This is a genomic window from Shewanella jiangmenensis (assembly GCF_018596335.1).
Classification (GTDB): domain Bacteria; phylum Pseudomonadota; class Gammaproteobacteria; order Enterobacterales; family Shewanellaceae; genus Shewanella; species Shewanella jiangmenensis.
This window is the reverse complement of the sequence record NZ_JAHEPS010000003.1, coordinates 171,782-287,124: the sequence shown is the minus strand read 5'-3', so window position 1 is coordinate 287,124 and position 115,343 is coordinate 171,782. Positions and strand designations below refer to the sequence as shown.

The 115,343-nt window shown below is 56.5% G+C and carries 78 protein-coding genes, 2 pseudogenes and 1 riboswitch (1 of these 81 cut by a window edge); of the genes and pseudogenes, 37 read left to right on the top strand and 43 right to left on the bottom strand.

Annotated elements, in window-relative coordinates:
• Window positions 1–148: 148 nt before the first annotated feature.
• The gene (locus KJI95_RS19595) at window positions 149–5,296 is read right to left on the bottom strand and encodes a S8 family serine peptidase (protein WP_214507049.1); all 5,148 of its coding nucleotides are present in this window, start codon (window positions 5,294–5,296) and stop codon (window positions 149–151) included.
• Window positions 5,297–5,630: 334 nt separating this feature from the next.
• Here KJI95_RS19595 and KJI95_RS09990 point away from each other — a divergent pair, with 334 nt between their 5' ends.
• Complete coding sequence (locus KJI95_RS09990) at window positions 5,631–6,926, top strand: LysR family transcriptional regulator (protein WP_214507048.1); 1,296 nt, start codon at window positions 5,631–5,633, stop codon at window positions 6,924–6,926.
• 5 nt (window positions 6,927–6,931) lie between these two features.
• On the opposite strand, the gene KJI95_RS09985 is transcribed toward KJI95_RS09990, so the two are convergent.
• The 7 genes from KJI95_RS09985 to KJI95_RS09955 all read right to left on the bottom strand — a co-directional run bounded on the left by KJI95_RS09985 (window position 6,932) and on the right by KJI95_RS09955 (window position 16,141).
• Window positions 6,932–7,450, bottom strand: a complete 519-nt coding sequence (locus KJI95_RS09985; RefSeq protein ID WP_214507047.1) for a hypothetical protein — start codon at window positions 7,448–7,450, stop codon at window positions 6,932–6,934.
• An 8-nt stretch (window positions 7,451–7,458) separates the two neighbouring features.
• Entirely contained in the window at window positions 7,459–8,175 is a 717-nt protein-coding gene (locus KJI95_RS09980; protein WP_214507046.1) for a TorD/DmsD family molecular chaperone, read from the bottom strand.
• Window positions 8,176–8,271: 96 nt separating this feature from the next.
• Complete coding sequence (locus tag KJI95_RS09975; RefSeq protein ID WP_214507045.1) at window positions 8,272–8,955, bottom strand: 4Fe-4S dicluster domain-containing protein; 684 nt, start codon at window positions 8,953–8,955, stop codon at window positions 8,272–8,274.
• A 17-nt stretch (window positions 8,956–8,972) separates the two neighbouring features.
• Window positions 8,973–11,486, bottom strand: a complete 2,514-nt coding sequence (locus tag KJI95_RS09970; RefSeq protein WP_214507044.1) for a DMSO/selenate family reductase complex A subunit — start codon at window positions 11,484–11,486, stop codon at window positions 8,973–8,975.
• 55 nt (window positions 11,487–11,541) lie between these two features.
• Window positions 11,542–13,551, bottom strand: coding sequence for an MtrB/PioB family decaheme-associated outer membrane protein (locus KJI95_RS09965; protein WP_214507043.1), 2,010 nt, complete (start codon window positions 13,549–13,551; stop codon window positions 11,542–11,544).
• 14 nt (window positions 13,552–13,565) lie between these two features.
• Window positions 13,566–14,504 carry a DmsE family decaheme c-type cytochrome gene (locus KJI95_RS09960; protein ID WP_214507042.1) on the bottom strand — a complete coding sequence of 313 codons (939 nt, stop codon included), beginning with the start codon at window positions 14,502–14,504 and terminating at the stop codon, window positions 13,566–13,568.
• A 599-nt stretch (window positions 14,505–15,103) separates the two neighbouring features.
• Window positions 15,104–16,141, bottom strand: a complete 1,038-nt coding sequence (locus KJI95_RS09955) for a LysR family transcriptional regulator (RefSeq protein ID WP_214507041.1) — start codon at window positions 16,139–16,141, stop codon at window positions 15,104–15,106.
• A 187-nt stretch (window positions 16,142–16,328) separates the two neighbouring features.
• Here KJI95_RS09955 and KJI95_RS09950 point away from each other — a divergent pair, with 187 nt between their 5' ends.
• From KJI95_RS09950 to KJI95_RS09885, 14 genes are all read left to right on the top strand, one after another.
• Window positions 16,329–16,637: a cytochrome c3 family protein gene (locus tag KJI95_RS09950; protein WP_214507040.1), complete on the top strand. Its 309-nt coding sequence runs from the start codon at window positions 16,329–16,331 to the stop codon at window positions 16,635–16,637.
• Window positions 16,638–17,234: 597 nt separating this feature from the next.
• Window positions 17,235–18,467, top strand: coding sequence for an iron hydrogenase large subunit HydA (gene hydA, locus KJI95_RS09945; RefSeq protein ID WP_214507039.1), 1,233 nt, complete (start codon window positions 17,235–17,237; stop codon window positions 18,465–18,467).
• Window positions 18,468–18,496: 29 nt separating this feature from the next.
• The gene (locus tag KJI95_RS09940; RefSeq protein ID WP_214507038.1) at window positions 18,497–18,817 is read left to right on the top strand and encodes an iron hydrogenase small subunit; all 321 of its coding nucleotides are present in this window, start codon (window positions 18,497–18,499) and stop codon (window positions 18,815–18,817) included.
• Window positions 18,818–18,985: 168 nt separating this feature from the next.
• Complete coding sequence (locus tag KJI95_RS09935) at window positions 18,986–19,657, top strand: cytochrome b/b6 domain-containing protein (protein WP_214507037.1); 672 nt, start codon at window positions 18,986–18,988, stop codon at window positions 19,655–19,657.
• A 103-nt stretch (window positions 19,658–19,760) separates the two neighbouring features.
• Window positions 19,761–21,194, top strand: coding sequence for a [FeFe] hydrogenase H-cluster radical SAM maturase HydG (gene hydG, locus KJI95_RS09930; protein ID WP_214507036.1), 1,434 nt, complete (start codon window positions 19,761–19,763; stop codon window positions 21,192–21,194).
• Window positions 21,191–21,907 carry a hypothetical protein gene (locus KJI95_RS09925; protein ID WP_214507035.1) on the top strand — a complete coding sequence of 239 codons (717 nt, stop codon included), beginning with the start codon at window positions 21,191–21,193 and terminating at the stop codon, window positions 21,905–21,907. Before hydG ends, KJI95_RS09925 begins: the two co-directional genes overlap by 4 nt.
• Window positions 21,904–23,016 carry a [FeFe] hydrogenase H-cluster radical SAM maturase HydE gene (gene hydE, locus KJI95_RS09920; RefSeq protein ID WP_214507034.1) on the top strand — a complete coding sequence of 371 codons (1,113 nt, stop codon included), beginning with the start codon at window positions 21,904–21,906 and terminating at the stop codon, window positions 23,014–23,016. The genes KJI95_RS09925 and hydE overlap by 4 nt, the downstream gene beginning before the upstream one ends.
• Entirely contained in the window at window positions 23,000–24,310 is a 1,311-nt protein-coding gene (gene hydF / locus KJI95_RS09915) for a [FeFe] hydrogenase H-cluster maturation GTPase HydF (RefSeq protein ID WP_214507033.1), read from the top strand. Before hydE ends, hydF begins: the two co-directional genes overlap by 17 nt.
• A gap of 131 nt (window positions 24,311–24,441) precedes the next feature.
• Complete coding sequence (locus KJI95_RS09910) at window positions 24,442–25,359, top strand: LysR family transcriptional regulator (protein ID WP_214507032.1); 918 nt, start codon at window positions 24,442–24,444, stop codon at window positions 25,357–25,359.
• Between the two features lie 137 nt (window positions 25,360–25,496).
• Window positions 25,497–26,660 (top strand): ABC transporter substrate-binding protein, encoded by a 1,164-nt coding sequence (locus KJI95_RS09905; RefSeq protein ID WP_250885752.1) that lies wholly within the window; start codon window positions 25,497–25,499, stop codon window positions 26,658–26,660.
• Window positions 26,661–26,842: 182 nt separating this feature from the next.
• A complete protein-coding gene (locus tag KJI95_RS09900; RefSeq protein ID WP_214507031.1) occupies window positions 26,843–27,892 on the top strand; it encodes an ABC transporter ATP-binding protein in 1,050 nt (349 codons plus the stop codon).
• Window positions 27,889–28,827: an ABC transporter permease gene (locus KJI95_RS09895; RefSeq protein WP_214507030.1), complete on the top strand. Its 939-nt coding sequence runs from the start codon at window positions 27,889–27,891 to the stop codon at window positions 28,825–28,827. The genes KJI95_RS09900 and KJI95_RS09895 overlap by 4 nt, the downstream gene beginning before the upstream one ends.
• Window positions 28,817–29,686, top strand: a complete 870-nt coding sequence (locus tag KJI95_RS09890; RefSeq protein ID WP_214507029.1) for an ABC transporter permease — start codon at window positions 28,817–28,819, stop codon at window positions 29,684–29,686. Before KJI95_RS09895 ends, KJI95_RS09890 begins: the two co-directional genes overlap by 11 nt.
• A 20-nt stretch (window positions 29,687–29,706) precedes the next feature.
• Window positions 29,707–31,140 (top strand): gamma-aminobutyraldehyde dehydrogenase, encoded by a 1,434-nt coding sequence (locus KJI95_RS09885; RefSeq protein ID WP_214507028.1) that lies wholly within the window; start codon window positions 29,707–29,709, stop codon window positions 31,138–31,140.
• 79 nt (window positions 31,141–31,219) lie between these two features.
• Here the strand turns inward: KJI95_RS09885 and iadA are convergent, their stop codons facing one another.
• From iadA to KJI95_RS09870, 3 genes are read right to left on the bottom strand one after another with little or no spacing between them, the layout of a single operon-like run.
• Window positions 31,220–32,398 (bottom strand): beta-aspartyl-peptidase, encoded by a 1,179-nt coding sequence (gene iadA, locus KJI95_RS09880; protein WP_214507027.1) that lies wholly within the window; start codon window positions 32,396–32,398, stop codon window positions 31,220–31,222.
• On the bottom strand, window positions 32,398–33,903 hold the full coding sequence (gene yfcC, locus KJI95_RS09875) for a putative basic amino acid antiporter YfcC (protein WP_214507026.1): 1,506 nt from the start codon (window positions 33,901–33,903) through the stop codon (window positions 32,398–32,400). The genes iadA and yfcC overlap by 1 nt, the downstream gene beginning before the upstream one ends.
• A 53-nt stretch (window positions 33,904–33,956) precedes the next feature.
• Window positions 33,957–36,551, bottom strand: coding sequence for a TonB-dependent receptor (locus tag KJI95_RS09870; protein ID WP_214507025.1), 2,595 nt, complete (start codon window positions 36,549–36,551; stop codon window positions 33,957–33,959).
• Window positions 36,552–36,909: 358 nt separating this feature from the next.
• On the opposite strand from KJI95_RS09870, the gene KJI95_RS09865 reads away from it, so the two are divergent.
• Complete coding sequence (locus tag KJI95_RS09865) at window positions 36,910–38,577, top strand: cyanophycinase (RefSeq protein ID WP_214507024.1); 1,668 nt, start codon at window positions 36,910–36,912, stop codon at window positions 38,575–38,577.
• Between the two features lie 96 nt (window positions 38,578–38,673).
• Here the strand turns inward: KJI95_RS09865 and KJI95_RS09860 are convergent, their stop codons facing one another.
• Together KJI95_RS09860 and KJI95_RS09855 are read right to left on the bottom strand one after the other, a co-directional pair.
• Entirely contained in the window at window positions 38,674–39,273 is a 600-nt protein-coding gene (locus KJI95_RS09860; protein WP_214507023.1) for a response regulator transcription factor, read from the bottom strand.
• Window positions 39,266–41,332, bottom strand: coding sequence for a sensor histidine kinase (locus KJI95_RS09855; protein ID WP_250885751.1), 2,067 nt, complete (start codon window positions 41,330–41,332; stop codon window positions 39,266–39,268). Before KJI95_RS09855 ends, KJI95_RS09860 begins: the two co-directional genes overlap by 8 nt.
• Before the next feature lie 220 nt (window positions 41,333–41,552).
• On the opposite strand from KJI95_RS09855, the gene KJI95_RS09850 reads away from it, so the two are divergent.
• From KJI95_RS09850 to KJI95_RS09840, 3 genes are read left to right on the top strand one after another with little or no spacing between them, the layout of a single operon-like run.
• On the top strand, window positions 41,553–43,067 hold the full coding sequence (locus tag KJI95_RS09850) for a flavocytochrome c (protein ID WP_214507022.1): 1,515 nt from the start codon (window positions 41,553–41,555) through the stop codon (window positions 43,065–43,067).
• A gap of 10 nt (window positions 43,068–43,077) precedes the next feature.
• Window positions 43,078–43,446: a cytochrome c3 family protein gene (locus KJI95_RS09845; RefSeq protein WP_214507021.1), complete on the top strand. Its 369-nt coding sequence runs from the start codon at window positions 43,078–43,080 to the stop codon at window positions 43,444–43,446.
• A 12-nt stretch (window positions 43,447–43,458) separates the two neighbouring features.
• Entirely contained in the window at window positions 43,459–44,526 is a 1,068-nt protein-coding gene (locus KJI95_RS09840) for a porin (protein ID WP_214507020.1), read from the top strand.
• 29 nt (window positions 44,527–44,555) lie between these two features.
• Here the strand turns inward: KJI95_RS09840 and KJI95_RS09835 are convergent, their stop codons facing one another.
• Together KJI95_RS09835 and KJI95_RS09830 are read right to left on the bottom strand one after the other, a co-directional pair.
• Window positions 44,556–45,779, bottom strand: a complete 1,224-nt coding sequence (locus KJI95_RS09835; RefSeq protein ID WP_214507019.1) for a DEAD/DEAH box helicase — start codon at window positions 45,777–45,779, stop codon at window positions 44,556–44,558.
• 87 nt (window positions 45,780–45,866) lie between these two features.
• Window positions 45,867–48,383: a putative bifunctional diguanylate cyclase/phosphodiesterase gene (locus tag KJI95_RS09830; protein WP_349356725.1), complete on the bottom strand. Its 2,517-nt coding sequence runs from the start codon at window positions 48,381–48,383 to the stop codon at window positions 45,867–45,869.
• A 187-nt stretch (window positions 48,384–48,570) separates the two neighbouring features.
• Here KJI95_RS09830 and KJI95_RS09825 point away from each other — a divergent pair, with 187 nt between their 5' ends.
• Together KJI95_RS09825 and KJI95_RS09820 are read left to right on the top strand one after the other, a co-directional pair.
• Window positions 48,571–50,337, top strand: coding sequence for a methyl-accepting chemotaxis protein (locus KJI95_RS09825; protein ID WP_214507018.1), 1,767 nt, complete (start codon window positions 48,571–48,573; stop codon window positions 50,335–50,337).
• Between the two features lie 102 nt (window positions 50,338–50,439).
• Window positions 50,440–52,809, top strand: coding sequence for a Lon protease family protein (locus tag KJI95_RS09820; RefSeq protein WP_214507017.1), 2,370 nt, complete (start codon window positions 50,440–50,442; stop codon window positions 52,807–52,809).
• Between the two features lie 78 nt (window positions 52,810–52,887).
• Here the strand turns inward: KJI95_RS09820 and KJI95_RS09815 are convergent.
• Window positions 52,888–53,973, bottom strand: a pseudogene (locus tag KJI95_RS09815) (M4 family metallopeptidase); the annotation flags it as partial.
• A 147-nt stretch (window positions 53,974–54,120) separates the two neighbouring features.
• Window positions 54,121–54,252 (bottom strand): annotated as a pseudogene (locus KJI95_RS19685) (hypothetical protein); the annotation flags it as partial.
• Window positions 54,253–54,779: 527 nt separating this feature from the next.
• On the opposite strand from KJI95_RS19685, the gene panP reads away from it, so the two are divergent.
• Window positions 54,780–56,426 (top strand): pyridoxal-dependent aspartate 1-decarboxylase PanP, encoded by a 1,647-nt coding sequence (gene panP, locus KJI95_RS09810; RefSeq protein ID WP_214507015.1) that lies wholly within the window; start codon window positions 54,780–54,782, stop codon window positions 56,424–56,426.
• Window positions 56,427–56,626: 200 nt separating this feature from the next.
• Here the strand turns inward: panP and KJI95_RS09805 are convergent, their stop codons facing one another.
• The 5 genes from KJI95_RS09805 to KJI95_RS09785 form a co-directional block, all read right to left on the bottom strand.
• Entirely contained in the window at window positions 56,627–57,349 is a 723-nt protein-coding gene (locus tag KJI95_RS09805; RefSeq protein WP_214507014.1) for a helix-turn-helix transcriptional regulator, read from the bottom strand.
• A 142-nt stretch (window positions 57,350–57,491) separates the two neighbouring features.
• Window positions 57,492–57,875 (bottom strand): VOC family protein, encoded by a 384-nt coding sequence (locus KJI95_RS09800; RefSeq protein ID WP_214507013.1) that lies wholly within the window; start codon window positions 57,873–57,875, stop codon window positions 57,492–57,494.
• Window positions 57,876–58,027: 152 nt separating this feature from the next.
• Complete coding sequence (locus KJI95_RS09795; protein ID WP_214507012.1) at window positions 58,028–59,794, bottom strand: phospho-sugar mutase; 1,767 nt, start codon at window positions 59,792–59,794, stop codon at window positions 58,028–58,030.
• A 266-nt stretch (window positions 59,795–60,060) separates the two neighbouring features.
• Window positions 60,061–63,621, bottom strand: a complete 3,561-nt coding sequence (locus tag KJI95_RS09790; RefSeq protein ID WP_214507011.1) for an ABC transporter permease/M1 family aminopeptidase — start codon at window positions 63,619–63,621, stop codon at window positions 60,061–60,063.
• An 11-nt stretch (window positions 63,622–63,632) separates the two neighbouring features.
• Window positions 63,633–64,511 carry an ABC transporter ATP-binding protein gene (locus tag KJI95_RS09785; protein WP_214507010.1) on the bottom strand — a complete coding sequence of 293 codons (879 nt, stop codon included), beginning with the start codon at window positions 64,509–64,511 and terminating at the stop codon, window positions 63,633–63,635.
• Between the two features lie 244 nt (window positions 64,512–64,755).
• Here KJI95_RS09785 and KJI95_RS09780 point away from each other — a divergent pair, with 244 nt between their 5' ends.
• Window positions 64,756–65,952, top strand: coding sequence for a transglycosylase SLT domain-containing protein (locus KJI95_RS09780; RefSeq protein ID WP_214507009.1), 1,197 nt, complete (start codon window positions 64,756–64,758; stop codon window positions 65,950–65,952).
• 240 nt (window positions 65,953–66,192) lie between these two features.
• Here KJI95_RS09780 and oleD read toward each other — a convergent pair whose 3' ends face one another.
• The 6 genes from oleD to KJI95_RS09750 all read right to left on the bottom strand — a co-directional run bounded on the left by oleD (window position 66,193) and on the right by KJI95_RS09750 (window position 75,428).
• A complete protein-coding gene (gene oleD, locus KJI95_RS09775; RefSeq protein ID WP_214507008.1) occupies window positions 66,193–67,272 on the bottom strand; it encodes a 2-alkyl-3-oxoalkanoate reductase in 1,080 nt (359 codons plus the stop codon).
• 44 nt (window positions 67,273–67,316) lie between these two features.
• Window positions 67,317–68,999, bottom strand: a complete 1,683-nt coding sequence (gene oleC / locus KJI95_RS09770; protein WP_214507007.1) for an olefin beta-lactone synthetase — start codon at window positions 68,997–68,999, stop codon at window positions 67,317–67,319.
• Window positions 68,996–69,919: an alpha/beta fold hydrolase gene (locus KJI95_RS09765; protein WP_214507006.1), complete on the bottom strand. Its 924-nt coding sequence runs from the start codon at window positions 69,917–69,919 to the stop codon at window positions 68,996–68,998. The genes oleC and KJI95_RS09765 overlap by 4 nt, the downstream gene beginning before the upstream one ends.
• Window positions 69,919–70,968, bottom strand: a complete 1,050-nt coding sequence (locus KJI95_RS09760) for a 3-oxoacyl-ACP synthase III (protein WP_214507005.1) — start codon at window positions 70,966–70,968, stop codon at window positions 69,919–69,921. The genes KJI95_RS09765 and KJI95_RS09760 overlap by 1 nt, the downstream gene beginning before the upstream one ends.
• Before the next feature lie 260 nt (window positions 70,969–71,228).
• Window positions 71,229–72,482 (bottom strand): class I SAM-dependent methyltransferase, encoded by a 1,254-nt coding sequence (locus KJI95_RS09755; protein ID WP_349356723.1) that lies wholly within the window; start codon window positions 72,480–72,482, stop codon window positions 71,229–71,231.
• A 246-nt stretch (window positions 72,483–72,728) separates the two neighbouring features.
• A complete protein-coding gene (locus KJI95_RS09750) occupies window positions 72,729–75,428 on the bottom strand; it encodes a PKD domain-containing protein (RefSeq protein WP_250885749.1) in 2,700 nt (899 codons plus the stop codon).
• Between the two features lie 583 nt (window positions 75,429–76,011).
• Here KJI95_RS09750 and KJI95_RS09745 point away from each other — a divergent pair.
• Window positions 76,012–76,254, top strand: a complete 243-nt coding sequence (locus KJI95_RS09745) for a DUF1289 domain-containing protein (RefSeq protein WP_250885748.1) — start codon at window positions 76,012–76,014, stop codon at window positions 76,252–76,254.
• 93 nt (window positions 76,255–76,347) lie between these two features.
• Here KJI95_RS09745 and bla read toward each other — a convergent pair whose 3' ends face one another.
• From bla to KJI95_RS09725, 4 genes are all read right to left on the bottom strand, one after another.
• Window positions 76,348–77,100, bottom strand: a complete 753-nt coding sequence (gene bla / locus KJI95_RS09740) for a subclass B1 metallo-beta-lactamase (RefSeq protein WP_214507003.1) — start codon at window positions 77,098–77,100, stop codon at window positions 76,348–76,350.
• Window positions 77,101–77,395: 295 nt separating this feature from the next.
• The gene (locus KJI95_RS09735; RefSeq protein ID WP_214507002.1) at window positions 77,396–78,904 is read right to left on the bottom strand and encodes a peptide MFS transporter; all 1,509 of its coding nucleotides are present in this window, start codon (window positions 78,902–78,904) and stop codon (window positions 77,396–77,398) included.
• Window positions 78,905–79,056: 152 nt separating this feature from the next.
• The gene (locus KJI95_RS09730; protein ID WP_214507001.1) at window positions 79,057–79,413 is read right to left on the bottom strand and encodes a YajD family HNH nuclease; all 357 of its coding nucleotides are present in this window, start codon (window positions 79,411–79,413) and stop codon (window positions 79,057–79,059) included.
• A 133-nt stretch (window positions 79,414–79,546) separates the two neighbouring features.
• Window positions 79,547–81,529 (bottom strand): BCCT family transporter, encoded by a 1,983-nt coding sequence (locus KJI95_RS09725; protein WP_214507000.1) that lies wholly within the window; start codon window positions 81,527–81,529, stop codon window positions 79,547–79,549.
• Between the two features lie 378 nt (window positions 81,530–81,907).
• On the opposite strand from KJI95_RS09725, the gene KJI95_RS09720 reads away from it, so the two are divergent.
• Complete coding sequence (locus KJI95_RS09720; protein ID WP_214506999.1) at window positions 81,908–83,320, top strand: glutamine synthetase family protein; 1,413 nt, start codon at window positions 81,908–81,910, stop codon at window positions 83,318–83,320.
• A gap of 94 nt (window positions 83,321–83,414) precedes the next feature.
• On the opposite strand, the gene KJI95_RS09715 is transcribed toward KJI95_RS09720, so the two are convergent.
• Window positions 83,415–83,993 carry a thymidine kinase gene (locus KJI95_RS09715; protein ID WP_214506998.1) on the bottom strand — a complete coding sequence of 193 codons (579 nt, stop codon included), beginning with the start codon at window positions 83,991–83,993 and terminating at the stop codon, window positions 83,415–83,417.
• 170 nt (window positions 83,994–84,163) lie between these two features.
• Between KJI95_RS09715 and KJI95_RS09710 the strand changes: the two genes are divergently transcribed.
• Entirely contained in the window at window positions 84,164–86,350 is a 2,187-nt protein-coding gene (locus tag KJI95_RS09710; RefSeq protein WP_214506997.1) for a M3 family metallopeptidase, read from the top strand.
• A 91-nt stretch (window positions 86,351–86,441) separates the two neighbouring features.
• Here the strand turns inward: KJI95_RS09710 and KJI95_RS09705 are convergent, their stop codons facing one another.
• The 3 genes from KJI95_RS09705 to KJI95_RS09695 form a co-directional block, all read right to left on the bottom strand.
• Complete coding sequence (locus KJI95_RS09705; protein ID WP_214506996.1) at window positions 86,442–88,007, bottom strand: Na+/H+ antiporter NhaC family protein; 1,566 nt, start codon at window positions 88,005–88,007, stop codon at window positions 86,442–86,444.
• Window positions 88,008–88,083: 76 nt separating this feature from the next.
• Window positions 88,084–88,283: riboswitch (Lysine riboswitch) on the bottom strand.
• Window positions 88,284–88,370: 87 nt separating this feature from the next.
• Window positions 88,371–89,294 (bottom strand): electron transfer flavoprotein subunit alpha/FixB family protein, encoded by a 924-nt coding sequence (locus tag KJI95_RS09700; protein ID WP_214506995.1) that lies wholly within the window; start codon window positions 89,292–89,294, stop codon window positions 88,371–88,373.
• A 1-nt stretch (window position 89,295) separates the two neighbouring features.
• Window positions 89,296–90,045, bottom strand: coding sequence for an electron transfer flavoprotein subunit beta/FixA family protein (locus KJI95_RS09695; RefSeq protein ID WP_214506994.1), 750 nt, complete (start codon window positions 90,043–90,045; stop codon window positions 89,296–89,298).
• A gap of 323 nt (window positions 90,046–90,368) precedes the next feature.
• Here KJI95_RS09695 and KJI95_RS09690 point away from each other — a divergent pair, with 323 nt between their 5' ends.
• The 9 genes from KJI95_RS09690 to KJI95_RS09650 all read left to right on the top strand — a co-directional run bounded on the left by KJI95_RS09690 (window position 90,369) and on the right by KJI95_RS09650 (window position 101,819).
• On the top strand, window positions 90,369–90,764 hold the full coding sequence (locus KJI95_RS09690) for an H-NS histone family protein (protein WP_214506993.1): 396 nt from the start codon (window positions 90,369–90,371) through the stop codon (window positions 90,762–90,764).
• Window positions 90,765–90,925: 161 nt separating this feature from the next.
• Window positions 90,926–94,126: an amidohydrolase family protein gene (locus tag KJI95_RS09685; RefSeq protein ID WP_214506992.1), complete on the top strand. Its 3,201-nt coding sequence runs from the start codon at window positions 90,926–90,928 to the stop codon at window positions 94,124–94,126.
• Entirely contained in the window at window positions 94,126–95,385 is a 1,260-nt protein-coding gene (locus KJI95_RS09680) for an amidohydrolase family protein (protein ID WP_214506991.1), read from the top strand. Before KJI95_RS09685 ends, KJI95_RS09680 begins: the two co-directional genes overlap by 1 nt.
• Before the next feature lie 64 nt (window positions 95,386–95,449).
• On the top strand, window positions 95,450–95,848 hold the full coding sequence (gene rcsF, locus KJI95_RS09675) for an Rcs stress response system protein RcsF (protein ID WP_214506990.1): 399 nt from the start codon (window positions 95,450–95,452) through the stop codon (window positions 95,846–95,848).
• Window positions 95,849–96,020: 172 nt separating this feature from the next.
• Entirely contained in the window at window positions 96,021–96,785 is a 765-nt protein-coding gene (gene tsaA, locus KJI95_RS09670; protein WP_214506989.1) for a tRNA (N6-threonylcarbamoyladenosine(37)-N6)-methyltransferase TrmO, read from the top strand.
• The gene (locus tag KJI95_RS09665) at window positions 96,775–97,389 is read left to right on the top strand and encodes an acyltransferase (protein WP_214506988.1); all 615 of its coding nucleotides are present in this window, start codon (window positions 96,775–96,777) and stop codon (window positions 97,387–97,389) included. The genes tsaA and KJI95_RS09665 overlap by 11 nt, the downstream gene beginning before the upstream one ends.
• Window positions 97,390–97,462: 73 nt before the next feature.
• Complete coding sequence (locus tag KJI95_RS09660) at window positions 97,463–98,722, top strand: GGDEF domain-containing protein (RefSeq protein ID WP_214506987.1); 1,260 nt, start codon at window positions 97,463–97,465, stop codon at window positions 98,720–98,722.
• Between the two features lie 114 nt (window positions 98,723–98,836).
• A complete protein-coding gene (locus KJI95_RS09655) occupies window positions 98,837–100,552 on the top strand; it encodes a proline--tRNA ligase (protein ID WP_214506986.1) in 1,716 nt (571 codons plus the stop codon).
• 127 nt (window positions 100,553–100,679) lie between these two features.
• Complete coding sequence (locus KJI95_RS09650) at window positions 100,680–101,819, top strand: patatin-like phospholipase family protein (RefSeq protein WP_214506985.1); 1,140 nt, start codon at window positions 100,680–100,682, stop codon at window positions 101,817–101,819.
• 103 nt (window positions 101,820–101,922) lie between these two features.
• Here KJI95_RS09650 and KJI95_RS09645 read toward each other — a convergent pair whose 3' ends face one another.
• On the bottom strand, window positions 101,923–103,869 hold the full coding sequence (locus tag KJI95_RS09645; RefSeq protein WP_214506984.1) for a monovalent cation:proton antiporter family protein: 1,947 nt from the start codon (window positions 103,867–103,869) through the stop codon (window positions 101,923–101,925).
• Between the two features lie 159 nt (window positions 103,870–104,028).
• Here KJI95_RS09645 and dgcS point away from each other — a divergent pair, with 159 nt between their 5' ends.
• Window positions 104,029–104,925 carry a diguanylate cyclase DgcS gene (gene dgcS / locus KJI95_RS09640; RefSeq protein WP_214506983.1) on the top strand — a complete coding sequence of 299 codons (897 nt, stop codon included), beginning with the start codon at window positions 104,029–104,031 and terminating at the stop codon, window positions 104,923–104,925.
• Between the two features lie 295 nt (window positions 104,926–105,220).
• On the opposite strand, the gene tilS is transcribed toward dgcS, so the two are convergent.
• From tilS to KJI95_RS09625, 3 genes are all read right to left on the bottom strand, one after another.
• The gene (gene tilS / locus KJI95_RS09635) at window positions 105,221–106,888 is read right to left on the bottom strand and encodes a tRNA lysidine(34) synthetase TilS (protein WP_214506982.1); all 1,668 of its coding nucleotides are present in this window, start codon (window positions 106,886–106,888) and stop codon (window positions 105,221–105,223) included.
• Window positions 106,888–110,361 (bottom strand): DNA polymerase III subunit alpha, encoded by a 3,474-nt coding sequence (gene dnaE, locus KJI95_RS09630; RefSeq protein ID WP_214506981.1) that lies wholly within the window; start codon window positions 110,359–110,361, stop codon window positions 106,888–106,890. Before dnaE ends, tilS begins: the two co-directional genes overlap by 1 nt.
• Window positions 110,362–110,899: 538 nt before the next feature.
• A complete protein-coding gene (locus KJI95_RS09625) occupies window positions 110,900–111,865 on the bottom strand; it encodes a GlxA family transcriptional regulator (protein ID WP_349356722.1) in 966 nt (321 codons plus the stop codon).
• Window positions 111,866–112,065: 200 nt separating this feature from the next.
• Here KJI95_RS09625 and KJI95_RS09620 point away from each other — a divergent pair, with 200 nt between their 5' ends.
• Window positions 112,066–112,857 carry an MBL fold metallo-hydrolase gene (locus tag KJI95_RS09620; protein ID WP_214506979.1) on the top strand — a complete coding sequence of 264 codons (792 nt, stop codon included), beginning with the start codon at window positions 112,066–112,068 and terminating at the stop codon, window positions 112,855–112,857.
• A 115-nt stretch (window positions 112,858–112,972) separates the two neighbouring features.
• Here KJI95_RS09620 and rnhB read toward each other — a convergent pair whose 3' ends face one another.
• The 3 genes in view from rnhB to lpxA are tightly spaced (at most 39 nt apart) and all read right to left on the bottom strand, a layout consistent with a single transcriptional unit that may run on beyond the window.
• Entirely contained in the window at window positions 112,973–113,602 is a 630-nt protein-coding gene (gene rnhB, locus KJI95_RS09615; RefSeq protein ID WP_214506978.1) for a ribonuclease HII, read from the bottom strand.
• A gap of 2 nt (window positions 113,603–113,604) precedes the next feature.
• Window positions 113,605–114,762 (bottom strand): lipid-A-disaccharide synthase, encoded by a 1,158-nt coding sequence (gene lpxB, locus KJI95_RS09610; RefSeq protein ID WP_214506977.1) that lies wholly within the window; start codon window positions 114,760–114,762, stop codon window positions 113,605–113,607.
• A gap of 39 nt (window positions 114,763–114,801) precedes the next feature.
• Window positions 114,802–115,343 carry the 3' portion of an acyl-ACP--UDP-N-acetylglucosamine O-acyltransferase gene (gene lpxA / locus KJI95_RS09605; protein ID WP_214506976.1) on the bottom strand. Its footprint extends 229 nt past the window's final position, so 542 of the gene's 771 nt are visible here — the last part of the coding sequence; the start codon falls outside the window, past its right edge — the gene reads right to left on this strand; its stop codon occupies window positions 114,802–114,804.

Below are 115,343 nucleotides of genomic sequence, written 5' to 3'. Positions count from 1 at the left end.
GCTTTTACATCCGCAGGCTTTGGCGCTACCACAAGGCGCTCGTTTCTGGGCGCTTGTTCCCACTCTGGTTTTTAGCCTGCCACCTGCGGTTTTTAAACGCCGCTGCTTTTAAACAGCGGCTTTTTAACAGCGGTTTTTTAACAGCGGTTCAGCCGCGAAGCCTGACTGGATTCAGTCGACGGCCTGCTGCCAGCAGGGCGAGCATCAGCAGGGCAAACACACCCATGCTGCCGCCGCTGTCAGAGCTTCCGGGCGCTGTGGTTGGCGCAGGTGCAGGCACTGTGACATTCACGCTGGCGGTTTTGCTCACACCATTGAGGCTGTAAGTCACGCTGAAACCATAGTTGCCGGGCGCAGCGCCGCTTACCACGCCATCCTTGATGGTGACGGCCGGGCCTGAGGTCTGCTGCCAGCTGATGGCAAGACCCGCCATGCCCTGGGTGCCGGACACACTGTGCTCTGACTTAAGGTTAATGCTGTTGCCGCTTACGCTGGCGCTGGCTTTAACGTCGGTCAGGGTCGCCATGGCTTCGCCGTCGCTCTCGACTGTGAGGGTAAAGCGCTGGCTTACCGCATCATTCGGGAACACCGTGTCGCTTGCAGTGACTGTGACCTCGGTTTCACCAAACCAGAAGGCATCCGGGGTGAGCGTTACCTTGGTGCCATCCACCACAGCGCTGATGTGCTCGCCGCTGACCTGGATTTGGTTGGCGGTATGCTCGCGGTCACGCACCATCACCTCAAAGCTGATGCTGGCGTTTTCGGCCACTGTCATGTCGGCCAGTGGTGCCATGGTCAGGTTGGACGGCACTTTCACATCCAGTGTATCCAACTGCTCATCGCTGCCGGTGTAGCGGCTGACAACCTTGAGGCTCTGGGTCTCGCCGACGGCAGATGCCATTACCTTGGCGGCAAAGGTCATGATCACTTCCGATTGCTCAGGGCCAAAGTAGTTGGCGCACACCACCAGACCTTCACGCACCTTGGTATCCACGTCGTTGAAGGCGTAGCCATGACCAAGATAACCATAGGCCGGGCCGAAGGTGCCGCGCGGGCCGTGATAGCCGTGGGTACCGATGGAGCCTAAATGGCCCTTGCTGCCGGTGAGCTTGTCGTAGGCAAAGATAAACTCATGCTCGCCGGGGGCGAAATTAAGTTCACTCGATGCCAGCAGCTCAAAGCTGTAGCGCGCATCCGGATCCGGGTCGAAGTTGATGCCCCAGGCAAATTCCTGACGCATGTTGTCCCACTCCACAATCAGATAACGGCCATCGTTGGTGGACGCCATCGATACCCCGTCAAAGGCTTCGGTATCCATGTTGAACTCTGGATAGCTGGCGCCGTCACCACGCCACAGCGGCGCAATCACGGTATCCGGGAAGAACTGCGCTTCCATCGGATAGTGTGCCGGCCAGAACAGCCACAAGGTATCGAGCTGGATAAAGCCACCGGGCGATACCGACAGCACGTCTTTGGCCATGTAGTCCGGGTCGTTGTTGTACAGCGGAATGCGATCGATTCCGAAGGCCGACAACGGCAGCGTGAAGGTTTCATTGGCGCGGCCGGCGATCATGCCGATAGGCTCAATGTAGGCTTCCTTGTACAGGTCCAGATAGTAGGGGTTACTGCCAATCGGAATGCGGCAGCTTTCATCTTCATCACTGGTGGTGTAACGGTACTCACGCTCGCTGGCATTACTGGCAGCCTGCTGGGTTTTAAGGCTGATTTTCTGCCCAGCGACGGCGATTTGCTCGCGCAAATCAGTGTTGGCGCTGATGGCCGTGAGGGATGTTTCATCCAGAATCAGACCCGCTGGCAGCTCGATATCCAGCTCCACTTCGCGCTCGAGTGACAGAAGGTTTGGCGCCAGGCGCACCTTGTACTCGACTGTGTCACCGGCCTTGGCCTGGTCAGCAGAGGCGGCAATTGCCACATCACTGCCATCGTGCACCAGATTAAGCGCCATCTTGCCGATACTGCCGGGGTTTTCAGGGCTGTTGCCCACGTCCACCACACCGTAGAAGCGGTCGCCCTTGGCGCTGTCAGCCAGGTTCCAGTCAAGCTGGAGCTGATAAGGCGTCAGTCCGTCGGTGCTGGCAGGGCCGGTCACATCGAGGTTGGCCTCATCTTTATCACCGATAACCGCAAGGCTGGTGACTATGGTGTCGACTGTGTCTTCTTCATCGCCGAATGGGCGCTTGAAGTTACCCACCATCACCCAGTAACGGCCCGGGGTCGGGTCGTTGATGGTGCAGTATTCCTGCACATCGGTGAAGGAGTAACAGATGGCTTCATCGTTCCACTGCACCAGACCGTCATTATTCAAATCCATGCCGATATCCAGCGAGGTAGACGCGCCCTTGGTTTCCGATACCTGCTCCCACACCACGCGGCGGGTCCCCTCAGGCACATCAAAGAAATGCACCTTGATACCGGGGTTATCCATCAGGGTTTCCGGCTCCTGGAAGCTGTAATCCTTGCCGGAGGCCGAGCTTAACTTGTGCTCCACCTGCTGCCCTTTAACCAGGCCGGTGACATTCACGGTCAGCTGTTTGATTTCACTGCTGTTAAGTTTTGGCGTCAGCATGGTGCCGCTGTCACGGTGAATTTTACCGGCCACCATGGTTGGCAGGCTTGATGGCGCAAAACGGGCCATCACCGGCAGATGCTGCGCCGGCAGGGCGTCGCTGGTCGGGGTCAGATTAACCTTGCCAAACACCTCGTAGTTGGCCGAGCTGGCATGGACTGATTCCACATCCAGCACCCGCGCCGTCACCATGATGCTCTGGGTCTGACCGGCCTTGACGCTGAACTGCTTGGGATAAACATCCAGCTCCAAAAATGGCGCCCCTTCCATCGCCAGCGCCTCGGCGCTCACCATCCAGTCGCCATCTTCAGTGGCGGTGAAGGTACGCATCCAGGTGCAGCTGCTCTGGCAGCTTGAGTGCGCGAAATACGGCACGTTCAGCGCAGTCACATCGCCGCCCTGCTCCGGATTGGCTGCGCGGTAGTTGTCGCCGTGCTCATCGAGCACCAAGCCTGCCTTCACGGCACGCTCGACGTTGATAACGCCGCTGCCCATCTCATAGAAGTTGGCTTCGCGAAGTTCACGGGGATAACTGTCAGACCAGGCTTTACCGGGCTTGGCTGTCATCATCAGTGCCGACTGGATCATCGCCGGCGTCCAGTCTGGATGCGCCTGGGTCAGAAGTGCCAGCGCGCCCGCCACATGGGGGCCTGACATGGACGTACCGCTGATGGCCACATAATCGGCCGGAGACGGATACTGGGTGAACGGCATCTCATCGGCGTAGGCGGCAAACACGTCCACCCCGGGAGCTGACACGTTCGGCGCCATCACATCCGGGTTGGAGCGGCTCGGGCCACGGGACGAAAAGTCCGCCAGAATATCGGCTTCACGCTCGGCGGTTTTCACCACAGAGGCCACCAGATTGGCCGGCGTGTCCGGATGCTCAGCCACATAGGCCACCAGCGCGTTGCCGGAAGCGGCATCTATGTGCAAGCCTGGAATAGGAAACGGGTTCAGATTCAGGCTGTTGCCACCTGTGCCATCATCCCATGACACGGCGTTGTACAGCACTATGCCACCGGCGCCGCCAGCGGCCACGTTGACACCTTTGGCCACGCGGGCATTTTCGCCGCGCTTACAAATCACTATGTCGTCAGCCTCAAAGGTGCCGGGGGCAAATGGCTCAAGGCAGAGCTCATCACCGGCATCGGCGGCATTGACCAACTTGCCGCTGAAGTTACCGGTCACGCCGTGGCCTTTCATCGCCGCCGGTGCACCGTCTGCACTTAAGCTCAGTGAGCCGAATTCGGGTTTGATTTCACGGCCATGGGTACTTGCCGCCACCGAGGTGAGCCAGGGCGAAACGTGGTCAATCAGCGAGTTACCCCAATAACCCCAGTTACCGGCCGAGGCCGCTACCGAAATACCGGCTTCGCGGGCCGACAGGAACGCCAGTTCAATCGGGTCGTACCAGGGCAGACTTTCAAGGCCGCCGATGGAGAAGTTAATCACATCGACGCCATCTTTAATGGCATCTTCAATTGCCGCAACCAGCACGTCGCCGGGACAGCCGCCGTAGTTGTCACCAAAGGAGCCATCGCCCGGGTAGCACACCTGATAGGCAATGATGTTGGCGCGCGGTGCCACGCCGGAGATTTCGGGAAACACCAGCTCAGTGTCAAAGCCGTCGCTGTGCTCTGTGTTACCGGCAATCTTGAACGGCACGTTTTTCAGCAGGTTACCTGCCACAGTGCTCGCGGTATGGGAGCCGTGACCGTTGTAGTCTTCACCGTTGGGTGGCCGCTTGTACCCTACATCCCAGGGGTTGGCATCAGGCTGGAATGCCGGATCTTTGTAGCTGTCGGTGATGGTTTTATACGAGCGCACCCCAATCAGCTTGTCGTTACACATGTCCTGATATTCAACACAGTCGCCCAAAAACTTACCTGCGCCGAGCGGGTTAACGTGCTGATAGCCATCGGCCGCCACCGCCGCAAAGGCGGGGTGATCTGAGTTGATGCCGGTGTCGATAATACCGGCGATGATGCCCTCGCCCTTGATGGGCAAATTCATCGGCACGCCTTCACCGGCCCACAGTTTGTCGGCGCCAATGTGCTTGGGGCCCACGTCGGTAAAGAGCTTATAGGACTTGGCGCGGGTCACGGCGGTCACGCCCGGCAGCTTGGCGACTTCGGCCGCCTGCTCTTGGGTGAGCTCCATGGTCATGCCGTTCAGCGCTACATTGAAGCGGCGCTTGATTTCGGCCTGGGGTGCCACGGCGCGGATGCGGCTCAGCGCCTTGTCCTGACGGCCGGCCAGATACTGCTGATAACTCTGCACCCCGGGCTTGGATGGGCTGAATTTAACACTGCGGCCAGCGGCGCTGTCGCGGCTTTGCTTAAGGCTTCTGGCAGAGGTGGCAGGAATGCCGGGAATGTCACCCTGATACATCGCCGCCGGCGCGTCTTCGAGCTGCACTATGTAGGTTTGAATGCCTTCAACGTCTTTTTCCCACTCAAACGGGGCGCGGTTAAGGGCGCTGCCCTGAGCGACGCGGTGCACGTTAACCCCAAGCTGTCCCGGCTTACCCGGCGTCAGCTGGGTTGGATGACGGGTCTGCTGGGACGTAGGGGTCATCTTGATGTTGGCAGGATCTATGCCCTTAAGCTGACTGGCCGCAGAAGTGGCCAGCGCCGGTGCCGACAGGCCACCGAGACCGGCATAGAGCGCCGTCAGCGTCATCAGACTGATTTTTTTTAGTTTCATTTGGCTTGTTCCGATGCGTGTTATTGGATTGCATGCAGCGCCTTTCCTACGCTGCGCGACCATCCTGCGTCACAAATATTCAACAAATCCAATGCATTTGACGTACGTAATCATGCACCGAATGCATCAAACAAATGACTTAACCGGCACAGCTACCCGCCAAAGCGCAGCCAATAAGAGCTTTATAAAAACAGCGACTTGAAAACCGCCCGCGTCAGCGGCCCAGCGCTACAACTCTGATACAATTTGTCACCCGCCTAAGCTTTGAAAACCCCATGGTCGCCCAGTAAATTCAACAAAATCTCAACATCAGTCATGGACTATTCAGCAGAGCATGGAACTCAGGCACCTGCGTCATTTCAGCGCCCTCGCCCGTGTCGGGCATTTCAGCCAAGCCGCCAGCAGCCTCAATCTGGCGCAGCCATCTTTATCGCGCAGCATTCAAAAACTCGAATCATTATTGGGGGTTAGCCTTTTGGACCGGCGCACCAAAAGCGTCAGACTCACCGCCTTTGGCGAGCTGGTGCTAAGGCACGGCGAGCAAATTCTTGCCAGCGCCGAAGTGATGAAACATCAGGTGGATGAACTGAAAAGCACCGCAGCGGGTGGCATGTCACGTACCGAGCCGGGATTGCAGCGCCTGATAGCCGGCGCGCCGCCCTCAGCCGCCGACCGCCTTACCAGCGCCATCAGCCGCTGTATAACCCTGATGCCCGAGCTTGAGGTGGAATTACGGATTGCGCCGCTGCATGTACTGCAAAGCGCGATGCAGCGCGGTGAGCTGTCGCTGCTGTTATCCGACACCGCGCTTGATGACACAGCCGCTGATGGCAGCACCCAGAGTGACTCTGCTCTTTATCACTCTGATCTTTCTGAAACAGCTCGTTATCACTCTTCTCTTTCTGAAACAGCTCGTTATCACACAGCGCATTTTGGCACAGCGTGCAGCGCGCTCTGGCAAAAGCAGCCGCTGGCCATTGCAGACACCGCCGGCAATCAACCCCATGCACCGAGCTATGTGTATTGCCGCGCCGGCCATCCACTCGCCGAAGCGGCCACTACAGCGTCTGGGATGAGCGAAACGCCCGAGCTAAGTAAAGCAAGAGAAATGGGTAACGTAAGACAAATGGGTAACGTAAGAGAGCAGAGCGCATCTTCTTTTGAGCGGGGATCCAAGCCGCCACGCACCGAGGTCAGCCTCAATGAGCTGCGAAGCTATGCGCTGGCACTGCCACGGCAACTGCCAACGACGCAGGCCTTTGAAGCCGTGATTAAGCACCGGCGAGCTGAGTTTGCCGGCATCATCCGCTACGAGCATTTCAGCGATATCCAGCGCCTGCTGCTGACAAGCGACATGCTCGCCCTGTCCAGCGACGATTGCGAATGGGAAAACGATGGTGACCGAAAGGGTGGCAATGATGGCCAACGCGATGGATTAATCAGGCTGCAACTCAAAGACGATGCTGCCCGGCAAAGCCAGTGGCAATTGTGGTACCCCACAGCCCTTTTCAGCACAGCGCCAGGCAACACGGATCTGGGCAACACGGCTCTGAACCGGGCAGAGCTGGGCAACACTGCATCTAACAGCATACTGACAATGCTTATCAAACTGCTTGAGCAAAGAGGCTGACAGCATCAGCCGCCGAGCATATTGTTGCTGCGCCGGCGCCTTTCAAGGTAAAGCTCATCGAGGGTGGTGCCAAGGCGCTGGATTTGCGCCCGCATCAGGCGAGTTGCGTCATTTAGCGTATCCGGCGCCGCAGCTGTCTCGACGCCTACCTCAAGATCCGCCCTAACATCTGCCTTAACATCTGCTTCAACATCTGCTGCGACCTGCGCCGCCACACGCCGGCACAGGGTCAGGATAAGCTGCTCGGCCTGACTGAGCCCGCCCTGCTGAACCTCTTTAACAAACAATAGCCTGAAGCAATCAAAGCAAATCAGAAGTAAGAACGGGTCGTCGATTTCTGCCGCCGTAAAGCGCGGGTCATCACTGCGATAGCTGATGGCGGCCATCAGGTTGCACACCGTTGACATGGACGTTGCGCCCTGAAACAAGCCTGAAACCGCCGGGCGCTGCATCAGGGTCTGGCCAAGCAGCGCGGCGAACTCCGCCTTATGCCACTGACTGCCGAGCGCATGAATTACCCCCATGGCACACCTCAGCGATAAAGTGGCAGAGCACGGATTTGCCCTTGTATGCCAAGCGCCTGGGTCAGCCGCTCCAGGTAGTCATCCGCCAACATGGCAAAGCCTTTGTAGTAAGGGGTTTGTGCATGATCCCAGGCAAGTTTGAGGCAGCGCCCCGACCAGGGCAGCAAGTGCTCGGCAAGCAGGGTTTCGAGCAGACGGCGGGCACGCGCATTGCCGCTGTCAACGCTAAGGGTGTTAAGCAGACTTTCCATTGCCGCAAAAATCAGCCCTATGTGGTCGAGCGGTTCATTAAGTGCGGTTTGTACCGTCAGGCCATGGGCACGGTAAAACCCTTGCAGCTGCAACGTCGTGCGCTCGTTAAGCAGCTGCGCCTCGCTGGTATACACCGAGCCCCAGGGCGCCGCTTTAGGGTCGCCCGGACCAAAAAACAGCTGACCATAATCGAGCTTTAACGCGAGCAGCTGCTGATCGCGCGCCTGAGCATCGGCCTGTTGCCAGCCGCTCAAGGCCTCAGCGATGAGTGCACAGCCCTTTGATTCAAACGGCCAGTTTTGCGCCAGTTCGCTGCTGGCAAACTCATCGATAGTGCTCGCTTCGGGGTAGGCATGCAGCACATGGTGCAGCACCCGCGCGCCAGCCTGATAAAGCTCTGCATCCAACTCGGCCAGCGGCAATGCCTCCTGGCTTTGGCAGATAACAACTGTGTTTACAGGAATAGAATTCATCTTGAGTTCCTTAACAAGCCGGGCCTGACGGCCCGGACACAAGAGATTAAAGACGCCGCCACTTGCCGTTTGGGCAGCGAAGGCGGCGCCTTGACATCAGACTTCGGCGCCGTTTACCACCTGGCCGCCACCACGGCTCTTGGGGTTAGCCTTGATGATTAAGCTTGGCGCTGTGATGCTCTGGGATGGCAGCGGCGCTATGTGGGCGTCGCCCTTGCCGTAGCGGCGCTCGAGGTTTTCCATGGTGTCAAAATCGAGCGCCCGCAGCGGACATGACTCAACGCAGATGGGCTTACGGATAAGCTCGCCCGCTTCGTTGGTCTGCAGTCTGTCCTGGCAGCCGTCGCACTTGGTCATGACTTTACGGCCTTTATCGAGCTGCGGCGCATCGTAAGGACATGCGCGGGCACAGCTTTCACAGCCGATACACAGTTCCTCGGCCACCAGCACCAGCCCATCCTGTCGGCGCTTGTGCATGGCACCGGTCGGACAGGCCTTTACACACACCGGATTGGCGCAGTGGTTACAGCCGATGGAGCTATAACAGGCAAACACGTCCTGCTCAAAGCTGCCGTCGGCATTCTGGCTCCAAAAGCCGCCGGTGTACTCGTACACCCGGCGCCAAATCACCCCTTTCATGTCGGACACGCCGTTGGCGGCCACGTCCTCACCCGGGCGCTCCAGCCCGACCATGCGGTCTTTACAGGCCACGTGACAGGTTTTGCAGCCGGTGCACTTGCTGGAATCAAAATAAAATCCGTATTGAGTATTGGTTGTCATTTATTCCGGCTCCCTTGTTAGGCCTTGCTGATCTGAACGCGGTTGGTGTGCTGCGGGTTGCCCTTGGCAAAGGGGCTTGGCTGATATCGGGTCAGGCTGTTGATACAGCCGCCGACATCCACGGCATGGCCGGATGGGCCAGTGCGGCTGACATCGGGTTTATACCAGGCGCCCTGACCGAGGGCGGCCACGCCGGGGGCAATGCGGGGGGTGACCCGCACCGGCACTTCGATGGTGCCGCGACTGCTCCACACCAGTGCCTTGTCGCCGTTGGCAAGGCCACGGCTGTTGGCATCGACCGGGTTCATCCAGACCGCATCTTCGGTGGCTTCGCGCAGCCAGGGCACGTTGTGGTAGCTTGAGTGGGTGCGGCCCTTGGTGTGGAAACCAATCAGCTGCAGCGGATATTCGGCCGATGTTTCATCGTCTTCATAACCTTCCCAGGTACGCTGGTACTTGGGAATGGCGGAGATGTCGTCACCCTTGATGTCCGGATTGAACACCCAGTCCTTGCCCTTTTGCGCCATCAGCAAGGAGTAAATCTCTACCTTGCCCGATGGTGTGCTGAGCGCCTTGCCACCGTTGATGTAGCTGTCGAGCGCAAGTTTTGGCGTGGCATCAAAGGCGCGGAACACCCCGATTTTCTGCGCTTCTTCATAGGTTGCCGGCAGCGGCGGGATAGCCGATGCATTGGCGGCATTGCTGCGGGTTTTACCGTAAAGCTCGCTTAGCCAGCCCGCTTCGTCTTTGCCTTCGCTGTAGGCGGCACCCACACCCATCTTGTCCGCAATCAGGCCACACATGTCATACATAGACTTGCAGTCCCACAGCGGCTTGATGGCGGCTTTCATCGCCACCAGATAGCCCATGATGCCGGAGGCATAACTGTCGTTGACCAGATCGTTTGACTCAAGCCAGCTGGTGTCCGGCAGCAGCAAGTCCGCATAGCGAGCGCTTGGCGTCATCCAGCAGTCGCAAACCACGATAAACTCGCATTTGCTTTCATCTTCCAGAATCGCGGCAGTGCCATTGCAGTCAGAATGCTGGTTAATCAGGGCATTACTGTTGATGGCAAACACGGCTTTGATGTTAGTGCCAAGGGGAGTATCCAGATCCGGCGTGCCGCGAAGGCCATCTTTACGGGCGGTCATCTCTTCTCCGCGCACAATCGCTTCGGCCCAGGTAAAGAATGAAATGGTTTCCTTGACTGGATTGGCGAGGCCTGACATGCCGGCGCGGCTCAAACTTCCCTGACTTGGCAGCGCGCCGTTGCTGACACCGGGCTTGCCCACCTTGCCGGTAAGGAACGACAGCATATAGCAGGCGCGCATGGCCTGCTCGCCGTTGGCGTGACGGTTTACCCCGGCGCCGGTGACGATATAAGGCGCGCGGGCGGCCATGACTTTGTCAGCAACCTGCTTGATTTTATCTTCGGCAATACCACAGATGGCAGCGGCCCAGGCTGGTGTTTTGCCGCCTTCAGCGACAAATTTACCTTCGCCGAGAATGTAATCACGGTAGTTTTCAGTGGGGTCGATATAAGGGATCAGCGCAAGCTTTTTGGCATCGCCACTGGCGCGGAACTCTTCAATCAGACGCTCGAGTGACGCCTGGTCGTAGCCAACGCAGTACTTATCAAGGAAAGCCCTGGAATTGGCTTCTACCCAACCTGAACTTATCATCTGATAGGCAATGGCCTCGGCAAAGGCCGCATCGGTGCCGGGGCGGATTGGCAGCCATTGATCTTCTTTGCCGGCCATGGAATCTGTGTATCTTGGGTCAACCATAATGACTTCAAGGGACGGATTACCCGAAATCGCCATCAAAAAGTCATAGCCTTCGCCCGAACCACTTTGGCGCATTTCACTTGGGTTGTAGCCAATGCCCAAGAACAGGTCGCTGTCTTTCAGTGCGGTCAGGCTGGAGCCCGAGGTACTGCTAAATCCGGTGGCCGCTGCCGCTTCGTTTTGCTGTGCCCAGGAGTAGTTGCCGTAAATTTTCAGGAAACCGCCGTTAAGGTTCAAAATCCGGTCAAAGCAAGCTGAGCTGCTGAAACCGTAGTAAGCGCCGGTGCCATAGTGTTTAAGAATTGACTTGTTGCCGTAGCTTGCGGCGATACGTTTAAGCTCGGATGCCACCAGGCTTGCGGCTTCATCCCAGCTGATGGGCACAAACTTACCCTCGCCGCGTTTGCCGACCCGCTTCATCGGTGCCTTGATCCGGTCTGGCGAGTAAGTGCGCTGACGCAGAGAGCGGCCACGGGCACAGGCCCGGATCTGGTGGTTAACACCATATTCGTCGGTGGTTTCGTGGTCGGTTTCGATGCGGGTGATCACACCGTCACGGCTGAACACCTTGATGGGGCAGTTCGAGCCACAGTTCACCAGACAGGATGACCAGCTTTGCTGCTCGGCGGCTAAGGGCGGCTCCGGTGGCGTGACATTGGTATCACTGGAGCTTGAATCACAGCCCGTGACGCTGGCCGCACAGCCGAGCGCGGCGCTCATTTTTAGGAAACTTCTGCGTTCCATTTTTCTCTCCTATTGACCTTGCTATAAGACGTGTTGTCGCCTGAAAATCCGCGTATCAGTTCAGTAAGTAACTGAACGTCAACATGATTTGATGGGCGTTATAGTTATGATCCGACTCGCCAAGGGTAATGAGCCCAGGCACACCATTGATGCTGACCCGGGCATCATCGGTGTCGTAGTACCGCTCGTAGCGATACGCGAGTTTGAGCGCCATCTGCGCAGACAGGGCGTAGTCGGCATAAATGCCTGCACTGTGTTGATATGAGTAGTAATCGCCGTCAGGCTGTGGCAGTTCGAGCGAGCGGTAGCCGTCGCTGCGGGAATTGGCAAAGAGGTAATCAGCGCCGAGTGTCAGGCGGCCATCAAGCAGCCCACTGAAGGAGGCGCCACCACCGAGGTTGATAAAGTCATCGGCAATATCGGCCTGCCAGGCGACAGCGCCGTTTCGGCCCGCCGTCATGTCGGTGCGGATCCATTGCTGACCGGCAAAAAGATACGCAGTCAGCGAATCGGTCGGATGCAGATTCAGATTGACATCCACGCCACTGTCGCGGGACAGATTGAGACCAATTTGGGTCTCGTCATAGTCGTCGCGGGCAAAATAGCCATTCACATCCACAGACAGCCAATCGGTTGCGGTCCAGTTGAGTGCAAGCTTGGCATCCTGGCGTTCGCGATCGGCCAGATGGTACTTACGCAGCAGGGTATTATCTTCACTTGAGGTCAGGCCATTGGCTTCATAGTCGCTGCCGCCGCGGCTGCCAACGCCAAGCTCAAGCCGGGCACTCAGGGATGACAGCGGAGCGAGTTTCACGCCAAGCCAGGCACGGTCATCGTGGGTATCTTCACGCTCACCGTAGCTGCGGGAGGTGTCCTTGCGCTCATAGCCGCCATCGAGCCGATAACCTGAGCCGAGACGGTAACTGGCATCGAGTTTTACCCCGGTGCGCTCGATATCCAGTGGCAGATTTTGCTCAAAACCGCCACTTAAGGCATCAAAGCTCAGTCCGGACAGCCCCTGATTGAAGTCCCACACCGAACTTTGGTTGTCACGGTCGCTGTAATCGACTTTCGCTCCCAGCCGCAAACGGCTGCCCAGGGTCGAGTGAATCGCAAGATTGGCATCCAGGGTATCGACCTGACCGTCCCAGTTTTGCAGCGGATTGCCGAACATAGGCACCAGAGCGTCATCCTGAAGCATACGCCCGGCGGCGACCCGGCCCGTCATCACTGTGCTGTCTTCACGCAGCTGACCGGCAAGACTCAGGCGGTGCGCTTCGTTGTCCGGCGCGGCGCTGTAAACGCCATAGAGCTGCGGCGTGAGTAAATCGAGACTCTGAATGTCATTGCGATACAAGCTGCCCTGATAACCTACATCAAGTAGCCACTGCTCCCCCTTGAGCGCAACGCCGGCCTTGAGGCCATCGGTGCTTGCATCCACCGGCAAGGCAAAGTTCACCGGCCTTGGTGACATCAGACTGGCACTCTGATGACCGGTCTTTTGCTCGCGGCTGTACTTCACATAGGTATCAAACAGCGCATCCTTCAGCTCAAATCCCAGTGACGCCTTATGACGCTCGAGGTTTAAGTCCAGAAAGCGCGGTTCGGCCGATGGCACCAGGGTACCGTCGTTGTGCCACAGTGCAGTTTGTACATCGCCTTGGTCGTAAGTTGTGATGGCGCGGTAATCCAGATTAAGGTGGTAGCGACCATCTTTGCCAAGCCCAAGGCTGCCCGAGCCATTGGCCATACCGAGCCTGTGTGCCTCGGCCTTGAGGCGATAGCCGTTATTGCCCTGCCCTTGCACATCGGCATTAATGCCACCAATAACGCCATCGCGGTCAGTGCCAAGGGCGTTGCCCGCGTGGATATCGTCCAGGTCGTTAACGCCAAGACTCACACCAACATTGCCGCGAAGGCCGTCAGAGCTGATACAGCTCTTACACTGATAGCCATCAACAGGCACTTTGGCGGTATTGGCCGCGCCAACACTAAAATCGGCAGCCAGCAGAGTGCCAGAGGCACCAGCCAGGGCCAGGGTAATCAGATTCAATGGAAATCTCATGCTAATCACTCCCCTTAACGTGCCAGCATCTTGCCGGCGGGATGGTTGGAGCCGTGCACCTGGCTGTGGCAGTTCAAACAGGACTTACCGGCATTGAAAGCACTTTGACCGGCATCGACACGGGAGCCGTGGCCATCATCGGCATGGCATTGCTGACACAGCTGCGGTACACGCGCCTTGGTCAGCGACTCGTTGACGCCGCCATGGGGGTTATGGCAGTTGGCACAGTTTTCGGTCACAGGCGCGTGCTCCCACAGGAAGGGGCCACGTTTTTCGCTGTGGCATTCAAAGCAGGTGTCGTTGACAGAAAACTGTTTCAGCGCCGCTTCACCTGGGGCACCGTGGGGATTGTGGCAATCGATACAGGTCATCTGATCCCACTTGAACGGATGGGACGAGCGCTTATGAAGATCAGCACCTTCCTTGGTGTGACAGGCGGTGCAACTGGCGTTGATGGCCAGTTTGTCAAAGGCCGGGTCTTTGGCCGCGTGCACCTTGTGGCAACTGGCACAGGCCACTTCGTCAAGGTTGTGGGCCGAACCATGCCAGGACATAAGTTCAGTGCTTTGGTGACAGCCCAGACACACGCTGTTCTGACTCGCCGCATCGAGGGATGAATCGGCGCCAAAGCTAATCATTGGCTCTTTACCGCCACGGTTATGCTTGCCCATCGGCCCGTGACAGGCCTCGCACTGCAGACCCGCCATAGGCGACTGCGGGTTATTCATGTCGCCGTGAACACCATCAAACAACGCCATGACAGCGTCGCTTTTTTTATGGCAGGCCAAACACGAATCGGCTCCTTTGCTGGAATATTCGCCGCCATGAAATTTATCGGACAACGTTTTTTCCAACTGCTCTGATGGCATCTCTTTCCAGGGATCTGCCTGTGATATTGAACTGAAAAACACCCCCACTCCCAACAGGAGGAAGAACAGCGCATTCTTTATCATTTTTACGCCTCGCTGATATTGACTGTGCGACATGTCCACTATGTCGTTCAAAATTAAACCCCCGATAAAAACAAACATATTTAATGCGTTATTACAGGTGATTACTGAAAGGAAGCGAGTCATGCTCACTCATATATATTAAATATTTTCAAAGACGGATTAATCTGTGATCTATTCTAAAAATTAAAATATCAGCATTTGGGGATTTAAATACTTGAGCACTCAAACAACTTAGCGAATTCCCACTTGTGTGAACAGGCTCAAAAACCATCAACAAATATAAAAATATGCCAACCAGTTTCCAGTAACTCTTGTCATAAAAAGCGCAACCTATTCCGCTTAACACAGATCGCAGACTTGCGTTTCATTTGCTATAGAGCGCATTTTTCATTAATTGAAAAATGGTTTTGCAAATTATAAAACTTGTGAGCTAGGCGGTAATTTATAAACTTATCAGACATTAAAAAGCCCTGTCGAAGTGAACAGGGCTTTCAATCAAAAACCTACTTTCAGTGATAACTTTTACTTAAACAATGACATTAAAAACTTGTCTATAAACAATACGAATCAGATATAAATTCCAATTGCAATAATCAAGGTTATTCAGAATGAGTACAACCAACAGCCTCAGCCATCGTTACATTCATATTGTCTGGCAACATCACCTGGAGCTTTACGTATTCGTGGATGGTACTTAGCAGCAAAGGCGGGATCATGGGCTTTCGATCCAGTCGGGTAATGAGCGAGTACCTCGGCCGGGGGACTGCGCGGTGCAGGCGCTGGTATTCTGCCGCGGGCAGCATCTCAGCCTTGAGGCCGGGGAAGCGTTCAACAAAACGTGCGGCGCTGGCCGAGCCCAAAAACGATACGGCGTTGCTGCCGGTGAGGATTTCGGTAAGGGTTGCCAAATCCGATGCCCGTTGCAGCGTGGTGAGACTTAAACCCTCAAGCTCACAAAAGCGCTCGAACGGGTCGGTTAAATCGTTAAAGCCCGGCAACTGGGTCACCACGAACGGATAACAACCTATCGCCTCTAAAGTCAGTGGCGCTTGCCACAGGGCGCTGTCGCTGCGGCTGACCACAAACAGCATCTCGCCCTCGGCGATGGGTTCGACCGAGAGTTTGCTGCTCAGATGCTTGCATTCAAGGTTTTGGGTGCAATCGCGGTGGGTAATGGCGATACAGGTCGTGCCCTGGATGATGTCTTCACAAATGGTGCGCCGTCCGGGTTTGACCGACATCGACAGCCCAAGCTCACTCATGCCGGGCACAGCTTCCAGATATTCGGCAAGCCCCACCGACAAAGTCGGCGGCAGTGCAATCACACAGCGGCGCAGCACCTCCTGGTGGGCAAGCTTTTCGAGCTTGCCGCTTAAGGCCACCATGTCACACACCAGCGGATAGAGACTGTGGGCCTTGGCGGTCGGCACAAAGCCGGTATTTTTACGAATAAATAAGGAGTCGGAAAAGGTTTCCCGCAATTGTAATAAATAGCGGCTGACCTTAGGCTGGGAAATTCCATACAATTCGGCAACAGATTTTGCACTGCCGGTTTCATACACCGACTTAAATACGAAAAATGCGCGTAATTCCTGCTCAATCATATCCTGCTCGGCACACTGAAAATCAAACTCCATTCTATAGTAAAGTAATTATAAAAATAAGTAATAAAGCATATTTCAAATTTTGAAACTCTTGATTACCCACCCTGAAATTAAGGCGAGTTATCACGAATAAAAAACCTGCTGCTTTTACTTGGGGATAAATCCGTTACCATAAACCCATTGGTCATCACCTACCGGCGATAAACCAGGGGAGTAACAGATGAAACATATTATTAATCCAATTGGCTGTGCCTTGCTGTTACTTGCATGCTCAAAAGGATTTGCCATCGATGGCTGTGAAGGTTGCCACGATGACAAGTGGCAAAGCACGCCAGCCCATGTCTGGATTGACTCCAAAGAGCATATAGATGCGGTTGCCTGCGTCGACTGCCATCGCTGGAAAGATGGCATGGACTTACCGCCCGAGCTGCCAAGCCAGGCTTTGCTTGAGCGCGACTGCGGCGCCTGTCATCCGTCGCCGGAAAATCTCGCCCAGAAAATGGGGATGGCCCAAACAGGCACAAATTAGCCGACAAACACCACACTCCGGTTCCCTGCATTGCCCGCAGGCTTATATAGCTGCGGGCAATTTTTTATTCGATTTCCCGCGCTGCAATCAACAATGATTTCGACTGAGCAGCAATGAAAGCTAAAACCACATTAAAAATATCGGAATAAAAATCAATAATCAGCGCCTCAATTACAGCCGTTAATTGCTGCATAAAAGATGAAGCAATTCAGCTTCATCGATAATAAATAAAGTTAACACCAGAATCTGCAGGCCAACTCAAAGATTGGACAATCCAATTGTGACCTCAAGCCCGTTTCACATATCAAAATATCTAAAAATTAAGCCAGCAACCAAAATTGCCATTATCAAAAACGCTCAAATAACCCAAAACGGCAGGCCAAATTGAACTGAGTCAACTTTTTCGCAGTGCACGCTTTTTACACTCTCACACCTATAACTATGAACAAAAGCATGGGCAACCGCATTTGAGTGGATGCAAACGATTGGCAGCATCTTGCGCGCCATCGGCTACCACAGCCATGAGCAAAACCAGCCATGAGCAAAAACAGCGATCAGCCATTAACAACATAACCAGGATGAGGAACTCAAGAGACCATGACTGCTACTACCCTGCAGCCCAACGAAATGACAGGGCTCATCACCATAGACGCCGCCCGGTGTAAAGGCTGCGATGCCTGCAAAAAGTTTTGCCCCACCGGGGCGATTGACGGCGCATCCGGCGCGGCCCACAGCATAGATCAGAGCCAGTGCCTGAGCTGCGGCCAATGTCTGATGGCCTGCCCCTTCGGCGCCATCAACGAAAACCACAGCGCCCTTGAAACCGTCATTCAAAAGCTTGCCGACAAAAACACCACAGTGGTGGGCATTATCGCCCCGGCGGTGCGGGTGGCCATAGGCGAAGAATTTGGCCTCGGCGCCGGAGAGCTGGTTACCGGCAAGCTTTACGGCGCCATGCACCGGGCGGGCTTTAAGATTTTCGACTGCAACTTTGCCGCCGACCTCACCATAATGGAGGAAGGCAGCGAGTTTATTCATCGCCTGCATGCGCTGGTAAAAGGCGAAGACAATGCCGGGCCACTGCCGCAGTTTACTTCCTGCTGCCCGGGCTGGGTGCGCTATCTGGAGCTCAGATACCCAAGCCTGCTGCCCCATCTCTCCACCGCCAAATCGCCGCAGCAAATGGCGGGCGCCGTGGCCAAAACTTACGGCGCCAATGTGTACGACATGGAGCCGAAAAACATCTTCACCGTGGCGGTAATGCCCTGCACCGCCAAAAAGGTTGAAGCCTCCCGCCCCGAGTTCAATTCGGCCTGGCAATACAACAAGGCCCATGGCGACCATGCCGCTGAATACGCCGACATGGACGCTGTACTCACCACCCGCGAGATGGCACAGCTGCTGCGGTTGTTGGACATCGACCTTGCGACGACCGACGAGTATCGCGGCGACAGCCTGTTTTCTCAGTACACAGGCGCCGGCACCATTTTTGGTACCACAGGTGGTGTGATGGAAGCGGCGCTGCGTACGGCGCACAAGGTGCTCACCGGGGATGAAATGCCCAGGCTCGAATTTGAACCTGTGCGCGGCCTTGAAGGCGTGAAAGCGGCCAGCATCACCCTGTACGACCGCGCTCTCAGCCAGAATGTCGATATCCATGTCGCCGTGGTGCATGACATGGGGCACAACATCGAGCCCGTGCTGCAGGAGGTACTTGCAGGCATCTCGCCCTACCACTTTATCGAAGTGATGAACTGCGCCGGCGGCTGCGTCAACGGCGGCGGTCAGCCCATTGACCCCAGCGGCTCATCCTGGCTCGCCGCCCTCTGAACCGGCTCAGTCCAACTTAAGGAATCAAGATGAACAACAAACCTTATCTCTTTGCCGAAAGCCGCTTTTTGCTGTCGCGGCGTAAATTTATCGCCCTCGGCGGCGCCTTTGTGGCGGCGCTTGCCCTGCCTGTGGGCTGGTTTAGCCAGAAGCTTATGCAGCGTAACGACTACATCAAGGCACGCAGCAAGGGCCTCTACCGTGACGATGCAACCGCCATGCTCAGAGTCAGCCACGCCAATCCGGCGGTTGAAAAATACTACCGCGACTTTGGCGGCGAGCCCCTTGGCCACGTCTCCCACGAACTGCTGCACACCCATTTTATTGATAGAACCCGGCTGAAATCATGAACGGAGGAATAAAGATGAATCACCAACATGGGCTGTGCTCCTATTTTTTGACTGCTCACAACCGGCTTAAGTCATGAGCGGAGGAATGAAGATGAATCACCAACATGGGCTGTGCTCCTATTTTTTGACTGCTCACAACCGGCTTAAGTCATGAGCGGAGGGAATGTTATGAATCACCAACATGATATGCGTCCAATTCAAAAGCATCCGCTCAATGTGCGGGTGTTCCACTACCTGTTGCTGCTGAGCTTCCTGCCGCTGGCCGCGACCGGATTACTGCTGTTTTTCAAGCCCCTGACTCAGGAAGCCATGCAGCTGACCTACGACATTCACATCATAGCCGGGGTGGTGATGGCCGCCGATTGCGTGGCTTTCACTCTGATGGCGTTCGACAGGGTGCTGCTGTTTACCGCGCGGGTGTTTTCCTTTGGTAAGTCGGATTTGGGCTGGTTTAAGGTACTTGGCGGCTATCCACAAAAGTTCCTGCTCGGCAAAAAGGTCGCCGTGCCACCAATGCGCAAGTACAACTCGGGGCAGAAGCTCTTTGGCGCCTGTGTGCTGATTGGCGGCACTCTGCTGGTGTTTTCCGGCCTGGTGCTGTGGCTTATGCCCCACATAGCGCCGCGGGAAGCCGTGTATCTCCTCGGCCAGGTGCATCTGGTGGCAGGATTGATTCTCACCGCCTTTTTGCCTGTGCATCTCTTCCTCGCCGTTTACCGCTTCGATGACTTCAAGGCCATGATGCTGCACGGCAACGTGCCCTACCACGATGCCGCCGAGTACACGCCACTGTGGGTCGAAAAAGAAGTGGTCCCCGTCAGCGGCGAGAAGGGCTGCTGACCCTTAGTGCCAACCATCAGTACCACCCCTTAGTGCCAACTTTCAGTGCCAGCTGCGCGGCGCGCCCTCGGGCTGCCGCGCTTAACCCCAGAAGAGAGCCTCTATGACTGAAGCGCTACACATCAAACCCTATCAGCCCAATCAGAGTTTTATCGACGATAAGGCCATCTGGTCACTGATTAACGAGCACCAAGCCCCAACAGCGGCCGAGGTCAGCGCCGTGCTCGATAAGGCCGCCCGCCTCAAAGGGTTAAGCCTCAAAGACTGCGCTATTTTGCTGCAAAATCAGCACGCTGCGCTCGATGAGGCGCTTTTCAGTCTCGCCCGCGACATCAAACAAAAAATTTACGGTAACCGCATCGTGCTGTTTGCGCCGCTCTACGTCTCCAACCACTGCGCCAACAGCTGCAGCTACTGCGGCTTTAACGCCGATAACGCAGTACTCAAACGCAAGACCCTCAATGACGAGGAGCTTAAGCGCGAAGTTGCGATCCTCGAAGACATGGGCCACAAACGCATCCTGGCCGTGTATGGCGAGCACCCGCGCAACTCGGTCGAGGCCATAGTCCACAGCATCAACACCATGTACGGCGTGCAAAGCGGCAAGGGCGGCGAAATACGCCGTATCAATGTTAACTGCGCACCCATGAGTGTGGCCGACTTTGCCACCCTCAAAACCGCCGCCATCGGCACCTACCAGTGTTTTCAGGAGACCTACCACAGGCAAACCTACGAAACAGTGCACCGTAAGGGTAAAAAAACCGACTATCTGTACCGGCTCTACGCCATGCACCGCGCCATGGAGGCGGGCATTGACGATGTGGGCATAGGCGCGCTGTTTGGCCTGTACGACCACAGATTTGAGCTGCTCGCCCTGCTCGCCCATGTGCAGCAACTTGAGCAGGACTGCGGCGTGGGCCCCCATACCATCTCCTTCCCGCGCATTGAACCGGCCCATGGCTCAAAGTTAAGCGAGCGCCCGCCCTTTGCCATCGACGATGATTGCTTCAAGCGCATTGTGGCCATCACCCGCCTCGCCGTGCCCTACACAGGGCTTATCATCAGCACCCGCGAGAGCGCATCCCTAAGGAAAACCCTGCTGGAACTTGGCGTATCGCAGATAAGCGCCGGCAGCGCCACCTCGCCGGGGGGGTACAGCGCAGGCCTTGAGGCACGCAGCGAAACCGATGCCGAGCAGTTCAGTTTGGGGGATCATCGCAGCATGGATGACATCATCTACGAGCTGGTGACCGAGTCAGACGCCATTCCGTCATTCTGCACCGGCTGTTATCGCAAGGGCCGAACCGGCGATCACTTCATTGGCCTTGCAAAACAGCAGTTTATCGGCAAGTTCTGCCAGCCCAACGCTCTTATCACCTTCCGGGAGTACTTAAACGACTACGCCAGCCCCGCCACCCGCGAGGCAGGTAACGCACTGATAAAACGAGAATTGGAGAAGATGAGCCCGGCCCGCAGCCGCAATGTCAGCCTGTGTCTGGATAAAACCGATGCCGGTGAGCGGGACATCTATTTATGAGTCAGGCGCTTAAGCTACCAGACTCCGCTGTCGCTACCAGCGCCGGACTCGATGTTGGCCTTCTTGCCACCCTGCTTGAGACCGCCGACTTCGTGGTGTTCCACGCCGCGCTTTACAGCAACTTTGTCGACTCAGACATCAGCAAGGCACTGATTAAGCGCCTCACTGACACAGAGGCGCCGCTCGACTGCTGGCTGATTGAGGCCGCTGCTGACACAAGCTGGGGCGATGAGTTTGCCGCCATGCTGCGCCCAGCCCTTGGCAAAGACGACATGACAGCGCTTTACCAGCGCTCATTTGACTGGTGCAGGAGCCTTAAACAGCGCTTTGGCAAGGATGTACAACATGTATCCAGCCAAAGCCTCGCGCTGACGCCGCTTATCATCATCGATGACACTCTGTTTGCCGGTCAGTATCTGCACAGCGCTATTCCCGCCGCCGATGGGCTGTGGATTAAGCTTGACGCCAGGGCGCTTGGTCTTGCTCCCGGCAGCCTCAAGCGCTGGTTTTATCCGTCATCGCAGGGCGAGACGCAAAACGAACCGACCGCGCCGCTCGCTCTCGCGCTAAAGCGCATGGTGGATGAGTGCGCCTTAGCAGCAAGAGACGGCGCAAGAACTATGTACGCAAGAGATATGTCCACAAGAACTATGTCCACAAGAGATGTGGCCGCAGGCGAAAACACGGCTCCCAGAGAAGGAGCTGCGTCATGACGATAACATCCCGGAACCGCCCTTTCAGCCGTGCTCAAATCCGTGAGCTGCTTGAAGGCAAGGACGATGACTGGCTCTTCAGCCGCGCCGCACTTGCCACCGAGCTTGAGTTTGGCAATGAGGTCTATCTGCGCGCCATTGTGGAGTTTTCCAACTACTGCGCCAATCAGTGCCATTACTGCGGCCTTCGCGCCGCCAACCGCGCCCTTGGGCGCTACCGACTATCCACCGACAGCATTCTTGGCGCCGTACACCGCGCCGCGGCCAACGACATCGGCTCTGTGGTGCTGCAAAGCGGCGACGACAGTTATTTTCGCGCCGATACCATAGGCTGGCTTATCCGCGAAATCAAAGCCCGCCACGACATCGCCATCACCTTAAGCCTTGGCGAGCGCCCCGCAGACGAATTGGGCCTGTGGCGCTACGCCGGTGCCGACCGCTATCTGCTGAAAATGGAAACCTTCGACCGGACGCTGTTTGAGCGCTGCCGGCCCGGCGCCGATTTCGATGGCCGCCTTAAGCAGCTCGAATGGCTCGCCGCCATGGGCTATCAGGTGGGCAGCGGCATCATAGTCGGGCTGCCCGGCATGACCCTCGATACCCTTGCCGCCGATATCGAGGCCCTGTGCGACCTTAATCTCGACATGATTGCCTGCGGCCCCTTTATTCCGCACCCGCAAACGCCCTTTGCCGCTGCTAAAAGTGGTGATGTGCTTAGCTGTCAGCGGGTCACGGCGCTGCTGAGACTGCTTAATCCCGGCGCCAATATCCCCGCCACCAGCGCGCTGGAAGTGCTAAAGCCCGGCGCGCGGCTTAAATCGCTGCGCCGTGGCTGCAACGTGGTAATGCCATCCTTTACCCCAGAGGACGTCAACGCCAACTACAACATTTATCCCGGCAAAAACGGCTCCAATGGTGATGCCAGAGCCAGGCTCCACGCCCTCAGAGCCGCCCTCGCCGCCGAGGGACTGGTGGCCGCAAGCTGTCGGGGCGATGCCAAAACTCGCCGTTATCGGCGCCAGCCAGGCGTTAACGCGAATTCTGAAAACAAAACCCAGAGCGAAAACAAAATCCAAAGCAGAAGGAGCAAGCATGTGTCAGGGCATTGAACCCGGGGTGCAACCCATAGCTACAGGCCAGTCTGCCCCCCGTGGCATGCGCGCCGTTATCGCCCTCTTTGGCCGCACCAACACCGGCAAGTCCTCGCTGTTAAATGCCCTCACCGGCCAGCGAAGCGCCATCGTCTCTGCGGTAAAAGGCACCACCACCGATGCGGTAGCCAAGGGGTATGAGCTTTTGCCGCTTGGGCCTGTGACCTTTTACGATACGGCGGGGCTCGATGACGACAGCCCCCTTGGGGCCCAAAGGGTAAAGGCCACCAGGCGCATTATGTTTCGCGCCGATATGGGGCTGGTGGTCGTGGATGATTCTGGCCTTGGTGAGCACGAATATCGGCTTATTGATGAGCTTAAGGCACTGAACATGGCTGTGATAGTGGTGTTCAACAAGGCCGATATCAGTGCGCCGCGCCCCAAAGATTTAGCCTTTTGCCGCGAGCGGCAGTTGCCTTACTGCGCCATGTCGGCGACCAATTCCACAGAAAGCTGTAATAAAGAGAGAAATGCACAAGGCGCTGCCACCAACAGCGGGATCGGCGAGCTTAAACGTCTGCTGATTGAGCAGGCACCGACGCAGCTCAGTGAAACGCCGCTGCTTGCCGCCGACCTTTATAGGCGCGGCGACAGCATCATCTGCGTTGCCCCCATCGACAAGGCCGCGCCCAAGGGGCGGCTGATTTTGCCCCAGGTGCAGGTGCTTCGCGAAGCGCTGGATAAAGGCGCGCTGGCAACTTTAGTGCAGGACAGCGAGCTTCACCGAGCCCTTGAGCTTGCCAGGCTTGCCGGAACGGCGCCAGCTCTGGTGATAACCGATGCCCAGGCCATAGTAAAGGTGGCAAAGGAGGTGGCAGATAACATCCCCCTGACCACCTTTTCCACCCTGTTTGCCCGCCAAAAAGGCTGCCTTGCCACCCTGGAGCGCGGCGCCCTAAAGCTCGATGCACTTAAGGATAACGACCGGGTGCTTATCGCCGAGGGCTGCAGTCACAATGTGCAGGAAGACGACATAGGCCGGGTCAAGCTGCCAAAGTGGATTGAAAGCTACAGCGGTAAGCAGCTTAGCTTTGAGGTGTGCGCCGGACACGACTTTCCCGATGATTTGGAGCGCTATGCCCTGGTAGTGCACTGCGGCGCCTGTATGCTCGGGCGCGCCGAGATGCTCAGGCGAATTCGCGAATGTGAACGGCGCGCCGTGCCCATTACCAACTACGGCATTGCCATCGCCAAATTGCAGGGCGTGCTGGAGCGGGTAACCCGGCCGTTTCGGGCCACTTCCCCCGCTTAACAAAGCTAAGCAGAGCCACAGCTCCCGCTCTGGTTCAGGTTCTGGTACAGCTCAGCCACAATCCGCACGATTGACAGTAACCTTGGCAAAGGTCAGTCTACAGACTGACCTTTGTCCATGTTGCCGCCAAGATGAACTTTACCCTGAAACAGATCCGCTATTTCGTGGTGACCGCCGAGTCGCGCTCCATCAACAAGGCCAGCAAGACCCTCAACAAGTCCCAGTCGGCCATCACCAACTCCATCAGCGAGCTGGAAACTGCCCTCAATGTAAAGCTGTTTGGCCGCACCCATGCGGGATTGTCGCTGACCCACGAAGGCCACCAGTTTTTGGCCTCGGCGCGGCAAATCCTCGCCACGGTGCAGGATGCCATGGTCAATCTCAATCTGGTGCGCGAGGTCAACGAAGGCGAGCTGGTGCTCGGGGTTACCAGCCTGCTTGCGGGCTACTTTTTATCTGAGCCACTGATGCAGTTCTCCCGCCAGTACCCGAGGGTCAAAACCCTGATAAAAGAAGATGAGCAGCGCTTTATCGAGCATCTGCTGCTCAATGGCGAAATAGATGTCGGCATTCTGATGACCCGTCAGCTGCAGGAGCATGAAGCCTTCGAGACCGAGACCTTGGTGATGTCGCCGCTTAAAGTCTGGCTGCCCGCCAATCATCCACTGTGCGCCCAGGCCAGCATCAGTGTGCAGGAGCTTGCCGATGAGCCACTTATCAGCCTTACCGCCAATCAGATAGACCAGGTGATAAGCCATGCCTGGCGCCGCTACCACAAGCCGATGCGACCCAAATTCCGTACCGAGTCGGTGGAAGCGGTGCGAAATCTGGTTGGCGCTGGCTTTGGTATCGCCATCGTGCCCGACTTTGCCTATCGCCCCTGGACGCTGGACATGCAGCGTATCGAGACCCGCCCCATCCGCGAAGAACTCCCCTCCATCGACTTTGGCCTGGTGTGGCGCCGAGGCTCCAGTGTGCGCTGGACCGCCGATGAATTTGTCAGCACCACAGTGGATTTTGTCAAAGCCAGCAAGCCGATAGCGTTTTAGTTGGGTTATCGATTTTTTAGATACCCCACCCTGTAAAAAAAGCAGTTCATATTGTTCAAAAAATCGCACTATCTTCTTGGTGGAAGTCACATCGCCCCCGGGCAATCACGACCACAAGAACAAGAAGAGGAACAACCATGAGCATTACCAACACCAACAAGGTACTGGCAATTGGCGCAGCAGTGATTGGCACCATCAGCACCCAGGCATCCGCCCAGGATATGCTACAACAACTTGGCAAGAGCGAAGGCCAGGTCAATATCGTGGCATGGGCCGGCTACATTGAGCGGGGCGAGACCGACAAGGCCTACGATTGGGTCAGCGAGTTTGAAAAAACCAGCGGCTGCAAGGTCAATGTCAAAACCGCCGCCACCTCAGATGAGATGGTGGCACTGATGAACGAAGGCGGCTTCGATTTGGTCACCGCCTCCGGCGATGCCAGTCTGCGTCTGGTGGCGGGTAAAAAAGTGCAGCCACTCAACCTTGCGCTTATTCCAAGCTACGCCAAGGTCGATGAGCGGCTGCAAAACGCCCCCTGGCACACAGTGGATGGCAAGCACTATGGCGTGCCCTATCAATGGGGCTATAACGTGTTGATGTATAACACCGAAGTATTCAAAAAGGCCCCCGACAGCTGGTCTGTGGTGTTTGAAGAAACCACCCTGCCCGACGGTAAATCCAACGCAGGCCGCGTGCAGGCCTTCGATGGCCCCATCTACATCGCCGATGCGGCGCTGTACCTGATGAGCAAGCGTCCCGAGCTTGGCATCACCAACCCTTACGAACTCAGTGAAGAGCAATACGCCGCGGCGCTTGAGCTGCTGCGCGGCCAGCGCAAACTGGTGGGCCGCTACTGGCACGATGCCTTTGTGCAGATTGACGACTTCAAAAACGAAGGGGTTGCGGCCTCCAGCGCCTGGGGCTTCCAGGCAAACGTACTCGCGGCCGAGAAAAAGCCCGTGGCCACCGTGGTGCCCAAAGAAGGGGTGACCGGCTGGGCCGACTCCACCATGCTGCACGCCGAAGCCGAAAACCCCAACTGCGCCTATCGCTGGCTCGAGCATTCACTGAACGACAAGCTGCAGGGCGATCTGGCCGCCTGGTTTGGCTCGGTGCCAAGCGTGCCTTCAGCCTGTAAAGGCAATGAGCTGCTCGGCGAAAACGGCTGTGCCAACAACGGCTACAACAGCTTCGACAAGATTTGGTTCTGGCGCACGCCGGTGGCCAAGTGCTCCAAGGGCACCTGTGTGCCTTACTACCGCTGGGTATCTGACTATATCGCCGTGCTGGGCGGACGCTAACGAGGGTGTGTTTAGCCACCAGGTGTCAATTGACGGGGCCTTGCATCACGGGCCTCGTTTATCAGGGACGGGTTTGAGTGATGCGGCGGGCCGCCATGGCCGCCGTTTTTTTCAGACCCTTTCCGGCACAACAGTCAGCCAATTGCAGATACGAGTGAATAGCAGATACGAGTGAACAGAAGATGTCAGCAGTGTCATTTCGGGATGTTTCCCGCGTTTACGACTCGGTCCGTGCCGTCGACCGCGTCAGTTTCAATATCCCGGAAGGGGAATTTTTTACCCTGCTCGGCCCTTCGGGCTCGGGCAAAACCACCTGCCTGAGGATGATTGCCGGTTTCGAGTTTGCCTCCAGCGGCAGTATCGCCATCCACGGGCAGGATGTGTCCGCCACGCCGCCCTTTGCCCGTAACGTCAACACGGTATTTCAGGACTACGCCCTGTTTCCGCACATGAATGTGCGCGACAACATCGCCTACGGACTGATGGTCGCGGGCGTGCCCAAGGCGGCGCGCCACCGCGAGGCCGAGGCCATGCTGGAGCTGGTGCAGCTGCCGGGCGTGGGCGACCGTAAACCATCGCAGCTCTCCGGCGGCCAGCGCCAGCGTATCGCCATCGCCCGCGCGCTGATAAACAAACCCAAAATCTTGCTGCTCGATGAGCCCCTCGGCGCCCTTGATCTTAAGCTGCGTGAGCAAATGCAGGTGGAGCTTAAGCGGCTGCAGCGCCAGGTGGGGATCACCTTCGTGTTCGTGACCCACGATCAGCAAGAGGCCCTGTCGATGAGTGACAGAATCTGTATTTTCAATCGCGGCCGCATCGAGCAGATAGGCAGCCCGGATGAGATTTACGAAACCCCGAAAACCGAGTTTGTGGCCCGCTTCGTTGGCAACGTCAACCTGTTTGAGCAAGGCGCGCTGCCGGGGCTAATGAGCACAGAACGCGGTCTTATTATGCTGCGTCCGGAGCGCATCAGCATCAGCGCCGGACACACCTCTGAGCGGCCGCAAAAAATAGCCGGCACAGTGCAGGACAGCGAATATCTGGGCGCCTTTATCCGCTATCTGGTGCGCGCCCAAAACGGACTCGATATCACGGTGCACCAGCCAAACCTTGGCCACAGCCAGCACGCGCCGCGCTTTACCCCGGGCACCACTGTGGGACTTGGTTGGGATGACAGCGCCCTGCATTCGATTAAAACCACTAAGCCCATTGCCGAGGGAGGCGCAGGATGAACAGCGCTGCTCTTACCCTAAGCGAACCAAACCGCAGCAGCCTGTCGGCCTGGGTGTACCTGCACCCGCGCAGCGTATTGCTGCTTCTTCTGATTCCGCCGCTCCTCTGGCTTGGGGTGGTGTATCTGGGCTCGCTGTTTAACCTGCTTGCCTACTCGGTGTTTGGCCTCGATGAATTTACCGGCCAGATAACCCATGAGCTGAGCCTGAACAACTTTATCGAACTGACCCGCGCCGCGAATCTCGATGTAATTTTACGCACCACGCTGATGGCGCTTATGGTCACGCTGGGCTGCGTTATCATCGCCTTTCCCATCGCCTATTACATGGCGCGTTATACCAAGGGTAAGGTCAGAGCCTTGTTTTACCTTGGGATTATGCTGCCGCTCTGGTCAAGCTATCTGGTGCGGGTGTACGCCTGGAAACTGATCCTCGCCAAAGAAGGCATTATAGGCTGGCTTGCGCAAACCCTGCATCTGGACTGGCTGCTGCAGGGAATTTTATCTCTGCCTGTGATTGGCGGGCCATCGCTGTCGTTCTCGCCCATCGGCACCTTTGTGGTGTTTGTCTATATCTGGCTGCCATTTATGATTTTGCCGATCCAGGCGGCGATTGAACGTATTCCGCGCTCCTTTTTCGAAGCCTCCATGGACCTTGGCGCCAGCAGCTGGCAGACCTTCAGGACAGTGACACTGCCGCTTGCCATTCCCGGCATCGCCGCCGGCTCCATCTTTACCTTTTCGCTGACCCTCGGCGATTACATCATCCCCGGCATCATAGGCAACTCGACCATGTACATGGGGCAGGTGGTGTATTTGCAGCAGGGCACCGCAGGCAACGTGCCCTTTGCCGCCGCCTTTTCGCTGGTGCCGATTGTGGTGATTGGGGTTTACCTTGCCCTTGCCAAACGTATGGGGGCCTTCGATGCACTCTGAAACCCAAATTAACAGCCATGAGCTGAATAACAGCCCTGTACTACAACGCAGCCCTGATAAAAAAAGCAGCCCGCGTGCACTCACCCTCGCCGCCAGCGCCGGACTGCTGTTTTTGCACCTGCCGATGTGGATTATTTTCCTCTACGCCTTTACCACAGAGCAAAAAAGCTATCAGTTTCCGCCGCCCGGCCTGACGCTGCAATGGTTTGCCAAGGCCTGGGCACGGGAAGATGTGTGGCGGGCGCTGGAGCTGTCGCTGCAGGTGGCGCTGCTCTCGACCCTGATTGCGATGGTGCTTGGCACCCTTGCCGCCATGGCGCTGAGCCGCAGCCGCTTTTTCGGCCGTGACGTGTTTTCCATGCTGCTGGTACTGCCCATCGCCCTGCCCGGCATCATCACAGGGCTCGCGCTTCGCGCAAGCTACGGCACCTTCGATATTCCGTTCAGCTTCTGGACCATAGTCATAGGCCACGCCACCTTTTGCATAGTTGTGGTGTACAACAACGCGGTGGCACGGCTCAGGCGCAGCAGTGTAAACCTGCTCGAGGCCTCGATGGATTTGGGCGCCACCAACTTTCAAACCTTCCGCTACGTGGTGCTGCCAAACCTTGGCACCGCGCTGCTCGCGGGCGGCATGCTGGCCTTTGCCCTGAGCTTTGATGAGGTGATAGTGACCACCTTCACCGCCGGGCAGCAAACCACCCTGCCTATCTGGATGTATCAGGAGCTTATCCGTCCACGGGACAGACCCGTGACCAACGTGGTTGCCATGGTGGTGGTGCTTATCACCACACTGCCCATCCTTGGCGCCTATTACCTGACAAAAGATGCCGACAGCGCTGACGGCACCGGCAAATAACCCGACCAAGAGGAACACCCATGACCTACTCTACCGCGTTGCTTATTGATGGCCAGTTCGTTACCGGCGAGGGCGCTCCCGAGTCCATTCTCAATCCCGCCAGCGGCGAAGTCATCGCCCAGGTGGCTGAGGCGAGCCCCGAGCAGGTGCATCAGGCGGTGGCCGCCGCCCAGCGTGCCTTCGACAGCTGGCGCGATACCACCCCGGCCGAGCGCAGCCGCCTGCTGCTCAAAGTCGCCGATGCCATCGAGTCTGAAGCGCTGGCCTTTGCCCGCATCGAGTCCGATAACTGCGGCAAACCCTTTGCATCGGTGCTTAACGATGAATTGCCCGCCATCGCCGACTGCTTCCGCTTTTACGCCGGCGCCATTCGCACCATGCACGGCCCCCTTGGCGGTGAGTACTTAAACGGCTTTACCAGCATGATGCGCCGCGATCCGGTGGGGGTGGTGGCCTCTATCGCCCCCTGGAACTACCCGCTGATGATGGCGGCCTGGAAACTCGCCCCGGCCCTTGCCGCCGGTAACACTGTGGTGCTCAAGCCCTCGGAGCAAACGCCGCTGACGGCACTGAAACTCGCCCATATTCTCGCCGAGGTGTTTCCGCGCGGGGTGGTGAACATCATTTGCGGCCGCGGCGACAGCGTGGGTCAGCCATTGGTGGAGCATCCGGCGGTACGCATGGTGTCGGTCACCGGGGATATTTCCACCGGTCAGAAAATCCTGCAAACCGCGTCGCGCACCGTTAAGCGCACCCACCTTGAACTTGGCGGCAAGGCGCCGGTTATCGTGTTTGACGATGCGGATCTCGACAAAGTGGTGGCGGGTATTCGTACCTTTGGCTTTTACAACGCAGGCCAGGACTGCACCGCCGCCTGTCGCATCTACGCCCACAGCAAGATTTACGACCGCTTTGTGGCCGAGCTTGCCAGCGCCGTGTCCAGCATCAAAGTAGGCAGTCAGGATGTAGACGGCGTTGAGATGGGGCCGCTTATCACCGACCGCCAGCGCAGCCGGGTGGCAAGCTTTGTCGAGCGCGCGCTGGCGGCAGGCCATATGGAAGCGGCCACCGGTGGTAAAATCGTTGATGGCGCAGGCTTTTTCTATCAGCCCACCGTGATTGCCGGAGCCCGCCACAGCGATGAAATCGTGCGCCGTGAAGTGTTTGGCCCTGTGGTGTCTGTGACCCGCTTCCATGAGGCATCCCAGGCCATCGAGTGGGCCAACGACTCGGAATACGGCCTCGCCTCGTCGGTGTGGACCAAGGATTTGGGCAAGGCAGCCCAGGTCGCCCGCAAGCTGCAGTATGGCGCCACCTGGATAAACACCCACTTTATGCTCGCCACCGAAATGCCCCACGGCGGCTTTAAAATGTCGGGCTACGGCAAAGACTTATCCATGTACGCCCTCGAGGATTACACAGTGCCGCGCCACATCATGTTCAGCCATGATTAAGTGCTATCACGACTAAGTGCTATTGAGAGACTAACCGCGCGCGACCGGGCAGCAATCAAAAAGCCCGGTCGCGTACGGTTTAAGCTGAGCGTTGCTCGAAAGTACCAAATACCCTGGGCTTGCCACCTGCCACCATCAGGCGGCCGCGGCACCAGACATGGTCCGGCGCATTCTGATCATTCAACAGCACCAAATCCGCATCCTTACCGGGCGCAATCCCGCCTTTGGCGTTAAGCGCCAATATCCGCGCCGCATTGCTGGAGGTCATGGCAATCGCATCCGCCATCGCCACCCCATCTGCCAAAAGCGCGCGAAATAAGCTCGCCAGACTGCCGACCCGGCCAACCTCCAATCCAATCAGGCGGCCATCGGCATCAAACACAGGCAAACTGGCGTTGCCGTCTGAACTTAAGGTTATGCGGGACACAGGCACCCCGGCATCCAGCGCCATCCGCACCGCAAGGGCGGCTCCTATCTCATCGGAGTTTTCGGTGGCGACATTTTCCGACGCGGTGAAATCAATCACCCCGCCCCGAAGCGCAAAGGCGATGCCCTGACGCAGCAGCGCCGCCGAGCGGTTGATGTGGGTCGGGTAAAACTGCGACAGCGGGATATCACTGCTGCTGACGACATCCGTAAGAATATCAAGCCCGCCCTTACCATCGCCCACATGCACAAACACTGTGCCGCCCTTGCCGCTAAGCATGCCGCCCACCCTCGCCTGACTGGCGACCCGGGCAAGCTCGGCGGCCGACAACTGGGAGCCACGGTGATCGGCAATGGCAATTTCGCCGACGCCTATCACCTTACTAATCAGCATCATGTCGCGGGTGATATCGCCGCTTAGCGTCTTGACCGGATACTCATAGGAACCGGTATAGATAAAGGTACTCAGGCCTTCGTTGTCGAGGGCATGGGCCTTGGCGAGCAAGTCTTCGAGGCTGCGGCTTACCGCATCAGTGCCAAGGGCACCAACCACAGTGGTCACCCCCGCCAGAGTTGCTTCGGTCAGCTCCATTTGCGGGGTGCGGGTATGAAAGCCCCCTTCACCGCCGCCGCCACTTAAGTGCACCAAAGGGTCAACCAGTCCGGGAATAAGCGCGCGGCCAGCGGCGTCAAGCACCTCACAGGGCAGTGAGCCCGTGTCCAGCGTGCCGGCAGGCGCAGTGGCAAGCACCCCGCCGAAGCCAAACACCACATCCTTAAGTCCTTCAGGAGCCGGGCTGAACAGGTTGGCGTTTTTTATCAAAGTTAACATCAGCTATATCCTGTATAAACGGCAATCGCTACCGCGATGACAGCCAGCAGCATCAACATCAGCTGCAGACGCCAAATCAGCTTAACCCATTGGCCAAAGGGTATTTTCACCACACCAAGACACCCCATCAGCGAGGCCGACGTGGGGATAATGAGGTTGGTCAGCCCATCACCAAGCTGAAAACACAGCACCGCCAGCTGCCGGCTGAGCCCCGCAAGCTCTGCGAGGGGGGACATCAGCGGCATGGTCAGCGCCGCCTGACCTGAGCCGGACGACACAAACAGATTAAACACCGACTGGAACGCCAGCATCATTTGCGCTGACACCCAATCGGGTAAGCCACCGATGGCGCCGCCGGCACGGTACAGCAAGGTATTGAGCACAGATGGCGCAGCCGGGTTGTCGCCGCCAAGCAAAATCACCAGCCCCTTGGCAAAACCGACTATCAGCGCCGCTGGCAGCAAGTCGGCTGCGCCGCGCTGAAACGCCGCCGACACCTGATTGACTGTCATGCGGCCACTGCCGACCAGCACCAGGCCAAGGGCCAGCGCCATCGCAAAAAACTGACTGGCAATTTGCGCGATATAGTACCCCGCACTCACCACGCCCCAAATAACCCAGCACAGGGTTAACAGCAATATCAGCAACATTCCGCTGTCTGTCTTTCCGAGACGCTGGGGTGATGGGGCATCACCGCCCCGCGCAGGTAAGGCAGCACTGCTAACGCCGCTGTCATTAACAAGATGGCAGCTGTCATTATCGTGATGGCCGCTGTCATTATCGTGATGGCCGCTGTCATTAACCCGATAGCGGCGGGTGCAACTGGCAAATCGCAGAGTATACATAAGCGCCGCCAGGGTAAACACCAGCCAGCACACGGCACGAAGCGCGGCGCCAGACATCAGCGGCACCCCGGCGATGCCCTGGGCTATCGCCACGCTGAAAGGGTTCATCCACGAGGTGGCAAACCCCACCTGGGTCGCGACATAGGTGACCAACACCACCACCGCCGGATGGTAGCCCAGCGCATTAAACAGCGGCAGCAACAGCAAACAAAACGCGATGGCTTCTTCACTCATGCCATACACGGCGCCGCTGAGCGAAAACACCACAAACAGAGCCGGCAGCAACAACACTTCCCGCTCTTTAAGGCGCACTATCAGTAAGGTCAGTGCCCGGTGCACCGCGCCGCTCTCCAGCAGCACCCCAAACGCGCCGCCGACAATCAGAATAAACGCCACCACTCCGACCGCCGAGCCGTCGCGGCTGCCGGAGGTCAGGCCATCAAAGGCTGCGTTGAGCAGCGCAGGCTTGCCGTTGTCACTGAAGAGAGCGCTGCCCCCATCTGCGGCGCTGTGGTAACTGAAGTTTTCAAGCTTTACCCCCTGCTCGGCCACCTGCAAAAACTGCCCGGCCGGCAGCACAAAGGTCAGCCCCCATGCCAAAAGCAACATCAACATCAGGATGACAAAGGCATCGGGCATTTCCCGTTTGGATAACGACATAGGTCCTCCCATCAGATAAAAAAACGGCCGGGTTGCCCCGGCCGGGGAGTGCATCAGAAACGCAGGTTGTAACGCAGGTTCCAGCGCTGACCGAGCCAATCATGGGCAGAGCTTGCGTATCCATTGGTGGGAGAAGAGGCATAGGGCGGCTCTTCATCGGTGAGGTTACGCACCGACAGCATCAGCGAGTGGTTTTCCATCAAGGTCAGGCCAACACTGGCGCTGAAGGTCAGCCAGCTGTCTACGGTCTCATTGTCGAATTTGAAATCGCCATCGCCCATGCTGGACACATAGTGGGCACTCAGGCTCGCGCTCCAGTCGCCAAGGCTCCAGTCGGTGCCGGCATCCAGCACCCGCTCGGGACGGGCGATTTCATTGGCACCGGACAGACGGCCGAGCAGGTCTTCTACCTCGGCATCCGGCGTAACCTGACGCTCAAAACTGAAGGTTTCGGTACCGCTGAGGTAAAGGTTGAACTCTCCGGCCTGGGTATCGAGACGGTAATTCATACGATAATCCAGACCATCCGTGGTTTGTTTACCCACGTTGAAGTAGCCGGTGCGCAAAAAGCTGATATCACCCGCGCCATCAACCACACAGCCAAACTCGCCGCTAAGAGCACCCACCGAGCCGACGACAGGTGCACTGCCCTCGACACAGGCCCTGAGGGTGGTGGATGCATCGATATCGACTATGTCCTCATGATCGTAGCGCCAGTAATCCACCGTTAACTGCCAGGCATCGGTAAGGTTCCACGACAAGCCGGCATTGACGGCCTCAGACGACTCCGCGTCCAGGCCCTGATTGCCGATGGTTTCCTGGTCAAATTCCAGCTCGCCGTCGATGCTGCCGTTTACGCCGCAAAGGGCATTGAAGGGCTCACCGTCGCCGCAGTTGATGTATTGGCTGCCAAGGGAGGTGCCGGCACCCAGCTGCGACAGTGACGGTGCGCGAAAACCTGTGCTCCAGGAAGCGCGCAGCACCAAGTCGTCCGTGGCCTTGTAGCGCAGCGATACCTTGGGGTTCACATCGCCGCCAAAGTCGCTGTAGTGGTCGTAACGCAGTGCAGTGATAAGATCCAGCCCTTCAAACAATGGCAGATTCACCTCGCCATACAGCGCATACTGGGTACGTTCGGCGGCGGCATTACTGGCACCAAGGCCAATCACATCGTCATCCACCGCCGACTGAGCCGGATTATCGGCGATTTCTTCACGGCGAAGCTCAGTACCAAACACAGCGCTGACAAGCCCCGCATCCATTTCAAACAGCTCGCCGCTTAGGTTGGCATCCAGCGACATCACCTCCGACTCCCCTTTGCGCACCGCGCTGTCACGCAGCGCCGCGATGGCGTCCGGGCTGTTATCCATACCCAGATTAAAGGGGTTAAAGCTGCCACTGGCGATGGCATCATTCAGCGCATTGCGATTCATGTAACCAGCAACGTGGTTCACTTCGTTGGTTGATTTGCCATAGCTGGCTGCAGACTCCCAGCCCCAGTCGCCCCATTCACCGCGAAGGCCGGCGAGCAGGCGATAGCTGTCGGTGTTGTATTCCTGCACCCGGCGCTCAGGCATCCTGGTTCTGACCCGGATGTTGTCGCTGTCGTCGCCATCGGCGGCATTGATTTCACGCACATAATCAGGCACATAACTGGCGCTGCCCAGAACGGTTACCGTGTATCCGGCTGGCGCCTCATAGGCATGGCCGGTGTTTTGCTGATACATGCCCTCGGCAAAAAAGGTCAGGTCGTTGCCAAGCGTCCATTGATGATTAAGAGTCGCGCCCAGGTTTTCAAAATCCGGCTGAATAGCACGCTGGATAACGTAATCGTAGTTACAGGCTTCACCGCCCCAGCGGGTATCGTCACCACACCAGGCTTCGGCGTAGTAATTGCCATCGACAACCATTTCGGTGTACGAGGTGTAAGTCACGTTGATGGGGCGATCGCTGTTAAAGATTTCGTTGCGCTTGGCGTAATCGAGCACCACTGTGGTGTTGCTGTTGTCGGTGGCAAAACCACCGGCGTAGGTCACCCCGGTGCGGCTGGCATCGTGTGAGCTGGTATCGTTGCCATACTGGGCCGACAGCTCATGGCCAACAAAGTCCTTACGCAGAATGAAGTTAATCACACCGGCGATGGCGTCTGAGCCATAAATGGACGAGGCGCCATCGGTCAGCACATCGATGCGCTCAATCGCCGCCATGGGAATGGCGTTCACGTTTACAAAAGAATCGGAGCCGTTGGAAAACGAGTCAACCGCCACCCGTCGACCGTTAACCAGCACCAGAGTCGCACTGGAACCCAGGCCGCGCAGACTGACCCCGGCCGCCCCGGCAGGCGCACCATCGGCACCGCCAACACCGCCGGTTTCGGTAAAGGTACCGGCGCTCGCCGCCTGGGGTAAATCTTTCAAAAACTCGGCAATGGTTTCGTAGCCGCGCTTAACCAAATCATCCTGATCAAAAGATTGCAGCGGATTGGCGCCTTCCATGTCCACCCCTTTGAGGCGTGAACCTGTGATTTGAATTTTCTCCAGTTTGGCATCGGCCGCTGAAGGGGTTTCTTCGGCCGCCTGGGCCATGGCAGAGGTTAAAGCAGACAGGGCAAATCCGGAAATGGCGCAGGCAAATACTGAAACTTTCATGACAAAGCTCCCAAAAAATAAGCAAATTATTTTTCAGGCACGCGGCTACGCCACCGGACGTGGTCAATACGTGGCACAAACAGGTGTGCGTTCACGGTGCGAGCGTGCGCCTGAGTAAACAGAAAGTGGCGTGGGAGCCTAGAGATAATGCAGGACTGCCCACCGAACACTAAGGTTCAGTGGTTATTCGTCCCACCATTCGGACAGATACCAGGTGCGGTAATGGTATCTTTCAAGAGAAATAGATGCCGGAAACATATCCACCAATGTGAAATCAATGTTATTGACCGGTAAACAAACTAGCCGTTATAGTGACTGCCAGTCAATACGTGGCATGCAAAATTTTTTGAGCATGACCATGAATCAAAAAAAACCTATCTTTTTTAGTGCGTTAGCAACAGTACTTGCGATTACCGGCCCGAGTTTGTCGGCAAATGACGACAGTCAGCAACCGCTGTCGCTGATGCTCGCCGGCGGCGCCTTGTCGGTATGCAGCTCCATGAGCCCCCGTCACTGCGCGGGCGAAACCCGCTTTGGCAGCGATGCCAAAACCGAAACCCGTTATGAGCTCAATCCGCAGAGCCTGTCGAGACTGAAAAGCACAGCTCCCTGGCAGCAGCTCGATAACGCCACCAAAACAACACTTGAGCATAAATTTGCCAGCGCCCCCGCGCCCAGTGTCAATGAGGACGGCCTGGACAACTGGCTTGGGGAGCTCGCCACAACCCTGAGCGACAGCGCCTATTTCGCGTTAAAAGATGCCCTTGAGCTTGCGCAGCTTGACGAGCGCGGTCAGCGCAAACAGGAGCAGGTGCTGCTTGAGCGCGGCAACATCCCCCACGGCGCCAATCATTTCAAAACCTTTGTACGCCGGACCACCGCCCTTACTGGCAAGCAAGTCCCCACCATTGGCATAGTGACCGCGTCGGCGCGGGACCCCTTCGAAGCGGCAGATTTCTATCTGCAGGTATTCACCCAGGCTGGTGCAAAGGCCGTTTGGCTGCCACTGGATGGCGCAGCGATGCACCTTTGGCAATCAAAGGACGATATTGCGCAGTCACAAGACAGGAGCGACTGCACGCAACTCGCGGCATTGGGCGAGCGCCTTAATGGCTATTACCAAAGGGCGCGAATTTATCCGGACCATGTCAAAACTCAAAACGAGATGTGCCGCAATCCGGCCATGCTGAGCCAGATGCTCGGCAGTCTGGATGGGCTGTTTTTATCAGGCGGCGATCAGTCGTTGGCGCTTGCTGCCTGGCTTTTGCCCGATGGTAACCCCAGTCCGGCGCTGGCACTCATTAAGCAGCGATTGGCCGATGGCAAGCTTGTGATAGGCGGCACCAGCGCAGGCACAGCGGTGATGGCCTCAGGCGCCATGATCACCGGCGGCACCAGTCAGGGCGCCCTTGAACAGGGTGTCAAAGCGGCGGCGCCAGTGAGCGAGCGCTGCGAAACCCTCAGCTGCGATGCGCCCATTGCGCCAAACACCCTCACCTATCGCCCGGGTGGCGGCCTGGGTCTGTACCCGTTTGGGGTAACAGACACCCATTTCAGCGAACGTGAGCGCGAGATAAGACTGGTACTGCTGCAGGATGCAACAGGCACAGGGCTTGCCGTTGGCGTGGATGAAAACACTGCCCTGTGGCTTAGCCGCGACGGACTGCGCGGCGAAATCCACGGTGAAGGCGGGGTGTGGTTTTCTGAGCCTGTCGCTAACAAACCAGACAATCAGGATGACCATAAAGATGAGTCGAGCAGCCAAAACCGTGGCAGCAACCACAAGCGCCCAAAGGACCATTCCAGTCATAGGGTGCATTATCTGCCAGCAGGCAGTGATGTGGCGCTAAACGGCGAGTCACTTACGCTGCTCACGCCGCCAAAAAACCATGGCAGCGCAGCCTGTGGCAGCCTGACACCACAGTGGCTTGCCGCCAGCGGTGCCAAGCTGGCTCCTACAGAGGAAAGCCTCTGTTTGAATGGGGGATATTATTATGGGCTGCAGCTGGTGCATCCTTTGAAGTAAGCTGGAGCTGAAGTAATCACGAGCTGAAACACGCCTGCCCGGCGTTAGCCAAGCCGACAAGCTTTGCCGGCTGACTAGCTTTACTGGGCTGGCCAGCTATTTCGGCATGCCCGACAGCACAAAGGCAAGCTCTGCGACGTTATTGACCGCCATTTTCTCAAGCAGATTTTTGCGGTGAATTTCGACCGTGCGCTGGCTGATAAAAAGCTCCGCGGCAATAGTTTTGTTCAGTTTGCCCTCAAGCACGCGGTGCATCACATCAACCTCACGGGGAGACAAACTCGCAAGCCGCGATGCCCGCACTGCCGCCTGAGTCTGGGTGTCGGCGCGCTCAAGCGCGAGCGCCGATGCCTTTTTCAGCAGCTGCTGCAACTTGTCGCCATCGACGGGCTTTTCCAGAAAATCCATCGCGCCGCGCTGTATCGCTTTAACGGCCATCGCAATATTGCCATGGCCGGTCAGCATCAGCGGCACTATGGGAGTGGGGCTTGCAAGGAGTGCATCAAGCAGACTCATGCCATCCATGTCCGGCATCTGCACATCAAGCACAGCAACCGCGGGCTTGGCCAAATCCACCGACTGCAAAAAGTCAGCGGCCGAGACAAACCCCCTGGTGCGGATCCCAAGGCCTTCGAGCATCCATTTAAGGGAAGCAAGCACGTCCGGATCGTCATCCACCAGATACACATCAAGCATGGGTTGGGCTCCCGGGCAGACAAATACTTATCTCAAGTCCATGGATATCGCCACAGGCATCAGCCGTGGCTCGATTACTTGCCGATATACTGCCGCCATGCTCCTCCACTATGCGTTTGCAAATCACCATGCCAAGGCCCAAACCATCGGATTTGGTCGACTCAAACGGGAAAAACAGCCGCGACAGCTGAGCAGGCGTCAGGCCGCATCCATTGTCGATAATGCGAATGCGATACTGACAATGGCCGGCGCCGCTGTCAGTCTCGGTCGCTGATTTAGTCTCAGTTTCAGTGTCGAGCACAATCTTAAGCTCAGGTGCCGCCACCTCTGCCATCGCATCGAGCGCGTTCAACAGCACATTCACCAGCACCTGGGTCATCAGCGCCGGGTCAAGCCGCGCCTTCACCTTCGTAAGTTCAAGCGCCGGGGTGAGTTTAAGCCGCTTAAGCTCGGGCGCTATCAGGCTTAAGGTATCCAAAATCAGCTTATCGACCCGGACAAGCTCATAACAGCTTGGCTGCTGACAAAAACTTCGCAGCCGGTCTATGGTGTGCTGGGCTCGGTCAACCTGACTCAGCACGCCGCCAAGGGCGGTTTTGATTTCGCTTTCATCTTCGCTCAGCCGGTACAAACAGCCCTGGGTGAGATAACGGATCCCCGCCAGCGGCTGCTTGAGTTCGTGGGAAATTCCCGACGCCATTTCGCCGGTCAGCAGCACCCGCTGCGCCCGATAAAACTGGCGCTGCTGCTCGTTGAAGGCCTTTTGGGTTGCCCTGTGCTGGTCGATTTCGGTTACCAGCGCCTCGGTGCGTTTCACCACCAGGCGTTTAATCCGCAAATGGTGCAGGTAGCCAAGCAATAACCCAAGACCGATGGCCGCAAGCCAGGGCATGGCCGCGTTTGCGACCCGCTGCCAGTTGGTTTGAAACGGCCACTCCCGCAGCAGGTGCTTGAGGGCAAACACCCGATTGTCGTTCACCGGCACCGACCAGCCCTGATAGCCTCCATCCAGGGCGGCGCGGGAACCTGCCTCAACGCCAAGCAGCGCCTTGGCCACCTGGGTCGCAAGCTTCCCGCTGGTTTGCCCAAGTTTCGACAGCGCTGTGTAAGGGTAAAGCTCACTCGACACGGCGCAGCCAAAACCGGCGCTGTCTTTGGCAAGCACCACATCAAAAGTGCCTGGAGGAAAGTCACCGCGCGCAGCAGCCTGCTCCATCACGCAGGCAGGCAAAATGGCGACATCCGCTTCATTGCGCCAAAGTTTTGAAAGCAAAGATGTTTGAGGAAATCCGACAAAACTGAGTCCAGGTAAATCGGCTTGCGGATCCAGTCCGCGCTTGGCCATTTCTCCGGCAAAAATCAAAAAACCGCCGAAGGCCCTTGGGTCACTGGACACAATCCTCTGCGACGACAGGGCTTTCCAGCTGTTAACCCGGGTGCCGGCGCGCACCACCAAAGCCGAGCCCACCGCCTTGTCCGGCTCGCGGCCATCCGCCGGAATAAGGGTGAGCAATTGACTGGCGCCCCAGTCTTTTTTGTATCCCACCGCCACAAACTGGTTTGAGATAAAAAAGTCCAGTGTGCCTGCCGCCACCGCAGCATCAAGCGTCGCAGGCGTCAGCGCCAGCACTGTCACGGGGCGGCGCAGTTGCTGCTCAAGATGCAGGGCGGTTTCGCGCCAGGCATCGAGGGTCGCCTCTTCATCGGCAAAGCTCAGTATGCCTATCCTCACCGGCCCACTGGCGCTGACGTTGGCAAGGCTCGCTCCCTGCTGCGCAGGCATCGCAGTAGCATCCTGAGCAGCACTTTCCCGAGCAGCAACGCCCTGAGTAACAATTTCTGTTACCTCAAAGGCTTGTGCTTCGACCTGCGCTGGCAGCAATAAAAGCAGCAGCGCGCCAAGCAAAGCACCGACTCCATTTACCGCCCTCGCCATGGCTGCGGTTGTGGTTGTGGCTGCGTTTGCGACTGAGGTTGCGACAAAAGCAACGCGCTGCGCTGCGCTTTTTACCGTAGCAAACGCCGCGGCCAGTTTGCGGCGGATTATCAGTGCTGTCATTAGGCCTCTAATTCGTTTATGCGCCCTAGTGCTCGCAATTCGCACTTGTATAAGCAATGCGCAAAAGCAGACGCATTATCCGCCCTTCACCTCCTGGCTGCATCCTGACCTTGCCGGGACTTGATCCGCTTCACACCCTGCCAAGGGTTTCGGAAAACCACTATATGGCCCGTCGCGGCAATTTGATTCCATGGCGCTGAAACCAAAATGTGAGGCCACTATGGACGAGAATATCAAACAAAGCCGCCGCGCCTTCCTCAAGGGAGGTCTGGCACTGTCAGCCATGGGGCTGGCACCCGCCGCGCTGGCAAGCACGCCGGATAACAGTATCCAATGGGACGAAACCTTCGAGGTGATAGTCGTCGGCAGCGGTCTGGCGGGCACCTGCGCCGCCATCCGCGCCAAAGAAAATGGCGCCCAAAACACCATTATCATTGAGAAGATGCCGGTGCTCGGCGGCACGTCAGCCATCTCGGGACTTAACTTTTCAGTGGTAAACAGCCATCTGCAACAAGCACAGGGCATCAGTGATTCGGCCGAGCAATTCGCCGAAGACATTTCCAAAGCCGGCGGCTATCAGAACCATCGCCATCTCACGGTGAAAATGGCCGAGACCACCACCCGGGTACTGCCCTGGGCCATCGAGCGCGGCTGCCGCTTTCACGACAAATTAAAGAGCCTCGGCGGCCACTCGGTGCCGCGCACCCTGTATCCTGTCAACGGCGGTGGTCAGGGCATATTGCGGCCACTGCGCGCCTTTTACACCGACAAGCTCAGCGGCGAAATCCGCCGCCGGGTCAAGTTCGACAAGCTGCATATGAATGCCCAGGGCGAGGTTATCGGCATTCAGGTGCGCGAGCAGTACTTTTTCGACCCAAACCTTGGCAACGATGACCGCGAAAACACGACAGGCGTGGTTAAACACTACCGCGCCACCAAGGGCGTAGTCATGGCCGTCGGCGGTTACAGCCGCGATGTGGAATTCCGCGCCATGGAATTCCCCAACATCCGTGACTACATCCCAACCACCACCCACAGAGGTGCCACCGCCGGTGCGCTCAAGTCGCTGGTTGCCGCCGGCGCCCAGACAGTGCACCTGTCGCTGATGCGCTTTGCCTTTGATATTCCAACAGAAGATCTGCAGTGGGGCGCTCTGGTTGACCCACAATCGGGCAACAGATTCCTCAGTGAGAAAAACGATCGCCAAACCGTGGCAGAGGCTATCTGCAACATCATGGACAGAAACGGCGGCCGCTTCCCGCTGAATATATACGATCAGGATGGCATAGATAACTTCCACGATAAGCAGCGTCTGCACCTGGCACTGGAAGAAGGCATGATGGTGAAGTACGACAGCATCGACGCCCTCGCCGCCGCCGAAGGCATAGCACTGCCCGGCCTTAAGGCAACCCTCAGCCGCTACAACGATGACGCACAACGCGGCAAAGACAGCCAGTTTGGCAAAGACATGGCGGCACTTAAACACGTCAGTGTGAAACGCGCCCCCTTCTACGCCATCAAGGCGCGCCCCAAGTTCAACTACACCCAGGGCGGCGTACTCATCAACGAAAACGCCCAGGTGATTGCCAGAGACACAGCCAAGCCAATCAAGGGTCTGTATGCCTGCGGCGAAGCCACAGGTGGCCTGTTTGGCCGCATCCGCTTAACCGCCTGCTCATGCCCCGACGCCTTCGCCTTTGGGGTGATTGCCGGTGAACAGGCAGCAAAAGCCTGAGGACAACCATATGAAAAAACTGATTTTATCCTTGCTGGCGCTGTCACTCACCGCCCCCACCCTGCAGGCCGGTGAACTGCACAAGGTCATGGGCAAGCGCGAAGGCCGCACCAACCACAGCTTTATGTACGAAGAGAAAGACTGCAAAACCTGCCATCAGGGCGCTCCCAAAGGCCCGGCAAGCGAAGCGGCCTGTATCGAGTGCCACGGCAGTTACGATGAAGTTGCAGCGTCGAGTGCAGACAAGACACCCAATCCCCACGATGCGCCGCACTGGGGCGCCGATGTGCCCTGCACTGTTTGCCACAGCGAGCACCAGCCGGCCAAGGTGCTTTGTAACGACTGCCACCAGTTTGCCTTTCCCAACTTTTCCAAATAAGCAGGAGTCACCATGACAGCGATGCGTTTATCCCTGATTGCGGCCGCGCTTGGCACCTTTGCCCTGCCGGCACTGGCTGGGCCGGATGTTTACGGCCGCCTCGATTACTCAGTGACTCACTCCGACAGCGGCCTTGCCACCCACAAGGGCGTCGATGGCACAGTGCTTGAAAACAACTTCTCCCGCCTTGGGGTGCGCGGCAGTGAAGCACTGTCCACCAACATCAGTCTGTTTTATCAGATAGAGCTCGGGATTGATTCTGCCAGCACCTCAGGCAGCAACAAGCCTGTTACCGCGCGTCCAACCTTTATCGGTATTCGCCATGCCGAATTCGGCTCCCTCGCCGCCGGTCGGATGGAGCCGGTATTCAAGATGACCAAGGGCTTTGTGGATGTGTTTGATAACTACAGCATGAAGCACGACCGGCTGATGGCCGGTGACAAGCGCTGGGGCGACTCGTTCGAGTATAAAACCCCGGTGTGGCAAGGCTGGCAGTTTGGTGCAAGCTTGCTGCTTGAAGACAACTACTACGGCGAGGACGATAAGCGCCGCGATAACGGCAATTATCAACTGGCGCTGACCTACGGCGACAAGAGCCTGAAAAAAGGTGATATTTACCTGGCTGCGGCCTACTCAGACGGCGTGGAAGACATCAAGGCGTGGCGCGCGGTGGCGCATTGGAAGGCAAGCGCCATCGGCCTTGACGCGCTTAAGCTTGGCACCCTAATCCAGCAATCTGAGCTTGCCAATCCGGCCAAACCGGCCTGGCAGGACAGAGAGGGTTTGGGCTACATCATCAGCGCGTCTTACCAGCTCGATAACCTCACCCTCAAGGCGCAGTACGGCCGGGATGAGTCTGGTACAGGCCTGATTGCCGACCGTATTTATCAGGCACTTGGAGAAGGCGCAGTGACTGTGCCAGAGGTCAGCCAGTGGGGTGTTGGCGCGGAATATCGCCTGTCAAAATCCACCCGGGTGCACCTCGAAGCCGGGCAGTTCAGTGTTAGTGACAGCTCCCATGCCCTCTACTCAGACTTTGACGACACCATCACAAGCCTTGGGATCCGCTACGATTTCTAAGGTCGGAGAGCGGCGCTGAAAGGTGCTCTTCAGCGTTTTGCCAAAGCCCGCTTGCGGGCTTTTTGCTTTTGGGCGGCTTTACTTAAGCTGCGTGGGCGCTCAACTTTGATACTCAAATCCGGCTCAAAGCCCGGATACCACTGGGGTGCCAAACGGCGGTCGAGGAAGGTTTCCAGCTCCATGTGCAGCGCTTCGTCGCTTGGGTCCAGTAAGCTGATGGCAAGGCCCGATGCGCCGGCGCGGCCGGTGCGGCCGATGCGATGCACATAGTCTTCACGCTTGAATGGCAGCTCGAGGTTTATCACGCAGGGCAAGGCTTCAATATCGATGCCGCGGGCCGCCACATCGGTCGCCACCAGCACCCGCGCCGAACCTGCCTTAAAATCGGCCAGATGCTGCTCACGCTGCTTTTGGCTCAGATCCGCATGCATAGCAACCGCCCTGTGGCCGGCTTCAGCAAGCGCTGCGGCGAGTTTTCCGGCGCCCTCTTTGGTGCGGCTGAAAATCAGCACCTGCGACCAGTCATTTTTCGAAAGCAGATGCTGGATAAAGGCGACTTTTTTTGCGGCATCAATGGCGTACATCCGCTCATCGATTTGTGGAGTATCCTGCGCGGCCGCACTGATATCCACCAGAAGAGGCGCATTCATGAGGCTTTTGGACAGCTGCCAGATGTTGTCGGCAAGGGTGGCTGAAAACAGCGCCGTCTGGCGCTCTTTGGAAAGCTTTTTGGTGACGGCGCGGATTTCATCTTCAAAGCCCATGTCGAGCATGCGGTCGGCCTCATCGAACACCAAACTGCTGACGGTATCGATGCGAAGGGTGCGTTTTTTAAGATGATCAAGCAGCCTGCCCGGCGTCGCAATAAGCAAATCCACCCCGCCCTTGATGGCCTTAAGCTGGGTCTCAAGCGGCACGCCGCCGTAAACCAGTGCGATGTTCACCCCAAGGCCCTTGCCAAGCACAGCGGCCACATCATACACCTGCTGGCAAAGTTCACGGGTCGGCACCAACACCAGCGCCCGCGGCGATGGAAGATTGCGTGGCTTAGCTGGCTCACTTGCAAGCTTTGCCAGCAGCGGCAGTAAAAATGCCGCGGTTTTACCTGTGCCGGTGGCGGCCTTAACCATCAAATCGCCCCCCGCCAGCAAAGGCCCGATAGCGGCCTGCTGCACCTCGGTGGGCTCGGTAAAACCCTGTTTTTCGAGGTTTTCAAGGATCTGTGGCGGAAGATTAAAGGCACTGAAGGACACGGGCGGGCTCCGGCAAGGCAACAAAGACACGGCAAAGGCGGCCATTCTAGCAAGCCTTGGCGGCAGGATCACCGCTTCCTCACTCCCTCACGCCGTTGCAGCAGGCAGCAGTAACGCGACTTCCGAGGCAAGGAGTGGCTTTGAGAATAAGTAACCCTGGGCTTCTGTGCAGCCAAGCTCTCTTAAGAGCGCCGCCTGAGCCTGGGTTTCAACCCCTTCGGCTATCACTTTTAATCCCAGCGCTTCCCCCATGGCGATAATCGCAAGGGTAATAGCGCAATTGTCTTTGGCACCGGGCAACTCGCGCACAAAGGACTGGTCAATTTTGAGTGTATCTATGGGAAGACGCCTTAAGTAACTCAAGGACGAGTAGCCGGTACCAAAGTCATCCAGCGCCAGGGTGATCCCCATTTGCCTGAGCTTATTGAGGGTCTCAACGGCCCGCTCCGGACTGTAGAGCAGCATGCTTTCGGTGATTTCAAGCTCAAGGGCGCTGCCGGGCAAACCGGTGCGCTTAAGCACGGCGGCGACATCCTCAACAAAATTGCCGACCGCAAGCTGTGAGCCGGACACATTGACCGCCACCCGCCCCGGTGCCAAGCCTTTATCAAGCCAGCGTTTTGTCTGACGGCAGGCCTCGTGCAGCACCCACAATCCAAGCTCCGGCATCATGCCGATGGACTCCGCGACCGGAATAAAATCCGCCGGCGAAATCGGTCCAAGGCTGGGATCAGACCAACGGCACAAGGCTTCAAGACCTATTACCTGCCCTGAACTTAAATCGACTTTGGGCTGATACTGCAAATAAAAGCCGCCCTGACGCACCGCATTTCGCAGCGCGGTTTGCAACTGCAATTGTTGAATCGAGCTTTGGGTCATTTGCTCGGTGTAAAAGGCATGGCAATTGCGCCCCTGCTGTTTGGCGCGGTACATGGCGGCATCGGCATTTTTAAGCAGGGTATCGGCATCGTCGCCATCATCGGGGTAAAGGGCAATACCGATACTGGCACTGAGATTAACGCTACCGCGGGATTCGGTATCAAAACTGGTATCAAAGGCGCGCTGTATGCCTGCAAGCAGATTGGTAACATCGCGGCGATGTTCAATTTCTGCCAGAACCACAAACTCATCGCCGCCAATGCGAGCCACGGTCACATCGGGGTCAAGCAATGACACCAGGCGCTCCGACAACCCCAGCAACACCTTATCGCCACTGAGATGCCCAAGGCTGTCGTTGATATGTTTGAATAAGTCCACATCGATAAGCAGCAGCGCCAGGCGGCCGTGATGATGGTGCGCGGCCTTGATTTGTTGCTGCATGATGGTGGAAAGCTTAGAGCGGTTGGGCAAACGGGTGAGCGGATCGTGCCAGGCGAGCTGCAACACTTCCGCTTCGGTTTGCTTAAGCTGCGAAATATCTGAAAATACCGCCACATAACATCTGATGGCGCCATCATCGCCAAACACGGCACTGATGCTAAGCTGCTCGGCGTAAAGCGTACCGTTTTTGCGCCGGTTCCAGATTTCACCACTCCAATGGCCTCGCTGCTCAAGCTCAGTCCAAAAATTAGTAAAAAATTCGCGGCCATGGCGCCCGGAATTTAGCAGTTTTGGGGTATTGCCCAGCACTTCGCTGCGCTGATAGCCGGTGATTTTCTCAAACGCCCCGTTAATGTCGGTGATGATGCCGTCAGGATCGGTGATCATCACCCCTTCTATCGCATTCTCAAACACCTTGGAGGTCAGCATCAGCTGCTCTTCAGCCGCTTTATATCGGGCAATATCGCGGGTATTGCCAATCACCCCCAGCAACTGGCCATCTTTGGCGTACATGGGCGCCTTGAGGGTTTCAAGCCAAATCAGCCCTTTGTTAAGGTCCCTGTCGATGCACTCGGCCACCACCAGCGGCGCGCCCAGTTCGATAGCTTTGGCATCGGCTTTGACAAAGGCCTGGGCATTGTCAGCAAATAGCTCTTCATCTGTGTGACCAATGAGCTGCCCGGCGCTGAGCCCCCAGGAATCCAGAGTTGCCTGATTTGCAAAGCGGTAACGACCCGCCACATCTTTTATCCACAGATGATCGGTAAAGGCATCAAGAAAACTCTGCAGCAGCTCAGCGCGGTGGGCATCAATAGCATCTGGAGTCGTAGCATCGGGAGTAGTGACATAGGGAGTAGTGACACCGGGAATCTTGACACCGGGAATCTTGGCATCAGCAGCCATGGCATCAGAAGTCTGGGCTTGTATCCCCTCTGGCAAACCGCTGACAAGCAGCGTTGCCTGGGCATAAGTTCCTGCGTCAATGTGCTCGGCAAAGAGCGCCAGACACCAGTTGGGTGACTGTTTGGTTTGAATAAGTGTCTGAGCCACTTCTCGCTGCAGCTCGGCGCTTTCAGCAGCACCTTCCCTTGCATCGAGATGCCACACACATTGCTCATTAAAATAAAGCGCCGCACCCAGCCGATGTCCTGTGGCAAATGCCTCAAACAATGGCAGCACAGGTGCCAGTTTCTCAGATGCCACTTTCACAGATACAAGTGCCTCAGATACCAGCGCCCCAGACGCCGGCGCCTCAGGATTAACAGATAAGCCTTTGCCCTTCACTCAACCCCCTTGGTTATCAGCAGCAGCCACATCTCCCTGTGTTCACCCAGTCCTGTTCAAACAGTCCAATTCAAACTGTCCGGCTCATGCAGTCCAGTTAGAACATACCCAAGTCAATCAAACGAATTATACCGTACAAAAGCTGTCCTATACTGGTTTTTACCCCCTCACTGAACCGTCCTCGACTATGAGTATCAAACGGCAGCTGCAAAAATACCTGGCCTTCATCATCTGCGCACTCGCGCTACTGATATCGCTGATTTGGGCACTTAACCGCACCGTCTTGAGTCAGGAATCTGCCCTGTGGCATTTACTGGATGAACATCACAGCTATATCAACATGTTGCATGCAGAGATAGCCATTTACCAAGGGCAGGAAATTCCGTTGACCAGTTACAGCGGGGATGAACCTGAATTGGCCAATTACTCTCAGGCACTGACAAAACTCAGTGACGCCGTTAACCGGCTGGGCTATTTTCAGACCGGCAAAAGCGGCGTGGCGCGCACCGCCGGGCGTGAGATGGAAGCAGCCGTATCAGGGCAAGCCGAACTGCTTAATCTGGTGCTTTATGCCCGCCGCTATGAAAAAGATTACCTGCAGCGCCACCGGGAAGAAGACTGGCAAAACTGGCAACAAGCAATTAAGGCGCTTAATGCATTACCTCAGTCATTGGCCCCGGCATTAGACACCTATCAAAAGGCCGCGGAAGAAATACATAACTTGCTGGTGCAAATTCAGTGGCACAACAATAGCCGCGACAGCCTCACCCACGTGCGCAAGCTGATGCGGGAAGGCGTGGAGCATGACCATCAGGAATTTGAGTCACAGGTAAAATGGCTGGATTGGGGCATAGTGGCTAGCCTGATAGCGATTTTGCTCGCCGTCACCCTTGGGATTTACTTTAAAATTATCCCTGCATTACAACGTCTTAAAGTCCTTCACACAGCTCAGCTTGCGCTTAGAGACAACCCGCAAAGCCTGGCGACACGCCTGCCGGAAGATGGCAGGGATGAAATCGCCGCACTTTACCGGGCCTTTAACCATCTGGTGGCCGGCACGGAACAAAGCATCTCGCAGCTATCCGAATTATCAGAAAAGCTCTCGACCGAAGCCGGACGCGCACAGCACGCCATCGATGGCCAAACCCAGCTTATCAATGACTTTGCCAACGCCCAGGATACCCTCGAACACAGCGCCCAGAATCTGGGTCAGCTGATGGACGGACTTTGCACGGCCACCGAAACCCAGCACGGCCACAGTATGGAAACCAAAGCCATCAGCGATGAGGTTAGCGACCATCTCAAGCGTCTGGCCCAGTCCCAGGCACAGCTAATAACCACCATTGATACAGTGGACAGTGAGCTGTCGGCCTTGTCAAATTCGGTATCTGACATCAATCGCGTGCTGGATCTTATCGTCAATATTGCCAATCAAACCAACCTTTTGGCGCTCAATGCAGCAATTGAAGCAGCCCGCGCCGGTGAAGCCGGGCGGGGTTTTTCTGTGGTGGCGGATGAGGTTAGAAATCTGTCGAGCCGCACGGCGCAGGCAACCACCGAAATCCGCGAGCTGGCCCAAAAGCTGATTCACAGTGCCAATAACAGCAACCAGCAAATGAGCGAAGGTAAAGGTATGTTGGCACGAAACCACAGTTTCAGCCTCGAAGCGGCATCCAGATTAGCGGATTTATCACAGGCGGTCGCTTCTATGGCAACGCTCGCCGAGCAGCAACAACATCTTGCAAGGGAGGCGATGAACGATACCGCGACCATTGAGGATCAGATAACCACGCTCTCAGGCAAGAGTAAAAACCTGCTCGAAGACTCAGAGGACAATCTGTCGGTCAGTGCCGATTTGAATCAGTACGCCGCCCTGCTGCTGCTCCTGTCAAACAACCTGCTTGGCAATCCGGTGGCCAAGGTCGAGCTCGAAGCCGACATTGAACTCTTTTGAGTGCTGCAAATTTAACCGGTTGCCGCGACGGGGGTTTGCCATTCACCGTCAGCCATCTTATTGTCAGTTATAGAAAATTAAATTCTGACACAAAGGGATTATATGGCCATTAACGCACTTGCAGCCGAGAGCCTGTACCGGGTCTCTACCCTGGCGGGCCTGATGGACAGCTGTCACACCACGGCCGACTTGCCGCCGCTGGATGACATCATCGGCCAGGAGCGCGCCCAGAGCGCGGTCGAGTTTGCCATGTCCATTCACGAGAAGGGATACAACATTTACGCCATCGGTCAGAATGGCCTTGGCAAGCGCACCATGATGCTGCGCTACCTCAAACGGCATCAGTTTGAAGACAACCAGTTGCACGACTGGTGCTATATCGCCAATTTCGACGACACCCGCGCCCCCAAGGTGCTGCGTCTGCCGGCAGGCTCGGGCAACGGCTTTAAAAAAGACATCGAAAAACTGCTGGTGCGGCTGGTTAAGGCATTGCCGCTCGCCTTCGACAACGAGATGTACTACAGCCGCGCCGATAAACTCAAATCCGAGCTGTCACGCCAGCAGGAAGCGGCACTGACCGCCCTCGCCGAAGAGGCCACCAGTAAAAACATCAACCTGAGCCTCTCGGTGCAGGGTGATTATCAGCTGATGGCCATGAACGGCGAAGAGCCCCACACAGACGAGAGCTACGATGCGCTGACCGATGAAGAGCGCGCCGAGTTTGAAGCCTCCATCAAAACCCTGGAAAAGCGCCTGCGCGGCATAGTGCGCCAGCTGACCGAATGGGAAGAAGAGTTTTCCAACAAGCAGCAGGAACATGACGAGCAGGTGGCCAAAGAGGTGCTGGCGCATTTTTTCAAGCCGCTCAAAACCAAGTATCGGGAGCAGGACGAAATCCGCGCCTTTTTGGCGGAGATGCAAAAAGACATACTCGACAACCTCGATATTTTTCTGGAAGAAAGTGAAGAGCAGCTTGGGCTTGCCTACGCCTCGCTCGATAAAAAAATGCCGCGCCGCTACCAGATAAACGTGCTGGTCAGCCAGGATAAAGACACCTTCCCCGTGGTGGTGGAAGAAAGCCCCAACTACCACAGCCTCTTTGGTTACATCGAAAACGCCACCTTCAAGGGCACTGTGTTTACCGACTTTTCGCTTATTCGCCCCGGCGCGCTGCACAAGGCCAACGGCGGCGTGCTGCTGATGGATGCCATCAAGGTGCTCGAGCGCCCCTACGTGTGGGATGGCCTGAAAAAAGCGCTGCGTTCACGCAAACTCGATATGAACAGCCTCGAGCGGGAAGTCACCCTGTCGGGCACCATTTCACTGGCGCCGGAGGCCATCCCGCTGGATGTGAAAATCATCCTGTTTGGCGACTACCAGACCTATCAGCTGCTGCAGCATTACGATCCGGATTTCAGCGAGCTTTTCCGTGTCACCGCCGACTTTGAAGACGTGATGCCGCGCACCGACGAGTCGGAGGCCCAGTACGCCCGCTTTATCTCATCGATTGTGCACGACAACAATATGCTGCACTGCAACCGCTCGGCGCTGGCGCGCATCATCGAATATTCAAGCCGTCAGGCCGAAGACCAGACCCGCTTGTCGCTGCACTCGGCCAATATCGCCAACCTGCTCAGGGAAACCAATTACTGCGCCAAAGGCGCGGGTGCACACGAAATCGATCGTAAGCATGTGGAAATGGCACTTAAAAATCAGGAGCTTCGCGTTTGCCGGGTCAAAGACATGGTGATGCAGCAGTTCCAGACCGGCCAGACCCTGTTCAGCGCCGATGGGCGGGTGACGGGCCAGATTAACGCGCTGTCGGTCATCTCAACAACCGATCATGAGTTTGGTGCCCCCAACCGCATCACAGCCACCACTGCCTACGGCAAGGGCGAAGTGCTGGATATCGAGCACAAGGTGCGCCTTGGCGGCCAGATCCACACCAAGGGCGTGTGGATTTTGAGCGCGTATATCTCCTCCCTGCTCGGGCGGCAAAAAACCATCCCGCTCACCACCTCACTGACCTTCGAGCAATCCTACGGCGGCGTGGATGGCGACAGTGCCTCCATGGCGGAGTGCTGCGCCATCATCTCGGCCATCAGCTGCGTGCCGCTGCGTCAGGATTTGGCCATCACAGGCTCGATGAACCAGTTTGGTGAGTCCCAGCCCATCGGCGGCGTGAATGAGAAAATTGAAGGCTTTTTTGATGTATGCACCATTAAGGGCCGCACCCCGTCACAGGGGGTGATTATTCCGGCGAGCAACGTCAAAAACCTGATGCTGCGCTCGGATATAGTCGATGCGGTGCGCCGCGGTGAGTTCCATATCTACGCCGTTGACCATGTGACCGAAGCCATGGCGCTGTTTACCGGGCTTGAAGTCGGCAATGTCGATGAGGCAAGCGAAGACACCCTGCTTGGCTTATCGGTTGCCAGGCTAAAGGCGCTGCAAAAAGACAAGCACGACTGAGACTGAAGTTGTCTGCCCACATAAAAAAGCCCCGCGACGGCGGGGCTTTTTTATTGGTTTATCAGCAAATTACTGACAACTTACACCAACAGAGGCAAAAGCTGATGTCACGTCAGCCACTGAGTAACCCTTGTCAGCAGCAGCTTGCTGCACGCCACAGGCACCCTGATTGAAGGTGCTGGTAGCAGACCAGTACATCTGGTTGGCAAGCACGAACACATCGAAAGCTTTCTGGGTGTTCCAGCCGCCTTTGCTTGCCAGCAGGTAGAAGGCCTTGTTGTACACGCCGGATGAGTAGTGTACGTCCATGCCACTGGAGTAGTTGGACGCATGACCGATGGAGCGGCCATCCTTGGTGGGGTCATTCATGTAACGCAGCGCGCCGTTACCCTTGAAAATATCGTAACCCACCATCCAGTCGTTGTGGCCACGCATGTAGTACTCGGCAGCTTCACCGGCCATGTCGGAGAAGGCTTCGTTCATGCCGCCTGACTGGGCGCTGTACTCAAGACCTGAGTTCTGCTCGGTAAAGCCGTGGCTCACCTCGTGGGCAGACACGTCCAGACTCACCAGCGGATAGAAGGTGTTGGCGCCATCACCGAATGACATGGCGCGGCCATCCCAGAAGGCGTTTTCATAGCTGCGACCATAGTGAACACGCATTTCCAGCTGGAACGTCAGCGGCGCAGTGTTGTACCAGTCTTTATACATGTTGAAAATCACACCACCGAAGTAGTGGGCATCGTTCAGCGGTGAGTAGGCACCGTTGATGGCACGATAAGTGTTTTCAGGGCAGGTAAAGGAGTACACATTGCCACGGCGGGTGCTGTTGGCCATGTCAACAGTTTGCACATTGGGGTTTTTCATGGTGCAAACGCCATTGGCCGCTTCTACCTTCAGCGCGCCGTAGTCGCTGCCGTAGTAGTACTGACCGATTTTGGCGTTACCACCAGGCCCCATGGCATCAAAGGCAGTACCCGGAGTAGTGCCACCGCCGCTGCCTGGCTTACCGGCGCCGTTTTTGGCGGTCATCAGTTCGTTCCAGTGACGGATCACTTCGCCGCTCATGGCATCCACCAGACCGGCTGGGCGGGAAATGCTGTTATTGCCTTCACTCAGGAATGACACGCGGTACGCCAGACGCGGCGCATCGCCTTCGGTAAGTACCACCAGCTCAACATCCTTGTGACCGGAAGCGGCAGCACCCGGGAAGGCCTTGTTCAGCGCAGCGATGGCCTGGCCCTGGGTCAGGGCTGGCTTAACATTGAAGGTTTCATCAATGGCAGCGGCTTCGCCATAGATGTCACCGTCGGATGACACAACCAGGTGACGGCCATAGACCTTCACCCCATTAAACATTTGTTGTTGTTTGACTTTCTTTTGACCTGCGGCGGTAGTCACTGACTTTCCTGCCGCGAAGCTGTGCCCGTTGGCAAGCCCCATAGACGTGGCCAAAGAAGTCTCCCCCGCATAAAGCGCGCCTGATACACACAACGCCAGCGTAGCTGGAATTAAAGTATATGCTTTCATGTCTTGATCCTTTTTTAGTATTTTTATCCGAAACTTTCGCTCCGGTTGGATTAACCTGTCACAACCGGAATGTTAGCTCAAGGTGTTGTGTAAACATTTTGTAAATTCACAAACGCTCACGCGTAACAATATAGTTACAAAATAATACAACTCAAAGGAATTTATCGACTTTAGAATTAGATAAGTGTCGGCGGCACTCGAAAGTTGCCGTTGCGAAGAAGGCAGTGATTGCTGCCTGAATTCACGCAGCGCAAATTCCCTGCGAGCCTGCGCCCAAACCATGCGAGCGTGCGCTTAAAATAGCCGGCATTGATAAAGCAGCGCGCCGGATAACCCCCTGCCCTTGATGAAGAAGCGCCCTTGCAGTAAAGTGACCTCCCTTTTCCCGTCTGCGGTGATAGCCGCAAACGAGTGTCCGGTTCCAAGCCAAGATTAACGCCATGACAGACAAACACAGCCGCCGTGCCACGGCCTCAGAAGACAACCTGATGCGGATTTTTACCGTGCCTGAAGCGGCAGATTCGACCCTGGGTCGCATCGAGCAGCAGCTGTCTGTGGATTTGGCGGGCTTTCTGCAGGGCAGCATTGCCGCCCTCGAGCAGCCACTGGCTGAGATTGAGCAGCACTTCGATGCGGTGGAAATCCCCCGTCAGCCACGCTTTGTCTCCGACTATGTCGACGACATCATGGCGCACCTCGTCGCTCAGTCGGTACACACGGCGGCGCCGAGCTTTATTGGTCACATGACTTCTGCCCTGCCTTATTTCTTGCTGCCGCTGTCAAAGCTGATGGTGGGGCTTAATCAGAACCTGGTGAAAATCGAGACCTCCAAAGCTTTTACGCCGATGGAGCGTCAGGTGCTTGGGATGATGCATCATCTCACCTTCGGCCAAAGCCACGACTTCTACAGCCGCCATTTGCACAGCGCCAGCCACTCGCTGGGTGCCTTTTGCTCCGGCGGCACAGTCGCCAATATCACCGCGCTGTGGATAGCGAGAAACCAGCTTCTCAAAGCCGATGGCGCATTTCGCGGCGTGACCCGTGAGGGGCTTAACAAGGCGCTTAAACACTACGGCTGGGATGATTTGGCGATCCTGGTGTCAGAGCGCGGCCACTACTCTCTCGGTAAAGCAGCCGACTTGCTCGGCATTGGCCGTGACAACATCATCAGCGTAGCGGTGGATGAGCACAATAAAGTGGATGTGGGCGCCATGCGTGAAGCCGCCGAGGCGCTTAAGGCCCGCAACATACGGGTAATGGCGATTGTTGGCGTGGCGGGCACCACGGAAACCGGAAACGTCGACCCACTGAGCGAGCTTGCAACGCTCGCCGCCGAGCTGAATTGCCACTTCCATGTGGATGCAGCCTGGGGCGGCGCGACCCTGCTCAGTGAAAAATACCGACATCTCCTCAAAGGGATTGAACTTGCCGACTCAGTGACCATAGATGCGCACAAGCAAATGTACGTGCCCATGGGCGCTGGCATGGTGCTGTTTAAGGACCCGACCCTCGCGTCGGCGATTGAGCATCACGCCGAATACATTCTGCGTCAGGGCTCCAAGGATTTGGGCAGCCAAACCCTCGAAGGCTCACGCCCCGGCATGGCGATGCTGGTGCATGCCTGTTTGCAAATCATTGGCCGCGAAGGCTATGAGATTTTGATAAATGGTTCACTCGAAAAGGCCCGCGCCTTTGCCCGCATGATAGAGGCCGAAGCGGATTTTGAGCTTATCAGCGAGCCTGAGCTTTGCCTGCTCACCTACCGCCATGTGCCTGAATTTGCCCGTGAAGCGCTCAATAAGGCCTTAGCCAAAGGCGACAGCGCCAAGCTCGATGCCATCAACGGCGAGCTGGATTCCCTCACCCGCGCCATTCAAAAAAGTCAGCGCGAGCAAGGCCGCTCCTTTGTCTCCCGCACCCGTATCGCCCCGAAAATCTACGGCGCCGACAAGCGCACCGTGTTCAGGGTGGTGCTGGCAAACCCATTGACCACAGAGCAAATCCTCAAAGAAGTGCTGACTGAGCAGCGCGCTATCGCCCAGAGCGAAACCGATATTCTCAGCGCCCTCAAAGCCGTTTGCGGCTGACATAGCAACCACTGCGGCTGATGAAACTCACAGCAAAAAAGCGGCCTTGGCCGCTTTTTTCGTTTCTTAACAGATTAATGTGACCATCCTGATAAACGAGGTAGCCCTAAATGACAGGCAAGCCCTCAGGAGCAATGTCTAAGGAGCAATGTCTAAGGAGTAATGTCTAAGGAGCAATGCCTCAGAAAAAAAGCCACGCGTTATTCCTCTCGGTCTCGCGCCTTGTCCTGCTCAGGCTCCCGCTCCTGCTCCCGCGCTTCCATGCAGGCGAGGAAGTCGGCGAGCTCCTTGCCGGGGCTTGGCTCGAAGCGCGCTTGCTCCTCAACAAGGCTCAAGATGCGGTCGGCGCGAAAGTTACGAAAGTCTTCTCTAAGCTCACACCAACCTACAAGTGTCCAAGTGCCGCGCCAAAAGTAGATGGCAAGCGGCCTAAGCCGCCGCTCGGTGACGGCGCCGCTGGCATCTTTGTAGTGAATGCGGCAAAAACGCCGCTCTCTCGCGGCAATCCGCAGCGGATCGAGGAACTGAAACTCCGCCTCATCGAGGTAAAAGTCCGGTGAGAACATCAGCGACTGCAGCTTACTGAGGCGCTCCGGCAGCACAGCCTCCACCTTAATCAGCGCCTGCGCCGCGGCCTGCCCGAGCGCCTTACCGCCCCAGGTCTGCACCATGCGTATGCCCACCTGAATCGCCTCAAGCTCGGCCTCGGTAAACATCAGCGGCGGTACGTTCACTTCCTGGCGCAGCAAATAGCCAACCCCGGCCTCGCCTTCGATAGGGATCCCCGAAAGACACAAATCCTGAATATCGCGGTAGATGGTGCGGGACGACACCTCGAGCCGCTCGGCGAGCTGCGCCGCAGTGGTCAGGCGGCGGTGGCGAAGAATTTGCACGATTTGAAACAGGCGGTCTGCGCGGCGCATACATCATCCATTAAAAAGCCGGCCCAGGGGCGACCGGCTGTCACTGTCTTAAGCGGCTCACAGCTTTAAGCGACTTAAAGTTTTGAGCGGCTTATCGCTTTAAGCGGCTTCTAGCTTTAAGCAACTTATCGCTTTAAATAACTTAGAGCGCCGGACTCCAAAGCCCGACCGTGTTGCCTTCACTGTCGATAAAAAGTGCAATATAGCCACATTCACCGCCCTTGATCCCCATGGGCGGCATCACGATTTGCACCTGATTTTGCTCAAGTTTGGCCACTAATGGCCCAAGATTGTCGGCCAGATGCAGGTACAGGCAACTGCCGCCGCTGCCGGGTTTGAACTCGGGGTGCTTCATCAATCCGATGCTGGCAGCCTTGTTATCTTCGCACTCGAGGATGGCATATTCCATCTCATCCATGTCTTCGCGGCGAAAACTCACCCCAAACTGCGCCTGATAAAAGGCAATGGCCCGGGCCATGTCACTGACGGCGATTTCGCCCCACACCAAAGGTTGAGTTGCTTGCATATCCTTGTCTCCTTATTGACTTTGCTTAATTTATCAATGCGTTGAAGTAACTGTTACTTCCTGCTTCATCGATAGTGTCAGTATGGAGCCCCCCTGCTGACAGCATGGTGTCAGCAGGGTTTGTACAAGGTAAAACAGTTATGCGAACAGGCTCAGGCGGGCAACCCTGCCTGATGGGCACTCACCAGCGCCGCCATCAGCGCCTCCCCTTCGGCCTCGGCGTCTGCCATGGCATCGCCGGCAGCCATGGGCAGCACCAGCTCGTAGTAGCATTTGATTTTGGGCTCGGTGCCCGAGGGGCGCACTATCACCCTGGCATGGCTGCCAAGGGATGACAGGCTCTCGCCAAGATGGAAAATCAGCACATCGCTTGCAGGTAAATCAATCACCTGCTCACGGCCATCGGCGAAGCGGTGGCGCAGTGCCTTTAAATCCTCCACCGAGAGCACAGGGCGACCGGCGATTTCAGAGGGAGGGGCTTTACGCAGCGCCGCGCCTATGTCCGGCGTGTTGGGCCCAAGCGCTATGCTCACCTGACGGTTAACATAAAGCCCATGGCGGCGGTACAGGCGCTCGAGCGCATCCCACACCGTTTTGCCCTGGCGCGCCAGCGCTTCGGCAAGGTGCGCAAAACAAAGCTGCGCCGTTAGGCCGTCTTTATCCCACACCAGATTGCCGACCGTGTACCCGAGCGCCTCTTCATAGGCAAACAGGAACGGCACCTCGGCGGTTTGCCGCTGCTGGGCAATATTCATCAGCCACTTAAAGCCGGTAAGCGTGGTGTAGCTTTCGGCCTTATGGTGGGCGGCAATGGCGTGCAGCAGCGCCGACGAGACTATGGTATTGCCCACCAGTGGCGTGCCCTGCGAGCCTGGTTGGTTTTGCCAGCGCGACAGCAGATAATCGCCAAGGAGCGCGCCGACCTGATCGCCGCTCAGCATCCTGTAGCTGCCATCCGGCCGCCTCGCCGCCAAGGCAAAGCGGTCGGCATCCGGGTCGTTGGCACAGGCCAAATCCGCGCCGTGGGCGCTCGCCTCGGCAATTACCCTGTCCATGGCGCCCTTTTCTTCGGGATTGGGAAAGTTCACCGTCGGGAAGTCGCCGTCGGCCTCGCGCTGGGCGGCAACGCTGTATACCTGATTGAAGCCTGCATCGGCCAGCACCTGCTCGGCCATGGGCGCGCCCACACCGTGCATGGCGGTGTAGGCAAGACTGAGCCTGCGGCCATTAGTGTCGGCAGGCTCGCCCTGAAGCCACGTCGAGGCGGCCACCGCCCGGCGATACTGCTGGTAAAAATCATCCTCAAGCAAGGTTAAAAGGCCAGACGCCATGGCGCTTGCCTCATCAAGCCAGGGCAAGGGCGCGTTGGCGGCAACCTCAATACAGGCGGCGATGCCGCTGTCGTGGGGCGGAATGATCTGTGCGCCATTTTCCCAATACACCTTGTAGCCGTTGTATTTGGGCGGGTTGTGACTGGCGGTCACCACTATCCCTGCGGCGGCGCCCAAGTGTTTCACCCCAAAGGCCACCAGCGGGGTTGGGCAGAGGGTGTAGCTCAGCATCACCTTAAAACCCATGGCGGTGAGCACCGAGGCGGCGTCGTTGGCAAAGGTGCGGGAGTCGTGGCGACCATCGAAACCTATTACCACCCCGCGGGTCTTGGCATTTTTGACCTGCGATTCAAGATACGCGCCAAGGCCTGCGCTGGTTTCCCGCACCAAAAGCCGGTTCATGCCCATGGGGCCGGGACCGACAATACCGCGAATACCTGCGGTGCCAAAATCAAGCCGGCCGCTGAAGGCGCTCATCAGCGCCGCCTCATCGCCCGTCGCCAGAAGCTGCTCAAGCGCCGCGCGGCTTGCCTCATCCGGATCCCGCGAAAGCCAATGCTTAACCCTTAACGAAAGCTCAGTATTCATAATCATCCCTTTAAAACCACGACTGACATTGCCTCACCTTAGGCGAGGCGCTACGAGCTCTCAAGCAAATTTGCACTCGGGCATGACCTTTGGCACCGGGGTATGACCTTTGGCACTTGGGTATGGCATCCCAACGCGCCGACTGCCCATAAATTCAGGCCACTATTCAGGGCACTATTTCAGAGCACTATTCAGGGCACTGAAACAGTTGCCAAAAAAAACGGCGCCCGAGGGCGCCGCTTGTGACTTTACATGCTGTTTAATACCTACAGCTTGAAGATGTTGTCCTTGCTGTCGCGGTCAACCAGCTTCACGAAGGGGTCAACCCCCACATAAGTCGGCGCCTTATCCAGCTCAAACGAGAGCTTGTTCTCACCGCTCTTGAGCGGATGCTTTTCAAACAGCAGCACGTCTTTTTCATCGGTCAGCTTGTCAGGGTCGGCAGCGAACAGGCCGATATCAACCCGGCCGCTGAACTCGGCTTCACGCTCTTTGCCATCTTCACCGGCGGTCATCTTGCCGGCATGTATGGTCAGCTCCACCTGTACCCGGCCGCCTTCCAATGGCGTCACCTTGGCATCTTCAAGGCGCAGGTCATACAGGGTTATCTCATTGAATGAGGCATCCACAAAGGCCTGCTGCTCGGCGCTGAGATCCTGCTTAAGGTAGCGCACCAGATCCAGCGTCGTCGGGAACGGATCGGTGCGGTAGCGGAAGCGCTCGGCAAAGGCGGCAAGGTTGGCATTGAGCTTTTCTTCACCCACCACATCCTTGATGGCCATCATGATGACCGAGCCTTTCTGGTAGTGAATGTACTGCTGGTTTTCACTGCGAAGCAGCGGCATTTCGCCGATGCGCTCGCTGCTGCGGCCACCCAGATAGCGGTCCAGCTCGTAACGCAGGAACTTACGCAGCATATGGCTGCCGTACTTCTTCTCCATCACCATCAGCGCCGCGTACTGCGACAATGACTCGGAGATCACCGCACTGCCCTGCACATCGGCCGCGCCCACCTGATGGCCCCACCACTGGTGCGCCACTTCGTGAGCGGTCACGTAGTACACGGGGTCAATCTTCTCCGGATCGCGCAGGTCGGTGATAAAGCCGATGCGTTCGGAGTAAGGCACGGTATTGGCAAAGCTCTGGGCAAAGCTGCGGTAGCCCGGGTATTCCATAATCCGCATCTGACGATGCTGATATGGCCCAAAGGCGGCGCCGAAGTAATCGATGGAGTCACGTATCGATTCCATCATCCGGTCTATGTTCCACGGATGATCGGCATGGTAGTACACCTCGAGATTGATGCCCTTGTACTCGTCCTTTTTCACCGCATAACGGCCAGAGACGATGGAGAAGAAGTTCACCATCGGGCTGTCCATCTCATAATGGAAGTAGTTGCGGCCATTTTCCTGCCAGGACTTGGTGAGGTAACCCGGCACAATCGCGGTTTGATCGCCACTGGTCGATACCGTGGCTTCAAAGTCGATAAAGGTGCCCTGTGGCCCAAAGAAGTTCTGGTTGTAAAAACGCTCGTCTTCCAGCTTGTTGGCGCGATCTTTTGGCTCCAAACCACGCTTTAAGCGCTCGTGGCGGTCCTGAAGCTCGGCCTCATTCTGGTAGCCAAACACCGGCAGCAAACTCATGTTATTGATGAAGGTGCCGTTTTCTACCACTTCCCAGTCGTGATTATTCTCGGCAACGCCGTTTGAATCCCGCACAAGAGTGATGGTGCCGCTCACCTCAGCGCCGGGCGGCACCGGCGTTGAGAAGCTCAGCCAGCCCACGGGCAGGGTGGCATCAATCTCACCAAAGCTTGCGCCCGGAATATCAAACTGAATGCTGGCAGGATCGGTATGCTCAGGCAGGCTCACCAGCATGCGCGAAATGCTCTCGTTGCTGCGGTTTTGCCAGCGCATCTCCACCTTGGCCTCGATACGTCTGTCCTCGGGGAAGATATCAAACGCGCCTTTTACCGCCACAGGCGACAGCTCAGGCAGGCTGTTGTACTGCTTGAAGCGCTTCTCGTAATCGGCAAGGTTATCGAGGTTCTCTTCTGCGGTCACATAGCTGTTCACCATGGTGGTCTGGTAGAAGAGATACCCGCCCATCCCCACAAACACCGACAGGGCAAAACCAGCCACGGCGCTGCCGCCAAAGCCCAGCTGATAGCCAAGCTGCTTAACGCGGCTCTTAAGCCCCACTTCCGGACCACGGCGGTAAAGGCCGTAGGAGAGCAGGAACAGAAGCACGCTGAAGGCGCCCCAGTAAATCATGTACAGACCGTGGGTCAGCAAACTCCAGCCATAGCCGTTCATGTCGGAATACGGAATGATGGGTGATGCGCCAAAGTTATTCAGACTGTGGCCAAAACCCCAGGCCGACAGGGTGATGCTGACAAGGTAGTAACCAACAAACAGCCCCATACCGGCGTACTTGTTGGGCGCCAGCACCTGCAGGAAAAACGCCAGCACCGCCGACATCATCAAGGGCAGCAGCACCTTAAAGCCGAGGCTGATGGCGTACTGGGCAAGCTCCAGGTTCATCTGGCCTTTGATAAGCTGAAATGCCAGCGTGGTGAGCATGGAAAAGCTGTACAGCAGCACCAGCACCAGGGTCAGCGCCACAAATTTGGAGCCCAGAAACACCAGGTTGGAGGTCGGCGTGGCGTCGATAATGTCGCCCATGCCGCTGGAGCGCTCGCGCCAGACTATCTCGCCGCTGTAGAACACCAGCACGATAATCATCAGCAGACTGGTGGCGCCAACTATCATGTCAACCATGTCCTGGGTCAGCGGCCAGTTGCTGGTGCCGTACCAATCGAGGTCGCCCATAAACATAGGGCCAACCAGATTGACGATACTGAGCACACCGAGGATATAAAACGGCGCGGTAAAGAGCACCTGACGCACTTCAAAACCCACTCTGACCCAAAACTGACTCCAGCTGCTGACATCAGGGCGGCGAACCAGGCTTGCCAGCGGCGCCATCAGCGGCACGGCATGAACCTTGGCCTTTTTGCCTTCGCGCTTGCGGGTAAGGGTTGGCTGACGATGCAGCCCACACAGCGCCAGAATCGCGAGCGACACCCCAAGCCACAGAGCGCGGTTTTGCAGCATCAGGCCTTCAAGCCCCATGCTGATGGTGTTTTTCTCATCAATGGTCCAGTAGCGGGCCACTTGCGCAGCGCTGCGAAGCCCGAAGGGATCAAGCAGCGCCGCCATTTCACGGTACTGCGGCTGGCTGGCGATTTGTCCGGCAAAGCCATACAGGATAAGCATGGTCACGGCGGTAAGGTACAGCGCCATCATGGAGCGGAATCGCTGCGCCATGGCGTAAAACAGCGCCGACAAGAACAGTAAGGTGGGCGCGGCCAGGAGCAGATAAGGCTTAACATAGTGCGATAGCGACACAGGCCCAAAGCGACTGGCATCGATCCAGGGCATCAAAGAGCCTGTCAGGTGCCCAAGCGGCACCAGCGCAAACAGGGTCAGCACCACCAAGAAGCTGCCAAGAAAGCGCCCCAGCTGGTACTGCACCGGCGACAGCGGCTTAACGTAAATCAGCTCTTCCATCATCGACTGCTGATTGCGAATGGCCGTGCTGCCAACAAAGTTCACCACCGCAAACATGGCGATAAGGCCCATGGTCAGCAGGGTTTGCACTATGGCGAAGGGACTGTTTTTAAACACTTCTCCGCCGGCACCAATCTGAATATTGTCCGAGGCAGTGACAAAAAAGCACGCCAGAAACAGCATCAAACCAACCACGTAAAACGATGGCTGGCGCAGGTAATATCGCCACTCAAAGGCGAGTGCATGCAAAAACATAAACACGCTCCTTAGGCGGCAGACTTGCGATGGCTGTGCAGTGTCGAGAAATACAGCTCCTCAAGCCCGGCGTCGGTGGCACTGAAGCCTTCTGGACAGGTGTCGGACAGCACATTGAGCACGGTGCGACCGGCAAAGAGACGCTTGGAAATCACCGGCAGTCTCGCTTCCAGCTCGGCCGCTTCGGCCTGAGTTGCCGTGCGCTGCCACACCTTGCCCTGCAGCCCTTCCACCAGTGACTGTGGATTGCCTTCCAGCAGAATGCTGCCGGAGGCCAGCACCGCCATGCGCGGGCACAGTTCGGCCACGTCTTCCACTATGTGGGTGGAGAGAATCACCACCCGCTCTTCGCCAAGGCTCACCAGCAGGTTATGGAAACGGTTACGCTCCTCAGGGTCGAGGCCTGCGGTGGGCTCGTCCACAATCAGCAGTTTAGGGTCGCCAAGCAGCGCCTGAGCGATGCCGAAACGCTGACGCATACCGCCGGAGTAACCGCTCACCGCCTTGGTTCTGTGCTGATACAAATTGGTGTGCGCCAGCAGGCCATCGACCACTTCTTTACGCTCTTTGGCATTGTTAATGCCCTTGAGCACCGCCAGATGGTCAAGCAAATCGGCCGCAGAAATACGCGGGTAAACGTTAAAGTCCTGTGGCAGATAGCCCAGCTGACGTCTAAGCCCCATGGGGTCGGCCATCACGTCCAGACCATCAAAATGAATACTGCCCGAGTCCGCCGTCTGCAATGTCGCAATGGTGCGCATCAAACTGGACTTACCGGCGCCGTTGGGGCCAAGCAGGCCAAACATGCCCTTGGGGATCTCAAGATCCACACTGTTAAGGGCTTTTACCCCGTTATCGTAGGTTTTGGTGAGGTTTTTTATGCTAAGCATGGGTCCTTTCCGCTTTCTGTGACTAAATCCTCCCCGAACATACCAGACCAAATTTTAACGTCACCTTAATAATTGTAATAATTAATCAAAGATTTACAGAATGCCGTACACGCAATCATACGGTTTGGGCGCAAAAATCGCGTCTGACCAGGGAGGTGAAAAACTTTTGCTGCTTTGGGAGGATGCCATCTGGCGGCTATCAGCGTATTATTAGCCGTTTTTCTTTTTATATTCCGGAGGTTTCATGACAACCAACGCGCCACGCCGCCAGTTTGCGGCTTACGGCTCGGTCCTGACCATGGCAGCAGTGTTACTGCTGGGTGGCTGTCAGGTTTCCACCCATTCGCCATCGGACGATGAAACCAATCCGCAAGAGGGGCTGAGTGCAGCACTAACTCCGACTGCAGGCGGCACGCAGAGCGGCAACGACAGCAAGGCCTCCACCGAGCAATACACGGATCTGTGGCAAAAAATCGCTGCCAGTGACGCCATTGCCCTGCCAGACCATAAAGAAATCGATTATTTCCTGAAACTGCACAGCTCCCGCATGCTGTTTACCAAGGCCGCTCCCGGCGCTGCCGAGCCCTGGCTGTATGACATAGTCACCCGGCTTGAACAGCGCAATATGCCGCTGGAGCTGGCGCTGCTGCCCATAGTCGAGAGTGCCTATAACCCGGCAAGCCGCGGCGCCGGTGTAGCGGGTCTGTGGCAGCTGGCATCCCAAACCGGCCGTAATTTTAAGCTCAGGGTCAACAAGTCATTTGACGGCAGACTCGATCACATAGCCTCCACCGAAGCGACGCTGGATTACCTGCAGCACCTGCACGATATGTTCGGCAACGACTGGATCTCCGCAGTAGCGGCCTACAACATAGGCGAAGGCAACTTTGGCAATGCGGTGGAACGCAGCCGGCGCAAGGGCAAAGCCACCGACTTTTACTCGCTGGGGCTCAGCCGCAAACAGGTGCCGACCGTGTACAAATGGCTGGCGCTGGTTGACATAGTGCGTGACCCCAAGGCGCTGGCGCAAAGCTTCCCGCCGATTGATAACCGCCAGGTGCTGGCGCGGGAGCTGGCACCAAACGGGGTGTCGCTCAAGCAAATTGCTGCCAAGAGCGGCATTGCCGAAAAAGAGCTGAAAAAGCTTAATCCGGCGTTCCGAACCGGCGCCGTGCCCACCAAGGGCGAATACTGGATAAACCTGCCCCTCGATGCCGCCGACTCTTTCGCCAATGCCAAAGGCAGCATGACGGCTGACGCCAAAAACGTCGAAGTTAAAGACGATGACGGCGAAAAACCACGCCGTTATGTGGTCAAATCCGGCGATACCTTGGGCGGCATCGCCAAGCGCAATGGGGTTAAACTGCAGGCGCTGCTAAGTGCCAATGGCCTGAAAAAAGACAGCGTTATTCGTCCGGGGCAAACCCTCAAATTGCCTTGATAGGCTGGCGCCTTGATACACTGGCGCCTTGATACGCTGGTCCTGATTAGCGAGCGCCCTGATTAGGCAATCAGGCACTCTTAATAATAAAAAGCTAATAATGAAAAAGTAAAAATGAAAAAGCGGCCAAAGGCCGCTTTTTTACTATCTGTTTCAGCTTGTTAACTGAAGTTACTTACTGCGCTGTGCTTTATTGCTTCGCCGTGCTTTAGTGCTGCCTGTGCGTTACTGAGCTTTGCGTTACTGAGCTTTGCGTTCGGCATGCTGCGCCGCCAACCAGCTTTTTAGCCGCGCCATGCCTTCATCGATGGAAACCAGCGGCCGGTAGCCAAGAATGTCTTTCGCAGCATCGATGCGATAGTAATGGCTGCAGGAAAGCTGCCGGGCGACAAAGCGGGTCATCATCGGCTCTTCTTCTTTGCCAAGCAGGTGATAAACCCCTTCAAGCAGCGCACCGACGCCGTAGGCCAGCGGCACAGGCACCCGCTTAAGGGTTTGATACTGGCCGTCGCACTCAAGAATACGGCCAAGCATGGCCGCCATGGTCAAAGGCTCATCATTACTTAAAAAGAAGGCCCGGCCACCGGCATCTTTTTGGTCACCAAGGAGCGCCAGCGCCGCCAGCACATGGGCATGGGCGGCGTTGTCCACATAAATGGTGTCCACCAGTTTATCTTCACTTCCCAGCAGCTTAAGCCGACCGGCGCGGGCACGGGCTATCACCCGAGGCACCAGATGCGGATCTTCAGGCCCCCAAATCAGGTGAGGTCTTAGCGCCGCAACCTTAAGCGCATCGCAGTGGGCGCCCAGCATCATGGCTTCGGCCTCGGCCTTGCTGGCGCCATAATGGTTCAGAAAGCCGCTGGCATAGGGCGCGGATTCATCGATACCGGCTTCATCCTTGCCATCAAAAGTTACACTCGGGGTGCTGGTGTACACAATGGCCTGAATGCCAAGGGACTTTGCCGCTTCAATCACGTTGGCAGCGCCGGTGACGTTGGGGACATAGTAGCTGTCGCGGCTGCCCCAAACCCCGGCTTTGGAGGCCACATGGAACACCAGCTCACAACCGGCCATGGCGGTTTTAAGGGAGCTTAAATCACTGATATCACCCCGATGCATGGTCACCCCCATGGCCTCAAGGGCGGGATAGTCTGAGCGTGCAATGCCTACCACTTCAATGCCAGCGGACAGCAGCTGGCGGCACAGGGCCTTACCCAAAAAGCCACCGGCACCTGTCACCAGTACCCGCCGGACTTTCGCGCTAAGCAAAGTGGCGGCTTGGATTTGTTCAGGGTGCAGCGGAAATTCAGCAGTCATGGCGTGGCTCATCTCAGAACAAGCCCCGTGGCGGCACGGGGCGATTACAGGGCAAGTTGCTTTTCGGCCCAGACGGCCAGCTTTTCACGGAAGATTTTGGCGTTATGGCGCACATCCATCGGGAAGGATTCATGGATGAGGAAAAAGTCGATGCCACGGGTGATATCGTGGGCCTCGGCAAGCTCGCGAAGCTCGCGGTAAAGGGTGCTGGCGTTATTGCAGGCAAGGCTCTTATCAAGCTCAATACACACCAGCGGCAGCTTGTCGCCGTGGCGATGCACGCCCACCAGCGCCGAGCGCGCCACCATGGGATGGGTGTTGAAAATCCGCTCGCAAGGGATAGAAAAATAACGCTTTTTAAAGGCGCCGCCCTCAGTGGCGTCCACCCGGTGCGCCTTACGGCCACACATCCACAACTGCCCGGCATCATCAAGATAACCAAGATCACCCATGCGGTGGTACCAGCCGTCACCAGCCATAATTTTTGACAGCGTGGTCGCTTCATCCCTGTGGTAATAGGCGCGGCTGACCATGGGGCCTTTAACCACGATTTCACCTATTTCGTAGGGGCTAAGGCGCAGTGAGTCCTGCCAGTTGGCAATCGGCGCTTCATCGATGGGAATAATGGCTATCTCAACGCCGGCAACCGCTTTACCCACCAGAATACCGCCGCCTTTGGCGGTTACCTCGCCACTTGCCAGCAGCGCGTCACTGCGAACAAAAGAGAGCGGCAAGCCTTCGGTAGCGCCGTAGGAGTTAAGAATGGGCGCATCGGCATTTAACAGCTGGCAAAAACGCTCGGTCGCCTCCACCGAGGCCGGCGCTCCCGCCGAAATCACCCGTTTGACCGCAGGCAACGTCAGGCCGTTATCAGCCCCGTGGCGGCCGAGTTTGTCGAGCAGCGCCGGGTTTAAAAAAAGATTGGTGCAGCCATAATCAGCAATGGCTTTAAAGAGATACTCAGACTTCGCTTTTATCGGCCGGCTGGCATCCATACAGGGCACGATGGAAGCCATACCCAGCGCCGGACCGAACAGGGCAAACAGTGGAAAGGTCGAGAGATCACGCTCGCCTGCCTGAATACCGTAATCCTGCTTAAGCGCACTGATTTGCGCCTCAAACATACGGTGGCTGTACTCAACGCCTTTAGGAATGCCGGTGCTGCCGCTGGTAAAGAGGATGGCGCAGAGCGCATCTTCATCAAGCATGGCCATGTCATAGCATCCCTTGCCCTGCCCCAGCGCTTCAACCTGGGCTAAGGTCTTGCCCCCCCAGAGGGTAAGGCCGCGACCGACGGTGAGCAAAGTACGGATACTGCCCTTGCCCCAGGAAAACAGCACCCGTGCGATGTGGGCCTTGGGGATACCGATAAAGGCATCGGGAGCTGCTTCTTCAAAACACTGACCAAGGTTTTTGATGCCCATGCCGGGGTCAACCATCACGGGGATGATGCCGGCCTTGAACAGAGCGAAGGTCAGGGCAAAAAAGTCGAGCCCCGGGGTGACCATCAGCACCGCTTTATCGCCGCGCTGAAGGCCGATGGCATTCAGCCCATGGGCGATGGCGTCACTGCGGCTGTCAAGCTCGCCTAGGGTCAGTTCATCGTAGCAAAGCTCACCAAAGCCCCGCGGCGGTTTGCCGAATCTGTGCCGCTGCACCGCGACTGCAAGCCCTGTCGGGTCGCTCGCCGCGGCGATGGACAAATGACGGCAAAGATTGGCACTCATGATGCCAACACCGCTTGCGCCGGCTCTTGCGCCACAAAGGCGCGGATATGGCCAATCACTTCGTCGCTGGCATCTTCAAGGATGTAGTGACCACAATCGGCAAAGGCATGCACTTGGGCATCGGGCAGTTTTTGCTGCCATACGTCCAAAAAGTGCTTGTCGAACACAAAGTCTTTCAGTCCCCAGCAAATCAGGGTCGGCACCTTGGTAAAGGCGCCAAGGCTTGCCTCTATGCGGCTCACTTCATCAAAGGCCTTGTCGCCCTTTTGCAGCGGAATATCCTGCACAAATCTCAGGGTCGAGATGCGATTGGCCCAGTTGTTAAAGGGCGCGACATAGGCTTTTCGAAGCGGCGCACTCATGGGGTTACGCTTGCAGCCAATCACAGAGGCGAGGCCGGCAAAGGCATTGAAGCCGCGCACCAGCAAAGTGCCGAGCGCCGTGTTGCGGCAAATCTTAAGTCGCAGCGGCAAGGGCTTGCTGGCGGGCAGATGAAAGGCGGCAGTGTTTAAAATCACAAGCCGCTCAATGGCTTCCACATGGCGGGACGCCCAGCCCATGCCTATCATACCGCCCCAGTCGTGCACCACCAGGGTGACGTTTTTGGTCACATTGAGGTGGGCGAGCAGCGCCTCGAGATCGGCGATACGACTGCTGAGGGTGTAATCGTAACCGCTGTCATCGGGTTTATCGGACAAACCGCAGCCCACGTTATCCATGGCGATACAGCGGTATTCCCCTTTCAGGGCGGTGATAAGGTTACGGTAGTAAATAGTCCAGCTTGGGTTGCCGTGCACCATGACCACAGTGCCTTTGGGCGCGGCCGGGCCTTCATCCACGTAATGAATGTTATTGCCCTGATGGCGAAAATACTGGCGCTTAAAAGGCAGCAGAGTATCCAGTTCAAGCTCGTTATTCATTACCAGCGCAGCCCCAACATCATGCAGTTAAGGCCTGAGCCTATGCCAAGAAAACTCACCTGATCGCCCGGGCGCAAAAAGCCCTGGTCGTGGGCCATGGCGGCCGATACCGGCAGCGACACAGTGCCCATGTTGCCAAGCTCGGCAAAGGTAGGAAACTCTTTTTCTTCCGGGATTTGCAGCGCGGCAAGCACCTGTTTGCGGTTGGCCGCACCTACCTGATGGCAAATTACCTTATCGACCTGGCTTGCCAGCCACTGACGCTGGTCGAGGAAATGCAGCCAAGTTTGTTTGGCAAGCTCCACCCCTTCTTTGAGCAGAGTCACAGCGTCGGTGCGCATAAACTCGCGGTAGATGCGATGCCCGGCTTCCTGTAGCCCCCACTGGCACAGGCCATGGTGCTCAGGGGCCGCCAGTTGACTGGCGCCAAGCAGCTGATGATTGCGCGAAGTGGCAAGGTTAAAACTGCCGTCAGTGAGCAGCACAGCAACGGCACCAGAGCCGCCGGTTAAGGTCGCCAGCGACTGGGCAAAATTCTGCATGGTCGGCTCGGCCAGCATGCTGTCGATGGTTACATCGACAATGTCGCGGGCCGACTCACAGGACACCACAAGCCCGGCGCGGATTTGGCCAAGCTCGATGCGATTGGCGATATCCAGAATGCCCGACAGCACCCCGAGACAAGCATTGGAAATATCATAGATGGCGCTGTCGCGGCCAACCCCGAGGGCGGCAGCAATGCGACAGGCGGTGGCAGGCTCGTGCTGATCGCGGCACACGCCGGTGTATACCACGGCACCCAAATCCGACGGCGCCAGACCGGTTTCAGTCAGGGCTTTGCGGGCGGCACTGATAGCGCCGTCAGACAGCTGATGCCCCAAAGGCCACCAGCGACGTTCCCGGATGCCGGTCAGGGCAGCCAGCTGCCCCATCGGGATCCGAAACTTCTGATAAAGGGGTGCAAGACGCTGCTCAAGTTCGTTGCTCGATACCACCACAGGCGCGAGCTCGTAAGCCATGCTATTGATAAATACGCGGGAATATTTCATTCAGTTCTTATTGTCTAGGATGCAATGCACGCGTGGCCGCTTGCAGGTTCGGCCCGAATAATAAAAGGCCATTATCCAGAGAAACTATGCCCAAGCCAACCTAAATACGCGTTTCAGGTGCAGCAAAGGCCGCTCATCCGACCCCTCAAGCTTAATCCGGGCCATTAAAAAGCGACCATTCAAACAGGCGTTGCTGAAGCCTGCCTTAGAAATAACGGCGTTGATGCGGTTTTTAAATCCTTTGCGGCAAATTTACCCCATCAGCGCCTGGCATCAATCAGGGCGTTACGGGGAGTAACGTTGCTGTCGCAAAAGGCATACAGGCTGACGGAATAACCCGCCTCCAGCAAAAAGGCGGCGCGATCGAGCAGTAAAAAGCGCTCAATCATCGGCCGAAACAGATGCGCGGCCAAATCAAGCCGGCGGGTCAGGCGCTGACGCCCAAGACCAAGGCTGAGCCAATGTGCGGCATCGAAGTCATCAGGCAGCTTAAGCTCACGGTACTCGGCGGCCCAGCGGCAAAAGTCGTCAAAACTGCCGGCGAGCTGGCTCTGGCGCAGTGTTGGCAGCGGCAGATAGTCATCGGCGCCGCGAAGTGTGCGCTGCAGCGCATCAAAGCCAAGGCGCCAGCTGATTTCGCGGTGACGCAGCGCATTGTCTTTATCTGAGGCCACCAGCGCATGATTAAGGGGCAGTGCCAGCGCGTGGCGGTCAAGCTTAAGGCCGGTTTCTTTGGCCGAGCCGCTCAGCCAATCCGTGTCGCTCTCATTGAGCAGATGATAACAGCAGGGCGAGATACTGATGGCACGGGTGCCTGCCTTGACTCCATGGCGCAGCAAGGTCAGATGCAGACCGCCGCAGGCGTGCAGCGCCAGCGCATGCATGTCTTTTTCAAGCACATTGGCGTCATCGGCGAAGGCATCCTTACACAAAAAGCGCTGGTTGATGCGCTGCTTTTGCGCCTCCTTCTCGCCTTCGATGCAAAGTGCCTGCTGCCACTCAAGGCTCAGCACCGGCCGCGAGGTCAGCGCCCCCATCAAGCGGCCAAGATGGCCCTTACCGGCGCACCACTCAAGATAGGGATAAGGGCTTGGCCGCAGGCTGACGATATTGGCAAAACGGCTTATCTGCTGCCACTTGCGCCCCTTGATGCCGGCGCTGAAGCGGCTGATATCATGATTAGGCAGTGCATCTAGGGCATCATTTGCGAGCGCATGGCGCGGCAACTGCCACAAAAACAGCGATTTATCCCAAAGCGCCCGTCCGTTGGACGCTAGGTCGGCGCAAAGCGCCGGCCACAGCGTGTCGCACAGCAGCGCCTGATCAAGGTCCAGAGCATCGATACTGTTATCGGGCAAGCCATCAAGCAGGCGCCACAGCGACGGATACCCGGCAAGCCAGGGGTTATCCAGCCGGTCAAAGGGGCGAAAATCCCACAGCGCCCGCCCACTGCCAAGCACCTCGGCAAGTGCGTTAAGGGTTTCCCTGACCTCAGGCAGCGTCAGCCCATGCACCGATGATTCCGCGTTTGACGTGCCGGATAAGTGGGCTGTTTGAGAGACAAGGGATGGATTGGATTCAGGCATGAAAAAGACGCGTCGCAAAGTAATGTCGCCATTATAGCCCTTGAAGCCTGCAAGCCAAATGAAGCCTGCATGCCAAATGAAGAAGGCCAGCACTGAGGCTGGCCAGAATCTTACCTATGGGCTCAGCCGGTCTGACAAAGGAGATTTTTGTCAAAACCGGCTTTTTTCAAACGCCTAGTCGGTGGACGTCCGCTTTTGGCTTGGCTCCAGAATAAGCCGCGGCGCGCTTTCGCTGGCAGGTTTTGACCTGACGCCCTGCATGCCACGGTTCATCGCCGCAGGTGCTGCTGTCTCATTCCAGTAATCAAAACTGATTTCTTCATAGATGTTGAGCCGTGGGCCAAGGCCTCTGGCCACATACCAGGGCGACTGGCTGTCATTGCGACGCTCTTCAAACTCAAACACGTAAAGACGAGGGCCAAGCACGCCATCTTCTTGTTTGAGCACGTACCAGTCGCGGCGGGCACAGGGCTCAGTATCAAGGTCGCCGCACTGCCAGCGATAGATTGACTGGAACGGCACATCGTCGGACTCGGTATCAAGCATCCACTTGATGGGCCGGTTAAACAGGGGCTCAAAGTCAGGCGGCGATGCCTGGAAGCTGCCGAGCTGATAGCCTGTATTATCGGCATTAAACTGCCAGCCAAAATAGGCAAAGCCGTCATCCCACAGCAACTTGCCATCGTCCCACGCGGATTTACGCCAGGTATTGATTGTGGTGTTCCAGTATTTGCCTTCGACGTTGGTCAAATCGAACTGGCCAATCACGCCGTTTTCTACTTCCAGCGCATAATCGGTGTCGGCGGCAATCAGCTTACCTTCGGCATCATAGGAGGCACTGAACACCTGAATATCACTGCCCGACTGATCCAGCTTACTGATGTGCACACTGCTGCCATCGTCAAAGGTGGCGATAAAGGTGCCGCTGTCATCGAGTGTCCACTTGAAGCCCTGCTCCAGCACCCGCGCGATGCCGGTGCCGTCGGCATTGACTTCAAACAGATCGGCAAACATGTCGGCATAGCCCAGGTCGCCTTCGCCGAAGTGATAATAACGCTCAACAATCCAGTCGCTGACCACTTCATCGGCTGAGTATTTAAGCTCAGTAAGCTTATCGCCATTTCGCATCAACTGGTCGTTGGTAAACTCTTCAAGCTTGCCATCGGTCGAGACTATCGCCCCGCCCTGCAAGGTCACAGGCGTCATGGTGTCTTTAACGGTAGCAACTATGCGGAAGGTATCGGTTTTCTCGCCCTCAATCACCCGCTTCATGGTGGTGGTTTGCGGTTTACGCTGTACTTCCACCTGGGTAACGCCTGACGCATGAAGCTGGTCGACCTGCTCCTGTGTCAGCCCGGCAACCCCCACCGCTGCGGCGGGATAAAAGAAAGAGCCCACCGCGTCGGTATAGCTCAGGGTTAAGGTGCCTTCAGCCAATGCCCAATTGAACTGATGAACACCTGTGCTGAAGGTCTCCATTCCGCTGCCGTCGCTGTTGAAATCAAAGCGGCCGCCGCCACGGGATAAAAATCCCGGCGCTGCCGGAAACACCTCATAGTAGGTGCTTGCAAGGCTATCTTCAGATACCGGCGGCGTAAGCTCCGGGTCATCAATAATGTCATCCACCGTGGCGCTGATAATGCCGGGGGTAGTGGATTCGGCTGCAGTAACGTAGCTGTTGTAGGCTTCGGTATTGGTCAGCAGCTCAAGTACATTGCTGACGCCCTCTGGCAGCGCAAACTCGCCGCCCTGGGTAATGAGCTTAACCACCGCCGCCGCTTCAATCAGCTCATCGGGGCTGACTGACTTTTCCACCAAGGTGAATTGGTCAAGATTGGCGGGCACTTCGCCATTGTTGGCTGAGACTATCAGCGAGTACAAGGCCGTTGAAACCGCATTGATGGAGACGGTATTGGCGCCTTCATCGGCAAGGGCGGTTGCTTTGCCGCTGGGCGCAGCTACCCGCGCTGCGCTTGCTTTAGCAGCCACGGCAGCTGGCGCCGGGTCGGCTGTCAGCTCAGGCACAAACTTGTAGTACTCCAAACCGGCTGTTGCGGCCGATGTCACCGTCAGCTTGGTAAAAAGATTGGTTTCGTCATCGTCTGCACTGAGGGGCAGGCTGAAGGCGCCATTGCTGTCGGTTGTGGTGGTAAACGTGCTGCCCGCGAGGGTGCCGCTCACCTCTGAGCTAACAAAGGCGGCATCGGCCACTGTGCCGCTGACAGTGTATGTGACCATCACAGGGGTAACAGTCACCGTGCCACTGACGGACGCCGCTTCCTCATCATCGTCGGTAACCGTGAGGCTGAAGCCAAGGTCAGTGTCTGCAGTCACGCTTGGCGCGGTAAAACTCAATGAGGCGGTATTTTCACCACTCAGAGTCACCGGGCTGCCGGAGGTCTGGGTCCAGAGATAGGAGCTGATGCTGCCGTCAGTGTCGGCGGCGCTGGCCGTTAAGGTCACGGCGGATTTTTCACTCGCCGCACTGAAAGACGCTGTCACTGTGGGGAGTTTATTGTTTGCCACATTCACCGACACTGTGGCGCTGGCACTTTGACTGGCGCTGTCGGTCACCGTCACCTTGAGCACGGCAGTGCCATCGGCATCGACCGCAGGCGCTGTTACGCCCACTGTGGCGCTGGTGCTGCCGGTCAGGGTCAAGGCTGGGCCTGACACCTGGGTCCACTGGTAGCTAAGGCCGCCGTTATCGTCCTGCCCGGTGGCAGTGATATTAATGCTGCGGCTTTCCTTTACTGCTACTGAGCTTGCAACCGACACCGAGGGCATTTCGTCCGGGTCGTCTGAGCCGCATGCCGCCAAGAGGGCGCAGGCAATTAAGCCCAAGGATAGTCGGGGGTAGTTTTTGTATCTCATCGTCACTCCTTAACGAACAACAGGTAATTGAACGGGCGGGAACAGCTGGGCAAGGACGAATAACAATTAATTCGATTTCCTTTTTACCAATCAGAAAAAAGGGTAGACCAAAGTTCACAAAGCGCACCCGAAAGTGACAACTTTTTGACGGAGCAAACAGGCTTAAAAGCGAAATAAGCTTTTAGATTCAGTAGCAAGGCTAAAAAGTGAGAGAAATGAAAAATGTTGGATAAGTTGCTGCTTTATGTGGGGCCGCCCAGCAGCTTTACCCCTGCAGAGAGGCTATTCGGCACCAGCGAGACCACTGAACGACTATCAGGTAACAGGCAACGAGGGTATAGCTGCATTCATCATGCAGAGGGAGAAGTAACGGATATGGCCCCGCAATAAACTTGTTTCAAAGGGCTTTATTCGAGCGGCTATATTCAAACGGCCATGTTCAAAGGGCTATGTTCAAAGGGCTATGTTCAAAGGGCTATGCTCAAACAGATAGCTTTAAGGAAGCCTGCAGCGCGAGGCTTTGTCGATGCCTTGCTGCAGTGCTACACTCGGCGCGCCGATTTTGCCAGTCCGGAGCCAAGTTATGATCCAGTCCCCCTGCGTTGCCCGCTGTGGTCTCAACGATGATGACTACTGCAAGGGCTGCCTGCGCCATATCGATGAGATAGTCGGTTGGGGACAGGCGAGCGATGAGCAAAAGCTCGCCATTCTGGCCAAACTGCCGGGGCGTAGAGAGGCACTCAGCGACAATTGTCAGCCGCTCAGCCGCGCCAAATGGCTGGAAGCCGAGGCACGAATTGCCAGCAGTGAAGGCAAACCAAGCTGAGTGCTAAGCCAAGCGGAGCGCAAGACCAAGCGGAGCGCAAAATAAGGCTGAGCGCTAAATCAGGCTGAGGCCAAACTTGGGAGAGCAAAGAGTTTAGCGAGGCTTATCCAGCAACTTTTGCGCAAGCTCGCGGGTGTGCTTCAGCATTGATGCATCGCCCTTGGCGCCATGGCCGGGGATGACGGTAACGATATCAGGGAAAACTTGCTCCACCTTGGCCACCGATTGCGGCCAGGCTGTGACATCCCCTTCTTCGGTGTAACCCATAGTGCGAGTTTCCAGCGCCCGGATAAGGCAGCCGCCATAAAGGAGTTTGTAGTCCGGCAGGTACACCACCAGGTTATCCAGGGTATGACCGGCGCCCGGGAACAGCACATCCACCTTGCCATCCAAAAAGGCTTTGCGCGTCTCACCAAAGGTTTGGGTCGCAGGGGTCTTATGATTTTCCCTCAGCAGCTGCTGGGTGAGATTTGAGCTCACGGTCGCAATCCCGGCCTGTTCAAATACCGCAAAACCGCCGGCTCGGTCGTCATGCCAGTGGGTCGCCAGCACGGCTTTGATGCTGATGCCCCGTGCCTTGGCCCACTCAAGCAGCGCTTTGGCATCCTCCTCGGTCCAGGGGCTATCTATCACAAACGCCTCTTTGCCGTTTAACACCACCAGACCGTTGGCATCCACCAACCCAAAGCCTTCCACTTGTTTCTGGCTCTGATGCAGGTAGAGCCCATCATCAAGCGGGGTAATTTCAAGCGCCGCCGCATTAAAGTGGCAAAGAGAAACCAGAAGTGGCAGGGCTATTTTCGCCGCTAACTTCTGCGGCGTGGCAATCATTCGAAAAAGGCGCATCGGGCGGCTCCTTGGCTGTACATTTTAGGTTAAGGCGAAGGCAGGTTACGGCGTAGCGCCTGTCCTGACTCAAAAACAACGACTTGGCGTGGAAACAAAAAATGGGCCCTGAAACAAACAGGCCGCCGACCTTAACCAGGTGGCGGCCTCTGTCGCTACTCACTGCCTTATAGAAGCACGGCCTGAAGAAGCGCGGCCTGAAGAAGCGCGCTGCCATCAGGCGGCTTTTTCTAGCTGAGCTCGGTCGTTTAGAACCGTCGTTTGAGCCCTGTTATATCACAGCAGCGCAACAGATTCAGTTTGCATTGCTGTGGCTGTGATGGGTATCGGTCAAACGGCGCATCAGCGGCAGCACCGCAAGCGCAATCACAGTGCAGCCGAGCGCCGCAATACCGAGTTTATTGAACAGACTGGTATAAATCGGCAGGGTTTCCAGCGGGTCGGTCAATCCCTGGGGCACGCTGGCAAAGTTTGCCACCACACCGCCCAGATACTGGGAAATACCGGTTGCCACAAAGTAGGCGCCCATCATAAAACCGCCCATTCGCTCAGGCACATAGCGGGCAATCATGGCAAGCCCAAGGCCGCTCACCAAAAGCTCACCCAAAGAGTAAGAACCGTAGCCCCAAATCATCACCCAGCTTGAGGTTTTGCCGTCTACGGCAAACTCACCGGCAATGCCGTAGATAAAGAAGCCGGCGGCCACTACAGCAAAGCCGAGGGCAAACTTGGCGGCGATAGAGATGTCGCGGTTATGCTGGCCGGCCCAGGCATAGGTCCAGGCAAGAACCGGGCTTAACACCATGATCCAAATAGGGTTAAGCGCCTGAAACTGCGCCGGAGACCAGGTCCACAAATGAGTACCTGCCACCACAAAGTCCCAGTCCACGTTACGCAGGGCAAACAGCGCCAGCGAGGTCGACATCTGCTGATAGAAAATAAAGAAAAACACCGATTGCAGCGTCAGCACCAGCGCAGCGATAAGCCCGGCACGCTCGCTGGGCTCACTCTTACGGATAAGGTGGATAAAAATGCCCAGCACCACCAAGCCCGCGCCGTACACAAAAATCCGCGCCAGATCTTCGTATTCAAGAATAAGCGCCGAAAAGGCCACCGCCAGCAAAGCGCAGCCGAGCACAGCCGCGAGCTTACGTTTGTCCACCGGCAGCAAATCAGGCTCGGAGCCATATTGGTCGAGGGTGTGGCGCATCATCAGGTAATTGAAAATACCGACAATCAGGCCCACAAAACACACACCAAATGCCGCGTGCCAACCAAACTCATTGCCGTAGGTCGCGTTGACGTAATCTTTAATCCAGGGGGTCAGCAGCATGGAGAAGGTCGAGCCGACGTTGACCGCCATGTAGTAGATGGTAAAGGCACTGTCGATTTTCGAATCGTCACCGTCGTATATCTTGCGCACCAGGTTACCGGCGTTGGGTTTGAACAGGCCGTTACCGACCACAATCACCCCAAGGGCTGAGAACAAAAACCAGGTGTTTTCGGTGGGCACGGCCATCAGGGCGTAACCCAGGGTCAGAATCGTCGCCCCCAGCAGCATGGTGCGCTTGGTGCCAAGCACCTTGTCGCCCACCCAGCCGCCGATGGCGGGTGCTACGTAAATCAGTGCGGCGCAGGCGCTCCACACCAGGTTGGCACGGCTGTCCTCAAAACCGAGGCGCTGCACCATAAAGTACACAATCAGTGCCTGCATGCCGTAAAAGCCAAAGCGCTCCCACAGCTCAATCAGCGACACCGTCATGAATGAGCGGGTTTGTGAAACCGGCAAATTCCCTGTTGTCATAAGTGTGTTTCCCATCTTGATTATTGTAATGATCCGCCCCGAGTATAGGGCGATGGCGAACACAAACCAATCAGATTCTGCGTGCTTTATCAGCAAATGCGAAACCAATAAAAAAGGCGCCCAAGGGCGCCTTCAGAAAGTCATCACTCGCATTATTTTTTGTTGCCCATCATGGCTTTGAGATCGGCAAACGGATTGTAAGTCGCGGCATCCTGTTTGGCTTCCTGGGTGCTGCCGTAACGAATAAGCTCCTCAAATCGGGAATGCTCATTGTCGTGGCAGTAAAGGCACAACAGCTCCCAGTTGGAGCCATCAGGCGGATTGTTGTCGTGGTTGTGATCGCGGTGATGCACCGTCAGCTCCGACAGGTTTTTGTAGGTAAATTCCCGCGCGCAGCGGCCACAAATCCAGGGATACAGTTTCAGCGCCTTTTCGCGGTAGCCGCCTTCACGCTGCTCACGGTATTCACGCTCGGCGGCAAGCGCCTTGTCGAGTTTGCTTAACGTCATAGATTCACTGCCATTCACTGCCATCAATAAAACGCTGAGGAAGGCAGTCCGGCCTGTGCCTTCATGCCAGTGCCTTTGTGCCTGCCCCACTCAATATTGGCCGCAGCATAACCCGAGCCCAGCCACCTTGCAATCAGCGCCCCGAATCCAGCGACTCGCTGCCGGACAAGTGCAAATAATGCAGGTATTTTTCGTACTGGGTTACGGCATCGGCCTGCAGCTGCTCGACGGTATAGCCAAGCACATCGTACTGCTGTCCGCCGTGCTCCAAAAACACTTCAACCCGATGAAACACCTCGTCGCCGTCGCTTTGCTCGGCGCCGGGCAGTGCCGAGCGGGTGTACTGACGAAGCCTGAGCGCATACACAAACTCGCCCTGCCCTTCACCGCTAATCACCAGCCGCACCCTGTCCTCAAGCTCAACCAGCCGCGCATCCACGCCCTGTGAACTCAGCGCATCTGCCACCTGCCCCAGCGCCTCGGCCGCCGGACCATGGATAAAGGCCTCGGCTTCGGCTTTGGATGGCTGGGTCACCAGCACTTTCAGGCGTTCGCGCCAGTCCACGTTGGCTTTGGCGTATTGCACGCTGGTGTTATGAAGCTGCACGCTGGAAAGCTTAAGCCAGTCGTCCTGCAGCGCTTTAAAAAGCCCAAGACAAATCAGCAGCATGACCAGCAAAAACGGCATGGCGCTGGCAATGGCGGCGGTTTGCAATGCCTGCAAACCGCCGGCAAGCAGCAGCACAGAGGCAACCACGCCCTGCATCAGCGCCCAGAAAATACGCTGCCACACGGGCGCTGAAAGGTCGCCGCCCGAGGTCAGGTTATCAATCACCAAACTGCCGGAGTCGGCCGAGGTCACAAAGAAGGTCACCACCAGGCAAAGGGCAATACCCGACAGCAGGGATGACAGCGGCAATTGCTCAAAAAACACAAACAGCGCCACAGAGACATCGGAGGACACAGCATCGGCCAGCACAGTGCCCGCCTCATGCATAATCAAATCGATGGCCGAGTTACCAAACACCGTCATCCACAAAAAGGTAAAGCCGCTCGGTACAAACAGCACCCCGAGCAAAAACTCACGGATGGTACGGCCGCGGGAAACCCGCGCGATAAAGGTGCCGACAAAGGGCGACCAGGAAATCCACCAGCCCCAATAAAGCAACGTCCAGCCGCCGAGCCAGTCGTTTTTCTGCTGATAGGCGTACAGGTTAAAGGTCTTGCCGACAATATCGGAGAAATAGGCGCCGGTGTTTTGCACAAAAGCCTGCAGCAGCGACACAGTCGGCCCAAGCAAAAGCACCACCAGCATCAAGAGTACCGCAAGCAGCAGGTTAAGTTCACTGAGGCGCTTCACCCCTTTATCGAGCCCGGAAAATACCGACGCAGTGGCAATCAGGGTAATGACGATAATCAGCCCCACCTGCAACAGACTGCTGATAGGCACGGCATCGCCGAAGAGAAAATTAAGCCCCGAGTTCACCTGCAGCACCCCAAACCCCAATGAGGTTGCCACACCAAACATGGTGCCAAGCACGGCAAAGGCATCTACCGCATGGCCAAGAGGGCCGTAAATGCGCTCGCCAATCAAGGGGTAAAGCGCACTTCTTGGCAGCAGCGGCAACTTATGGCGATAAGCAAAATAGGCCAGGCTTAAGGCCACCACCGCATAAATGGCCCAGGCATGTATGCCCCAGTGGAAAAAGGTGATTTTCATCGCCTCTTTGGCGGCCTGAATACTCTGGGGATCGGCATCCGGCGGCGCAATAAAGTGCATCACGGGCTCGGCCACGCCAAAAAACATCAGTCCTATGCCCATGCCGGCGGAAAACAGCATGGCAATCCAGCTTTTGTAGCTGTAATCGGGCTCGGCATGATCCGGCCCAAGCTTGATATCGCCAAAACGGCTCACCATCACAAAGACGATGAACACCAAAAAGGTCGCGACACCAAGGATATAGAGCCAGCCGGCTTTGACTTCGAGCCAGTGCTGGGCCGAGCCGAACCAGCGCTGCGCCGTCTCGGGCCACAATGCGCCCAGCAGCACCAGCAGGGTGATAAGCAGCAGTGAACTGAAAAATACCGGAGGGTTAATACTTCGTTTAAAGGTCATGGGCAGTCCTTTGTGCAGTCAGCTGTCGGCAAGGCCACTGTCCAAGCGGCGTTCCATACAGCACTGATGAGTCAAGCATAAGCTTTGTCAAAGCAATCCATGGTAGCACGCAAGCATGCTCATTCCGGTGACATGTGCCAAAAATCAGCATTAATAACTAAGGTTTATACAAGTATTTCAAAGAGTACAGCATAGTCGACTACAACAGGATCACATCAAAGCCCCGCCCGCACTAATAATGGCGTGCTGGCAGGATTGACAATTCCCGTCGGGCGGCCCCATATTGTCAAATAAATAAAACAATATGTTCAACATAAGCCTAAAAAGGGTGTTCAGTGGTCTCCCTCAGGCTTGGAAAAACCATCACAAGAGGCCACTATGCCCGTGTTACCACAAGCAAGCAGTCACCAAGTCCAGTCCAACCCCGCCGGCGATGATGCCGCCCAGGCACTTGCCTTTATTGAGGCGCACCCCGACATAAAACAGGTCGAGATTTTTATTATCGACCCCAATGGCGTACCGCGCGGCAAACTGCTGCACCGGGACGAAGTCATGGCCATGTATCGCCATGGCCGGCCACTGCCCAGCACCATTCTGGGCCTCACGGTTCAGGGCGATGATGTGGAAGACACTGGGCTTGTGTGGCAGGTGGGCGATGCCGATTGCAGCGCGTTTCCCCTTGCTGGCAGCCTGGTTCGCCAGCCATGGCGCAGCCAGCCGACGGCACAGGTTCAGCTGTCAATGCACCCGGAACTTGGCATGCCAGCGGCAAGCGCCGATCCAAGACTGGTGCTGGAGCGGGTGATTGAACGGCTCAAGGCCGACGGCTTTTACCCGGTAATGGCCGCCGAGCTTGAGTTTTATCTCCTCGATGACGCCTTTGATGAACGCGGCGCGCCCCAGCCCGCCAGAGCCGCAAATGGCCAGCGGCCACACCAAACCCAGGTGTACGGCATTTTGGAGCTTGAAGCGCTGCAGCCGTTTTTGGACGACCTGTACCACGCCTGCGAAACCCAGGGCATACCGGCCCGCACCGCCATTTCGGAATACGCCCCAGGTCAGGTCGAAATCACCTTAGAGCACAGATACGATGTGCTCAAAGCCATGGACGAAGCCGTACGCTACAAGCGCCTGGTCAAGGGCGTAGCCGCCAAACACGGCATGCGCGCCTGCTTTATGGCCAAACCCTTCGGCCATCTTGCGGGCAGCGGTATGCATATGCATGTAAGCCTCGCCGACAAAGACGGCAACAACCTGTTTGCCAGTGACGACCCGCATGGCACGGCGCTGCTGAGCCACAGCATCGGCGGCATGATGGCAACTCTTGAAGATGCCCAGCTGCTGTTTTGCCCCAATGCCAACTCGTTTCGTCGCTTCCAGAGCGCAAGCTACGCACCAATCGCCAAAACCTGGGGCGTAAATAACCGCACTGTGTCGTTTCGGGTACCGGGCGGCCCCGCACCAAGCCGCCATATCGAACATCGCCTCTGCGGCGCCGATGCAAACCCCTATTTGGCTGCGGCGGCAATCCTCGCCGCCTGCCATTTTGGCATCAAGCAGCAGTCAAATCCCGGCAGCGCCATCGTAGGCAATGGTTATGAAGGCGAGCATGAAACCCTGCCCACCGACTGGTTAACGGCGCTGGAGCGCTTTAAAGCCTCCGGGTGGATGAAAGAAGTGCTTGGCGAGGACTTTCACCGGATTTACAGCGCCATCAAAACCGCTGAATACCAGGAGTTTATGGCCGAAGTTGGCAGTCAGGACTGGCGCTGGTACTTAACCCACGCCTGATCTTAAAACTGAGTACAAAACTGAATGCCAAACTAAATGTAATAAATGCACAAAGCGCCCTCGGGCGCTTTTTCATTATTTAGCTGCGGCGGGCTTAATCCCACACTAGCTCGCTGAAGTGTTTGCGGCACATGGACTCGTAGCTCTCGTTGCCGCCAATCGCCACCTGCTCACCATCGCGAACCGGTTTACCTTCGCCGTCGCGGCGCACCACCATGTTGGCTTTGCGGCCACAAAAACAGATGGTCTTGAGTTCGACCAGCTTATCGGCCCAGGACAGCAGATACTGGCTGCCGGTAAAAAGCTCACCGCGAAAATCGCTGCGAAGCCCGTAACACAGCACCGGAATATCGAGTTTATCGACCACATCGGTCAGCTGACGTACCTGAATTTTCGATAAAAACTGACTCTCATCCACCAGCACACAATGCAGCGGCTGCTGACTGTGATGGGTGGCGATGATGTCCAGCAGGTTATCTTCGCTGCCAAACACGGTGGCATCGGCCTGAATACCAATCCGCGAGGCCACTTTACCCACGCCATATCTGTCGTCTATGCCCGCAGTCATCACCAGGGTATTCATGCCCCGCTCGCGGTAATTGTATGAAGATTGTAATAAAGAGGTCGATTTACCGGCATTCATCGCCGAGTAGTAAAAATAAAGCTGAGCCACAGCAGGTTTCCGGTCAAAATACGTGCGCGCCATTTTACCAGAGCCCGCCCTTTGGCGATACCAACAGCGCAGCCGGTTTCAGGTCATTATTTCAGCCTATTTTAAGCCGAACTGGTTAGCCTAACCGGTCAACAACAAAACAATACAATCAATAAACCCAGGAAGTAAGCATGCACAAGAGCTTAATCGCCCTCGCCGTAGGCAGCGCCCTCCTTCTCGGTGGTTGCAAATCTGAGCAACCTGCCAAAGAAGCCGCCCCAGCATCCCAGACCTCAGCCGCTGAGGCTGCACCAGCCGCGGCAGTAGCCACTGAAGGCCTGAGCCAGGACAACCCATTCTTCGCCGCCAGCACCCTGCAATATCAGGCGCCGGACTTTACCAAAATCAAGTCTGAGCACTTTGAACCTGCACTGATGCAGGGCCTGAAAGAGCACAAGGCCGAAATCGAAGCCATCGCCAACAATGCCGATGCCCCGACCTTTGACAACACCATAGTTGCCATGGAAAAAGCCGGCGCGCTGCTGACCCGTACCTCCAAGGTGTTCTACAACCTGACCGGTACCGACTCTACCCCTGAGCTGCGTGCTCTGCAGGGTAAAATGGCGCCGCTGATGTCTGCTCACTCAGATGACATCAACCTCAATCCAAAACTGTTTGCCCGCATCGAAGCCCTGTACAACAGCCGCGATACCCTGGGTTTGACCAAGGAAGAAGTGCGTCTGATTGAGGTGTATCAGCAGCAGTTCGTGATGGCCGGTGCCAAGCTGACCGACGAGCAGAAGCAGAAAATCCGCACCCTGAACGAAGAGCACTCCAAGCTGACCGACGAATTCCAGCAGCGCCTGCTGCGTCTGACCAAGGAAATCGCCGTAGTCGTTGACAGCAAAGAGCAACTGGCTGGCCTGTCTGACACCCAAATCCGCATGGCCGCTGATGATGCCAAGGCCGCTGGCCATGAAGGCAAGTACCTGCTGTCTATCACCAACACCACCCGTCAGCCTGTGCTGTCTCAGCTTGAAAACCGCGAGCTGCGCCAGCGCGTGTGGGAAGCCTCTGCCAACCGTGGCCAGAGCGGCGAGAACGAAACCGCTTCACTGGTAAGCCGTCTGGCGCAGCTGCGCGCCGAGCGTGCTGCTCTGCTGGGCTTTGACAACTGGGCAACCTATCGCCTTGGCCCACAAATGGCCGGCAACCCAGAAGCCGTGTACAAGCTGTTTGGCACCATGGTGCCAAAAGTAGTTGAAAACACGAAGAAAGAAGCTGCTGACATCCAGGCGATGATCAAAAAGACCGGTGGCGATTTTGAGCTCAAGCCATGGGACTGGGAATTCTATGCCGAGAAAGTGCGTCAGGAAAAATTCTCCCTCGACGAAGCGTCACTCAAGCCTTACTTCGAGTTTAACCGCGTACTGGAAGATGGCGTGTTCTACACCATCAAAGAGCTTTATGGCGTGACCATGAAGCCGCGCCCGGATCTGCCTGTGTACCATCCGGACGTAAAGGCCTACGAAATGTTTGATGAAGATGGCACCAGCATGGCCATTTTCTACGCCGACTACTTTGCCCGTGAAGGCAAGCGCGGCGGCGCCTGGAAGAGCTCCTTCGTGGATCAGACCGGCCTGCTTGGCAACAAGCCTGTGGTGCTGAACGTGATGAACATCAAGAAGGCCCCGGACGGCGAGCCGACCTTCGTGAGCTACGATGAAGTGACCACCATGTTCCACGAAATGGGCCATGGCACCCACGGCATGTTCTCCAAGGTTAAATACCCAACGCTGGCCGGTACCAAGGTATCGCGCGACTTCGTTGAATTCCCGTCCACCTTCGAAGAAGACTGGGCTGCCCATCCGAAAGTGCTGGCTAACTATGCCCGTCACTATCAGACCGGTGAAGCACTGCCGCAGGATTTGCTCGACAAGCTGCTGAAATCCCGCAGCTTCAACCAGGGCTTCGACACCCTCGAGTACATGTCTGCCGCCCTCGTTGACCTCGAGTGGCACTCACTGAAAGCCGGTGAAGAGCAGAAAAACGTGGTTGAATTCGAAGCCGCCGCGCTGAAAAAGCACGGTGTGGACATCGAAGCCGTTCCACCACGCTACCGCTCAACCTACTTCGCCCACGCCTTCCCGGGTGGCTACAGCGCCAGCTACTACGCCTACATGTGGTCTGAAATTCTGGCTGCCGACGCCTTTGCCTACGTGCAAACCCAGGGCGGTCTGTCGCGCGAAATCGGTATGAAGTATCGCAAGACTATCCGCGAAGTGGGCAACAGCGTGCCACCGATGGAAGCGTACAAAAACTTCCGTGGTCAGGAGCCTACCACCGACGGTCTGCTGGAGCGTCGTGGTCTGAAGTAATTCAGCCCCTGATTAATCTGCCATAACGTAAAAGGCCGCTCATCGAGCGGCCTTTTTGCGTTTAACGCTGATTCGTCAGCAAGAAATAATCTTAATCGTTTGCTCTGGCGCGGCGACGCAGCATCAGCACGGCCAGCACAAACAGTACCGAACTTGCGCCAAAGCCTGCGAGAACCGACTCGGTAAAGCCCATTACGCCGTAGCCCACCAAACTGATAAAGGCCACAATAAGCGCGTACGGCAGCTGGGTCATCACATGGTCGATGTGGTGGCAACTGGCGCCGGTGGACGACAAAATAGTAGTATCAGAAATCGGCGAGCAGTGGTCGCCAAACACGGCGCCGGCAAGCACTGAGGCCAGCATCGGCAGCATCATCGCAGTATGGCTGCCCATGGCCATATCGGCGGCAATCGGCAGCATAATGCCAAAGGTGCCCCAACTGGTGCCGGTGGCAAAGGCGGTGAGGCCGGCAAGGATAAACATCACCGCCGGCAACAGCGCAAAGGGAATATTGCCACTGGCAAGGCTTGCCATAAATTTGCCGGTTTCCAGCGAGCCGATAATACCGGCGATAGTCCAGGCAAACAGCAGAATGTAAATCGCCGGCAACATGGAACGGCCGCCCTGAACGATTGCCGTGGCTATCATGGCCGCAGAGACCTTTTGCACCAGCGCCATCACCAGCGTCACCCCAAGGCCAACCAGCGCGCCTAAAAACAGCGAGCCGCCGACATCGGTTTTCTCAAACGCGCCGATGAGTGAAAACGGCAGGTTCGCCTCGGCAAGCGCCGATGCGCCGCTGGAAATCATAAAAAACAGCGTGGCAAATACCAGAGTACCAATAGGAATAAACAGCCCGGCAATGCTGCCGGTGTCAGCTTCCGGCAGCTCGGCACTGGCGCCCGGCGGCGTGCCCTTGGCCTCATCGTACAGGTTGCCGCGCATGGCATTTTGCTCATGGGCCTTCATGGGGCCCACATCAAGCCCCATCAGCGCAACGCAAAGCAGTAACAGGAGCGCAAAGATGGCGTAAAAGTTCATCGGGATCATCTGCACGAACACCGACAGATGGCCAAGGTCGCTCATGCCATGGGTCGCAAGAATGCCGCCGATAAGTGCAATGATGTACGCCCCCCAGCTGGACACAGGGGAAATCACGCACACAGGCGCGGCGGTCGAGTCGAGCAGGTAAGCGAGTTTGGCGCGGGAAACGTGATAACGGTCAGTAAGCGGCCGTGAAATCGAGCCCACCACCAGACTGTTGAAGTAGTCATCGATAAACACCACGCAGCCCAAAAACATGGTCAGCAGGTTGGCGTCACGTTTGGAGCGGATGCGCTGACGGGCCCAGTCGGCAAAGGCGCGGGCGGCGCCGGAGACTGTGATAAGGGCGGTAATCATGCCAAGCAGCACCAAAAAACCAAGGATGTACAGGTTCCAGCTATTGAGCGCACCCTCGCTCCACACCAGCCCCGTTACCCGCTCGGCCAGAAAGCTTGCGCTGGCAAGGGGGCTGAAATCATTAAGCAGCAGGGCGCCGACCAGAATACCGAGGCCAAGAGAAAGGAGCACTTTACGGGTAAGCACCGCCAGCACAATGGCCACCACCGGCGGCAGCAAGGAGAGCGCCGAATCGGCATAACTAAGCAATGTCATTGAAATATCTTCGCTTTGAACGAATGGAGGGCGACTGAACTGGTGGGAAACGGCAAAGATACCCAAAAACACCTGTCCTATCAGTAGCGCTCCATAGTAATTACTTCCTCTGTCATCCCGACAGAAAATACTATGGCAGTGTCGTTCCTTTCGAAAACGACCCCAGCGGATGGCGGTGATACACCAATCCACTTCGGCGCCGATACCCTTTCACAGCCCGTCAACGGCATCACCCTGTTGACTGTTACTGATGCTCGGCGCACCTCTACTCAGGACGCCTGTGTGCAGGCGTGAGGCACATAAAAACACAAGCGGCCCGGGGATTGCCATCCCCAGGCCGCATATCGTGACCAAGATCACAGATTAAAGCAAGTCAATCAGCTTAGGCACAGCCTCAAACAGATCCGCTTCCAGGGCGTAATCCGCCACCTGGAAAATCGGTGCTTCAGGATCTTTGTTAATGGCAACAATCACTTTGGAGTCTTTCATGCCCGCCAGATGCTGGATGGCACCGGAAATACCCACGGCGATATAGAGGTTCGGCGCCACTATCTTGCCGGTTTGACCGACCTGCAGGTCGTTTGGCACAAAGCCAGCGTCCACTGCTGCGCGTGATGCGCCCACAGCAGCGCCAAGCTTGTCGGCAAGTTTCTCAAGCAGGGCGAAGTTTTCACCGCTGCCCATGCCACGGCCGCCGGAAACGATAATGCCAGCGTTGCCAAGCTCTGGGCGCTCGGACACGCTGAGCTCCTGCGATACAAACGCAGTGGTTGATGTAATAGCCACGGCCACCGATTCAATCGCGGCGCTGCCGCCTTCAGAGACGGCATCAAAAGCACTGGCACGCACTGTCAGCACTTTCTTATCGTCCAGACTCTGCACGGTCGCAAGCGCGTTACCGGCATAAATCGGGCGCACAAAGGTATTGGCATCCATCACTTTAACGACTTCAGACAGCTGAGCCACATCAAGCAGTGCCGCGACCCGTGGCAATGTGTCTTTGCCCATGGAGCTGGCCGGCGCCAGAATATGGCTGTAACTGCCGGCAAGTTCTACCACCAGTTTGGCGATATTGTCGGCAAGATGGGCACTGTAAACGGCGTTATCGGCCAGCAGCACCTTGCTGACACCAGAAAGCGAAGCGGCGGCCTTAGCCACGGCATCACACTGGCTGCCCACCACCAGCACATGCACGTCGCCACCAATGGCTGCGGCTGCGCTGACGACCTTGGCGGAATCCAGTTTCAGACTGCTGTTGTCATGCTCGGCAAGAACAAGAATGCTCATATCAGATCACCTTCGCGTCGTTTTTCAGTTTTTCTACCAGCTCCTCAACAGAAGCCACCTTGATACCCGCCTGACGCGCCGCTGGCGCATTGACGCTAAGGAGCTTCTGGTGCGCCTTCAAGGTCACGCCGAGGGCATCCACAGTCAAGGTATCGAGCGGTTTTTTCTTGGCTTTCATGATGTCCGGCAGCTTGGCATAGCGCGGTTCATTGAGACGCAAGTCGGTAGTAACCACCGCAGGCAGCGGCAGCTTAAGGGTTTGCAAACCGCCATCCACTTCGCGGGTGACGGTAAGGGCGTTGCCATCGACCACCACTTTGGAAGCAAAGGTCGCCTGCGGGGCATCCATCAGCGCGGCCAGCATCTGGCCGGTCTGGTTGTTGTCGCCATCAATGGACTGTTTGCCAAGGAGAATAAGGGAGGCCTGCTCTTTGTCCTGTACGGCCTTAAGCAGTTTGGCAATCGACAGGGCTGGCAGCTCGTCGTCGGCTTCGACATGAATACCCCGGTCGGCACCGAGCGCCATGGCGGTACGCATCTGCTCCTGCACCGCCTTGGAGCCAATGCTCACCACCACGATTTCAGTGGCGTGACCGGCTTCTTTGAGGCGCACCGCTTCTTCAACGGCGATTTCACAAAAGGGGTTAAGAGCCATTTTCAGGTTTGCCGTATCCACATTGGTGTTATCGGCCTTGACCCTGACCTTCACGTTGGCATCAACCACGCGTTTTACAGGCACCAAAATCTTCATAGAGTTTCCTTCCTGCACCTTCTTTGTCGGCATGAGCTGGACACAGCATCCACCTTGCCACTGTCTTTGATAGCGCAACTTTACGTGCTGTTAACGTAAACGTCAACCTGACTCAAACGACTGTTTGCCACATTTGTGCGCGCCGACACTGGCGCGTTTTGTGGACACTTCCCCCCAAATTGAGTGGAAATATTCGCCGCAAATAATCCTTTTGATGAATATCACTTAATAATTTCACTTTTTTAATTGCAGGCAGATTTATTTATTTCTATTATTCAAACCGGAATCCAATTTCACCTGAAAAGATGGGAAGCGAAATAATTATGAGCGAGTTCCTCGAAATACTGACTCACGGTCGTCGTCTGAAAGCAGCAGTAAAAGATTTGTCTTTGGATGACCTGCGTGATCTGGTTGCCAAACTGGAAAAGATCGTTACCGAGCGTGAAAGCGAAGCCGAAGAAGAGCTGAAAGCCAACGCCGAGCGTATCGCCAAGATTGAAGAAATCCGTAAGCAAATGGCTGAAATCGGTCTGTCAGTTGAAGACCTGGGTGTTACCGCCGTTAAAGTTGCCGGTAAAAAGCGCGCGCCACGTCCACCAAAATACAAAATCGTTGTAGACGGTGAGGAAATCACCTGGACCGGTCAGGGCCGTATGCCAACTGTATTCAAAAATGCAGTGGAAAAAGGCGCCTCTATGGATAAATTCCTTATCGCCTAAGCTTGGCATTCGCCGGGCGTTAAGCCAGCAGTCTATTTAAAGGCCGGTCAGTGACCGGCCTTTTCTTTTTTTCAAAAACCTTTTTACAATTCCCTTGTCCCAATCCGCCGCTGATTAGGCTAACCTCTTTCGATTACCCGCCCATAAAAACGGTACAAACAATGGCGATAAATAGAAATTCTTTGATATTCCTGCTGTTGGGCAGCGCCTGCTGCTCATTAAGTCTCGAAGCCAAAACCCTGCTGACCGCAGAGCCCGAGCGCTTGATAGCCCTGCAGGGTGCCCGCCTCCACCTCGCCCCCGGCCAGACGCTTGAGCAAGGCACGCTGGTCATTCAGGGCAATCGCATCAAAGCCGTACTTGATGGCATTCAAACGCCGGCGGGTGCCAATGTCATTGATATGAAAGGCCTCGATATTTATCCGGGTTTTATTGACCCCTTTACCGAATACGGCATTGGCTTTGAATATCCCAAGCAGGAAAAAGACGCACCGGTTTATGAAATAGGCCGGATTGGTGGTAACGCCGCCAACGGTGCGATTCATGCCGAAAAACAATGGGCACACTTTTTTGCCCCCAACAAAGAGTCGGCCGAGGCTTGGGTAAATAACGGCTTTACCAGCGTGCATTCTGCAAAATTTGACGGCATATTTCGCGGCACGGGTGTCCATGTATCACTGGCGGATAAAATAGCCAACGATGTCATTTATTCTGAGCGCGGTAACAGTTTCTTATCATTTGATAAAGGCAGCTCGATCCAGGATTACCCCAATTCGCTGATGGGCGCGATTGCCCTAATCAGACAAACCTTGATGGATGCCAGTTGGTATCAGCAAAACAAACGCAGACTGGCAAGTGATAATCAGCCAGGCACGCTCGAATTCAATGCAGCGCTCGACGCCATTGGCGAACCAAATCAAACCTTTTATATATTTGATACGCCAGACTTAAACAATCAGTTACGGGCTTCAAGGCTGATGAAGGAGTTTACACTCAGCGGCGCGCTGCTCGGCAATGGTCAGGAATATGCCCGCCTAAATGAAATTAAAGTGAGCGGCGCCAGCGTTATTTTACCGCTAAACTTTCCGGCGGCTCCCGATGTCAGCTCGCCTGAAACTGAGCAGCAACTGAAACTTGCCGAGCTGCGTCATTGGGAATATGCGCCTAAAAACCTGAGCATGCTTTCAGACGCAGGCGTCAGTTTTGCACTGACCCTTCACGGCATCGACGATAAAAAAGATTTCTGGCCAAGACTTAAAAAAGCACTCGATGCCGGTCTTGAAGAACAAGCCGCCCTCGCCGCGCTGACCACAGATGCCGCTAAAATTGCCGGTATCGACAAGTTTGCCGGTAAATTAAGCCCGGGCTTTATTGCCGATTTGGCCGTTTACAGCGGTAATCCCTTCAAGGATGGCAAACTGGTAAGCGTGTTTTTAATGGGTGAAGAAACCGCACTTAAGCCTCGGGAACAGCTTGCCCTCGCAGGCCGCTACGAGCTTGGCTATCAGGACAAACGTCACGCCGTTAAGCTTGACGTGAATCACAGCCCCGACGGCAGCTTTGAGCTGGCGTTTGAGGAACCCGCCAATACCAACACCAACGCCAGCGTTGATACTAATGCCGCAGCTGATAGCAAGCCTGACAGTAAATCTGAAAGCGCCCCATCGCCAATCAAGCTTGCCGGTCGCCCCCATGAGCTCACCGGCCGCGCTGCGCTGCCCGGCATCGACGGCAAGGCCCGTATTATCCTGGATTTGCGCGCGAAAAAAGGCACAGCGACCCTTGCCGATGGCAGCGTGATTGCACTGAGCTTAACGCATGTCACTGAAGCCAAGGCCGCCGCAACAGCCAAGGCCGATGCGGCAAAAACCGATGCAAGCGGCGATGAAAAGGCCAAGGCAAAGGCTGACGCCAACAAGGCGCTGATTGGCAAGCTCACTTCCCCTAACGTCGCCTTTGGACTTTCGAGCGCCCCCGCACAGGACAAAGTGCATATTCAGGGCGCCACCCTGTGGACCTCAGAAGCCGACGGCATACTTGAAAACACCGACCTTATCATCAGCAAGGGCCGGATTTTAAAAATCGGCCAAAACCTGATGACGCCGCCGGGCTTTACGAAAATTGACGCGCGCGGCAAACACCTGACCGCAGGCATAGTGGACGAGCACTCCCATATCGCACTCAATGGCGGCACCAACGAAGACACAGATGCCGTCACCTCCGAGGTGCGCATCGGCGATGTGCTCAATCCGGACGACATAGCCCTTTACCGCTCGCTCGCAGGCGGCGTGACCACAGCGCAGCTTCTGCACGGCAGTGCCAACCCCATAGGCGGCCAGAGCCAGCTTATCAAGCTGCGCTGGGGTGAAACGGCCGAGGGCCTTAAGTATGAGGGTGCGCCGGGCAGTATCAAATTTGCGCTCGGTGAAAACGTCAAGCAAAGCAACTGGGGCGATGATTACACCACCCGCTTCCCGCAAAGCCGCATGGGGGTTGAAGCCGCCATTGCCGATGCCTTCGATGCCGCCCGTCAGCATCAGGCCGACATAGCCGCCTTTGAAAAACTGTCGTCCAGCGAGCAAAAGGCCCGGGTATCGCCGAGGCCAAATCTGCGCCTCGATGCCTTAAGCGAAGTGCTGGCAAGCAAGCGCGACGTCCATATTCACTCTTATGTGCAGTCAGAAATCCTGATGTTCCTGCGCCTTGCCGAGGCCTACGGTTTCAAGGTCAAGGCCTTCACCCATGTGCTTGAAGGTTACAAGGTTGCTAAGGAGCTTGCCGCCCACGGCGCCGGCGCTTCCACCTTCTCTGACTGGTGGGCCTACAAGTTTGAGGTGTACGACGCCATCGTCGAAAACGCCTGCCTGATGCAGCAGCAAGGGGTGCTCACAAGCCTTAATTCCGACAGTTTTGAGATGCAGCGTCGCCTCAATCAGGAAGCCGCCAAGTCAATGATGTATTGCAATATGTCAGCAGAAGATGCCTGGAAGATGATCACCATCAACCCAGCCATTCAACTTGGCATTGAGAAGGACACAGGCTCCCTTAAAGAAGGCAAGGTTGCCGACATAGTGCTGTGGGATGCACATCCGATGTCTGTCTACGCCCGCACCGAAATGGTTTGGGTCGATGGCAAGCGCCATTTCGACCGCGAGCTGGATAGGCAAATGCAGGCCGAGCAGGCCGCCGAGCGCAGGGCGCTTATCAATAAAATCCTGACGCTGGATGAGGAAGGCCGCAGCGGCGAAGCACCCAAGGCGGCGCAAAGCGAACCCGAATGGCACTGCGACACCCATTTTGAGGTGTTCAAAACCGGCATATCGACTCAGCAGTCAACCCAGCACAGCCACGGAGCCCACTGATGAAAAAGTTTGTATTTATTCCGCTGCTGCTGGCGAGCAGCATCGCAAGCAGCCACGACATGGTGCCAGCCACGGATCAGTCTGCGCCGCTCCTTATCACCAATGCCACAGTGCATACTGTCTCCGATGGCGTAAAAGCCAACACCAGTGTATTGGTTGAGCAAGGCCGCATCAAAGCCATAGGCAACAACCTTAACGCTGCGGGCGCGACAGTGATTGATGCCAGCGGCAAGCATTTGTATCCGGGCATGGTGGCGCTCGACACCCAGGTCGGCATGGTCGAAATCTCCATGGTGCGCCCCACTGTCGACACCTATGATGTGGGCGACAACAACGCCGACCTGCGCGCCGCCGCCGTGTTTAACCCCGACTCCGAAATCATCCCGACCCTGAGACGAAACGGCATCACCCATGCCCAAATCGTGCCCAGAGGCGAGCTGCTGGCCGGTCAAAGCGCGCTGGTAAACCTCGACAGCTGGACAGTGGAAGACGCCAAGGTCGAAGCGCCGCAAAGCCTTCATCTTTACTGGCCTGAGCCCAAGCTGCCCGCCAAAGCCGATGAGCGCGAAAAGGCGTTTGCCGAGCACAGTAAAGCACTGTCCAATATCGATAAGCTCTTTGCCGATGCCAACAGCTTTATCGCGCGCAAGCAGAGTGAGCCCAAGCTCACCCACAGACGCTTTGAGGCCATGGCGGGGCTTTTTGATGGCAGCGCCAGGCTCTTTATCCACGCCGATGAAGCGAGCGCCATCCGCGAAGCGCTGGTGCTGGTTAACCGTTATAAGCTCAGCGCCGTGATTGTCGGCGGTTATGAAGCGGCCGAGGTCGCCGACGGTCTTAAGGCCGCCGGCGTTGCAGTGGTGTACCCCTCAGTGCTCAGCCTGCCGCGCCACAGCGACGACAACATAGACGAAGCCTTTGCCGTGCCGGCAAAAATGGCAGCGGCCGGCATTGAGTTTGCCATCGCCTACAGCGGCGACTGGGAAGCCCGCAACCTGCCCTACGCCGCCGGTTACGCCGCCGCCCACGGCCTTGGCCGCGACGCCGCGCTCAAAGCCATCACCCTCGATGCGGCCAAGATTGCCGGTGTCAATGATATGGGCGCCATCAAGGAAGGGTATCGCGCCAATCTGGTGCTGGCAGAAGGTGACATTCTGGACCCGCTGACAGGTCGAATTCAGCAGGTGTTTATCGATGGCCGGGCGATAGATCTGAAAACCCGCTCTGCACAGCTTTATCAAAAGTACCTGAAGCGATAGAATTTCTGCATTCACGGCGGGGTCCAAGGTTGGTGCCCCGCCCTATCGCCCACAGGACCCTCCCATGACCCAGTGTTTCCCCAAAGCGTTTGTCGCTGCCCTCGCCGCGCTGCTTATTCCGGCTTGCTCATCCGATTACGGATTTTCCAGCAACTTAGACCCACAGGCCTTCAACGACTACTTTAAGGCCGGTGATGTGGTGCTGTTTGAGGAAGGCCAAGGCCCAGAGGGGCGCTATAAAATACTCGGTCTCATCGAGGGCGAAGCCTGTCAGGCCACCCCGGGTGATGTGCCTGTGACCGTGGCCGATGCCCGCACCGATGCGCGCCGCAAGGCCGCCGACAAGGGCGCCAACGGTCTGGTCATCAAAAGCTGCACCATAATTGAAGAAAGTGGCAGCGGTTGCCACAGCCGCGCCCTGTGCGTGGGTCAGGCGCTGCAGCTTGCCAACGACGACAACTGATTATCAACGTATAGCTGATGGCCAAAAACGAGAACTGATTGCCAACGCATCGCTGATGGCCTAAGGCGGCCGCGCATCATCATGCGATGGCAAGCTCCTATGACAGGCAAATAACCTTGTCACCGGGGGGTAAGCATCACTTTTGTCAAACGGGTCAAAAAAGCCAGGACCAATGACTATTTTTGAAAATACCATCCGGGCGGTGGCCATATGCCATACGCCCTACCGGCAGAAATTCGGTATTCCGCGTCAGCCGGGGCTCGTCGATGCCCATGGTTTTGTCGAGCTCTTGCCCCCTTTTAACGACCCGGACACGGTACGCGGCCTGTTGCAATACTCCCATTTGTGGCTGCTGTTCTGTTTCCATGAAAATCTGGCCCAGGGCTGGAAAAATACCGTCCGGCCACCGCGCCTTGGCGGCAACGAAAAAATGGGTGTGTTTGCCACCCGCTCGACCTTTCGCCCCAACGGCATAGGCCAATCTGTAGTGCGCCTGCACGACATAGTGCGCCGAAAGGGCAAACTCTGCCTTGAAATCAGCGGCATGGACTTGCTTGACGGTACGCCTGTTATCGACATCAAGCCCTATATTCCATTTTCAGACTCAGTGCCGGATGCCCTTGGCGGCATGGCGCAGGAAGCGCCGGTGCAGATTGGCGTGAGCTACAGCGATGAGGCGCTAAGCCAGATAGCCGCCCTTGCCAAGGGTGATGAGCGGCCAAATCTTGCCAGCCTGATTGAAGGCGTGCTGGCCCAGGACCCGCGCCCAGCCTACAAAAAGGCCAAGGACGACCCCAAGCTGTATCAGGTTGCTTTGTACGATCTGGATATTTTCTGGTGCATCAAAGACGATAAAGCCCACGTGCTTGAGCTTAAGCCCACCAAGGTAGGCCAGCAGCCGCAGCCGCATCCGTCAGGACAGGCCAATGACGCCTGAGGATTACCGCGAGCAGCACAAAAAGCGCCTGTCGTGGATGCCCTGGCTGTATTTTTCATTAAAAGAAAAGCACCTTGCCTGGGCAAAACCGTGGCAGGATGAAATTCAGGCAAGGCTTTGTGCCCTTGAAACCGTGCATCTGGGAGCAAACTGCTTTATCGCCCCCGAGGCCAATCTGTTTGCCGAGCCCGGCCGCGATATCCGCATGGGAGACCAATGTATGATAGCGGCCGGGGTTTTCCTCCACGGTCCGATTGATATTGGCAACGAAGTGGCCATTAACCACGGCAGTTCACTTGACGGCGGCCGCAGCGGTATCAAAATTGGCAACAGAACCCGCATCGCCAATCAGGTGACCATTTATGCCTTCAACCATGGCATGGCACCCGATGAGCCGATTTATCAGCAAAAAGTCAGCTCAAAGGGCATAGTGATTGGGGAAGATGTGTGGATTGGAGCCCAGGCCGGCATTGTGGATGGCGTGACCATAGGCAATCAGGCGGTAATAGGCATGGGCGCGCTTATCAGCCGCGATGTGCCGGACTTTGCCATTATGGCCGGTAATCCGGCAAAACAAATCGGTGATCGGCGTGACAAGCGCTGACACACCAAGCTAACAGGAATTCGCTGTGTTCAAGGATGAGAAACAGGCGATTACGGCCTCCCCGCTGCCTGCCATGAGAAAGCGCTTATGGCAGAGCTTTGTTTGTCTTGCCGCCCTCGGTATTGCCACCGGGGTCATGGCGCTGTTTGCCATCAATCAGCAGGCAAACGAATTTAACCGCGCCAGCAGTCAGACACTCGCCGCCGAGGAATGGGTGCGTGACAGCCTGCGCCAGCAGCTCGGGCTTGAACGCCTGCGTCAGGACTGGGCTGAACTCTCGCCGCTTGAGCGTAAAAATCTCATCATTGAAATGCGCGCCCGCCAGCAGCGCTTGGTGGATGAGCTTGCGCCCCCAACCGAGCGGGATATGGCCATCGGCGTCTTGCAGGGGCTCGATAGCCTGCAAAGCGAGCTTAAACAGGGCCCGGGCAGCGAACTCACCCGCCTCACCCAGACCAGCCGCGATTTGGCCATTCGTCTGTCAAGCCTTGGCGCAAGCGAGAGTCAGCAGCGTTTCAGCGCGCTCGAAAAACGCCGCTGGCAGCTCAATATCACCGTCATGTTTTTATCGCTGCTGTTCATTCTTTGCAGCCAATACCTTGCCTGGATGCTGCTTGGGCGGCACTTTATCCGCCCGCTCATTCACCTTGGCAAGGAGCTCGATGCCCTCACCGGCCATCGCAGCGACACAGAGCCCAAGCTTGAGACGGTAAACCGTGAGCTTAAGGGCATGTCCGATAACCTTAAGCACATTCATCATCAGCTACAGCACCAAAGCCGCAACAGCGACAAAGACCCTGTGACCGGGCTTGCCTCCCGAAAAGCGCTCAATCAACACCTGCAGCAGGAATGGCTGCGCGGACTTCGCGCCGAAGGGCCGGTGTCGCTGCTGCTGCTCGCGGTTGACCCTGTGTGTAATCACGATGGTGATGCGCGCCTTGGTTTGCCCGACCCCACACTGCAGCAACTGGTGGCCATTGCCTGCCAGCACACGGCACGGGCACAGGATTTTCTGGCACGCTTTGATGCCAATCGCCTCGCTATAGTCCTTGCCGGCACCGACCTTGAGCAGGCCATCAAGCTTGCCCATCAGCTGTGTCACAAGGTTAATCAGGCGCGAATAAGCGCGCCGCTGCTTGCCAGTCAGCCTTGGATAACTGTGTCGGTCGGTATCGCCAATCACATTCCCAAACGCCCCCACGGCTGGGATAAACTGGTGCAGGAAGCCGAAGAAGCCCTCGATAAGGCCCATAGTCAGGGCGGCAATCAGGCTGCGGTAGCGCCCTGCCACTTACCCGATACCGACTGGCTGAAACAGGCCGCCAACCGCTGAGGCATGAGTCGGCTCAAACTCGCGCCTGCTAAGGGTTTTGCTGTACGGCGCGCGTGACAAGATGAAAGCAGGTGATACAATGTCGCCCACTGTTTTCAACTATGGACACCGGGAATGCGAGTCAGCAAATACCTGCTTTCGACACAAAAAGAAACCCCAGCCAATGCCGAGGTAATCAGCCATCAACTCATGCTGCGTGCCGGCATGATCCGCCGCAACGCTTCAGGCCTCTACAGCTACCTGCCCACAGGCCTGCGGGTACTGCGCAAAGTAGAAGCCATCGTTCGTGAAGAAATGAACAAGGCCGGCGCGATTGAGATCCTGATGCCCATGGTGCAGCCGGGTGATTTGTGGGTTGAAACAGGCCGCTGGGATCAGTTTGGTCCAGAGCTTCTGCGCTTTACCGACCGTCATGAACGTGACTTCGTGCTCGGCCCGACCCACGAAGAAGTGATAACTGACCTTATCCGTAAGGAAGTAAGCTCTTACAAGCAGTTGCCGCTGAACCTGTATCAAATCCAGACCAAGTTCCGTGACGAAGTGCGTCCACGCTTTGGCGTGATGCGCTCACGCGAGTTCCTGATGAAGGACGCCTACTCTTTCCATCTGGATCAAGAGACGCTGAATGAAACTTATCAGGCCATGTACACCGCCTACAGCAACATTTTCAGCCGCATGGGTCTGGCGTTCCGCCCTGTGCTGGCCGATACCGGCTCCATCGGCGGCAGCGTGTCCCACGAGTTCCACGTACTGGCCCAGAGCGGTGAAGATCTGATTGCCTACTCCACCGGCAGCGATTACGCCGCCAACATCGAGAAGGCCGAAGCCCCGCTGCCTACCGAGCCTCGCGGCGCCGCCACTGAAGCAATGCGCACTGTCGACACCCCGAATGCCAAAACCATCGCCGAGCTGGTTGAACAGTTTGGTGTGGCCATCGAAAAGACAGTCAAAACCCTGATTGTTAAAGGCGCAACCGAAGAAGCGCCACTGGTTGCCCTGCTGGTTCGCGGCGACCATGAACTGAACGAAATCAAGGCCGACAAGCACGCGCTGGTCGCCTCACCGCTGCAGTTTGCCAGCGAAGACGAAATCCGCGCCACCGTGGGTGCTGGTACCGGCTCTATCGGTCCTGTTGGCCTTAAGCTGCCTATCATTGCCGACCACAGCGTGCTGGTGATGAGCGATTTTGCCGCTGGTGCCAACCAAGATGGCAAGCACCTCTTTGGCATCAACTGGGAGCGCGATCTGCCGCTGGTTGAGGGCGCTGACATCCGCAACGTGGTTGAAGGCGAGCCGACTCCGGATGGCAAGGGCGTGTATGCCTTCGCCCGAGGTATCGAAGTGGGTCATATCTTCCAGCTTGGCAACAAGTACTCCGAAGCCATGAATGCCACCGTGCTTGATGAAAACGGCAAGTCACAAATCATGCTGATGGGCTGTTATGGTGTGGGCGTGAGCCGCATCGTGGCCGCCGCCATCGAGCAGAACAACGACGATCGCGGCATCGTATGGCCAGAAGCCATCGCCCCGTTCACCGTCGGCATTCTGCCGATGAACATGCACAAGTCCCACCGCGTCACCGAAGTGGCCGAGCAGCTCTATGCCGAGCTGACCGCTGCCGGTATCGAAGTGCTGTTTGACGACCGTAAAGAGCGTCCGGGCGTGATGTTTGCCGACATGGAACTCCTCGGTGTGCCCCATGCCGTGGTGATTGGCGATCGCAATATCGACGCCGGCGTGTTCGAATACAAGAACCGCCGCACCGGTGAAAAGCAGGACGTGCCGTTTGCCGAGATTGTTGACTTCCTTAAGTCACAGCTGCGCGGCTAAGCCTGATGCGACACAGAAAAGACACCTGCGGGTGTCTTTTTTTTCGCCCCGCCATTGCCAATTACTAAGGTCGGACGCTTTAATTAGCTTAAGGAATAAGTTAACTTTCAAGAAATTGGAGCAGGATTTGCCGACATCGACCGCACTGGTACTGGGCGGTGGTGGCGCCCGGGCGGCCTATCAGGTCGGGGTGCTCAAAGCCATAGTCCAGTTATATCCCCGCAATCACGGCATTCCGTTTCGGATAGTCTGTGGCACCTCGGCTGGCGCCATTAACGGCACCTCCATTGCCACCCACGCCTCCTGTTTTCATTTGGGCGTGCGCAAACTCGAATGGGTCTGGCGCCACTTCGAGACGTCCAAGGTGTACACCAGTTCAGTGGGCGGTGTGATGAAGCACCTGGGACGCATGGCACTTAAGGGCATGCAGCACGATCTGGTTAACTCAGATGCCGGCAGCCTGCTGGATAACGAGCCGCTCAGGAAGCTCCTCAACGAGCTTATCGATTTTGGCCGCATCGATCGCAATATCAAGGCAGGCTCGCTCACCGCGATTTCGGTCGATACCTCCTGCTACAACAATTCCCGCTCAGTCACCTTTTTTCAGGCCGCCCGCGACATTGAAAACTGGCAGCGGGCGCGGCGAAGCGGTGAACGCACCCGGCTTAATACCGAGCACCTGCTGGCAAGCTCGGCCATTCCCATGGTGTTTCCGTCGATAAAGCTCAGGCAGCATTATTACGGCGATGGCTCGGTGCACCAACTGGCGCCGCTGGCAAGCCCAATCCATCTGGGGGCCGAACGTATTCTGGTCATTAACCTCGACAGTCCCCACAAGCAGGATACCCGCGAGCTGGAGCATCACCCGAAAACCGCAACCATTGCAGGCCACCTGCTGGATACCATCTTTTCTGACACTCTCAACAGTGACCTTGAAAGGCTTGAGCGCATCAACAACACCCTAAAGCTTATTCCCCAGGAGAGCCGTGACCGCTTAAACCTCAAGCCCATTACCACCCTGGTGATTAAGCCGAGCGAAGACCTGGCGCAAATCGCGAGGCGCTACTATCAGGAAATGCCCTTTGCGGTGCGCACCCTGCTTGGGCTTATCGGCATCAATCAGGAAGCGGACTCGAGTATCGTGTCGTACCTGCTGTTTGAAAAAGCCTATACCTGCGCCCTGATTGACCTTGGGTATCAGGATGCGATGAATCGGATGGATGAAATCAAAGCCTTTTTCGGTGTTGATGGCAGCGTAAGCCTTTAAGCGCTGGTGCGCTTATTTGCCGTCAGGCATGAGCTTTCTGCGAGGAATAAGTTTGCAAGTGCAGCCGGAAGCGAGCCTTAAGGCTGCTCTGTAACACTCAACGTCATTCGCTCAGCAAAAACGCCTCGGCCTTTTCAACCCGCCGGGGCTTGCCCAGTAAAATCAGCACGTCACCGGCTTTGAGTGTCCAATTGGGGTCAGGATTATCTATCTCCTCGCGGCCGCGGCGAATGGCGCGAAGCTCAACCCTAAGCTTGCTCCAGGGGATGTCTTCAAGCGTCTTGCCCACCGCACTGGCGCCCCTTGGCAGCGCCACCGCGTGTAAAAGCTCGAGGGTGAAGTCAGTTTCAGTGCCGGAAAAAAAACCGTGCAGATACTGATAATGATTGCGCCGCTCAAATTCGAGCCGCTTTAAGATCCGGGAAAGTGGAACGCCGCACTGAAACAGCACCTGACTGACCAGCATCAAACTGCCTTCAAGCGTTTCAGGAATAACCTGGCTCGCCCCGGCCTGCTCAAGCAGCTTAAGCTCGCTGTCATCCCGGGTGCGCACCAGAATTTTGGCATCCGGCGCCAGCGCGCGGCAAAGATGAATGACTTCATCCACCGCGCGGCTCTCACAAAAGGTCAGCACCACCATTTTGGCGTGGACAATACCCGCCTGCTTAAGGATGCTGCGTTTACAGGCATCGCCAAAATACACCGGCTGACCGGCGCGCTTGGCCTCCTGCACCCGGGTGGGATCCAAATCGAGCGCAAGATAGGGCACGGCTTCAGCCTTTAAAAAGCGCGCTATGGTCTGCCCTACCCGGCCATAACCGAGAATGAGCACCAGCTCAGTATCCTCTTCCACCTTAGGCGCGTTAAGCGGCTGAGTGGCGGCGGGTTTTAGCCCCAAAATCAGCTTGCTGATATCCACCGCGTGGCGCACCAGAGTAGGCGCTATAGCCATAGAGAGCACCGCCACCATCACCAGCATGGTGCTGACTTCCTTATCCAGCAGCTGGTAATTCACCGCAAGGGCAAGCACCACAAAGGAAAACTCGCCCACCTGCGCCAAAGTCAGCGCCGAGACGCAGGAGATCCGAAACGGCTCCCCCACCAGCTTTAACAGGCCATGGACCACCAGCGCCTTGCCCACCACCACCGCAATCAGCAGCAGTAAAATCTGCCACCAATAGGCAAGCACCAGGGCAAAATCCAGCAGCATACCGATGGAGATAAAAAAGAGCCCCATCAACAAATCACGAAACGGACGGATATCGGCCTCAAGCTGGCGCCGGTACTGACTTTCACCCAAAAGCATGCCCGCCATAAAGGCGCCGAGGGCCATAGAAAGCCCAAGCCACTGGGTAAAGGCACCGGTCAGCAGCGCCACCACCAACGCCGACAGTACAAACAGCTCATTGGAGCGGGAGCGGGCGACCTCATCAAACACCTTGGGCAGCGCCCATTTGCCAAAGGCCATCAGCGCGACAAAGGCGATAACGCCCTTCAGCAGCGCCAATAAAATGCTGTTGATGGCGACGCTGCCATCGGCTTCGCCAAGGAGCGGCAGCAAAATCAGCAGCGGCACCACCGCCAGATCCTGAAACAAGAGCACGCTCACCGACAGCTCGCCGTGTCGGCGCCGCAGCCAGCCAAGTTCATTGAGGAGTTTAAGCACGATGGCGGTGGATGAGAGCGCTATGGTCGAGCCTATCACCAGCGCCTGCACGGCGGTTTGCCCAAGTGACATGGCGATAAGCATCACCAGCAGTGTGGTGACCAGCACCTGAGCGCTGCCAAGGCCAAACACGGTGCGGCGCATGGCCCAGAGTTTGGGCACAGAAAACTCAAGCCCGAGGGTAAACATCAACAGCACCACCCCAAGCTCGGCCACCGAATGCATCTGCTGCTGGGTAAACCAGTGAAAGCCGCCGGGGCCAGCCAGCACGCCGGTAAGAAGGTACGCAAGAATGGCCGGCAATCCGATACGGCGCAGCAGTGCAATCGCCCCGATGGCGATAAGCAGCATAAGCAACACCTTGATCAGGATGCCGTGTTCCATGGGGTTTCCTTGTCAATTTTCCGGCGAATGAAAAACGACTGTGGCCACTTCAAAGATTAACTGAATGACTAACAAAGACAAATTTATTTAACACCGGTAACGGCACGGCTTTTGCTTATTTCAAGCTGTCATCAGTCCTACACCGTTGGAGTAAACACTATGGACTATGGTTTCGCACCGCAGTTATATCCTGAAGATTACCGCTACAGCCCGATGGGCAACGCGGATGTGGCCCTGCCGGGTCCGGATCAGGCAGCGCTGCTTACCATCATCCAACAGCTGCATTCAAGTTTAGATCCACGGACGGTCTTTGCCTGTTTCGGTAAAACCCTCGGCCAATACCTGCCGCTTGCAGGTATTCAGGCTCAGTTTGCCGATTTGTCGCTGAGTTGGGGTAAGCGCATGGGCGTGAGTTTACGCCGTCACCTGACCACAGAGCAGTTTCCGGGCTCAGTGCTGGATTACCGTCTGACAGAGCCGCTGTCGCCGACGCAAATTCGCACCCTGCAAACCCTGGAGACCATGTTGATCCAGCCGCTTATCAACGCGATTTCCTATCAGAAGATGTCTGAGCAGGCGATGTTTGACTCGCTCACCGGCCTTGGAAACCGTCATTTTTATGGCCAATCCATCAAGCAGGCGGTGGCCCGCGCCAACCGGCATCAGGACAATCTGGCGCTGATAGTGCTGGATTTGGATAACTTTAAGCAGCTGAACGACAGCTATGGCCATCAGTTTGGTGACGCCGTGCTGCGCCAGTTCGGCGCGCTGATCAAAGGCGCTATCCGTAACACAGATCAGGCCTTTCGCATCGGCGGCGATGAATTTGTCATCATAGTGCGTGGCAATATCGAGTCGGCAGCTATCCTGTGTGAGCGTGTGCTTGGCAAGCTGGCGCGGGGCGGATTTTTCAGCCGCAATAAAATTCACACAAGCCTTGGCGCCGCGCAAATTCAGGCCGGCGACAATCAGGACATGCTGTACGAGCGCGCCGACCGCGCCCTTTATCAAGCCAAAGCAGCCGGCAGAAACTGCTACCGCGTTGTCAATGACTGAGCTGCGTTTCCCGAAGGCTAAGCTGCGCTTGCCAGACTGATGCTCAACAAGCCCGTTCCAAAGGGCTGCTCCAAGACAAGATAAGACAAGGCAGTGAATAAATGAAAGAAAACGCCCGCGATTGCGGGCGTTTTTTATGAACTGACGTCAGTGGCGAGCTCTTTTCTGCCGCAGGTTCAAAGCTTAGCGACAGATATTCAGGGTCGGCCTGAAAGGCTCGGTCTGAAAGACTCGGCCTGAAAGACTCGGTCTGAAAGACTCAAATTAAAAGGCTCGGCCTGAAAGACTCAGCCTGTCAGACTGACAGACTCAGACTAAAAGTCGCAGGCAAAGCACAGTCTGCGGCAAAGTCACGCTCAACCCAAAGACCAATGGCGGCAATCGGTTTATCGTCGCAGTAAAGCAGCGGCACCAGTGACCTAAGCCAGGGCGGCACCTTAAATTCCTGCCACAGTTTTTTAAGCTCCCGAGAATGGGCGCGGCTTGCGGGCTGCAGCCGCACACTGCCCAAAACACCATAGCGCAGAGTAAGGCAGCCATTAAGCGCCCCAGGGCTCAGCGCGCATGTCCATAGGGGCTCAGTCGATACGCACTCAGAGTCTGGCTTTTCAAGGCATACACTCTTGGGGCATGAGCTTTCGGATAACAGGCTTTCCGAGTTTTGGTTAAGCACCAACTTGCCAAGGGGTAAGTCGAGCCCGGCCTTAAGGCTTTGAAGACTAATGGCCAGTCTGATTTCAGGCTGCTTAGTTTCAGGCTGGTTGGATTCAGGCAGCAGGGTTTGAAACGGCTTGGGTTGAGACGGCTTGGTTTGAGACAAAAAGGCTTCCCGCACAAGGCTTTTGGCAGCCGATTCAAGATAAAGTGCGCCCTGATAGCGACGAAGCAGCGACTGACCAAAACGAAGCACAACACTGCTGTCTGCTCTGGCGTCGGCAAGCTGCGACAGCGCCTCATCAAGCTGCACTTCCGATGGCGGCGCAAAGCCGTTGCTCGCCATAAAAAGCCGCAGCAATTGCGCCTGCCAAAGGCGTGAATAGGCAAATAAGCCACTCAAATCGAGTATTGCGGCGCCGGATAACCGGCAGCGGCCGACAAGCGGCTTAAGCTTGATGGCCGCTTCTTCATCGAGCAGCGCCTGGGTTTGGGCGCACAGCCTTGCCGAGCGCGATGCCGTCGCACCTATAGCGCCAAAGCGGGATTTCAGCGCCGGGATAATGTGATGACGCAGGAAGTTACGGTCAAAATCGGTATTCTGATTGCTCTCATCCTCGATATGGAAAAGGCCTAAGGCCTGCACTTCACGCTCCAGCTGCTCGCGGGAGTAACCTAAAAAGGGCCGCAGCTGCCAGGCACAGGACGTGCGTCCCTTGTCTTCCGAATAGCCTTGTTGCGAATAGCCTTCTTCCGAACAGCCTTCATCCAAATCGCCGTCATCCGAACCGCGCTCATCCGTTTGATGGGCTGAGCTAAGCTGCAGCGGCTGACACAGCCCCATGGCCGCAAGTCCCTTGGGGCCAAGGCCGCGACTTAACGCCAGCAGCACGGTTTCAAGCTGATCGTCTTCATGGTGGGCGGTAAGCAGCACATCCCCTGCGGCCAGATGGGATAACAGCGCGCGGTAGCGGGCATTCCTTGCTTCGGCCTCAAGACTTAATCGCGGGCCACGCTTTACCTCTACCCGCTCAACCACCAGGGGCAAACCATAGTGGGCGGCGCGCGCTTCACAGTGGCGAGCCCATTCATCGGCGTGTTGACTTAAGCCGTGATGCACATGCACCAGCAAACATTGGGAGCTGGCATAAGGAGTTGCCGCTTTACTGCGTGCAAATTCAGCGAGCGCACAGGCCAGTAACTCCGAGTCGAGCCCGCCGCTATACCCCAGCACCAGACGCGCAGGCACCACACCGGTTGGCAGCGCGCCAAGCGCATCGAACAGGGCGGCGGCGAGGGAATTCTGCATCAGAATTCGACCCTGACCTTGTCAGGCCCAATCAGGGTTTGCAGTGCCAGTACCAGCTCATCGGATGGATTCACCCGCCACGCATCACCAAGCTGCAGCTTGCCGCTGGCATCATCGCGGCTGAAATTCACCACCAGCGGCACGGCGCCCCCTTTCCAGGGGCCGAGGGTTTCCAGAAACTTACCCAGCAGCTCCTCGCTGGCCTTGGACGACTCCAAATCCACCGCCAACGCCTTGGCAAAGTGGCTGCGCGCCTCGCTGATATCGATAATATTGCGCGCCGTCATGCGGTTGCCGCCGGAGAAGTCATCAAAACTCACTTCCCCTTCGCAAATGAGGATCCGGTCTTTTTCCAAGAGATGGCCAAACTTTTCAAAGGCCTCGGTAAACAGCATCACCTCGAGGCGGGCGCTCTTGTCATCCAGGGTGAGCAGGCCCATCTTGGAGCCGCGCTTGGTAAGCATCACCCGGCTTGCCACCACCAGCCCCGCTGCTTTCACGGTTTTACCGCGCTCGGTGGGATGAATATCCTTAAGCCTGCCGGCGGTGTAGTTTCTCAGCTCTTTAAGGTACTGATTGATGGGGTGACCGGTAAGATACAGCCCCAGGGTTTCGCGCTCACCTTCAAGCCAAATCTTGTCCGGCCAAGGCATGCACTCCACAAACTGCTGCTTTTCGTCTTGCTGATGGTCGTTCAGCAGGCCAAACATATCGTGCTGACCTATGGCCTGCGCCTTGGCATGCTGATCCGCTGCCTGCATGGCTTCCGGCAGAGTAGCCATCATGGAGGCGCGGTGCGGCCCGAGGCTGTCGAGCGCGCCTGCGCAAATCAGCCGCTCAATCACCCGTTTATTGAGCTTTTTCAGGTCAATACGGGCACAGAAATCGAACAGGTCTTTAAAGGGGCCATCTTTACGGGCCTCGAGAATGGCCTCCACCGGCCCCTCGCCCACGCCCTTGATGGCACCGATGCCGTAGACGATGTTGAGATCGTCATCCACGGTGAACTTAAACAGGCCCTTGTTCACATCCGGCGGGATGATTTTAAGCCCCATGCGTTCGCACTCATCGACAAGGGTCACGATTTTGTCGGTGTTGTCCATATCCGCCGACATTACCGCCGCCATAAACTCTGACGGATAGTGAGCCTTGAGCCACAAAGTCTGGTACGACACCAGCGCGTAGGCGGCCGAGTGCGACTTGTTAAAGCCGTAACCGGCGAACTTTTCCACCAGGTCGAAGATCTTCATGGCGAGCTCGCCATCGACGTTGTTATCTTCGGCGCCCTTTTGGAACACGGCCCGCTGCTTGGCCATCTCTTCCGGCTTTTTCTTACCCATGGCGCGGCGCAGCATGTCGGCGCCGCCGAGGGTATAGCCGGAGAGTGTCTGGGCAATCTGCATCACCTGTTCCTGATACAGGATGATGCCGTAGGTGGGCTCCAGAATGGGTTTCAGGCACTCGTGCTGCCAGGTGGCGTCGGGGTAGGAAATCTCCTCGCGGCCGTGCTTACGGTCGATAAAGTTATCCACCATGCCCGACTGCAGCGGCCCGGGGCGAAACAGCGCCACCAGTGCGATCATGTCTTCGAAACAGTCAGGCTGCAGGCGCTTGATAAGGTCCTTCATGCCGCGCGATTCAAGCTGGAACACCGCCGTGGTTTCGTAGCGCTTGAGCATGGCGAAGGATTTTGAGTCCACCAGCGGAATGGCGGCAATGTCCACCGGCGGTTTGCCCAATTTGGCAAGCCTCGGGTTAATCATCCCCAGCGCCCAGTCGATGATGGTAAGCGTTCGAAGACCGAGGAAGTCGAACTTCACCAGCCCCGCGTATTCGACATCGTTCTTATCAAACTGGGTAACCGGGTTTTTGCCCTCGGCGTCGCAGTAAAGCGGCGAAAAGTCGGTGATTTTTGTGGGCGCAATGACCACGCCACCCGCGTGCTTACCGGCGTTACGGGTCACGCCCTCAAGCTTTCGCGCCATGTCGATAAGGTCTTTCACTTCCTCATCGGCATCGTAAGCTTCCTGAAGCCCTGGCTCGACCTCAAAGGCTTTTTCGAGGGTCATGCCGGGCTCGGGCGGGATCATCTTGGAGATGCGGTCAACAAAGCCGTAGGAGTGGCCGAGTACCCGGCCCACGTCGCGCACCACCGCCTTGGCGGCCATGGTACCGAAGGTAATGATTTGCGATACCGCCTCGCGGCCGTAAAGCTCGGCTACGTGCTCAATTACCTCATCGCGCCTGTCCATACAGAAGTCGACGTCGAAGTCGGGCATAGATACCCGCTCAGGGTTCAAAAAGCGCTCGAACAGCAGGTCGAATTCCAGTGGATCAAGGTCGGTAATTTTCAGCGCATAGGCCACCAAAGAGCCCGCGCCCGAGCCCCGCCCGGGACCAACCGGAATGCCGTTATCCTTACCCCACTGGATAAATTCCATCACGATGAGGAAGTAACCGGGGAAGCCCATCTGGTTGATTACTTTAAGCTCGATATCGAGGCGCTCATCGTACTCTTTGCGCCGCTCGGCTCTCACCTCAGGGTCCGGGAACAAAAACTCGAGCCGCTCTTCAAGCCCCACCCGGGAGACATGCACCAGAAAGTCTTCAATCGACATATCGCCGGTGGGGAAGTTTGGCAGAAAGTACTCGCCAAGGCGCACAGTGACGTTACAGCGCTTGGCAATTTCGACGCTGTTTTCCAGCGCCTCGGGGATGTCGGAAAACAGCTCACACATCTCATCGATGGAGCGCAGGTATTGCTGCGGGCTGTATTTTTTCGGGCGGCGACTATCGGCGAGGGTAAAACCATCGTGAATAGCCACCCGGATTTCGTGGGCGTCGAAATCTTCCGGGGTCAGAAACACCACCTGATTGGTGGCCACCACCGGCAACCCAGTCTCGGCGGCATGCTTTACCGCCATGTGCAGATAGGTTTCTTCATCGGCACGGCCGGTGCGGATAAGCTCAACAAAATAGCGGTCGGGGAAGTGGGTTTGATAAAACTCGGTCAGGCTCGCGGCCTGTGCGGCATTGCCCTTCAGCAGCGCCTTACCCAGATCGCCTTCTTTGGCACCCGACAGCAGCAAAATGCCCTTGTTGTAGGTCAGCAGCCATTCCTGATCGATAGCCACCCTGCCCTGCACCTGGCCCCGCAAATAGGCCTGACTGATAAGCTGGGTCAGGTTCTGATAACCCTCGTTGTCCATGGCTATCACGGTTACGGCACAGAACTCGTCCTCAAACCCCGGCACCAGCATCCAGAAATCACTGCCGATGATGGGTTTGATGCCCTTGTCATGGCAGGTGCTGTAAAACTTCACCAGGCCGCAGAGGTTGTTCTGATCCGTCAGCGCAATCGCCGCCATCCCCAATGCATCGGCCTTGCCGAGAATGGGTTTGACCTTCGCCAGACCATCGGTCATGGAGAAGTCAGAGTGGACGCGCAGGTGAACAAACTTGGGCTGAGACATGGTGATAAAAGCGGCTTGATGATATGAATTTTAAAACGAAAGATACCATGAAGCAGCAGCCTCCCAAAGCGGAAACGAGCCCAGCCAATAGCTTTAATCACCTTCAGATGCCCCAGACGCAAACCAAGGCATACCATTGAGGAGGACGGATACTCTATCGCTTAGCTGTGATTAGCCGCTTTGCTCTCCATCGCTTCTACCCAAAAAACCTCAGAAACCTCTCGATGGTACATTAATCGTCCGAGTGTTTAAGCCTGCATGGGTTCACCTTGATACTGTCTTACCCCAAAGGTGCTATGGATAGTGCAAATGAGTCCCGTGCTTGTTCTGCGTGATACTACTACCTTAAGGTTAAGGCACTGCTGGCAGCAACGCCCCGCTAACACTGTCACGCAGCAGATGCCGTCGTCAACCACGCCCTACATGGGTTAAGTGACGGTAAATTCAGCTGTTCAAGACCTTAAACTGTGGTCGCTATCAAAGCCAGAGCTATGTGAGGACTTGTTCGCAGCTTCCCTAAACCGGAGCTTGAAAAACCTTAATTCGTCACCCGGGATGAAAAACTCGAACGCCATTGCTTTGGAGTAACGTTGAAAGCACGTTTAAAGTGTTTTCGAAAAACACTCTCAGATCCAAACCCGGCTTGCGCGGCGATGTGACCAATAGAAGCATCGCTGGTTTCCAATATTTGCTGACTGTATTTAAGTCGCTGATTCAAAAGCCAATCACCAAAGGTGCAACCAAAGGTAGCCTTAAACTGACGGGTAAACGTACGGCGGCTCATGGCACATCTGGCAGCAACAAGATCAACATTCACCTCTAAGTTCAAATGCTGGCTGATATCTTCAAGTACCCAGCCAAAACTGACTTTGAAATTGGCAATATCAATTTTGGGTGTGGGAATATACTGCTGTTGACCACCTGAACGGAACGGCGCAGTTACCAATACGCGGGCCAGTTCAGTAGCCAGACTACTTCCCAAAAAGAGCCGCACCAAATGTAAACAACAGTCCAGAGATGCTGCGATACCAGCGGATGTCATTATCCCCTCTGATTCGATAAACAGCGGCTTGGGGTCGACAACAACATCAGGGAACTGTTGCCTAAGTTGATCCGCATAAGCCCAGTGTGTGGTCGCACGGCTTCCATCTAAAATCCCGGCGGCAGCAATTACAAAGGCCCCCAAACAAAAACCTGCCAATTTTGCCCCTCGTTGATACGCCTGTTTCAGTACTTCCAAAAGCCAATATGGTGGCGTTGGCAGGTCATCCGGCCACCCCGGCACTATCACCAAATCAGCGTCAAGAATTAGCTGCGCTGAAGATCGAGTCGTGAGATTAGCGAAGCTGATGGTAAAGCCAGAAGAACTGCGGATCTCTCCGTCCTCCAATGCAACCATTTGCAGGTCAAAAGGCGCTGGCTTGTCGACAAACATGTCCTGAAATACCATGCAAGGTACTGCTAGATGAAAAGCGCTGATCCCATTGTAGACAATCAGTGCCACCTTAATGGGAGCGCCCCGAGGGTTTAAACAAGAGTTTTGTTCAGAATGAGATGTAGCCATCACTTCCACACACCTTCGTCAATTAGCGCACATTCAAAATTGGCCTAATTTGAGCGATATAAAGCCTTCAGGCGACTATATCAGCTCCTTTAACTTGGGCAAAATACCAGAATCTCACATTCCCTCGGAGCAAACAGTCAATGAACATCCATCACCTGCGCAGTGCCTCATTCATTATTGAGTCAGGAGATAAATGGATTCTGGTAGACCCCATGCTAGGTGCCAAAGGCTCGTTACCACCGTTCTCGTTCAGCCGCTTCAAAGTAAAACGTAACCCGATTGTAGAACTGCCCCCGAATGCTGAAACGCTACTTAATCGAGTGACTCACTGCTTAATAACTCATAGCCAAACTTTTGGTTTCAAGCCCCTGCAACACAGAGACCATTTGGATGATGCAGGTGAAAAGTTCCTGCGTCGACGCAATATTCCAGTCGCAACCCCGGCGAAGGATAAGGCTTATTTGGAAAAATACGGCATTAATGTCACTACAGGTGCTACGCCCTGGCAACAGATAGAGTTTGCCGGCGGTCAATTAACGGCGGTGCCAGCACAGCATGGCCATGGCTGGATCCACAAAGTGATGGCCAATGGTTGCGGATTTTTCCTGCAACTCCCGGGTGAGCCCAGCATCTACATCAGCGGCGATACAGTGTTTACTGAGGAGGTTCGCCATGCTCTCAACCGGTTCAAACCCGAGATCTGTGTCGTGGCATGCGGCCAAGCACAGATGGATGTTGGACAACCCTTATTGATGCCAACAGCAGAAGTCATGGAATTTATCTCTCTGTCACCAGGTAAGGTATATGCCAATCACCTCGAAGCACTTAACCATTGCCCCGTCACCAGACAAGACCTAACTAATGCTTTGGCTGACAAAGAGTTGCTACCAAAAGTGTGGATCCCAAAAGATGGGGAAAGTCGCAACTTCTGACCGGCGAGTAAGCCTTTACTGTTAAAGATATCAATCCAACACCATTGACACCCAAAACAAGAAAAGGTCGCCTGAGCGACCTTTTCTGATCCCTGAATTTGTCACAATCTAACTATTAATTTTTCTCAAGCCATTCTCGTACCGGGCGAAAACTGCGTCTGTGCTCCGGCAATACGCCGTGGGTATCGAGCGCCTCAAAGTGCGCCTTGGTGGGATAACCCTTGTGGGCGGCAAAGCCATACTGGGGATGCTTGGCATCAAGCTCTGCCATCTCACGGTCGCGGGTCACCTTGGCAATGACAGACGCGGCGCCGATGGCGGCAATCAGCCCATCACCCTTGACTACCGCATCGGCGGGGATGCCAAAATCCGGGGTCCGGTTTCCATCCACCAATACCCGCGCAGGCTTAACCGCAAGCCCGGCAACTGCGCGCTGCATGGCAAGCATAGTGGCGTGGAGGATATTAAGCTCATCAATTTCCGAGGGGCTCGCGCGGCCAACAGACACAGCAAGCGCTTTTGCCATGATTTCGGGATAAAGCGCATCGCGCTTCTTTTCCGAAAGCTTTTTGGAATCATTAAGCCCGGCAATGGGGTTGGCTGGGTCGAGAATAACCGCTGCCGTCACCACATCGCCAACCAGCGGGCCACGGCCCACTTCATCGACGCCGGCCACAAGTCCAACAATGGCGGCATTTTCCAATGCTGCCGCCTGCTCGGGGGTCAGATTTTTGTATACCGCCATACTCATTCCCCGGCCGAATGGCCAATCAGCGCATCAACCGCATCGGCGGCGCGCTCGCTGGCGTTTTGCCGCAGCAGCTGATGCAGCGAAGTAAACTCCTCGATAAGGGCACGGTTGTCGCGGTTCATCATTTCAACCACGGCTTTAGCAATCTTTTCGGGAGTGCAATCATCCTGAATAAGCTCTGGCACCAAATCTTTGCCCGACAGCAGATTCGGCAACGAGTAGCGCTTAATCAGCATCATGCGGCTGGCAATACTGTAGGTGAGCGGCGCCACGCGGTAAGCCACCACCATGGGGCGCTTAACCAGCATGGCCTCTAAGGTGGCAGTACCCGACGCCAGCAAAATGCCGTCGCTGGCGGCCATGATTTCACGGCTGTGGCCATCAAATAGCTGAATTTCAAGCTCTGGCGCATGGGCATTGAGCGCGGCCATAAACTGCTCGCGGCGCTTTTCATTCACCAGCGGCGTAATAAAGCGGATGTCCGGCAGCGCCTTTTTAATAGCGACGGCTGCCTTGATAAAGGGCTCGCTGAGCATTTTAAGCTCGCCGCCACGGCTGCCGGGCAGAATAGCCAGATACTCGGCGTCCTTATCCAGCCCCAGGGTTTCGCGGGCAGCGTGTTTATCAAGCTCAAGCGGAATGTCGTCAGCCAGGGTGTGGCCGACAAAGGTGCACGGCACACTGTGCTTGTCGTAAAAGGCTTTTTCAAACGGCAGCAAAGACAGCACCATATGGGTGGCTTTGGCGATTTTGAAGATGCGCTTAGGCCGCCATGCCCACACAGACGGGCTGACGTAATGCACGGTTTTGATGCCCTTTTGCTTGAGCTTAAGCTCAAGACCGATATTGAAATCGGGCGCATCGATGCCGATAAAGCAGTCAGGCTTGATATCGGTAAAGGTTTTGATAAGGCTTGAGCGTACGTGCAAAAGCCTTGGCAGGCGCGACAGCACCTCGACTATGCCCATCACGGCCAGCTCTTCCATGGCAAACAGCGACTCGAAGCCGAGCGCTTCCATGCGCGGACCGCCAATGCCCACAAAGCGGGCATCGGGATGACGGGCTTTCAATGACTTGATTAAACCGGCACCTAAAATATCGCCGGAGAGTTCTCCGGCGACCATGGCAAATACAATTGGCTTGGATTGGCTCATGTGTTCTCTTATTGACGCATTCCTTAAGGACCGAGGCGCTTAGCGGATGATGCCGCGGCCGGAGCTTGCGACAAAATCCATCAGCTGCTTAACCTCTGGGATAGTGGCGATTTCGTCTGCCAGGGCAGCGGTCGCTTCTTCCACAGTAAGGTTACTGCGATACAGGGTCTTGTACGCGCGGCGCACCGCCAGCTGCGCTTCTTTGGAGAAGCCGCGGCGCTTAAGGCCTTCGCTGTTCAAGCCGCGGGGAATCGCGGGCTGTCCGGCCGCCATCACGAAGGGTGGCACATCCTGCAAAATCAGCGAGCATCCGGCGGTAAAGGCATGGGCGCCGATATGCACAAACTGGTGCACGCCGGTCATGCCGCCCAAAATCACCCAGTCACCCACGTGCACGTGGCCGGCGATAGAGGCGTTGTTGGCCATGATCACGTTGTTACCCACCACGCAGTCGTGGGCAATGTGCACATAGGCCATAAACAGGTTGTTTGAGCCGATGCGGGTTTCGCTGTTGTCCTGAATAGTGCCACGGTGAATGGTCACGTTTTCACGGATGATGTTGTTGTCGCCGATGATAAGCC

Bases quoted from the DNA above. Each gene is read 5' to 3' on its own strand.
- KJI95_RS19595 (WP_214507049.1), bottom strand. From the start codon at position 5,296: ATGAAACTAAAAAAAATCAGTCTGATGACGCTGACGGCGCTCTATGCC.
- KJI95_RS09990 (WP_214507048.1), top strand. From the start codon at position 5,631: ATGGAACTCAGGCACCTGCGTCATTTCAGCGCCCTCGCCCGTGTCGGG.
- KJI95_RS09985 (WP_214507047.1), bottom strand. From the start codon at position 7,450: ATGGGGGTAATTCATGCGCTCGGCAGTCAGTGGCATAAGGCGGAGTTC.
- KJI95_RS09980 (WP_214507046.1), bottom strand. From the start codon at position 8,175: ATGAATTCTATTCCTGTAAACACAGTTGTTATCTGCCAAAGCCAGGAG.
- KJI95_RS09975 (WP_214507045.1), bottom strand. From the start codon at position 8,955: ATGACAACCAATACTCAATACGGATTTTATTTTGATTCCAGCAAGTGC.
- KJI95_RS09970 (WP_214507044.1), bottom strand. From the start codon at position 11,486: ATGGAACGCAGAAGTTTCCTAAAAATGAGCGCCGCGCTCGGCTGTGCG.
- KJI95_RS09965 (WP_214507043.1), bottom strand. From the start codon at position 13,551: ATGAGATTTCCATTGAATCTGATTACCCTGGCCCTGGCTGGTGCCTCT.
- KJI95_RS09960 (WP_214507042.1), bottom strand. From the start codon at position 14,504: ATGATAAAGAATGCGCTGTTCTTCCTCCTGTTGGGAGTGGGGGTGTTT.
- KJI95_RS09955 (WP_214507041.1), bottom strand. From the start codon at position 16,141: ATGGAGTTTGATTTTCAGTGTGCCGAGCAGGATATGATTGAGCAGGAA.
- KJI95_RS09950 (WP_214507040.1), top strand. From the start codon at position 16,329: ATGAAACATATTATTAATCCAATTGGCTGTGCCTTGCTGTTACTTGCA.
- hydA (WP_214507039.1), top strand. From the start codon at position 17,235: ATGACTGCTACTACCCTGCAGCCCAACGAAATGACAGGGCTCATCACC.
- KJI95_RS09940 (WP_214507038.1), top strand. From the start codon at position 18,497: ATGAACAACAAACCTTATCTCTTTGCCGAAAGCCGCTTTTTGCTGTCG.
- KJI95_RS09935 (WP_214507037.1), top strand. From the start codon at position 18,986: ATGAATCACCAACATGATATGCGTCCAATTCAAAAGCATCCGCTCAAT.
- hydG (WP_214507036.1), top strand. From the start codon at position 19,761: ATGACTGAAGCGCTACACATCAAACCCTATCAGCCCAATCAGAGTTTT.
- KJI95_RS09925 (WP_214507035.1), top strand. From the start codon at position 21,191: ATGAGTCAGGCGCTTAAGCTACCAGACTCCGCTGTCGCTACCAGCGCC.
- hydE (WP_214507034.1), top strand. From the start codon at position 21,904: ATGACGATAACATCCCGGAACCGCCCTTTCAGCCGTGCTCAAATCCGT.
- hydF (WP_214507033.1), top strand. From the start codon at position 23,000: ATGTGTCAGGGCATTGAACCCGGGGTGCAACCCATAGCTACAGGCCAG.
- KJI95_RS09910 (WP_214507032.1), top strand. From the start codon at position 24,442: ATGAACTTTACCCTGAAACAGATCCGCTATTTCGTGGTGACCGCCGAG.
- KJI95_RS09905 (WP_250885752.1), top strand. From the start codon at position 25,497: ATGAGCATTACCAACACCAACAAGGTACTGGCAATTGGCGCAGCAGTG.
- KJI95_RS09900 (WP_214507031.1), top strand. From the start codon at position 26,843: ATGTCAGCAGTGTCATTTCGGGATGTTTCCCGCGTTTACGACTCGGTC.
- KJI95_RS09895 (WP_214507030.1), top strand. From the start codon at position 27,889: ATGAACAGCGCTGCTCTTACCCTAAGCGAACCAAACCGCAGCAGCCTG.
- KJI95_RS09890 (WP_214507029.1), top strand. From the start codon at position 28,817: ATGCACTCTGAAACCCAAATTAACAGCCATGAGCTGAATAACAGCCCT.
- KJI95_RS09885 (WP_214507028.1), top strand. From the start codon at position 29,707: ATGACCTACTCTACCGCGTTGCTTATTGATGGCCAGTTCGTTACCGGC.
- iadA (WP_214507027.1), bottom strand. From the start codon at position 32,398: ATGTTAACTTTGATAAAAAACGCCAACCTGTTCAGCCCGGCTCCTGAA.
- yfcC (WP_214507026.1), bottom strand. From the start codon at position 33,903: ATGTCGTTATCCAAACGGGAAATGCCCGATGCCTTTGTCATCCTGATG.
- KJI95_RS09870 (WP_214507025.1), bottom strand. From the start codon at position 36,551: ATGAAAGTTTCAGTATTTGCCTGCGCCATTTCCGGATTTGCCCTGTCT.
- KJI95_RS09865 (WP_214507024.1), top strand. From the start codon at position 36,910: ATGAATCAAAAAAAACCTATCTTTTTTAGTGCGTTAGCAACAGTACTT.
- KJI95_RS09860 (WP_214507023.1), bottom strand. From the start codon at position 39,273: ATGCTTGATGTGTATCTGGTGGATGACGATCCGGACGTGCTTGCTTCC.
- KJI95_RS09855 (WP_250885751.1), bottom strand. From the start codon at position 41,332: ATGACAGCACTGATAATCCGCCGCAAACTGGCCGCGGCGTTTGCTACG.
- KJI95_RS09850 (WP_214507022.1), top strand. From the start codon at position 41,553: ATGGACGAGAATATCAAACAAAGCCGCCGCGCCTTCCTCAAGGGAGGT.
- KJI95_RS09845 (WP_214507021.1), top strand. From the start codon at position 43,078: ATGAAAAAACTGATTTTATCCTTGCTGGCGCTGTCACTCACCGCCCCC.
- KJI95_RS09840 (WP_214507020.1), top strand. From the start codon at position 43,459: ATGACAGCGATGCGTTTATCCCTGATTGCGGCCGCGCTTGGCACCTTT.
- KJI95_RS09825 (WP_214507018.1), top strand. From the start codon at position 48,571: ATGAGTATCAAACGGCAGCTGCAAAAATACCTGGCCTTCATCATCTGC.
- KJI95_RS09820 (WP_214507017.1), top strand. From the start codon at position 50,440: ATGGCCATTAACGCACTTGCAGCCGAGAGCCTGTACCGGGTCTCTACC.
- panP (WP_214507015.1), top strand. From the start codon at position 54,780: ATGACAGACAAACACAGCCGCCGTGCCACGGCCTCAGAAGACAACCTG.
- KJI95_RS09805 (WP_214507014.1), bottom strand. From the start codon at position 57,349: ATGCGCCGCGCAGACCGCCTGTTTCAAATCGTGCAAATTCTTCGCCAC.
- KJI95_RS09800 (WP_214507013.1), bottom strand. From the start codon at position 57,875: ATGCAAGCAACTCAACCTTTGGTGTGGGGCGAAATCGCCGTCAGTGAC.
- KJI95_RS09795 (WP_214507012.1), bottom strand. From the start codon at position 59,794: ATGAATACTGAGCTTTCGTTAAGGGTTAAGCATTGGCTTTCGCGGGAT.
- KJI95_RS09790 (WP_214507011.1), bottom strand. From the start codon at position 63,621: ATGTTTTTGCATGCACTCGCCTTTGAGTGGCGATATTACCTGCGCCAG.
- KJI95_RS09785 (WP_214507010.1), bottom strand. From the start codon at position 64,511: ATGCTTAGCATAAAAAACCTCACCAAAACCTACGATAACGGGGTAAAA.
- KJI95_RS09780 (WP_214507009.1), top strand. From the start codon at position 64,756: ATGACAACCAACGCGCCACGCCGCCAGTTTGCGGCTTACGGCTCGGTC.
- oleD (WP_214507008.1), bottom strand. From the start codon at position 67,272: ATGACTGCTGAATTTCCGCTGCACCCTGAACAAATCCAAGCCGCCACT.
- oleC (WP_214507007.1), bottom strand. From the start codon at position 68,999: ATGAGTGCCAATCTTTGCCGTCATTTGTCCATCGCCGCGGCGAGCGAC.
- KJI95_RS09765 (WP_214507006.1), bottom strand. From the start codon at position 69,919: ATGAATAACGAGCTTGAACTGGATACTCTGCTGCCTTTTAAGCGCCAG.
- KJI95_RS09760 (WP_214507005.1), bottom strand. From the start codon at position 70,968: ATGAAATATTCCCGCGTATTTATCAATAGCATGGCTTACGAGCTCGCG.
- KJI95_RS09750 (WP_250885749.1), bottom strand. From the start codon at position 75,428: ATGAGATACAAAAACTACCCCCGACTATCCTTGGGCTTAATTGCCTGC.
- KJI95_RS09745 (WP_250885748.1), top strand. From the start codon at position 76,012: ATGATCCAGTCCCCCTGCGTTGCCCGCTGTGGTCTCAACGATGATGAC.
- bla (WP_214507003.1), bottom strand. From the start codon at position 77,100: ATGCGCCTTTTTCGAATGATTGCCACGCCGCAGAAGTTAGCGGCGAAA.
- KJI95_RS09735 (WP_214507002.1), bottom strand. From the start codon at position 78,904: ATGACAACAGGGAATTTGCCGGTTTCACAAACCCGCTCATTCATGACG.
- KJI95_RS09730 (WP_214507001.1), bottom strand. From the start codon at position 79,413: ATGACGTTAAGCAAACTCGACAAGGCGCTTGCCGCCGAGCGTGAATAC.
- KJI95_RS09725 (WP_214507000.1), bottom strand. From the start codon at position 81,529: ATGACCTTTAAACGAAGTATTAACCCTCCGGTATTTTTCAGTTCACTG.
- KJI95_RS09720 (WP_214506999.1), top strand. From the start codon at position 81,908: ATGCCCGTGTTACCACAAGCAAGCAGTCACCAAGTCCAGTCCAACCCC.
- KJI95_RS09710 (WP_214506997.1), top strand. From the start codon at position 84,164: ATGCACAAGAGCTTAATCGCCCTCGCCGTAGGCAGCGCCCTCCTTCTC.
- KJI95_RS09705 (WP_214506996.1), bottom strand. From the start codon at position 88,007: ATGACATTGCTTAGTTATGCCGATTCGGCGCTCTCCTTGCTGCCGCCG.
- KJI95_RS09700 (WP_214506995.1), bottom strand. From the start codon at position 89,294: ATGAGCATTCTTGTTCTTGCCGAGCATGACAACAGCAGTCTGAAACTG.
- KJI95_RS09695 (WP_214506994.1), bottom strand. From the start codon at position 90,045: ATGAAGATTTTGGTGCCTGTAAAACGCGTGGTTGATGCCAACGTGAAG.
- KJI95_RS09690 (WP_214506993.1), top strand. From the start codon at position 90,369: ATGAGCGAGTTCCTCGAAATACTGACTCACGGTCGTCGTCTGAAAGCA.
- KJI95_RS09685 (WP_214506992.1), top strand. From the start codon at position 90,926: ATGGCGATAAATAGAAATTCTTTGATATTCCTGCTGTTGGGCAGCGCC.
- KJI95_RS09680 (WP_214506991.1), top strand. From the start codon at position 94,126: ATGAAAAAGTTTGTATTTATTCCGCTGCTGCTGGCGAGCAGCATCGCA.
- rcsF (WP_214506990.1), top strand. From the start codon at position 95,450: ATGACCCAGTGTTTCCCCAAAGCGTTTGTCGCTGCCCTCGCCGCGCTG.
- tsaA (WP_214506989.1), top strand. From the start codon at position 96,021: ATGACTATTTTTGAAAATACCATCCGGGCGGTGGCCATATGCCATACG.
- KJI95_RS09665 (WP_214506988.1), top strand. From the start codon at position 96,775: ATGACGCCTGAGGATTACCGCGAGCAGCACAAAAAGCGCCTGTCGTGG.
- KJI95_RS09660 (WP_214506987.1), top strand. From the start codon at position 97,463: ATGAGAAAGCGCTTATGGCAGAGCTTTGTTTGTCTTGCCGCCCTCGGT.
- KJI95_RS09655 (WP_214506986.1), top strand. From the start codon at position 98,837: ATGCGAGTCAGCAAATACCTGCTTTCGACACAAAAAGAAACCCCAGCC.
- KJI95_RS09645 (WP_214506984.1), bottom strand. From the start codon at position 103,869: ATGGAACACGGCATCCTGATCAAGGTGTTGCTTATGCTGCTTATCGCC.
- dgcS (WP_214506983.1), top strand. From the start codon at position 104,029: ATGGACTATGGTTTCGCACCGCAGTTATATCCTGAAGATTACCGCTAC.
- tilS (WP_214506982.1), bottom strand. From the start codon at position 106,888: ATGCAGAATTCCCTCGCCGCCGCCCTGTTCGATGCGCTTGGCGCGCTG.
- dnaE (WP_214506981.1), bottom strand. From the start codon at position 110,361: ATGTCTCAGCCCAAGTTTGTTCACCTGCGCGTCCACTCTGACTTCTCC.
- KJI95_RS09620 (WP_214506979.1), top strand. From the start codon at position 112,066: ATGAACATCCATCACCTGCGCAGTGCCTCATTCATTATTGAGTCAGGA.
- rnhB (WP_214506978.1), bottom strand. From the start codon at position 113,602: ATGGCGGTATACAAAAATCTGACCCCCGAGCAGGCGGCAGCATTGGAA.
- lpxB (WP_214506977.1), bottom strand. From the start codon at position 114,762: ATGAGCCAATCCAAGCCAATTGTATTTGCCATGGTCGCCGGAGAACTC.